Source organism: Streptomyces sp. NPDC052496, assembly GCF_040679095.1.
Taxonomy (GTDB): Bacteria; Actinomycetota; Actinomycetes; order Streptomycetales; family Streptomycetaceae; genus Streptomyces.
Genome location: NZ_JBFAUH010000034.1, coordinates 1 through 84,970 on the forward strand (window position 1 = coordinate 1; position 84,970 = coordinate 84,970).

Genomic DNA, 84,970 nt, shown 5'->3' on the forward strand with positions numbered 1-84,970 from the left:
AAAACAAATCCGGTGCGGGGGCGGGGGGGGCGCGGGGCCCCGCCGCGTCCCCCGCCCGCCGCGTTGTGGTCACCGTGGGTGCCGCGGCCCTGCCGCCCGGTCGGTTCCGGGAGTTCGGCGGGTAGCGGGGCACACCCCCGCGAGAGGATTGTCAGCGGTTCCCGGTAGCGTTTCGGTAGAAACGACGAATGGGCGGGCAACGGTGGCAAAGGGACCAGGACGAGGTCACCTGCGGCGCGGCACGGCCCATGAGGCGCCGTGTGCCCGGCCGTTCCGCGGGCGCACCGCGACGGGTTTGGCGATTGAGACAAGGAAGGCGGCGAACTGCCGTGTACCGCTGGGAGATCACCCGGGCCGCTCTGGCGCAGCGTGTTTTCGCCGTCGTCCGCAGCGAGACCTACGACGAGGCCAGCGCCACCGCTGACACCCTGCTGTCCGCCGGGATCACCAGCCTGGAGATATCGCTGACCACGCCGTTCGCGCTGGAGGCGGTCACCACCCTCAGCCGCGAGCTGGGCAACGACGCCGTCATCGGCGCCGGCACGGTCCTGGACGCCGTCTCGGCCCGGATGGCCGTGGACGCCGGCGCCCGCTTCCTGGTCTCCCCCAGCCTGGACGCCGAGGTCATCCGCACCGGCCACCGCTACGGCGTCCCCGTCTTCCCGGGCGTCGCCACCCCCACCGAGATGGTGCGCGCCCTGGAGCTGGGCGCCGACGCGCTCAAGCTCTTCCCGGCCTCCGCGCACCGCCCGGGCTGGCTCCGGGACGTCCGCGCGGCCCTGCCGCAGGCACCGGTGCTGCCCACCGGCGGTGTGACGGTCGAGACCGCTCCCGAGTGGATAGCCGCCGGCGCGGTCGCGGTGGGCATGGGCTCGGCGCTCTCGGAAGGCGACCGCGAGACGGTCGCCAAGCGCGCAGCCGACCTGCTCGCCCGCCTCGCCGACGCCGCCCCGCAGCCGCCTGCCGGCCCGGAGGTACCGGGCCTGTACGACGTCTGAGACCGGCCCCGCTCCCGGCAGTACCGCGAGTGAAGCACTCCCCACGGAGGAGGTACGGCCGGCCGCCTCCTCCGCGGGGCCGATGCCGCCCGCCCCTCGTGTACGTACGGTGACGAAAAAGCCTACGAGGGGCGGACTCCACCATGCCGGAAATCATCGACCTGGGCGCATACGGCCCGGATTTCGTCGCCGATCCCCACCCGTACTACGCCAAGCTGCGCGGCCAGGGGCCGGTCCACCGGGTCCGACTCCCCGAGGCCGAAGGCCTGGTCGCCTGGCTCGTCGTCGGGTACGAGGAAGCCCGGGCCGCACTGGCCGACCCCCGGCTCGCCAAGGACTGGACCCGCTCCGGCGCCCCCGTCCTGGGTCCTGAAGAGGACACCGAGTGGCAGCTGATGAACATGCTCGACGCGGACCCGCCGCAGCACACCCGGCTGCGCAAGCTGGTGGCCCGGGAGTTCACCTCGCGCCGCGTCGAGGCGCTGCGCCCGCGCGTCCAGCAGATCACCGACGAGCTGCTGGACGCCATGCTGGCCGCCCCCGACGGCCGGGCCGACCTCGTCGAGGCGCTCGCCTTCCCGCTCCCGATGACCGTCATCTGCGAACTGCTCGGCGTGCCCGACATCGAGCGGGAGACCTTCCGTGTCTGGTCCAACGAACTGGTCTCACCGACCAGCCACGACGCGTCGATGGCCGCCGCCCGGGACATGGCCGCCTACCTGGACGACCTGATCGAGGCCAAGCGGAAGGCGCCCGGCGAGGACCTGCTGAGCGCCCTGGTGCGCACCAGCGACGAGGGCGGCGACCAGCTCTCCCGGCAGGAACTCCTCGGCATGGCCTTCCTGCTCCTCGTCGCCGGCCACGAGACCACCGTCAACCTGATCGCCAACGGGACGCGCGCACTGCTCCGCCACCCCGCGCAACTGGCCGCCCTGCGCGCCGACTTCTCCCTGCTGGACAACGCCGTGGAGGAGATGCTGCGCTACGACGGACCCGTGGAGAACGCCACCTGGCGGTTCGCCATCGAGCCCGTCGAGATCGGCGGCACGGTCATCCCGGCCGGCGAGGCCGTCATCGTCGGCCTGGCGGCGGCGGGCCGCGACGCCGAACGCTTCCCGGCCCCCGACACCTTCGACATCACCCGCGAAACACGCGGCCACGTCGCCTTCGGCCACGGCATCCACTTCTGCCTCGGCGCCCCACTGGCCCGCATGGAGGGCCGCATCGCGGTCCGCACCCTCCTGGAACGCTGCCCCGGCCTGGCACTGGACGCCGACCACGACACCCTGACCTGGCGCACCGGCATGACGATCCGCGGCCCCGAGCGACTGCCGGTGCGCTGGCGCTAGCGCGGTACGGCATCGTGCGGGCCCGCCGTGAGCCGGCGGGCCCCTGGGCGTGACCGGTCCACCGGCGCCACCCAAGCCCTACCCTGGGCCCATGGCGACCCGCACGGGGCGGAGGCGCGGATGGACGAGCACGACCCGCACATCCATGTGGAGAAGGACGTGGTGCGAGCCGGCGCCGCTTTCCGTGACGTGACCGCGCGGCTGCTGGGCCGGGCGCCCGACGCGCCGAGTGTCGTCACCACCGGGTGCGGATGCCGGCGGCCCTACGCGATGACCTCGCCCCGCCCGGAGAAGGTCACCTGCGCGCCCTGCCGGGAACACGCGCACCGCGCGTACCTGCGTTTCGCCGAGCGGATCGAGGAGCTGGCCCGGATGCCCGGCCTCCCCTTCACCGGCGCGCAGGCAGCCGAGGCGGCGGAACGGCTGCGGGAACTCGCGCGGAGGTACGGCGGTTAGCGCGTTTCCGGTGGCTGCCGGCCCCCGCCCGTGCACCCCCGCCCCCGGGCCGTGAGCCGTCCCACCAGCCGGTCGCGCCCTTCACTCCGGTATCGCGCTCTGCCACGCTGACGGCCCGATCCGCCACGTCCCGCCGCGTACAGGAGCCGCACCATGCGCCGCGCCGCCGTTCTCCCCGCCCTGACCTGCGCCCTCGCCCTCACCGCCGCCGCACCGACGACCGCTCCGGCGGACCCGGCCGCCCGCCCGGACCGGCCGCCCACCACCGCGTACACCGCGACGCGCCCCGCGTCCCTCCTCGACACCGTTCCCCGGCGCGGTGTCCTCCGCGTCTGCACCACCGGTGACTACCGCCCCTTCACGCACCGCGACCCCACGTCCGGGACGTACCGCGGCGTGGACATCTCGATGGCCCGCGACCTCGCCGAGAGCCTGGACGCCAGACCGAAGTACGTGGCCACGACCTGGGCGAGACTGGTCGACGACCTGGTGGCGGGGCGCTGCGACATCGCCATGGGCGGCGTCTCGATCACCCTTCCGCGCGCCCGCAAGGCGGCCTTCAGCGAGCCGACCCGCACCGACGGGAAGACCCCCATCGTCCGCTGTGCGGACCGGGACACGTACCGGACGCTGGAGGAGATCGACCGTCCGGGCACCACGGTCGTCGTCAACCCCGGCGGCACCAACGAACAGTTCGCCCGTTCCGTCATCAAGCGCGCGACCATCAAGCCGCACGCCGACAACACCACCATCTTCGACGAGATCATCGCGGGCCGCGCGGACGTGATGATGACCGACGCGAGCGAGACCCGCTACCAGGCCAAGATCCACCCCGAACTGTGCGCGGTCCACCCGGACCGGCCCTTCACCTTCTCCGAGAAGGCGTACGCCGTGCCCCGCGCCGACGTCCAGTTCAAGGAGTACGTCGACCAGTGGGTGCACCTGGCCAAGCACGACGGGACGTACCGGAAGTACGAGGACGCCTGGATGGCGAAGTGAGGGCCGGAGTGATGGCCTGCACGTGCGGAGCGTGGGCTGAGGCGATTGGTACGTACCATCCCCGTCTGTGATTGTCCGGACAATGTGACCTCCGGACTTCCCGTCATCAGCGCGGCCGGATACGCTCCAAGCCGTGGGGAAACGCGCAACAGACTCCAAGGTCGCCGAGCGGCCCGTCCAGTTCAGCGTGGACCGGAGCAGTCCGGTCCCGCTGTACTTCCAGCTGTCCCAGCAGCTGGAGGCGGCGATCGAGACCGGCGGGCTGGCCCCGGGCAGCCTGCTCGGCAACGAGATCGAGCTGGCCGGGCGCCTCGGGCTGTCCCGGCCGACCGTCCGCCAGGCGATCCAGTCGCTGGTGGACAAGGGGCTGCTGGTGCGGCGCCGCGGCATCGGTACGCAGGTCGTGCACAGCCAGGTCAAGCGCCCGCTGGAGCTGAGCAGCCTCTACGACGACCTGGAGGCCGCCGGGCAGAAGCCCGCCACCCGCGTGCTCCTCAACACCACCACCGAAGCCACCGCCGAGGTCGCCGCCGCGCTCGGGATCGCCGAGGGCGCCGACGTCGTACGGGTCGAGCGGCTGCGTCTCACGCACGGTGAACCGGTCGCCCACCTGTGCAACCACCTGCCCGCCGGGCTGCTCGACCTCAGGACCGAGCGCCTGGAGGAGACCGGTCTGTACCGCCTGATGCGGGCGGCCGGCATCACCCTGCACAGCGCCCGCCAGGCCGTCGGCGCGCGCGCCGCGACGGCCGAGGAGGGCGAGCGGCTCGGCGAGCCCGAGGGTGCTCCGCTGCTGACGATGCAGCGCACGACCTTCGACGACACCGGCCGCGCGGTCGAATTCGGCTCGCACGTCTACCGGGCGTCGCGGTACGCCTTCGAGTTTCAGCTGCTCGTGCGGCCCTGAGTGCGCACTGCCCTGCGCGCGTACTGCCCTGAGCTCGTACGGCTCTGAGTGTGTACGGCCCTGAGCTCGTACGATCCTGAACTCGTACGGCCCGGAGGGAGCGCCCCCACCCGTACGGCCCCGCGACCGCCGCGCGGCGGATCCGTCCGTACGGGTAAGAATGTTCGGACAAAGCATTGACGGGACTCGGCGGCCGCCGCTAGAACTCCTCCATCCGCCATCGGGCGGTGCCGGAGAGAAGGCGGTTCCATGAGACGTACCGTGCGCACCTTCACCGAGCGGGCCGGCCGGCAGGCCGGTGCGCTTCTTCGTCACCCCCGCCGGGCCCCGGGCCGTCGCCCGTACGGCCATCCTCCTGAGCCGCCGGGACACCCGGGGCACCGGACCCGCTGATCCCACGCGGAACAGGCGTAACGGATACTTGGGCGGCCGGGACCGATCATTTTCGGCCCAAACCCGGCACAGCGCCCCCGGGCGCACAGTGACAGCAGCGACAGCAACGAGAAGGGCTCGACCTCGTGGCAAGGGTTCGGACAGGGGTACGCGCGGTGACCGCGGTGCTGGCAGCGGTGCTCGCCGCGTCCCTGGCGGGGTGCAGCAGCACCGGCGGCAAGCGAGCCGAGGAAGCGCGCGCCGCCCAGACCGCCGGCGGCAAGGCGGCCGTCAACACCCCGAGGTGGACCTTCGCCATGGTCACCCACTCGGGCGACGGCGACACCTTCTGGGACATCGTGCAGAACGGCGCCCGGCAGGCCGCCGCCAAGGACAACATCAAGTTCGTCTACGGGCACGACAAGGAGGCACAGCGGCAGAGCCAGCTCGTGCAGTCCTACATCGACCAGAAGGTGGACGGGCTGATCGTCACGCTGGCCAAGCCCGACGCCATGAAGGACGTGGTCGCCCGGGCCGAGAAGGCCGGCATCCCGGTGATCACCGTGAACTCCGGCGCCGAGGCGTCCAAGGCGTTCGGCGCCCTGACCCACATCGGCCAGGACGAGACCGTGGCCGGCGAGGCCGTCGGCGAGGAGCTGAACCGGCGGGGCCGCAAGAAGGCCCTGTGCGTCCTGCACGAACAGGGCAACGTCGGCCACGAGCAGCGCTGCGACGGCGCGAAGAAGACCTTCAAGGGCGACCTGCAGAAGCTGTACGTCGAGGGCACCAACATGCCCGACGTGCAGTCCACCATCGAGGCCAAGCTCCAGTCGGACCGGGACATCGACTCCGTCGTCACCCTCGGCGCGCCGTTCGCCCCGACCGCCGTCAAGGCCAAGGAGCAGTCCGGCAGCGACGCCGAGGTCGACACCTTCGACCTGAACGCGAAGGTCGCCGACGGCCTCAAGGACGGCTCGCTCGGCTTCGCCGTCGACCAGCAGCCCTACCTCCAGGGCTACCAGGCCGTCGACCTGCTGTGGCTCTACAAGTACAACGCCGACGTCCTCGGCGGCGGCAAGCCGGTCTTCACCGGCCCCCAGGTGATCACCAAACAGGACGCCGAGGCCCTGCAGGAGTACACGAAGCGGGGAACCCGATGAGCACCGCGGAGACACCCGTGAAGGACAGCGGACCGCAGGGCGGCCAGGAGCCGGACGAGCGCCTGGTGCCCAGATCGCCGGCGCGCCGCCTGATGAGCCGCCCCGAGCTGGGCGCGGTGGTCGGCGCCGTGGCGGTCTTCCTCTTCTTCTCCTTCGCCGCCGACACGTTCCTGCAGGCCTCCAGCCTCTCGACCGTGCTGTACACGTCGTCGACGATCGGCATCATGGCCGTGCCGGTGGCGCTGCTGATGATCGGCGGCGAGTTCGACCTGTCGGCCGGTGTCATGGTCGTCAGCTCGGCGCTCGTCTCGTCGATGTTCAGCTACCAGATGACGGCGAACGTCTGGGTGGGCGTCGGGGTGTCCTTGCTGGTCACCCTGGCCATCGGGGTCTTCAACGGCTTCCTGCTGACCCGTACGAAGCTGCCCAGCTTCATCATCACCCTCGGTACGTTCTTCATGCTGACCGGCCTGAACCTCGGCTTCACCAAGCTGATCAGCGGCACCGTCTCGACGAAGTCCATCGCCGACATGGAGGGCTTCGACTCGGCCAGGGCGCTGTTCGCGTCCCACCTGAGCATCGGCGGCGTGGACATCCAGGTCACCATCCTGTGGTGGATCGGCCTGGTCGCGCTCGCCACCTGGATCCTGCTGCGCACCCGCGCCGGCAACTGGATCTTCGCGGTGGGCGGCGGCGCGGACGCCGCGCGGGCGGTCGGCGTCCCGGTCACCAGGACGAAGATCGGCCTGTACATGGGCGTGGCGCTGGCCGCCTGGATCTCCGGGCAGCACCTGCTGTTCTCGTTCGACGCGGTCCAGTCCGGCGAGGGCGTCGGCAACGAGTTCCTCTACATCATCGCCGCCGCGGTCGGTGGCTGCCTGATGACCGGCGGCTACGGTTCGGCGATCGGCGCCGCCGTCGGCGCCTTCATCTTCGGCATGGCCAGCAAGGGCATCGTGTACGCCCAGTGGAACCCGGACTGGTACAAGTTCTTCCTCGGAGCGATGCTGCTGCTGGCCACGCTCCTGAACGCATGGGTCCGCAAGCGCGCGGAGGCGACGAAATGAGCACCCCGGAGAAGCCGGACAGGGCGGAGCGCACGCCGGAGCGTACGGAGGACACGGACGCGGTGCCGGACGTGGTGCCGGGCGCGGACGCCGCGGAGGACGTACGGGCCCCGGAGGCCGCGCCGCCCCTCGTGGAGCTGACGGACGTCAGCAAGTTCTACGGCAACGTCAAGGCCCTGGAAGGCGTCTCGCTGGAGGTGCACGCGGGCGAGATCACCTGTGTGCTCGGTGACAACGGCGCGGGCAAGTCCACCCTCATCAAGATCATCGCCGGGCTGCACCAGCACGACACGGGCCGCTTCGCGATCGAGGGCGAACCGGCCCGGCTGTCCTCCCCGCGCGAGGCACTGGACCGCGGTATCGCCACCGTCTACCAGGACCTGGCCGTCGTCCCCCTGATGCCGGTCTGGCGCAACTTCTTCCTCGGCTCCGAGCCCACCAAGGGCGTCGGCCCCTTCAAGCGGCTCGACGTCCAGCTGATGCGCGAGACCACCCGCGCCGAGCTGCTGCGCATGGGCATCGACCTGCGCGACGTGGACCAGCCCATCGGCACCCTCTCCGGCGGCGAGCGGCAGTGCGTGGCCATCGCCCGCGCCGTGTACTTCGGCGCGAAGGTGCTGGTACTGGACGAGCCGACGGCGGCGCTCGGCGTCAAGCAGTCCGGCGTCGTCCTGAAGTACGTCGCGGCCGCGCGGGACGCCGGCCTCGGCGTGGTGTTGATCACCCACAACCCGCACCACGCCTACCTCGTGGGCAACCGTTTCGTCCTCCTCAAGCGGGGCACGATGGCCGGCAGCCACACCCGGTCCGAGATCGCCCTGGACGAGCTGACGCGCCAGATGGCAGGCGGCAGCGAGCTGGAACAGCTCAGCCACGAGCTGGCCCGCGCGCCCGAGCCCAGCCACCTCGGCGGCCACCCCACGCACTGAGCGGGGCGGCCCACGGGCGGTGGCGCGGGTTCCGCGGGGCCCGCGCCGCCATGCGCCGTGTACCGCTGTTAGGGCACAATCGCACCGGACCGTGCACGTCAACGCCGCCGGGCACGGCCCCGCGCCCCCGGGGCCCGCTCCGGGAACGCGCCCGTACGCGTACGGCACCGTACGCATACGGCCCGTACGCGCATGCCACGTACGCGTACGGCACGTACACGTACGCCCCGTACGCGTACCGCACCGAACGAGCACGACACCGGACCATGCACGCCGAGGCCCCGGCCTCCCGACACCCGCAGGGACGAGACGACTCTTGCGAGCACGCAGCCGCCGCCACCGCAACGGCGAAGAGGTGGGTCGATGAGCACGTACCGGGACCGTGTGCACCGAGGGTCGGCCAGAGCGACCGTGCTGCGCACGGTGGGCACCCGCGAGCGGCGCTCCCACCTGAGCGCGCCCCGCGTGCCGACCGTCGGCATCGACATCGGCGGGACCAAGGTGATGGCCGGCGTCGTCGACGCGGACGGCACGATCCTGGAGAAGGTCCGTACCGAGACGCCCGACAAGTCCAAGAGCCCCAAGGTCGTCGAGGACGTCATCACCGAGCTGGTGCTGGACCTCTCCGACCGGCACGACGTGCACGCGGTGGGCATCGGCGCGGCCGGCTGGGTCGACGCCGAACGCAGCACCGTCCTGTTCGCCCCCCACCTGAACTGGCGCAACGAACCGCTGCGGGACCGCCTCGCGGGCCGCCTGGCGGTGCCCGTCATGGTCGACAACGACGCCAACACGGCCGCCTGGGCCGAATGGCGCTTCGGCGCCGGGCGCGGCGAGGACCACCTCGTCATGATCACGCTCGGTACCGGCATCGGCGGCGCGATCCTGGAGGACGGCGCGGTCAAGCGCGGCAAGTACGGGGTGGCCGGCGAGTTCGGCCATATGCAGGTGGTGCCGGCCGGGCACCGCTGCCCGTGCGGCAACCGCGGCTGCTGGGAGCAGTACAGCTCCGGCAACGCCCTGGTCCGCGAGGCCCGCGAGCTGGCCGCCGCGGACTCCCCGGTCGCGTACAACATCATCGACCGGGTCGGCGGCCGCGTCACCGACATCACCGGCCCGCTCATCACCGAGCTGGCCCGCGAGGGCGACGCCATGTGCGTCGAACTGCTCCAGGACATCGGCCAGTGGCTGGGCGTCGGCATCGCCAACCTGGCCGCCGCGCTGGACCCCTCCTGCTTCGTGATCGGCGGCGGCGTCAGCGCCGCCGACGACCTGCTCATCGGCCCGGCCCGGGACGCCTTCCGGCGCACCCTGACCGGCCGCGGCTACCGCCCCGAGGCCCGTATCGCCAAGGCCCAGCTGGGCCCCGAGGCCGGCATGGTCGGCGCCGCCGACCTGGCGCGCCTGGTGGCCCGCCGCTTCCGCCGCGCCAACCGGCGCCGGGTGGAACGTTACGAGCGGTACGAACGATCGGGCCGGCGATGACGGAGCCGGCCAACCCGCACATGACCGAGGAACGTGACCAGGTCCGGCCCGAACCGGGTCACCCCACGAGCGAAGCCGTCGAACGCCCCGAGCCGCCGGCGGCCGGGCCCCCGTCCGGCGCGTCCGCGGCACCCCGGCCGAGCCGGGGCCGCCGCTGGCTCACCGCGCTGATCATCTTCCTCCTCGTCGCCATCCCGGCGGGCTACATCGTCATCTCCGCGGAACAGAGCCGCGACAGCGGCCAGAGCAAGGAGGAGGAGGCCGCCTCCACCGGCCTCTACAACGATTACCCGTCCAAGGTGCAGCAGCGCATCTACAACGTCCCGATCCCGGCCGGCGCCACACCCGTCTACTACTACGAGTCCAACGCCTGGCATCACAGCGCACTGTACGTCCAGTTCCGAACCAACGACTGGGGCCTCGACCACTACCTCAAATGGGCCGGCACCAGCCGCGAAGCCCTCAAGGACGGCGAGATCACCATCACCAACGCCCAGGCCGCCAAGGTCGGCTGGGACCTGGCCGACGGCGGCCAATGGGCCGGCACCTCCATCAGGGCCGAGGACCCCCACCCGAGCCAGAACATCGCGGTCAATTTCGACGAGCCGGGGCATCCGGTGGTCTATGTGGTGTCGACGGTGGCGTTCGAGCGCTGAGTTCACGGATCTTTCCGCCCCCGCGCCGCACCGGGCTGCCGCATGACGCATGATGGCAGCTCACCTGATCAAGGGGGCTGTATGGCAGGGGCGGGTACGGGCGCGCAGGGTTACGCTGCCGATCCGGAGGCGATCGAAAAGGCCGGCGGCAGAGCGCTCGACATCAGACAGGACCTGTTGGACGCGGCTGTACCCACCTGCGCCGCGACGCGCCGCGCGGCGTCCGGAGTGGACGGTTGGCGGATCGAGGACCAGCTGAAGAAGACGGCCGACCTCTGGGAGCGGCAGAACTTCGCCCTGGCCGAGCGGATGGGGCGTACGGGCGCGAACCTCCAGCACAACGCCACCCATTACCAGTCGGCGGAGGCGGTCAACGCCGCGGGGATGAAGGCGGGGGACAATCCGTGGGGCTGACAGTCGGACAGCTGGAGCAGGCCGATCCGGACCTGGTCCTGAAGGCCGCGGAGGCGTGGGAGGAACAGGTCAGGAAACTGAAGGCCCTCGTCGACCGTTACCGGACCGAGGTGAAGGACCCCGTCGAGAAGAGCGGCTGGCAAGGTCCCGCGTACGAAGCGGCCCGCAGCAACTGGGTCGAGGAGCTGACGCAGCTGGAGAACGCGCAAGCGGAGGCCGACGGCATCAGACTGGCCTTGGAGATGGCCACGGCCGACATCCGGGCCGCCCAGGACATGCTGCGTGGCGGCTTGCGGAAGGCCCGGGAGAACGGGGCGAAGGTCGCCCCGGACGGAAGCTTCGAACTGCCGCCCGCAGTCGCCCACGACCCTGATGTCCAGAACGGGCCGGTGGGGGAGAACCTGCGCCGGGCGCACACGCAGATACAGGACGCCCTCCAGATGGCCGACCAGGCGGACGAACGGATCGCCTGGGACCTGCTGGACGACGGTGGCACACGGAAGGACGCCTTCAACGACCGGGTGCACATGGGGCGCCGGCTGAGCCCAGAGGAAATCCTGCGCAGGTTCCAAGTCACCGACGACCCGCGCGGAGTGACAGACTTCTACGGGGAGAAAGTCACCCAGGGAGAGGCGAACATGCTCTCCGATCTCAGCATCTTCGAGAAGAGCGACTTCAAAGAGATACGGGACCGGGCCTGGGACGAGAGCAGAGCGCGGTTCCCCGAGGACGACAACGACGGCCACATGGACGCCTTCAGGCATGCCTACTGGAATGCCCTGATGGCTCAGCGCTTCGGTGTGGACTGGGCGGAGCGGTACGGAACGGCGCACGAGCGGCTGCCGGGAAACCCGTCGGACCGCGAAGCCATGGATCTCCACAACAACGAGATCGGACGCCGCATCGCCCAGAACAACCCGACGGCCACCCCCGCCGAGCTGGCGGCGAAAATCCAGGAGGCGGTGCAAGGCGGGAAAACCGTGGTACTGGACCGCGACGGAAAGCTCGTGCCCAGCGACAAGGTGGAAATCGGTGCGCACGGGCACACCAACAAGGTGCCCGGCGCCCCCGACCAGGGACAGGACCCGGGTGACCCCGGGCCGGGAAGCTGACCGGGGCCGGGGGAGGCAAAGGATGCGCACGGTGCATAAACGCGTCGCGGCCGTAGGGTGTGGTGCGGCGGTGGTTTCGGTGGTCGGCTGGTATGTGTTCGGTGGGGAAACCCCGTTGGCCAGTACGACGGACCAGTCTCTTCAGCGGAAGCTGGACGCCGCGGTGAAAGGCGCGCCGGTCTCGCTGGCCGCTCTCACCGGTTTCGCATGGGACCAGGTGCGGGTCTTCGGTTACGGCACCGATGACGACGCGATTTCCGACGCCGTGGGCGACCCGGTCCAGTGGAATGTCGCTTCCTCTTCGTATTCGGGTCCTTCCCTGTGGGTGTTCCTCAAGGACGGAGAAGCGGTGCGCGCCGTGCAGTTGGACGCCAACGCGCCGGCCCCCGGAAAGAGCTGGCCGAAGAACGTGAAGGTGTCCGGCGGGCCGCACCGCAACGTGGTGACGCTGGAGGAATAGTCCGCGCGAGGCGTGGAAGCGCGCATCGTCGGGGCGCACGTCGCCGTCAGGCGAAGACCCTTTTCGCCGTCTCCCGGATCGTGGCCGTCAGTGTCTCGGGCGCTGTCAGGTGGGCGGCGTGTCCTTGCCCGGTGAGTGTGACGACGCGCGCGTTCGGCAGGGCGGTGGCCAGGTCGGCCAGGCGCCTTCGCAGGTGGGCCGGGCTCTGGTCGCCCTCCACCAGCGTGGTGGGCACGGCGAGCCGCTCGAACCGGTCGACGCCGACCCCGAGCGCGTCGATCGAGGCGATGTCGGCGAACCCCGCGGCCGCCTTCGCGGTGAAAGCGGCCCGCGCCTTCGGGTCCGCGACCTGCGCCTCCACCACGTCCGCCGGCTCCTGGACGATGTCACGCAGGTGGGTCCGCATCGCCGCACGAGGATCACCCGCCTCGAAGGCCGCGCGAGCGCGCCGGGCCGCCTCCGCTCCGGGCAACGCGTAGGTGGGCACCGGCGGTTCGTACAGGACCAAGCCTGCCATCGCCTCGGGCGCCCGTACGGCGGTCTCCAACGCGGCGACCGCTCCCGAGGAGTGCCCGATCAGGAGCACGGGCCGGTCGAGGTGCCCGACGAGTGCCAGAATGTCCGCTGCCTCGACGGCCATCGAGTGCGTGGGCGGGACGCTCGCCCCGGACGCGTAGAGGCGGCGGGTGATCCGGACGACCCGGAAGTCGGCGGTCAGTGACGCTGTGAGGCCGTCCCAGGACGCGGCGCTCCCGCCACCTCCGTGGACGAAGAACAGCGTCGGCCCCGCGCCGTCGTCGAGAGCTGTGACGGGCACCCCGTCGGCGGACGTTGCGACAAGCTCAGCCATGCCCCCAAGTGTGCCCCGGACGGCGGCTTGTCGACACTGGTGCTGGCATGGACACCCGGTGCTGACGTGGACACCGGTGCTGACACGGGCGCGCACGCGGGCCAGGATGCCGTCGCCGGCGGCCACGTTGCCGGTCCGACTGCCGCCGCTTGCGTATCCGTATCGGCCTAGATATCTGCATAGGTGTCCGCATACGTGTCCGCATACGTGTCCGTGGCCGCACCCTTGATATCGCGCCCAGTCGTCGTCCTGCCGGCCGGTCGGAAAGTGACCCGGTGTCCCATTCGGTGCCGGCCGGCCCGGCCGCGCCGGTTCTTCGAACCGCGTCCCGCAGGCGAGCGGGTGCAGTCGGCCTGCCGCTCGGCCACCGACCCGCGAAAAGGTTGCCGGGTTCCTCGGGCTTGGCGGAATCCGGCGGACGCCTCATGGCGGTGCGCTCGAATGCCTCTCACCGATACCGTCGACCAGAAGAAGGCTTTACCGTGCGACCACATCTGCCGGCTCTCGCCGCGACTGTGAGCATCTTCCTCCTGGCCCCGTCCCAGCCCATGTCCGCCGCGGACACCCAGTCCGACGCGCGCGCCGCGGCCGGCCTGCACGTGAGCAACGGCCGGCTCGTCGAGAAGAACGGTGCCGCATTCGTCTTCCGCGGTGTCAATCACTCCCACGCATGGCACCCCGACCGCACCACCCGCGCCCTGTCCGACATCAAGCGGCTGGGAGCCAACAGCGCCCGTATCGTGCTGAGCAGCGGCGACCGCTGGACGAAGAACGACACGGCCGACGTCCGCGCGGTGATGTCCCGCTGCAAGGCGAACCGGCTGATCTGCGTACTGGAAGTCCACGACACCACCGGTTACGGCGAACAGGCGGGGTCCGTCTCCCTCGCCCGCGCCGCTGATTACTGGATCAGTGTCCGCGCCGCCCTGCGCGGCCAGGAGAACCATGTTGTGGTCAATCTCGGCAATGAGCCGTACGGCAACAACGACACCGGCCGGTGGGCCGCGGACACCAAAGCCGCCATCGCCCGGCTGCGCGCGGCCGGGCTGCGGCACGCTCTGATGGCCGACGGTCCCAACTGGGGCCAGGACTGGTCGGGAACCATGCAGCGCCAGGCGCGGTCCGTGCTCGATGCCGACCCCGACCGCAACACCGTCTTTTCGGTGCACATGTACGGGGTCTACAACACCGCGGACAAGGTCCGGAATTACCTCGACGCTTTCAGCCGCGCCGAACTCCCCGTCGTCGTGGGGGAATTCGGTCATGACCACCCGAGTGGCGACACCGACGAGGACGCCGTCATGGCGCGGACCCGCGCCGCAGGTATCGGATACCTCGGCTGGTCCTGGAGCGGCAACAGCGGCGAGGACACCCACCTCGACCTCAGCAACCACTTCGACGCCACGTCACTGACCCCGTGGGGAAAGCGACTCTTCAACGGTGCCGACGGCATCAGGCAGACCGCCAAGGAAGCAACGGTCTACCGCTGAAGCACGGTCGCGGTCACCGGGTGCGGTGGAACTCGGTGATCCGGGCGGTGGCCGCGCCGCTGGTCACGAACGGATCGTTGGCCACGGCGGCCGCCACCTCCGCCCGGTCGCCCTCCGCGATGATCAGCCCGCCGGTACGGGGTTCGAGCCGGCCGGCCATACGGACCAGCCCCTTGGCGAACAGCCCGTCCGGATGGGTGTAGTGCTCCTCCTTGAGCTGGTCGATCGTTTCGAGCGGGGCCTGGTAGGTCAGCATGATCAGGAACATGCCCCCAGCCAACCGCAGCAAGGCCCCCGCGGGCCAAGACCTCTTCACCCGCGCCCCATAGGGTGGCCCCTATAGACGCAGCTGAAGACGGGGGCGATGGCCATGGACGAGCTGTCGGGGATCGACATACGGCACCTGCGGTACTTCGCGACGGTGGCCGAGGCGGGCACGGTCACCGAGGCGGCCCGGCGGCTGCGCATCGCCCAGCCCAGCCTCAGCCAGCAGATCCGCGCACTGGAGCGCCGGGTCGGAGCCCCGCTGTTCCACCGGCGCCCGCAGGGCATGGAACTGACCGACAGCGGCGCGGCACTGCTGGAGGGCGTCCAGCACGCCTTCGACGCCCTCCAGTCCGCGGTCGGCGCCGCCCGCGGCACACCGCGCCCGATCCGCCTCGGCGTCTGCCGCGGAGCGCCGGGCGAAGCCCTCACCCGGGCCGAGGCGCTGCTGGCCGAGGCCGGGCTGGGGCCGGTGACGATCGAACAGGCCGACTCCCACGAACAGGCACAGCGGCTGGGCGACGGCACGCTGGACCTGGGGCTGCTCCGGCTTCCCGCCGACCGGACCGCGCTCAGCCTCCACGTCCTGTGCGAGCAGCCCCTGGGCGTGGTCCTGGACGCCGGCCACCCCCTGACGCGCCTGCCCGCCCTGACCGCGGCCGACCTGGCGGGCCGGCGCCTCCTGTGGTTCCCGGCCCACCGCGCCCCGGGCTATTCCGCCTCCGTCCTGGACCGGCTCGCCGAGGACGGCTGGCACCCCGAGGTGGTCACCGACACCTCCGCCGGCCACACGCTGTTCCGGCACGCCCTGCGCGCGCATCACGACATGGTGGCCCTGCGGCCCCGGTCCGCGGTCGACGAGGACACCGGCCTGGCCTGGCGCCCGTACGGCCCCCGTCCGCCGTACGAACGCATCGCCCTCGCCGCACGGCGAGGCGGCCGGTTCGCGCACCTCGGACAGCTGCGCGGTGCGGACACGGCGGTGGTTCGACAGGTCGGGCCGGGACCGGTCTAAGGGGCTTCGGGGCCGGGGCCGGGGCCGGGGGCGTGCCGGTGCCGGGTCCGGTGTCTGCGGGGATGCCGCGGCCGTTGTCGTTCACCTGCGCCGACCCATGGCCGTGAAGGACGACTTCGATGCGAAGAACTACGGACGGGCGGGGACGGGCGAGGGCGGCCCCCCAGGCTGCCGGCGCGCTCAGATGTCCAGGAAGCGGACGTCCTTGGCGTTGCGCTGGATGAAGGAGCGCCGGGCCTCGACGTCCTCGCCCATCAGTACGGAGAAGAGGGCGTCGGCGACGGCCGCGTCGTCGAGGGTCACCTGGCCCAGGACATGGTGCTGCTGGTCCATGGTCGTGACGCGCAGTTCCTCGGCGTTCATCTCGCCCAGGCCCTTGAACCGCTGGATGGAGTCGTCCCTGACCCGGTGGCCGTGCTGTCGGCCCCGTTCCAGCAGTACGTCGCGTTCGCGGTCGGAGTAGGCGTACTCCACGTGGTTCCGGCTCCACTTGATCTTGTAGAGCGGCGGGCGGGAGAGGTAGACGTGCCCGTGCTCGATCAGCGGTCGCATGAAGCGGAAGAGGAAGGTGAGCAGCAGGGTGTTGATGTGCTGGCCGTCGACGTCGGCGTCCGCCATCAGGATGATCTTGTGGTAGCGGAGCTTCTCGATGTCGAAGTCCTCGTGCACGCCCGTGCCGAACGCGGAGATCATCGACTGGACCTCCTGGTTGTGCAGGATCTTGTCGATCCGGGCCTTCTCGACATTGAGGATCTTGCCGCGGATGGGCAGGATCGCCTGGTACCGCGGGTCGCGGCCGGACTTGGCCGAGCCGCCGGCCGAGTCGCCCTCGACGATGAAGATCTCGCTCCGCACCGGATCGTCGGACTGGCAGTCGGACAGCTTGCCCGGCAGGGCCGCCGACTCCAGCAGGCCCTTGCGGCGGGTCAGGTCCCGGGCCTTGCGGGCCGCCAGCCGGGCGGTGGCCGCCTGCGTGGCCTTGCGGACGATGTCGGCCGCTTCATGGGGGTTGCTGTCGAACCAGTCCGTCAGCTGCTCGTGCACGACCTTCTGTACGAACGTCCTGGCCTTGCTGTTGCCCAGCTTGGTCTTGGTCTGGCCCTCGAACTGGGGCTCACCGAGCTTGACCGAGATGATCGCCGTCAGGCCCTCGCGGATGTCCTCACCCGCGAGGTTGCCGTCCTTCTCCCGCAGCAGCTTCTTCTCCCGCGCGTACCGGTTGACGACGGTGGTCAGCGCCGTGCGGAAGCCCTCCTCATGGGTGCCGCCCTCGTGGGTGTGGATGGTGTTGGCGTACGAGTGGACGCTGTCGGCGAACTGGCTGTTCCACTGCATCGCCACCTCCACCGACAGCAGCCGCCCGGTGTCCTCGGCGGCGATGGGGACGACAGAGGGGTGGACCGGCTCCCCCTTGCGGGCATTGAGGTAGGCGACGAAGTCGGCGATGCCGCCGTCGTAGCGGTAGGAGACCGTCTTCGCGGCCCGCTCCCCGGCGGTGTCCGGACCCGCTTCGTCGGCCGCGGCCGTCGCGCGGGCCGACGCGCGCTCGTCGGTGAGGGTCAGGGTCAGCCCCCGGTTGAGGAAAGCCATCTCCTGGAACCGTCTGGCCAGCGTCTCGAAGGAGTACTCGGTGGTCTCGAAGATGCCGCCGTCCGCCCAGAACGTCAGGGACGTGCCCGTCTTCGGGGTGGCCTCGTGGCGGACCAGGGGCGCTGTCGGCACTCCGTCCTCGTACTCCTGCGTCCACCGGAAGCCGTCGGTCCAGATCTCCACCGACAGCCTGGTCGAGAGCGCGTTGACCACCGACAGGCCCACACCGTGCAGACCGCCGGAGACCGCGTACCCGCCGCCCCCGAACTTGCCGCCCGCGTGCAGCACCGTCAGGACGAGTTCCACGGCCGGCTTCTTCTCCACCGGGTGCATGCCCACCGGGATGCCGCGTCCGTTGTCGATCACGCGTACGCCGCCGTCGGCCAGGATCGTCACATCGATCCGGTCGGCCACCCCGGCCAGCGCCTCGTCGACGGAGTTGTCGACGATCTCCTGCACCAGATGGTGCAGGCCCCGCTCGCCGGTGGAGCCGATGTACATGCCGGGCCGCTTGCGTACGGCGTCGAGCCCGTCCAGGACTGTGATCGCGGTGGCGTCGTACGCGGCATCCGCGGCATCCGCGGCAGACCCGGCGTGGCCGTTCTGCTCGGCGCCGGGGGTGACGGAGGTGGCGGGAGTGACGGAGATGCCGGAGGTGGCGTGAGTGCCGGAAGTAGTCACCATGCTCTCTTTTCGGGCGCAGCACACCGCGCTCCCGCACATCGCGGCGCGGGAGCGGTCGGATCGCTGGACGGAAGACGTGTCGCGGGCACGCCGAAGAAGACCCTCGGGGCCGCGGATCCCGGCGCCGGGAGGGCGGCGAGACGTTCCTCAGAGTAGCGAAGACTCAGGGGGAACCTGGATCGAGAAGCCGCCCAGGCGCCCGCCTCCTCGCCGATCGACCCGCCGGGCAATCCCCCCTGCCCGCGAAGCAGGAAAACTCCGGAGAATGGAGCAGGGGGCCTTTCTGGGGGCTCTGGCGCGCAGGGCTACTGGAGCTTTTTCGGGCGTGACGCCCGCGCTCGGAAGCAGGCCCTTGTGGCGGCTGTGCACCCGGTCCGGGAGGCGGCCGCGGTCCGGCCTGAAGAGGTCCGTCACATGGGCAGCGAGAGCAGCCGGACCGACCCCGAAGGCCAGCGTGCGCCGTCGTGCAGGGGCGTCACCATCGTCCGCAGCGGCATGAGTACCAGGCGGTCTTCGGGCTGTTCGACGTAGACGTCCTCGTCGAGCGGGTGCCACCCGAGGCGCTGGTAGAGCGGGACGAGGGGCGGCCGGCAGAACAGAAGTGCGTGCCGGGGGCCCATGGTGCGGGCGTGCTCCAGTGTGGCGGTGACGACGAGCCGCGCCAGCCCCTGGCCCTGCATCCCGGGTGCGACGGCCACTCCGCCGACGCCCACCACCTCGGTCTCGGTGTCGCCGATCGCTATGGGCAGTCGCAGCAGGCCGGCATGGGCCACGAGCCGGCCGTCGTGCCGGATGCCGAAGTGCTGGTCCTTCGGCAGCCAGGTCAGGCCGGTCGAGGCGACACCGAAGGGGTCCTCGCCGCTGCCGAGGATCTCCTCCTGGTCGGCCTTCGTGTACTGGGGGAGTGGTGTGACGGTCGGTGCCGCAGTGGCTCGGTTCTCAGGCATCCCCACATGGTGATCTCTCCGCCGAGCGGTGGCCATGGGGGAGTTGCCTTCTGGAGGTGCTGTGCCTAGTGCGCCGCGAGCCTCTCCACCAGCCCGATGCCCCGCGCCAGCAACTCCCGTTCTTCCCCGGTCAGTTCCGCCTCGATCGCCCGCGCGAGCCAGTCCGTCCTGCGCCCTCGCTCCTCCTCCAGCAGTGCCCGGCCCGCGGCGGAGAGTTCGACCAGGCTCTTGCGGCCGTCGGTCGGGTGCGCGCGGCGTGTGATCAGGCCCTGCTCCATGAGCAGTCCGACGGCTCGGGCCATGGACTGGGGGCGCACCCGCTGATCGGCCGCCAGTTCGCTGGTCGTCATCGCGCCGCTGCGGTCCAGTGAGCCGAGGACGGCCACCTGGCCGAGCGGCATCTGGTCCTCGAGCTTCACGCGCCGCGTGAGCTTTCCCATCGCGGTGCGCAGTTCGGCCGCGACGGCGGCGGATTCCGGAAGGGGCATACCGCATTTTAACGTAGCACGACTGTACAGCGTAACTGTACAGGATAGCTGTACAGGGTGGCTGTGCAGCCCATCTGAGCAGCAGAACTGAACAGCTCAGCTGTGCAGCACAACTGCACAGCATGGCTGTAGAGTATTCCGTGCCGGGTCCAGCGCCACCGTCGCCGCAGCCGAACCCGGCACGTATGCGACAACGGGAAGGACTCCCATGACCGCCATCACTTCCGTCACCGGCCGCCGCGTCCTCGACAGCAGGGGCAACCCCACCGTCGAAGTGGACGTGGAGCTGGCGGACGGATCCACCGGCCGGGCCGCGGTCCCCTCCGGCGCGTCGACCGGCGCCCGCGAAGCCGTCGAACTCCGCGACGGCGACCCGGCCCGGTGGCACGGCAAGGGCGTCGACCAGGCGGTACGTCACGTCAATACGGAGCTGGCAGCCGCCGTCACCGGTCGCGAGGCCGAGGACCAGGCCGGTCTGGACGCCGTACTCGTCGCCACGGACGGCACCCCGACCAAGTCCCGGCTCGGTGCCAACGCGATCCTCGGGGTCTCCCTGGCCACCGCCAAGGCGGCAGCCGCCGCCCACCGCCTGCCGCTCTACCGCTACCTCGGCGGCTCCGGTGCCCGGCTGCTGCCCGTACCGATGATGAACATCGTCAACGGGGGCGCGCACGCCGACAATCCCCTGGACTTCCAGGAGTTCATGGTGGCGCCGATCGGCGCGGAGAGCTTCGCCGAGGCCGTGCGGATGGGCTCCGAGATCTTCCACACGCTGCGCCGTGACCTGCTCGCCGCCGGGCACTCCACGGGCGTGGGCGACGAGGGGGGCTTCGCGCCCGCCCTGCGCACCGCGGAGGAGGCCCTCGACTTCGTGGTGGCCGCCGTCGAGCGCACGGGCTACCGGCCGGGCACGGACGTCGGCCTGGTCATGGACCCGGCCTCGTCCGAGTTCTTCCGCGAAGGCGTCTACGACTACGCCGGGGAAGGGGTCCGGCGTACGCCCGCCGAACACGCGGACTACCTGGTCGAGCTGATCGACGCTTACCCGGTCGTGTCCATCGAGGACCCGATGGCCGAGGACGACCTGACGGGGTGGCGGGACCTGACCGCACGGGTCGGCGCGCGCTGCCAGCTCACCGGCGACGACGTGTTCTGCACGAACGAGACCATCCTGCGCGAGGGCATCGAGTCCGGCGTCGCCAACTCGGTCCTGGTGAAGGTCAACCAGATCGGCACCCTGACGGAGGCGCTGGCCACCGTCGACGCCGCCCACCGGGCGGGCTACACCGTCGTCATGTCGCACCGCTCGGGGGAGACGGAGGACACGACGATCGCGGATCTGGCGGTGGCCACGGGCTGCGGCCAGATCAAGACCGGCTCGCTGTCCCGCTCCGACCGTACCGCCAAGTACAACCAGCTCATCCGTATCGAGGAGCAGCTGGGCGGCAGTGCCCGCTACGCCGGCACGGAAGCGCTGCGCCGCCGGTGACCTGAGCCGGAGCCGAGCCGTGGACCGCGGCGGTCGCCGGGTGCAGGATGAGCGCGACGGCCGGCGCACCCTCGGTGGTGCTCGGCGGGCGGCCTCCGTAGGGGCGATGCCATGAGGCGGAAGGAAACCGGTGCGGCCGGTGACGCCGTGCGGGTGGCGCGGCCGATGGGCACCGGTGTGGCCGTGGGTGTCACCGTGGCCGTGCTGGCGGTCGCCGATCCGGTCAACAACTGGTGGGCGCCGGCGTTCGGGCCGCTGACCGCGGTCGTGGTCTGCGTGCTGCTGCTCGGGGTGCTGTTCCGGGCCGGCGGGTCCTGGGCGGACGCGGGACTGGGCGCCGGGTCACTGAAGCGTGGCGCGTGCTGGGCGCTGGTGTCGGCCGGGCTGGTCGGCGTGGGGTACGCGGTGGCGGCGTCGCTGCCGGTGACGCGGGGGCTGTTCGCGGACGCGCGGTACGGCGGGCTGACCGGTGGCCAGGTGGCGTTGCGTGTCCTGGTCACGGTGCCGGTCGGCACGGTGCTGCTGGAGGAGGTCGCCTTCCGGGGCGTGCTGTACGGCTCGGTGCGCCGGGCTCGGGGCACGGTGTGGGCGACGGCCGTGTCGAGTGCGCTGTTCGGGGTGTGGCATGTGCTGCCGTCGCTGGGGCTGGCGGCTGCCAAGCCCGCCCTGACGCCGGTGTTCGGCCGTTCCGTGCCCGGTGCGGTGGCCGCCGTCGTCGCGGCGGTGCTGTTCACCGGGGCGGCGGGGGTGCTCTTCTGCGAGCTGCGCCGCCGCAGCGGAAGTCTCCTGGCGCCCATGGGCCTGCACTGGGCGGTCAACGCGTTCGGGTACCTGGCCGGCTACCTGCTGCGGTGACCGGGCGGGGCCGGAGCGCGTACGGGTCACTTCTCGGCCGCGATGACGTCCTTGAGCCGGCCGAGGTCCTGCGCGGTGATGTCCGGGGGCCGCATGACGGCGTTCCAGCCGTCCACGTACTCGGTGGTGTACGTGTGACCGTGGCCGCGCGGGACGTCGGCGGCGAACGGCAGGTCCGCGGTGACCTGCCAGAAGGTCACCACCGGCAGCCACACCATCTGTTCGAGTACGTCGCCGCCCGGATGCTGGCCGATCCAGTCCGGTTCCCGGTAGACGAGGCGCGGGCTCCACCAGACGATCGGGTCGGACGGGTGCATGAGATAGAGGACACGGCTGCCGTTCCAGGGCCGGTCGGCGGGCGGGATCGCGGCCGCCGGGTCATTGGCGAACCGGACGGTGCGCCCGTCCTTGTAGACGGGCTGGACCTCGGGGCTGCCGGCGTCCCGGCGGTCACTGAACTCCCGGAACAGCGAGTTGAAGGCGGGCGGGCCGGCGAACAGGCTGCCCGCGGTGCGGTTGCGCAGGTCGTACTCCCCGCTGAAGGCGGTCTCACCGCCGAAGGACCCCAGGCTCTCCCCGGAGACGAACAGCCGGGGGCGCCGGTCGGGCGGCAGTTTCGACCAGGTGTCGTACACGGCGTCGAAGAGGGCGCGGCCCGCCTCGCGCGCCTTGGTCTGGTCGACCAGGTAGGAGAGCCACGACGGGAGGTAGGAGTACTGGGTCGCGACGGTGGCGGAGTCACCACCGCTGAGGTACTCGAAGGAGTCCACCGCGGCGGGGTCGACCCAGCCGCTGCCGGTCGTCGTCACCACGAGCAGGTTCGCGCGCTCGAAGCCGCCCTGCCGGGTCAGGTCGGCGACCGCTTGCGCGGCACGGGACTCCGCGCTGTCGGCCGACGCCAGTCCGGCGTAGGACCGGACCGGTTCCGCCGCCGGGCGGCCGGTGAACTTCTCGATGGCGGCCTTCGAGGGGCCGGTGCCGGTGAAGTTGCGCCCCTGCAGGCCCAGCGAGTCCCACGGTACGAGCGAACCGGGACCGCCCGAGCGCAGGGTCGACGTGGGCCGGTGCGCCCCTTCCTCGGTCGTCGTGTCGCGGAGCGAGAACGCCTGGTTGGCGAGGCCGACGAGGCCGTCGAGCAGCAGCCCGGTGACGAACGCCCACACGAGCGCGGCGACCACGGCCCAGCCGACGGCGGTCGCGGCGCGCGGCCCGATCCAGCGCTTGAGCAGACGCACGAGCCGGCGGTAGACGCCGCGGATGCCGCGCGCGGTCAGCAGGAGGAGGCCGAAGACCAGGGCCGCGAAGAGGGGGGACGCCACGCCGAGCGGGACGTTGTAGTCGGGCGTATCCATCAGCCGGCGGATCCGGTACTGCCAGTACTGCCCGAAGCCGAAGGAGAGGCCGAAGAGGAGGACCGCGCCGAGGAAGAAGACGGTCCAGGACCTGCGCCGCGGAGGCCGCGGCTCCCGGTCGGCGAACGCGCGCCACACCCGCGCGGCGAGCACCCCGGCCGCGTACCCGAGGGCCGCGTCGATACCGCAGATCAGGCCCTGCAGGATGCCGCCGCGCGGGAGCAGCGACGGGGTGAAGGAGAGGCAGGCGAACAGCAGCGCTCCCCAGCACCCGGGCAGGGTGACGGACCACAGCCCCCGGCGACGGCGGAGCTTCGGCGACGACGGACCGGAGCCGTCGGCCGCCGCCCCGCCGCCCTCCTGAGGAGAGGGGCCGGCCGGTGACCCTGCGATGTCTCCCGCCATGGCTACCTCCGTCCGGGAACCCGCCAGGACAGCACGACCACCGGTGCCACCACCGAAGTCAGTGCAGGACCACGCCCTTCGCCCGCTGGAACTCCTCCTCCGAGATGTCGCCGCGCTCCCTGAGCTGGGAGAGCTTCGTCAGCTCGTCGGCCGGGGTGGCGCGGGGCGTGCCCGCCGTGGCGGTCCGGCGTACGTACGCGTCGAACGCCTCCTGCTGGGCCTGCGCCCGGTTCACCTCGCGCCGGCCCATGCCGCGGCCCCGGGCGAGGACGTAGACGAGGACGCCGAGGAAGGGCAGCACCAGGACGAAGAGGATCCAGCCGGTCTTGGCCCAGCCGTTCATCCCGTCGTCACGGAAGATGTCGCCGATGACGCGGAAGAGCAGGAAGAACCACAGCACCCACATGAAGAGCCAGAACGTGGTCCAGAAGACGCCGAGCAGCGGATAGTCGTACGCGAGGGTGACGGAACCGCTCATGACCCTCCCCTTTCTCCCGTCGGCCCCTCGTCCAGCCGTGTGGCGGCGGCGAGCAGCTCCGCGGCGATGGGGGCGACCGCTTCTTCGGTGAGGAACCCCTCGGCCACGGGCACGCCTCCCTGCTCACGGACCAGGTGCCGCAGCTTCCGCGCCCAGCGGTGTTCGAGCAGCAGGAAAGCCGCGGTGGTGCCCGGGTCCAGGGAGTCGGCGAGCTGCCGGACGTCGTCCGCGCCGAGGCCGAAGGCGCGGCCCGGTGCCAGGGACGGGAACGCCGCCTCCGCTCCCCGCAGGCCGCCCGGACCCAGTCCGAGCAGGGCGCTGACCGTGTCGCCCATGCCTTCCGCCTGGTAGCCGACGGAGACGAGGTCACCGCCGGGCTGCTTCTGTACGACCAGCAGGTCCAGTACGAGGATCTGGCCCGCGGCCGTGAGGCCGTCGAGTTCCTCGATGATCCGCCCCTCGAACTTCGCGTCCGGGCCGAACGCGATCGTCAGCAGCTGTACGGGGCCGGTCTCGGTCGTCATGCCGGGCCCTCCTGTCTCCCTGGGAGTGGACCGCCATTGAGCGACAGACCGGGCGGTCCCGGCATCCCCCGTAGGAGGTGATGCTCGGGGCCCCGGCGCTTTCTCTCGGTCCGGTCCGTGAAATCTCGGACGGCACCGTGAGGCCCGGCGGGGTGGCTGCCGGGACGCTGGGTGGTGATCGAAGACGGCGGCCGGCTGCGCGGCGCGTCGTTCCCCCGACACCCAGGAGGTGCGTCTTGCCCGAATCGCCGGTCGAGGCCGACCCGTTCAGCGCCGTCGTCGTGCTGTCCGGCGGCATGGACTCCACGACGCTGCTCGCCCATTACGCCATGCTGCGCTACCGGCTCACCGCGGTGACGGTCGACTACGGTCAGCGCCACCGCCGGGAGATCGACGCGGCCCGGACGATCGCCGGGCACTACGGCGCGGAACACCATGTGGTGGACCTGAGCGGTATCGGGGTCCTGCTGGGCGGCTCCGCCCTGACCGACAGTGAGGTCGACGTCCCCTCAGGGCACTACGCCGAGGAGTCGATGCGGGCCACCGTCGTCCCCAACCGCAATGCCATCCTGGCCAATGTGGCGGTGGGCGCCGCGGTCGCGCGGCAGGCCGGCATCGTGGCTCTCGGAATGCACGCCGGTGACCATTTCGTCTATCCCGACTGCCGGCCGGCGTTCGTCGAGGCGCTGGACGGACTCGTCCGGGTCGCGAACGAGGGATTCGCCACGCCGCGGGTGGAAGCGCCATTCATCCACTGGAGCAAGACGGACATCGCGCGGTACGGGAGCCGGCTGGAAGCCCCGCTGGACAAGAGCTGGTCGTGCTACCGCGGCGGAGAACTCCACTGCGGTACCTGCGGTACGTGTTACGAACGCCGTGAGGCATTCCGTGACGCGGACGTGCCGGACCCGACGGAATACCTCGACGCCGCCACCGAATTCGCAGCGCCGTGAAAGGACCGGGAAACTGATGGCACGGCTGAACGACATCGGCGGCACTTTCGGTTACGGCAGCATTCCGATGGACGGTGCGGAACCGCCGCACCCGTGGCGGCACGACTGGGAAGCACGGGTGTTCGCCGTGCTGATCGGCCTGGCGATGGCCGGTGTCTGGACCGCCTCGGAACTCCGCGACGCCGAGGAGCGCGTCCCGCCCAACGATTACCTCGCGGCCAGTTATTACGAGCGGGTGCTCATGGGCATGGAACTCCTCCTGGACGAGAAGGGGATTCCCTCCCGTGGGTGAACGGCGGTTCTCCGTCGGGGATCCGGTCCGGGTGCGCCCGGCGGATCCGCCCCACCACACCCGGGTGCCCCGGTACGTACGGGGTCACCTCGGGCACGTCGTCACCGTACAACCGCCCTGCCCGCTTCCCGACGACGTGGCCCGGCGCCGGGATCCGTTCCGGGTCCTTCCCGTCTACACCGTGCGCTTCGCAGCGCGCGACCTGTGGGGCAGCGGGACACACCTCGTCCTGATCGACCTGTGGGAGTGCTACCTGGAACCGGCCGCCGAGACGGCCCGGGGCCTTGGAGGAGAAACATCATGAGTACCGAACACGTCAGCCTCCCCATCGCCGCCCGGGTCCGCAGGCTGGAAGAACGCGTCATCGCCGCCGGCCTCGTCACCGACGAGCAGCTCGACACCATTCTGGAGCACAACCTCTCGCGGGCCACGCCGTTCAACGGGGCCCGCCTGGTCGCCCGTGCCTGGACCAGCCCGGACTTCCGGGACCTGCTGCTCGGGGAGCCGGCCGCGGCGCTGCGCGAGATGGGCCTCGACGGGCTGCTGGCCGACGACGAGCACCTGCGGGTCGTCGCCAACACACCCACCGTGCACAACGTCGTGGTGTGCACCCTGTGTTCCTGCTACCCGGTGCTGCTGCTCGGCCCCTCACCGAGCTGGTACAAGAGCGACGCGTACCGGGCACGCGTGGTACGTGAGCCGCGTGCCGTGCTGGCCGAGTTCGGCACCGTACTGCCGGCGGAGGTGGACGTCCGGGTCTGGGACGCCAGCGCCGAGGCCCGGTACATGGTGCTGCCGCGGCGTCCCGCGGGGACGGAGGGGCTGGACGAGGAGGGTCTGGCCGCACGCGTGACGCGGGCCGGACTCATCGGCACGGCTCCTGTGTGAGCAGCCGGAAGGGGAGGACAAGGAAAACGACGGGCTGCTCTCCCCGTCCGGCTGCTCAGGGCCGGACGGGGAGAGCAGCCCGTCGCGCGTCGGCAGGCGCCGGGACGCGGCTCACCCCGCGCGCACCTCCCGCAGGATGACGGCCGCGGCCTCGGCGGCGCAGGCCACGAGACGGTCCGGGCCGGCGTCCGGTACCGCGGCCAGCCGGCTGCCGTTTCCGGTGCGCACGCCGATGGCCCGGGCCCCGAGCATCCGGGCCGAAGCGATGTCCGCCGAGGTGTCCCCGACCAGGTACAGGGCGTCGCCCGGCTGGTGTCCCACCTCGGCCAGGGCCCGGCGGGCGAGGACCGTCTTGCACTCCGCGTCGGTGGCCAGGGACGCGTCGGCCGCCAGGTCGTCGCGGGTCAGGACGGCGCCGAACGCGCCGCGCAGTCCGTACCGTTCGAGGAGTTCCCCGGTCGCCGCGGTGCCGACCCAGCTGCTCACCAGCACCACGCGTACGCCGGCCGCGCCCAGGTCACGTACCGCTTCCGCGGTGCCGGGGAAGAGGCGGCCGTGCGGCATGTAGCGGTGGACCACCTCGTCCACGCGGTCGCGGACGACCGTGTCCCCGATGCGCAGCCGGCCGCTGGTGATCGTCTGCCAGTACTCGTACGCGAGGATCACCTCCCGGGAGGGCGGCGCCACCCCGTGGGCGTCGTGCAGGTCGACGATGAAGCGGTGGAACATGTCGTAGAAGTCCAGCAGGGTGCCGTCCCGGTCGAAGACGACCGTGGCGGGGGAGGGCCGCGCCGGGGCACGGGAGACCCGCGCCCCGGACGCGCTGGGGAGCGTCACCGCACGGCCTCCAGCGGCACGGTCGGCTCCGCCGGGCCCGGCGGAGCCTCCCACGGGAAGACCGTCCAGTCGTCGACCTCGACGCCCTGGTGGTCCGGCCGGCCGGCGCAGTTCTGGTTGCGCACCAGGACCGCGGTGCGGATCTCCGCGGCGTCCAGGGCACGCAGGGTGCCGACCGCGGTCTCCATCGTGCCGCCGTCGCCCATGATGTCGTCGACGACCAGGACGCGCTTGCCCGTCAGCGGGGTGTCCGGGACGACGTACTCCAGTGCCGCCGCGCCGCGCTCGCTGTACCGGCTGTTGGAGGAGTTGCGCGGGATGCCCATGATCCGGAACTCCGGTACGTCCAGCCGGTGCGCCAGGGCGACGGCTGGGGTGAGCCCGCCGCGGGTGATACCGACGACGGTGTCCGGGAGGGGGCCCGCGGCGCGGATCTCCTCGGCGAGGCCGGTCAGCAGCGTACCGAGCGTCTGCCAGCTCATGGTGAGCAGTCGCTGCCGCTTCCACAGGGACGGTCCGGCGGTCATGCGGTGCTCCTTGTGCGGAGGAGGGGGGCTGTGGTGCCGGCGCCGGCGGGGGCGGGCCTCAGGTCGATGACCTCGTCCGTACCCGGTCCGGTGCCGAGGAGCTCGACCCGTACGCCCAGCTCGCGTTCGATCTCTTCGACGAGGCCGGCCGCCGCGCCGGGCGGCAGCGGGCCCTCCTGCTGCCCCCGGACCTCCGGCGCCAGGTAGTCGAGGAAGCTGACGGCGATGCGCGAGGGCCGGTTGATCCGTACGGCCTCCCGGGCCTGCTCCAGGTCGAAGCGGCCCATCCGCCGGCGCCGTCCGGTCACCGTGCCGTACTCGACCCCGATGCGCTCCGCCTCCTGCTCGGGCAGCTCCGTCGGGAACGCGCCGGCCCCGACGCGGGTGGGGTAGGCCCGGAAGACCAGGACCACGTCGTCCACGGCCAGCGGACCCAGCCCGGCGTCCGCGGCCGCCGTGCTCGCCGTGCTGTCCTTGCCGACCGTGTGCGGGTAGGTCCCGTACAGGACCGACAGGCCGAACCCGTTCGTCCCCTCCACCTGGACCTGCGCGCCCGCGTCCACCGCGCCGTTGACCTCCACGGCGACGTCCGCCAGGTAGGGGGCCAGTTCGGGTACGTCCATCGCCCGGCGGGCGTTGCGCAGTGCGCGTGCCGCGAGAGCGGGGCCGTGTCCGCTGCCGGTGCTGCGGACCGTGTCGGTGAGATTGCGGTCGCGCTGCTCGGCCTCGACGTGCCCGGGGTCGATGACGGTCGCCCGGAAGTCGACGCCGATACGGTCGGCCACCCCCAGCTCGTCGATCTCCCGCAGCAGTACCTCCGGATTGACGAGCACACCGGCGCCGAGCAGCAGCCGGGTCCGCTCGTTGACCACGGCGCTCGGGACCTGGCGCAGTTTGTGCGTCCGTCCGCCGTGCACGATGGTGTGCCCGGCTCCCGGGCCGAGGCCGGCGCGCACCGCGAGGTCCACGCCGTCCTTGAGCGCCAGGTAACTGGCCATCTTGCCCTTGGCCTCGTCACCCCACTGGCCGCCCACGATGATGGTGCAGGGCATGTCATCCTCCTTGGACGATGTGCTCGGCGCGCTTGACGGCCGCGGCGGTCAGGTCCCGGCAGTGCCCGACGTCGGCCCCCGCGGCAGCCAGCCGGCGGACCTCTTCCGCGTCGAGCCGGCCGGCGAGGCGCGGATGGGCCAGCAGGGCGTCGACCATGTCGCCGTCCTCGCCCGTGGCCCGGCCGGTGGCCTCCTGGAGCAGGCGGTACGCCGCCAGGCGGTCCATGCCGCGCTGGACGAGGAGCAGCAGGACCGCCTCGCTGAGGTGCTCGTTGTGCGAGTGCTCCAGGTTGTGCCGCATCCGGTCGGGAAAGACCCGCAGGCCGTCGATCACGTACGTGGCGGTGGTCAGCATCTCGTCCAGCAGGACGCACGCCTCGGGCAGGGTGAACCGTTCGTTGGCGGAGTTGGCCAGGTCCCGCTCGTGCCAGCTCGTCACGTTCTCCAGCGCGGGCCCGACGAGCGAGCGCACCAGCCGCGCCAGGCTGCAGATGCGCTCACTCTGTACGGGGTTGCGCTTGTGCGGCATGGCGGAGCTGCCGATCTGGCCGCCCTCGGCGAACGGTTCGGCGACCTCGCCGATCTCCGTACGCTGCAGGTTGCGTACCTCGGTCGCCAGGTCCTCCAGGCAGGCGGCCGTCAGCCCCGCCCAGCAGAAGAACTCGGCGATCCGGTCCCGGGCCACTGCCTGGGCGCAGACGGCCGGTTCCGGGAGGCCCAGCTCCCGCAGCGTCTCCCGCTGCACCTCGGGGCCGTGCGCGCCGATCCCGGCGAGCGACCCCACCGCCCCCGCGATCTTGCCCATGACGACCCGCTCTTTGGCCTGGGCCAGCCGTTCCAGGCAGCGCACGAACCGGTCCAGCACGATGGCCAGCTTGAATCCGAGCGTCACCGGCTGGGCCTGCTGGCCGTGGGTACGGCCGATCATCACGTGGTCACCGACCGCGTCGATCCGTGCCAGCAGCGCGGTGAGGAGGTCCCGCAGGTCCTCCTCCAGCAGCGCGATGGCCTCGGTGAGCTGGAGCGCGAGCGCGGTGTCCAGGATGTCGCTGCTGGTCGCCCCGTAGTGCACCCACGCGCCGTGGGCGCCGCAGGACTCGGCGAATTCCTGTACGGCGGCGAACAGCTCGTGGCGGCTCGTCTCTTCGAGCGCGGCGACGCGCTCCAGGGAGCAGCGGTGGGTGCGGGCCTGCTCGGCGATGGCTTCGGCCGCCTCCCGCGGAATGACGCCGTACCGCCCCTGCGCCGTGGCCAGCGCGCCCTCCACCCGTACGAACGCCTCGTAGCGCGCCCGGTCGGTGAACAGCGCGCGCATCCGCGGACTGCCGTACCGGCCGGTGTCGATCGGGGTCGTCACACCGCCTCCGCCGCGTAGTCGAGCGGGACCTGCTGGGCGCGTCCGAGGGCGTGCGGGTGGTTCTCGGCCAGGCCGGCGGGGGTGACGCGGACGAAGCAGGCCCGCTCGCGGAACTCGGCGAGGGTGTGCGCGCCCGAGTAGCTCATCCCGGAGCGCAGCCCGCCGACGAAACGGTTCACCGTGCCGGCGGCCGGCCCGCTGAAGGGCCACGTCGCCTCCACGCCTTCGGGCGTGTACTGCGCCAGTTCCTCCTTGGTCACCGCCTCACCGCGGGCCCGCTTGAGGGTCAGCTGCATGCCGAACGTCACGAACCCGGTGCTCACCTTCGCCGGCCGCCCGTCGTGCTCCACCAGAAGGGCGGCGCTCTCCTCGGCACCGGCGAGCGCGCTGCCCAGCATCGCCGTCCGGGCACCGGCCGCCAGCACCTTCGCGACGTCGCCCGGCTCCTTGATGCCACCGTCCGCGATGACCGGCACGCCGCGCCCCGCGGCCTCCTCCGCGCACTCCAGTACGGCGGTGAACTGCGGCATGCCGCTGCCGGCCACCAGCCGCGTGGTGCAGATGCCGCCGGGCCCGATGCCGACCTTCACGGCATCCGCCCCGGCGTCGATCAGGTCCCTGGTGCCGGCGGGAGTCGCGACGTTGCCGCCCACGAGGGGCACGCCGGGCCAGCGGGACTTCAGCTGCTCCACGGCCTTGAGGACGTAGTCCGCGTGGCCGTGCGCGACATCGACGACCAGGGCGTCGGCCCCGGCCTCGACGAGGAGGGCCGCCCGGTCGAGGTAATCGTCCGTCACCCCGACGGCGGCCGCCGCGCGGAGCCGGCCCCGCTCGTCGACCGTGGCGCCCGGGGCGGCGGACTCCTCCTTGGGATGTTCCTTCTTCACCGCGGTCACCTCGGCCGCCTGGTCCTCCGCCGTCTGCATCCGGTGGATGACCCCGAGCCCGCCCGCCAGCGCCATGGCGGCGGCCATCCGGGCGCCGGTGCACCACGGGGTGTTGGCGGACAGGATCGGTACGGACAGCCGCAGGCCCGGGACGAGTTCGGTACTGACGTCGGTGTGCGAACGGCTGGTGACCGAGGTGCGCTGGGGGACGAGCAGGACGTCGTCGAGCCCGAGGCCGGTGGGGATTTCACGCAACGGTTTCACCTTCTTTCTCTGTGTCTGCCGGTGGGGGCGGACGGAACGGAGCGGGACGGAGCTGAACGGGGCGGGGCGGAACGGGGCCCGCCCGGTCAGCGGGGTCCGCCGGCCGCGCTCACGACCTCGTCGCGCGCCGGCCCGAAGTCCTCGAAGATCCCGGTGAACGCCGACGAGGTCATCACCGCCGGCGTGCGGATGCCCCGCATGCTCATGCACAGGTGCTCGCCCTTGCCGATCACGGCCACGTCGGGCGACCCGGTCACCGCCGTGATCTCGGAAGCGATGTCGTGCACGAGGCGCTCCTGGATCTGCAGCCGGTGCGCGTGGCGGTGGGCGATACGGGCGAACTTCGAGAGCCCGAGCACGTGGGACGCCGGCCGGTAGGCGATCGTGAGCGTGCACGAGAACGGGAGCAGGTGGTGCTCGCACAGCGACCACACATGGATGTCGGAGACCGTGACCAGCTGCCCGACGGTGTGCAGCGGGAAGACGGTCTCGACCTGGCCGGGGTCGTACTGGGTGAACTCCCTCCACCACCGCGCGAAGCGGGCCGGCGTGTCCCGCAGGCCGGAGCGGTCCGGGTCCTCACCGATCTCGGTGAGGAGCTGCCGTGCCAGCGTCTCCAGGGGGTCGGTGCCCGGCTCCGCGTGCTCGCGCGGCAGCTCCAGCGTGCGGGTTTCGGCGCTCGTCGTCATATGGCTCTCCTGTCGCCCCACACGGCCACGTGAAGGCGTGTGGTGAGGTTCCATCCGCGTGCTACGACGTGATCGCCGAGCCGTGCGAGATGTCGGTGGGTGGCTTCGGACGTCTGGCCTTCGGGCATGATCCAGACCGGCCGGGTGCCGCAGCGGTCCACGACGGAGGCGACCTCTTCCAGGTCCTCCTCGTCGCGGCAGACGAATTTGAAGGCGGTGCCGGGGACCGCGGCCAGCGCCCGCAGCGCCTCGGGCACGATCCGCCGGCTCTCGGGGTCGCCGGAGTGGGACAGCTTGGGGGAGACGTTGAACCGCACGCCGCCGGTCACCAGGCCGGCGTCCGGCGCGACCGTGCCGTTGGTCTCGATCTCCACGTCACGTCCGTGGTCGCGGAGCGCGCGCACCAGGGGCAGCAGGCGGCGCTGCTGGTTGAGCGGTTCGCCGCCCGAGATGACGATGAGGTCGACCTCGTAGGCCAGCAGCCGTTCCAGCACCTCCCGCCAGGGCATCGGGTGCAGCTCGTCCTGGGGCGCGTACGCGACGCCGGAGTCGCCGATGCCCGACCAGTCCCAGGTGTACGGGGTGTCGCACCAGCGGCACGAGAGGTTGCAGCCGCCGAGCCGCAGGAACGCGCACCGCCGGCCGGCGGACGGGCCTTCTCCCTGTACGGAGCTAGGTGGGGCCGAAGATCTCGTTCACCACGAGCTTCGGTCCCACCGCGGCGCCACCCCCTTCCCGCTCCCGCCCGGCCTCCGCGGGCCGCGTGGTCATGCCCGGTACTCCGCCCACGTCTTGTCGGTCTCGGAGACCCGGACCGCGGTCAGCTCCGGGAAGCCGGTGCGCCACCGCTCGTGGATCCACCGCGCCAGGTTCTCGGCGGACGGGTTCAGGCCGTCGACCACGTCGTTGAGGTGCCGGTGGTCGAGTTCGGCGTCGAGCCACTGCTTGAAGGCCGCGAGCTCCCCGTAGTCACGGACGAAGCCGGCCTTGGTCAGGGCGTCGTCGCCGGCGGACAGTTCGAGTTCGACGACGTAGTTGTGCCCGTGCATACGGGAACAGGGATGGCCTTCGTCGAGGTGGTCCAGACGGTGGCTCGCGGAGAAGTGGAACTCTTTGCTGATACGGAATCCCAACGGACTCGCCCTTCGGGTAAAGGGAAACAAGCGTGTTCCCCGGTTCCTGGCCGGCGAGTGACCTCCGCTCCGGCCAGGAACCGGGTTCGCGTTCATCTTCGGCGCTGGGAAAAGCGCGGGCCTCTCGGTCCGCACCGAAGGTTTGTCCGCGGGCTCCGGCACGTGGAAACCCGTACCTCCTGTTCAGCTCCAGGACGCCGGAAGGCGGCCGGAGCGCAATGCTCCGACCGCCTGTCCACTCATCTGAGTGCCGCCCGTACGGGAGAGGGGTGTCCCGGACGGCCTGTCGTCACCTGCCGGCCGTTTCCTCCGTCAACAGGGCCCACAATTCCTGCCGGTTGTAGAGCTGCGCGAACTCCTTGCGCCCTTGGATGCCGAGTTTGCGGTAGGCACTGGTCAGATGAATCTCCACGGTGCGCCGGGTGATGAAGAGGGCGTCGGCGATCGCGCCGTTGCTGCGGCCGCGTACGGCATCGGCCAGTACCTGCCGCTCCCGTCTGGTCAGGGACAGCAGCCCGGTCACGGCCCGGCCGCCGTGCTGCCGCCCCAGGGCGTGCAGCTGCTCGCGGGCCTGTTCCTCGACCGGCGCCGCACCGCAGCGGCTCGCGAGCGCGTGCGCCTGCGCCAGGGTTCCCTGGGCGGCGGTCCGGTCGCCGGTGCCCCCGAGCAGGGTGCCCAGCGTCAGCTGGGCGCGGGCCAGCTCCAGCACGTCGGGGGTGCCCGCCAGGATCCGCACCGCCTCCCGCGCCGGCCCCAGGCCCGCGTCGCCGCCGATGACCCGTGCTGCCGTGCGCAGGGCGGCTCCCTGGGTACGGTCGGTGGCCTGGCCCCGTACGGCCGCCAGCTCCTCCTCCGCCAGCCGCCTCGCCTCGTCGGGCCGCCCCAACTGGTGCAGCACCTCGGCGGCCAGCCGGCGCCAGCCCCCGAACTCGACGCTGTTCAGGCCCAGCGCCGCCGAGCGCCGGCCGCACTCGCGCAGGTCCTCCAGCGCGTCGGTGAGTTCTCCGGCCGCCATGCGCACCCGGGCCCGCTGCTCCAGCATCGCCTGCGTCGACCACATCGCCGGCAGGTCGCCGTGGCAGCCGCTCTCGCTGAGCACCGTGCGGGCGGCGGCCGGCTCGCCCAGGTCGACCAGGACGCCGACCAGTACGGAACCGGCCCAGAGGGCGGCCGGGTTGGCCCGCCACACCCCGTACCGCGCGAAGGTCTTCAGGCAGGTGCGCAGCAGGTTCTCCGCCTCGCGCAGGTCCCCGCGTACCTGGGCGATCTTCGCCAGGGTCGGCAGGAGCGCGGCGACCTGGAGCTGCCGCCCTTCCCGCCGCGCGACGGCGATGCCGTGCCGGGCGTACTCCGAGGCCAGGTCGAGGTCGCCCTCGTGCGCCAGCAGCGCGGTGCCGGCGCACAGGGGCGCGGTGTTGGGGAGTTCGTACAGGTCGGGGTCGCGTAGCGCCTCCTTCACCCGGTCCACCGCGGCCTTTCTGCCCCGGCCCGCCGCATAGGCGCTCACGGCGCTCAGGGCCCCGGCCGCGCTGCGCAGCACACCTTCCCGGGGCTCGGACGCGAGGTAGCGGTCCCCGAGTTCGCACGCTTCCTTGGTGGGCAGCTCGGACAGCGCGTGCAGGGCCCGGTACAGCTGTGTGTCGGCGGTGTAGTGCGGCTGCGAGACGGCGACCGCCTCGACCGCCTCGTCCAGCTGGTGCCGTATCCGGGGGCGGGTGGCGAAGAAGAACGACGCGTCCGCGAGCCGGGCCAGGAGCTGCGGGTGCTCTTCGGCGGTCACGCCCTGGCGGGCCAGCTCCGCGAGCCGGCCGATGGCGGCGGAGGGGTCGGTGAGCAGCTGTGCGTCCGCGAGCTGCGCGACCGCCCGCCGCCAGTCCACGCCCCGCGCGTCCTGCACGGCCCGTTGCAGGTACCCCACTGCCGTGCCCGTTTCCTCCCGTACCAGGGCGGACCGCGCCGCCGACCGCAGCGCGTCCACCATCCAGGAGGACGTGAGGGGAAGGGTGGTCGCCATCAGGTGCCCGGCCACCTGCTCGGCCGGGGCGTCACGGCTGAGCAGATGCTCGGCGGCCTGCATGTGCAGGGTGTTCTTGACGACGATGGAGGTCTGTTCGCGGAGCGCCGCCGCCACGACGGGATGGCGGAACGACATCTGTCCCCCGTCGTGGAACAGCCGCGTGCGCACCAGGACGTCCGCCGCCTCCAGGCCCGTCGAGCAGTCCAGGTTCGCCAGCTCCGCGACCATCGCCGGATCGGTGTCGTCACCGAGTACGGCGACCGTACGGGCCATGGCCGACGCCGGCTCCGAGATCCGCGCGAGCCGGGCCAGTACGTGGTCGGCGACGGCTCGCGGCCCCAGCCCGGCGATCTCGTGCGCGGGGACGGGCCGCCGGGCCGGCAGGCACCGCGCGAGGGCCCGCAGGAACAGCGGGTTGCCCGCCGTCGCCGTGCGGCAGGCCGCCGCGAGGCCCTCGTCACACGGCCGGCCGGTCACGGCTGCCACCAGTTCGGCCGTGCCCGGCAGGTCGAGACCGCCGAGGTCGATACGTCCCCGGGCGCCGAGCCGCAGCCCCTCCAGCGCGGCCGGCGCCTGCACCGGTTCCCCGTCGGCCAGCGTCGCGACGATCAGGAGGCGGTGCACTCCCTCGCACTGGTTCAGCAGGTAGGAGAAGCAGTCCAGCGAGGCGGCGTCGGCCGAGCCGATGTCGTCGACCGTGATGAGCAGCGGGGCCGCCGCGGTGAGGGCCTGGGCCGCCTCCTGGAGCCCGGTGAGCACCACGCCCAGCCCCGAGCCCCGGCCCGCGGCCGAGCCGTTACGGCCCGAAAGCGCTCTGCCGGCCCGGCGCAGGGCTTCCGCGGCGGGACCTCTCGCCGGGAGTGACGCGCCGAACAGCGCGACGAGCTTGCGCGCGGTGGCGAACGGTACGCACCCCTCCATCGGCGTGCACTTCAGTTCCACGGCCGCGTGGCCGAGCACGCGGGCCTCTTCGCGAAGGGCGCGCAGAACGGAGGTCTTTCCCGCGCCGGTTTCTCCGTACACGACCCAGTGACCGCCCCGTCCGGCGCCGCTGTCGGCCAGTGCCTGGCGTAACACCCGCATTTCCGGACGAGGGGCGAGCACCGCGGAGTCCTTCGCGCGGTACGTGTCTTCCGCTGTCGGCGTTGCCACACTCATATGTCTTTGCTCCCTCCGTGTGCACCCCGGGCGGTCGGACGCTGTGCGGTCGAGTTCGGTGCGGAGGGAGGACGGAGTTGCGTATGCAATGGACGACGGTTCATGTGTGGGGGCCTTTGCGTCGGGGAGCTGAGCAGGGGCGTGGAGCGCTGGGGCCGCGGGGGAGCCCTCGCCGACCGGAAGAGCGGTGCCGGCCGGCCGACGTGCCGGCTGTCTCTTCTCGTCATGGGTCCGGCGGCATGCAGTGGTGGCGGGACACCGTCCGTCTCGCGGTGAGTTCGGGGTGCGGAAAAGGGACGGCGGACAGCCGGCCCGGGGGCGAGCGCAAGCCGGAAACGGGCGCGGCTCTTTTCCGGGCCGTACCACGTCGATGCCGCACGTATCAGGTGCATCGGGCCGTAGCGTAGTTCACACAGGTGAGGGATACGAGGACGAAACGGACCCTTCCGGTCCGTGCCCGGGGCAGTTGCCGCGGAGGACGGAGCGGTCCGCGACGGCGGGCCCGACCAGCGGACGGGCCCGCGCCGGTGCCGTGAGGGTCGCGTGGGTACCGTCCCCGACGGGCTTCCGGAACGGCCCGTCGTGCCCGTCGCGGCCGAACTCCGCCGCGGTGAAGGCGGTCACCGACACGGCTTCACGGACATCGGCTTCGCGCCTTCCGTACCGTCCGTGATGCTCCCCGTCGTCAAATGCAGTCATGTACCTGCTCAACCGCCCTGGATTTCGCGCCATGCTTTCAGGGAACAGTTGCCACCGGGGGCCGGAAGGTTGAGAACGGGCGAGGAAAACTGTATTTACGTCAGCAACTCCACGGGCCTGCCGCGTCAACTGACGACAACGGTGTCCCGCGCACCCGATTGTGGCTAGGGTGGCAAGCGGAGACCGATGCCGGTGCCCTCGGCCAAACCTTCGGCAAATCCGGTGAGTCGGGGGCCGATCAGGTGGGGGAGGTGCATCGCATCAGCCGGATGGACTGTCACGGCGGGTCTGTGCCCGGACGGCCGGCGCCCGCCGCGGTGCTGCCCCCGCCCCTGCGCGCGTGGCTCGGGCTGCTCGCGGCCCTCGCCACGCTGCCGGTCGTCGTGCTCGGTGTGCTGTACGCCGGCCACAGTGAGCCCGGCACGGCGGACGGGTGGTTCATCGACCCCACGGCGGACAGTGTGCGGCCGCCGTGGCGGCATGTCGCCCTCGCCACGGACTTCCTGGGGGAGCCCCTCGGTTCGGCGGCGCTGCTGGCGGCCGCCGTCACGGGCTGTCTGCTGCTCCGGTGGCCTCGTGCGGCGGTGCTCGCCGTGGCCGGGCCCGGCCTCACCGTGGTGATCGCGACACTGCTCAAGTCGCTGGTGGGACGCACCATCCACGGCGACGGCAACCTGTCCTACCCGAGCGGGCACACCGCCTTCTGCACCGCGCTCGCCCTCGTGGTGGCGCTGCTCGCGGCCGGCCGGCTCGGCCTGGGCAGGGCGGCCGGCACCTCACTCGTGCTCGCCGCGGCCACGGCCGCCGGCGCCGCCATGGGCTGGGCGCAGGTCGCCCTGGGCGCGCACTACCCGACCGACGTCCTCGGCGGCTGGTGCACCGCACTGGCGGTGACACCGGCGACCGCGTGGCTGGTCGACCGGACGGCCGACCGCATGACCGACCGGCCGGCCGGCCGGAGGACCGACGCCGACCGGCCGGACTGACCCTGCCGCCCCGTCACGCCAGCCGGCGGAACACGGGCCGCACCGGCCGCCCGCCCAGCCACGGGGCGGGGTCGCCGGCGTCCAGCGCCTTCCGGTACACGGCACACGCCTGGGCCACCACGTCGACGGTGTGGTCGATGTCGGCGTCGTCGAGCGCGCTGCTCACCACGAACGAGGGGGCGAGCACCCCGCCCGCGAGGAGCCGGCGCAGGAACAGGGTGCGGTACCGCTGCGACGGCTGCCGGTGCTCATCGAGAGTGGCGAAGACCAGGTTGCTGGCCCGGCCCCGGAGGACGAGGTGGTCACCGACGCCCATCGCGGCCGCGGCGTCACGGACACCGGCGGCCAGCCGCTCGCCGAGGGCGTGCAGCCGCGCGCTGATGCCCTCCTCGACGTAGGTGGCCTGTACGGCCATCGCGGCGGCCAGCGAGTGCGTCTCGGCGCCGTGCGTGGTGGACAGCAGGAACACCCGCTCGCGGGAGTGGCGCAGCCCGCCCCGCTCCATCAGCTCGCGACGCCCCGCCAGCGCGGAGACGGCGAACCCGTTGCCCAGCGCCTTGCCGAACGTGGAGAGGTCGGGGACGACGCCGTACAGGCCCTGGGCGCCCGCCTCGGACCACCGGAAGCCAGTGATCATCTCGTCGAAGACGAGCACGCAGCCGTGCCGGTCGGCCAGCTCGCGCAGGCCCTTGAGATAACCGGCCGGAGGCTCGGTGTGGGTGGCGGGTTCCAGGATCAGGCAGGCGACCTCGCCCTGGTAGCGGCTGAGCAGTTCCTCCGTGGCGGCCAGGTCCCCGTACGGGAACGCCACGGTCAGCTCGGTGGTCGCCGCCGGAATGCCGGCGGGCATCGGCGTGGTGCCGATGAACCAGTCGTCGACGGAGAAGAACGGATGGTCGGCGCAGACGGCCACCCGCGGGCGCCCGGTGACGGCGCGGGCCAGGCGCACCGCGGCGGTGGTGGCGTCGGAGCCGTTCTTCGCGAACTTCACCATCTCGGCGGTCGGTACCGTGGCCAGGAAGCGTTCCGCGGCCTCGACCTCCACGATGGACGGCCGGACGAAGTTGCTGCCGCGGTCGAGTTCCCGCCGTACCGCCTCGGTCACCCGCGGGTGGGCGTGGCCGAGGCTGACCGACCGCAGGCCGGAGCCGTACTCGACGTAGCGGTTGCCGTCGATGTCCCACACGTGGGCGCCGCGGCCGTGGCTGATGACCGGGGCCAGGTCCTCGGGGTACTGGTCGTCGCCCTTGGCGTAGGTGTGCGCGCCGCCGGGGACCATGGCGTGCAGCCGCTCGTTGGCCAGCCGCGACCGGGTCAGGTGGAGCTCTTCGGTGTTCATGCCGACCTCACTTCTCGTTCCGGCGGAGGACTTCGGCGAGGCTCGGTGCCTCCCGGTCCCGCTTCGACATGAGGGTCACCGGCAGCGGCCAGGGAATGGCGAGCTCCGGGTCGTCGAAGGCGATCGTCACGTCCTCGGCCGGATCGTGCGGGCGGTCGATCCGGTACGAGGTGTCGGCGGTTGCGGTCAGCGCCTGGAAGCCGTGCGCGCATCCCGCCGGGACGTACAGGGTCGCCTGCGTGTCGCCGGACAGCTCGAAGGAGGCGACGTTGCGGTACGTCGGCGAGTCCGGCCGCAGGTCCACGACGACGTCGAAGATCTTCCCGTACGAGCACCGCACCAGCTTGGCCTCGCCGGCGCCGGAGCGCAGGTGCAGGCCGCGCAGCACGCCGCGGGCCGAGCGGGACAGGCTGTCCTGGACGAAGGCGTCCGGGGCGAGGCCCACCGAGCGGACCACGTCGGCGTCGAAGGTGCGGCAGAAGAAACCGCGCTCGTCGGCGTACGGGGTCGGCTCGAAGAGGAAGGCGCCCCGGACCGCCGGGACTTCGGTCGCTTTCATGGTGTCTCCTGCCGGGCGGTGGCCTTGAACAGGACCCTGGTCAAGGTGGTGAACTGGTGGGCCAGTTGCTGCGCGGCGTCCGCGTTCCGCTCGGTGAGGGTCCGCCGTAGCTCCGCCGATCGCTTCTCCAGCTCCCGGAACTGTCCCAGCAGCCGGTCGGCGTCGACCTCCCGGGCCGGATGGCAGTACGCGCCGAGGCCCATGCTCGCCATGAGCGCGTCGCTCTTCGCCGCGTAACTGAGCGCGAGCGTGGGCGTACCGGCCTTCAGCGCGCAGATCAGGTTGTGGTAGCGGGTGGCCACCACGGCGTCGGCGGCCGCGGCCTCCCTCATCAGGTCGGCGAGGGAGGCCGCGCCGGCGGCGGTGACCAGTGGCGAGTCCACCGCTTCGACGATCGCGGCGGCCACCGGCCCGTCGCACGCGTCGCCGGTCAGCAGCCGGACCCGCCTGCCCTCCGCGACCAGCGCCCGCACGAACCGGGTCGTCCCGTCGAGGTAGCGCCGGTGGATCTCCTCGGCCCGGGCCCGGTCGTCGTTGCCGCCGTGGAAGTCCATGACGCCGACGCAGACCGTGCCCGACGGCGTGCCGGCGGGCGGCGTCGGCAGGGCGAAGGCGAGGTCCGGGTGGACCTCGTCGCGCGCGGTGTCCACCCCCATCGCCCGCATCGCGTCGCGGGACAGGGTGTCCCGGTACGACCGGTACGCGGCCAGCCGCGCCGACCACCGCACCAGGGCCCGGGTCGGCCGGTCACTGATCGCGTCCGCGCCCACGCCGACCAGCGCGACCCGGGTGCCGGTCAGCCGGCCGCTCGCGCAGAGCAGGAACAGTGAGTACGGGAAGCCCCACGGCCGCAGCGGCAGCGTGGCCTCCAGGACGCCCATGCCCGGCACGATCACCACGTCGTGCCGGCGCACCCAGGCGGCGGTGCGGCCGACGTCGACGAGTTTGCCCAGCCCCTTCGCCGCGACCGCGCCCGCGCGCGACGCGGTCCGGTACTCGCCGCGGTTCCAGTGCAGCCGCGTCGCGGGTATCCCGTACCGGGCCGTGACGACCTCGGGCCCGCCGCACAGCGCGTCCACGACCGCCTCCGGGTGTGCGGCGCGGAGGTGGCCGAGCACGGCTTCGAGCGATCCGTCGTTGCCGAGGTTGCCGGAACCGAGCAGGCCGAACACCCCCACCCGCACCGGGGTCACGCCTGCCTCCGCTCGCGGCCGGCCACCAGCGCGTCGACGGAGACGGCGAACCGGTCCGGATCGACCGGGGTACGGTCCTCCACCCGCTCGCCGGCGCCCGGCCGCACCCGGCTGGCCATCCACGCCGCCAGGTGACCGAAGCACGCGCGCCGGTCGGCCGAGGACAGCGGCGCCCGCCGGATCGCCGAGGCGAAGCCCAGGACGTACTCGGCGAGCAGCCGCGGCGTCGGGTGCAGGGGGCCCGCCCGACGCGGATCCAGGTTGACGCACCGCGCGCGCTTGGACGGGTTCGCCCGCTCGGCACGGGTGGGATGGTCGCGGCGGAAGTACAGCAGCTCCGGCACCTGGTGGAAGGGGCCGTGCAGGGCGATCTCGGCGACGAACGTGCGGTCCGCGTGGTGGTAACTGTCGTGCGGCTTCACCCGGCGCAGCACATCGGCCCGCAGCACCCCGTAGAAGTCGTCGCCACCGGGCTCGAACAGCAGGCTGCGGAAGCGCTCCGGCGCGTGCGGGGAGCCGGTGGCCAGCGTGTACGCGTACGGGACCTTGACCCGGCCGTCTTCGTCGACGACCGCCTGGTCGGCGTGCGCGAGGATCACGTCCGGCCGTTCGTCCAGCGCCTGGACGCAGCGCCGCAGCAGGTCCCGGGCGTACAGGTCGTCGTGCGAGGCCCACTTGAACAGCTCGCCGCGGCACTGGGTGAACACGTGGTTGTGGTTCGGCGCGGCCCCGATGTTCCGGGCCAGGCGGAGATAGCGGATGCGGGAGTCCCGCGCGGCGTACGTGCGGCAGATGTCCTCGGTCCCGTCGGTCGACGCGTTGTCCGAGATGACCAGCTCGAAGTCCTCGTAGGTCTGGCCGAGCAGGGCGTCGAGCGATTCGGCCAGGTACTCCTCGCCGTTGTACACGGGCAGGCCGATGCTCAGCCTGGGGTGGGCGGTCATGACGTCCTCACTTCACGGATGGTGTTCCGGTGGTGCTCGCGCAGGGCGGACCGCAGGTGCAGCCACCACACGGCCGAGCCGCTGACGGTCGCGGCGGCGACGCCCCAGGCCGAACCGGCGGTGCCGGCCACGGCCGCCCCGCCGAGCCCGCCGATGACGTAACAGGCGGAGGCGAACAGCTGGCTGCGCAGACTGAGCCGGGCCGCGCCGAGCGCGCGCAGCCCGGCCGCCGCGCCGGTGCCGAGCCCGGCGCCCGCGACGCCGAGCGTGACCGGCACGACGAGTTCCGAGGCGGCGCTCCAGACGCCGCCGAGCACGAGTTCGCCGAGCCGGTCGGGCACGAGGAGCAGCGCCCCGCCCCAGAGCAGCGCGGCGGCGGCCTGCCCGCCGCCCAGCAGGAGGCAGAACGCGCCGAGGCGGTGCGGGGCGCGCCGCAGCACGCGTGCCGCCTCCGCGACGGTGACGAGCGACAGCCCCATCAGCACCGCCATGAACGGGCCGAGCAGCAGCTCGGCACCGCGGATCACGCCCACGGCGCCGACCCCGACGATCGCCCCGAGCCCGTACGCCCGCAGCTGGCTCGCGCCGCTGTTGCTGACGTTCTCGACCAGGTACCGGTAGCCGAGGTCGCGGTGCGCGCGCAGCCACTCGCGCGCGCCGGTCACGTGGGGCCGGATCCCGGACTGGAAACAGCCGTACACCGCGGCCACCGCGGCGGACCCGCCCCAGGCGAGCACGAAAGCGGACACGCTCTCCCCGCCGCCCATGCGACCCGCCACCACCATGGCCGGGACCAACGCGACGCCCCACACCAGGTCGTTGACGAACGCCTTCCGCCCGGCGCCCGCGGCGAAGAACGCGAACCGCCACGCGTCCTGCAGCAGGAGCCCGGGCAGGACGACCCCGAGGCAGGCGAACGCGGGCCCCACGCGGCCGCCGACGCCGAGGCCGACCACCAGACACACCACGCCGAGAGCGGCACCGACGCCGAGCGCGGCGCCCGACGACCGGGTCACCGCCGCGCGCCAGGACGCGTGCGGCACTCCGCTGAAGCGCACCACCAGCGGGTCGGTGGCCAGGCCGCGGGAGACGTTGAGCACCACGCCGTAGGTCACCCAGGCGAGGCTGAACACGCCGAACGCGGTCACCCCCAGCGAGCGGGCCACGTAGACGCCCACCACGAAGTTGGACACGCTGGAGGCCGCCTGGTCGGCCAGCCCCCAGGACAGCCGCCCGACGAGGGCCCGCCTGGCGATCGCGGCCTTCGGCCTCGTCCTCTGCTCCCCGGTGGTCATCGGCGTCATGCCTTGATCAGTCCGGCGCCGTGCAGGGCGGCGGCCGCGGCGGCGACGGTGTCGAACGGCAGCCCGGACCGCTCGGCGACGTCCAGCAGGCCGTGCTCACCGTCGGAGAGGCTGAGCACCCACAGCATGGCCAGCTGGGCCTGTTTCGCGTCGCTGCGGCCGCCGAGCGAGTCGTACAGCCCGCGCCGGCCCAGCTGCGGTTCGCCGTAGGGGCTGAGGTTGACGTACCGCCGGTTGCGGTCCAGCAGGGCGAACGCCTCGCGGCAGACGGCCAGGGTGTCCGCCATCGCCTCCGGGGAGACGAAGTCCAGGTTGTCCGCCGAGGTGTGGTACTCGGGATAGCCCGCGTACGGGGTCCGGGTGAGCGAGCCCACGCCGAGGTCGAACCCGGGCGAGCAGTACTGCCGCTCGTCGTAGCCGTACGGGGTGAACTCGGTGACGCGGTGCGGGCGTCCGGAAGCACGCAGCACGTGCTGCAGCACCCGGTCGATCTCCGCGTCGCCGCGCCTGCTCCGCTTGTACGTCAACGGGCCCCGGTCGCCTGCGCAGGCCAGTACCAGCCCGTGCTTGACCTGGTCGATCCGCTGCGCGTTGCGGGCCAGCCAGGTGATCGCCCCGATGGTGCCGGGCGCGTAGATGAACCGGTAGGTGTAGTACGGCGTCTCCTCGGCGAGCGCCCGGGCCAGGAACGTCGCCACCGCGATGCCCGCCAGGTTGTCGTTGGCCAGCGACGGGTGGCAGACGTGGCAGGAGACGATCACCTCGTCGGGGACCTGCCCGGGGACGACGTGCTCGGCGTAGGTGAGGTGACCAGCCGCGAGTGTGGAGTCGATACGGACCTCGTACGCGCCCTCCGGCAGCGCGTCCAGGGTCTCCTGCGCCAGGCAGAACCCCCATTCCGGCCGGTAGTAGCTGGTGCGGTACGGCACCCAGCCCGGGTGCTCCGGCAGGGTGTGCAGGTGTGCGCGCAGCTCGGACAGCGGCATGGTCGCCGACACCGGCACGCTGTAGCCGAGGACGTGCAGGCTGGACGCGGCGAAGTCGACGACCCGCCGGCCGGCGCCGTCGGCGATGTACGCGTCCCGGATGTTCCACTCCTGCGGCACGGTCCAGTCGAGCACCTGCGTCCCCGTCGGCACCTCGTGCACCTGGAGCGGCACGTACTCGCCGACGATGTCCAAGGTGGCGCGCACACCGTCGCCGGTGATGCTCCGGCACAGCGGGTACAGCCGCTCCACCAGCGCGTACATCTCCTCGCCGGCCGCGGCGGCCGGCGCCGCCCCGGTCACCGGCGCCACCGCAGGGTCTCGTCGACGATGCCGGCGCCGGACGCGGCGCGCAGCACGGCGAGGCGGGTGAAGCGCTGCTCGAAGCCCTCCCGGGTCAGGCCGTACGCGCGGTACGCCTCGGCGAGTTCGACGGCGCCCTGCTTCACCGTCCACGCGCAGTCGAAGCCGGGCACCGCGGCACGGAACCGGGAGAAGTCCACCCGGTAGGAGCGCGGGTCGGCACCGGTCTCGCCGGTGATCACCACCTTGGAGCCGGACACCGCCTCGGCGACCTGCCCGGCGATCTCGGCGACCGTGACGTTGTTGACCTCGCTGCCGATGTTGAACGCCCGGTCGTGCACCGCTTCCCGCGGCGCGGTCAGCGCCGCAGTGAAGGCCTGCGCGATGTCGGCGGCGTGCACCAGCGGACGCCAGGGGGTGCCGTCGGAGAGCACCAGCACCTCGCCGGACAGCAGCGCATGCCCGACCAGGTTGTTCAGCACGATGTCGGCACGCAGCCGGGGGGAGTAGCCGAAGGCGGTGGCGTTGCGCATGGAGACCGGGCTGAAATCGCCGTCGGCCAGCGCGTGCAGGTCGTCCTCCACCCGCACCTTGGACTCCGCGTACGGCGTCACCGGGCGCAGCGGGGCGTCCTCGGTCACCAGGTCGTCGCCGCCGGCGGCGCCGTAGACCGAGCAGGTCGACGCGTACAGGAAACGCCGCACCCCGGCCTCGCGGGCCAGCCGGGCCAGCCGTACGGAGGCGTGGTGGTTGATGTCGTAGGTGAGCTGCGGCGCCAGCGACCCCAGCGGGTCGTTGGACAGCGCGGCCAGGTGGATCACGGCGTCCACCCCGGCCACGTGGTCCGCCGTGACGTCGCGCAGGTCCACCCGGTGCCCCGTGGGGTCCGCGGGCGCCGGGCCCAGCACACAGTCGGCGAACAGGCCGGCGTCCAGGCCGACCACCTCGTGCCCGGCGGCCGTGAGGACCGGGGCCATGACGGTGCCCAGGTAGCCCTGGTGCCCGGTGAGCAGTACGCGCAAGGTTCAATCCCCCAGAGTGAGAGTGCCGAGATCGAGCGTGAGTTTGGTGACGGCGAACGCCTCGGCGTAGCGCGCGTGGCATTCGATGCCGCGGATCCGCGCCAGCCCGAGGAAGGCCTCCCGGTCGTACCAGGGCCGGTGCCGCTGCGAGGGGTAGTGCTCCTGCAGCAGCCGCACCTTGTCCTCGGCGGTCTCCGGCGCCAGCGGCTGGTACGCCGACGGACGGCCGAGATCGCCGTCCCACTTGACGATCTCGTAACCGAGGACCAGGTGGTCGCGGAACGCGGTGGTCACCATCCGCGCCAGGCCGCGGTGGTCCTGGTGCGCGTCGTCGGTGCGCGGGGCCAGGATCAGGTCCGGGTCGGTCTGCGCGCGCAGCTCCTCCACCGCGGCCTTGGCCTCGTCCCACTGCGCCGGCAGCCGGCCGTCCGCCAGCTTCAGTACGGTCAGCCGCAGGTCGGCGCCCGGGCAGAAGGCGGCGAGCGCGGCCTGCTCCTCCTGCTCCCGCTCGCTGCCGCCGCCGGAGAGCACCAGCGCGTCGACACGGACACCCGGCCGCGCGTGGCACACCGTCAGCAGCGTGCCGCCGGCGCCGATGGCGATGTCGTCGCAGTGCGCGCCCACCGCGACGATCCGGTCCAGGCGTCCGGCGCTGAGCGGGATCATACGGTCCTCCCGCCGGCGTTCGCCGCCACGCCGTCCCGTTCCCACACGGCCCACGGGCGGTCACCGCGCGCGTAGGCGGCGTCGAGCGCGGCCCGCTCCTTCACCGTGTCGGTCGGCTTCCAGAAACCGCGGTGCCGGTACGCCATCAGCCGCCCCTGCTTGGCCAGTCGGGCGCACCCGTCGGCGACCAGGTCACCGTTCTCCGGAATGTGGTCGAAGACCTCCTGCCGGAGGACGAAATAGCCGCCGTTCTCCCACAGCGGCAGGTCGCTCACCGCGGTGATGCCGCCCACCATGCCGTTCTCGCCCAGCTCGACGCAGTGGAACGAGGACTGCGGCGGCACCACCGTCATCGACGCACCGGCGTCACTCCGGGCGAACCGGTCGATCATCTCCGGCAGCGGGGCGTCGGTGAGCACGTCGGCGTAGTTGGCCAGGAACATCTCGTCGCCGTCGAGATGGTGCCGCACCCGGCGCAGCCGCTCCCCGATCGGTGACTCGATGCCGGTCTGCACGAACGTGATCGTCCACGAGGCGATGTCGGTGGACAGCAGCTCGGCCTGCCCGTTGCGCAGCACGAAATCGTTGGACGCCGTCTCCTCGTAATGCAGGAAGAAGTCCTTGATGTGGTGCGCCCCGTAACCGAGGCACAGGATGAACTCCGTGTGCCCGAAGTGCGCGTAGTAGCGCATGACGTGCCAGATCAGCGGCCGTGGGCCGACCATCGCCATCGGCTTGGGGATGTCGTCGGAGGCTCCGGCGCGCATCCGCAGTCCGTAACCGCCGCAGAACAGTACGACCTTCATGCTGCGACCTCTTTCACGATGTGCCCTCGACCATGCTCAGTTCCGGAATGGGGAAGACCAGCCGGCCGCCCCAGTCGTGCACGAAGGACAGCTGCTCGGCCAGCTCGGCCCGCAGGTTCCAGGGGAGGACGAGTACGTAGTCCGGCCGGTCGGCGGCGATCCGCTCGGGCGGCAGGATCGGGATACGGGTGCCCGGGGTGAACCTGCCGTGCTTGTAAGGGTTGCGGTCGACGGTGTACGGCAGCAGGTCGGGCCGGATGCCGCAGTGGTTGAGCAGGGTGTTGCCCTTGCCGGGGGCGCCGTAGCCGACGACCGTCTCACCGCGCTCGGCCGCCTCGACGAGGAACCGCAGGAGGTCCCGGCGCACCTTGGCCACCCGGGCGGAGAACTCGGTGTACCCGGACAGCTCCTGAAGACCGGCGGCCTTCTCCCTGGCCAGCACGTCCGACACGCGCTGCGACGGCTCGCCCGCCACCTCGGCCGGCCGGGCCCACAGCCGGATGGAGCCGCCGTGCGTGGGCAGCAGCTCGACGTCGACGAGCGTGAGCCCGCCGCCGGCGAGGGCCCGGATCGCGGACGCGACCGTGTAGTACTGGAAGTGCTCGTGGTAGATCGTGTCGTACTGGTTCTCCTCGATCAGCGTCAGCAGGTGCTGCACCTCGACGGAGACCCAGCCGTCGTCGGCGACCAGGGCACGCAGCCCCTCGGTGAACCCGACCACGTCGGGGATGTGCGCGTACACGTTGTTCGCCACGACCAGGTCCGCCGGGCCGTGCTCGGCGCGGACGGCCGCGCCGGTGTCCGGCGACAGGAACGCGGTGAGCGTGGGCACGCCCGCGTCCCGTGCCGCCGCGCCGACGTTCACCGACGGCTCGATGCCCAGGCAGCGGATCCCGCGGTCCACCACGTGCTTCAGCAGGTACCCGTCGTTGCTCGCGACCTCGGCCACGAAGGCGTCCGGGCCGAGCCCCGCCCGCTCCACGGCGCCGGCCACGAAGGTACGGGCGTGCTCCACCCAGGAGGACGAGAAGGAGGAGAAGTACGCGTACTCCGTGAACGTCTCCTCCGGGGTGATCAGCGGCGGGAGCTGCGCGAGCCAGCAGTCGGTGCAGACCCGCAGGTGCAGCGGGTACGTCAGCTCCGGCTGGTCCAGTTGATCAGCGGCGAGAAAGCTCTCACACGGCGGCGTCGCCCCGAGGTCGACGACGCTCGCCATCGCTTCCGAGCCGCAGAGTCGGCATCGTGTCATGCACTGCCCCCCAATAGTTCCGTCCGACCCGCGATCGCGGTGCGGTACCCCTCCACCAGGCGCTCCAGCCCGACGGCCGGGCTGAAACCCTGCTCGTAACGGCGCCGGGCCGCCTGGCCCATCTCTTGGTTGCGGCCCGGATCGGCCGTGATCCGCCGCAGACAGGACGCGAGCGAGGCGGGCTCGCCCGGCTGGTGCAGCAGCCCGGTCACCCCGTCCTCGACGAGTTCGACGAAGGCGCCGTGCCCCGCGGCGACCGCCGGCACCCCGGCCGCCATCGCCTCCACGACCACCAGGCCGAACGCCTCCAGCCACGTCGAGGGCGCCACCACGGCGACCGACCGCGCGACGGCCTGCCGGCACTGCGCCGTGTCGTACAGGCCGGCGTACCGCACGTCCTCCCGGCCCGCCGCCCAGGCGGTCACCTCCGGCTCCAGCGGCCCCGCGCCGGCGATCACCAGCGGCACGCCCACCCCGCCGCCCGCGGCGATCTCGTCCCACGCGGCCATGAGCAGCCGTACGCCCTTGGTCTCCGCGAGCCGGCCGAGATAGAGCAGGTGCTCGCCGGTGCCCGCGCGGCGGGCGTCCGGCTCGGGCACGAAGTTGTGCTTCACCGCGAGCCGTCCGGCCGGCATACCGGCCCGCACCAGCACCTCGCGCTGTGCCCCGGAGATGCAGAAGAACCGCTCCACACCGGACCACCACCGCCGCCGGTTGACCGACAGGCTGACCGCGAGCGGCACCGTGGCCAGCCGGGAGTTCCGGTAGCAGCCGTGCCGGACGGCGGGCAGGGGCGTGGAGCCGACGCACTCGGTGCACGGCCGGCCGTCCCGCTGGAGCGTGCCGGGCGGGCAGATCTGGCCGTAGTTGTGCAGGGTGGCGACGGCAGGCACGCCGGCGTCGGCGCAGGCGGCCAGCACCGCGGGCGACAGGAGCGGGAAGACGTTGTGGATGTGCACCACGTCGGGGCGCACGGCGTGGAGCCGGGCGGCGAGTTCCGTACGGACCGCCGGGTTCCACGGCACCAGCAGCGGCACCGCGGCCTTGCCCGGCAGGGACCGGGCGGCGATGTCGTCGCTGCGCCGCTCGAACAGCTCGACCCGGTGGCCGGCCGCGCGCAGCAGCCCCACTTCCTGGTCGACGACCTTGTTCTCCCCGCTCGGCTGCGCCGAGGAGTAGCGGTTGTGCACCACGAGGATGTGCATGGTCGAGGTCACCTCCGGTCCTGTGCCCAGCGCGGGACACGTCGTCGAGGGGGCATGGGTGTCGTCGGAGGCGTGGCCGTGGCCGGTGCCGGTACCGCCAGCAGCGAGGCGGCCAGGGCCAGATGCAGCAGGTACGGCGAGGCGTCACCGAGCCCGGCCTCGGTGTACGAGGCGATCGCGCAGTAACTGATCAGGAAGATCGCGCAGGCCCTCGGCAGCGACGGCGGCCGCAGCAGGGCGACACCGCCCAGTACGAGGACGACCGCCGCCACCAGGGTGATGCCGGTCCAGCCCTGCTCGTGGTAGACGGCCAGCCAGCTGTTGTCGATCGGCAGCCCGCCGAACGACTTGTCGCCCAGCCCCGTGCCGAACAGCTGCTCCGCGGCCGTCCGGGGCGCCGCCAGCAGGGCGTCCCACACCGTGGCCCGGCCGGTGAGGCTGCTGAGACCCTCCTCGCTCTGGCCGCGCAGGAACCACGTCCGCAGCGCCGGGGCGAACCCCACCGCGGCCACCGCGGCGCACAGCACCGCCCAGGTGAAGAACCGGCGGGCGGCCGCGCTGGTCAGCAGGAGCGAGCCGATCGCCAGCGCCAGCCCGACGAGCAGGCCGAGCGTCGCCGTACGGGTATGGGTCAGCGCGAGCAGGACGAGTGACGGCACGACGACCACCGCCGCACTGGCCTTGTCGGTCCGGCGGCCCAGTACGAGCAGCACGGTCAGCCCGATGATCACTGCGGCGTACTGTCCGATCTGCGGCGGGGTGAGCGGCCACAGCGCGCCGACCAGCCGGCCGCCGTACAGCTCGGGCAGGGCCGCGCCCGGTGAGACGGCCAGGCCGGCGGCCACCGACCCGAGCACCGCGAAGTACATCCGGATGTGGCTCCGGACGAACGTCAGGCTGCCGTCCCACCAGCGGCTGAGCAGCCACAGCGTGCCGATGAAGAGCGCCAGCCGGGCGCAGCGGAACAGCGCGCCGAGCCCGGACTCCAGCTGCAGGCTGGAGAGCACGCTCGGCACCAGCAGCAGGGTGAGCAGGAACAGGAAGGCGCCGGGCCGGAAGCGCAGCCGGGGATTGAGCGCGAGCGCCAGCGTGAACGCGGCGGCCAGCGCGCCCATGGTGACGACCTGGATGAGGGAGCGGGGCAGCGGGACGATGGTCTTCGCGCCGGCGGAGCCGAGCGTGTTCAGGATCAGCAGTCCCCAGACGATCCCGACGGTCTTCGGCGTGCCGGCCGGGCGGTGCCCGGCGCCGGGCCGGGTGCCCGCCGGGTCCGCTCCGGCGGGCAGCCCACCGTGCCGCAGGTCCTGGCTCATCTCAACCACCGGCCCGTGGGTCGAGGGTGCTGCCCGCGTCCTGCCGGTACGGCGTGCCCTGCCACTCCCCGAAGTCGAGCACCCGGCTCGGGTCGTGGGCGACGAAGGTCCACGGTCCGACGTAGACGTTGTCGTGCCAGCGGTTGCGCTGCTTGAGGGTGACCGCGTCGGCCACCCGCTCGCCCTGGTACGGCGACCAGTCAGGGTAGGTGCCGTAATTGGCCAGCACCGCCATGCGGTCGCACTTGACCGTGCACTCGACGACGGACTTGTCCAGGACGAAGCGGTTGTCGTGGATGTCCACCCGCTGGGTCTTCCACCGGCAGTCGGCGTAGAGCGGGGCTTCGGCGATCGCCGGCCGCGCACAGCGGCGGGCGTCCCGTACCAGCAGCGTGCAGTCGCCGGACGAGGTGTTGGCCGGGCTGTTGCAGAACCGGTCGGCGTTCTCCCACAGGGTGATGCCGGACCAGTTGTTCTCCAGCACGTTCCGAGAAATCTCGATCTTGTCCGTGCGGGCCGCGACCCGCGGTTCGCCGCCCGACTCGGACAGGTAGACGGTCGCGAACGGGAAGGTGTCGCCGCGGTCGGCGTAGCTGCGGCCCTCGACCCAGTTGTTCCGCCGGATCGTGTTCCTCCGGATGACCGCGTTGTAGCTGGTCTCGTAGATCAGCGCGGCACCGTCGTTGGCCTCCAGCACGTTGTCCTCGATGCGGAAGTCGTTGTTGTTGGTGTCCGCCCACAGTCCGGTGCCGCGGTTGTCGTGCACCCAGTTGCCGCGTACGTCGGCGCCGTCCACGGCCCAGAACTTCACCCCGCCGGTGCAGCCGCAGCCCTCCTTGCGCCGCTCCCAGTCACCGGTGTTGTTGCCCACGATCTCGTTGCCCTCGACCACGAGGTCCTTGACGGTGCCGTTGTCCTTGTACGCGTTCAGGCCGTACTGGCCGTTGTCGCGCAGGCAGTTGTCGCGCACCCGCTGGCGGGCCCCGGCCATCAGGCCGGCGCCGGAGTTGTGCTGGATGGCCGTGTGTTCGATCACCCACCCGTCGGCCGAGTCGTGGTTGACCACGCCCTCGTCGTGCGGCGCGACGAACCCCTGCACGGTCAGGTAGCGGATGGTGACGTCACCGGCGGCACCGCTGAACGCGTACTGGTTCCGCTGTCGGCCGTCGAGCACCGCGCCCGGCGCACCGAGGTAGCGGTTCCCCTTCTTGGGGACGACCTGGGCGTACCGGTCCGGGTCGAGCCGGTGCTTGCCCGGGCGCAGCCAGAACGTGGTGCCCGCCGGGCTGCTCCTGGTCTTCGCGGCCAGGTCACCGACCACCGCGGGGTCGACCGGCACCGCGCCCGCCGGTGCTTTCGCCGGCCCGGTCGGGGGCTCGGCGCACACCCGGGCCACGGACCGGGCCCCGGACGTGGACGGCGCGACGGTCGGCCGCGCCCCGGCACCCGGCGCGCTCTCACAGCCGGTCACCGTCGGCAGAGCCAGGGCCAGCACTGCCGCCGGCCACACCCCGTTCCGCCACGTGATCCCCACGCGTCCCCCTAGCCGTGGAATCCGAGTACGGTGGTGAACCCCTGCGTGCCGTCGGCGAAACCGGTGCCGACCAGCGTGGTGCTGGGTTCCTTGCGCCCGAAGCCGGGGGAGTACCAGCCCAGCGGGGGGCCGGTCTCGCCACGGTGCGCCCGCCAGGTCAGCTCACCGGGCAGGTCGAGCACCGCGGAGCGCTCCTCGCCGTTCCGGGTCCAGGTGAGCGCCGCCCGGTTCCCCACCAGGTCCGCGCTGATCGCCGGGCCGAGATGGAACGCCAGCCGCACGGCCCGGCGCGGGCCGCGCACCTCGTCCACCACGCGCAGCTCCTGGCGCGCGGCGGTCAGCTCCACCCGGCGGCGGTGCACGGAGGGCTGGTAACCGTCGTGCTCGGCCCACCAGCGGGCCACCTCCCCGCCGGTCTCCGCGACCAGGACGCGGCTGCGGGCCTGCCGGGTCCACAGGAACGGACCGCCGGAGACGGACTGGTCGGCGCCGTCCAGTTCCAGGGTGTTGTGGCCGAGCGTCGACCGGAAGTACTGCCGCCACTCGGGCTGCCCGTGGTAGCAGAACGTCCCCGGGTCGGCGAGTACGTCGACCCCGTCGTGCCGGACCTCCACGGACAGCGCGTCCGCGTGGGCGTGCGCGGCGATGGACAGGAAGCCGTGTGGTCCACCGTCGCAGCGGCACCAGATCCCGCCCGGACCGCGCAGGACGGTCAGGCCCGCGTCCGCGAAATGCGCGGGGCGGCTCGCCCAGCGCGACACGGCCGGTGCCGACGCGACCTTCGCGTACGGCCGGACGAGCGCGGCCAGCAGTGGGGTGCGCACATCGGTGCCGGTCACCTCCGGCCACCAGGGGAGCCGGCCGAACACGGCGTCCCCGGTGGCCAGCAGCGAGGCCCAGCGGTCGGTGCCCGCACCGTCCAGCACCAGACCGTGACCGTCGTCCGCGTCCCCCTGGCGGGGTGGCCGCAGCCGGTCGTCCACGACGGCCGCGAGGGCGTCGGTCATCCGCAGCAGCACCAGGCGGACGGTCGCGGGGACCGGCACGCCGGCGGCGTCGGCCTCGGCCAGCGCGGCCAGGCCGAGCTCCAGCACGAGTCCGTGGTACTCGGTGGCCAGCTCGCGGTTGAGGCCGGAGTGGAAGGTGTTGCCGCGCAGGTTCCGCTCCAGCGACCGCAGCGCGTCGGCCCGCCAGCGTGCCGACGCGGGGAACCAGTCGAACGCGCAGGCCGCGGCGAACTGCCCGGCGGTCTCGGCGATGACGTGGTTGTTCGCCGACGACCCCCGGCTGGGGAAGGCGGCCAGCCAGCGCTGGTGGTACCAGACCTGGCGGACCGCCACCGGGTTGCCCTCGAACAGCCCGGCCGCGCCCGGCCAGCCGTCGAGCAGCCGGCGGATCCACACCCAGGACAGCAGCCGGATGCCCAGCTCGATGCCGCTGATCCAGTGCACGCCGTGCAGCGGCGGGTTGGCCGCCCACCACGACCGCAGGTGCCCGGCCACGCGCTCGGCGTACCGCTCGTCCCGGGTGACCGCGTAGGCGGCGGCGAGCACGGTGAGGTACTGGTGCCGGGACGGCTCCCAGATCTGCTTGATGTCCCCGGCCGCCTCCTCGTCCCGGTACGGCACGTCGAAGGCGTAACCCCCCGGCGCCCGGCGCCCGGTCTTCGGGTCGTACCACCAGTCCGGGCCGGTCAGGTCGTCGCGGACCACCCCGAAGTACTCGGCGTGCCCGGCCAGCAGCCGGTCCGCCGCGGCGACCAGACGTTCCGCGGCGTCCGGCGGTACCGTGGCGAGCGTCCCGGCGGGCAGCACGGCGGTGAACCGGGCGCCGGTCACGTCCGGGCAGTCCGGCAGCGCCGACCGCCACCGCCGTCGGCGCACCGTGTCGCCCACCCGGCCGCCGATCTCCCGCGGCCCCATCCGGGACAGCCGCCGCAGGTACCAGGCCGCACTCCCCGAGCTCACCGTCATCGGGGCCCTGCCAACGTCACCGGGGCGCCACTGGCCAGTCCGGTCCGCACGGCGAGCGTGGCCGCCGTGGTGGCGACCAGCGACTCCAGCGGCACCGGCATCGGCCCGCCGGTCCGCACGGCCCGGACGAACGCGGCCAATTCGGCTTCCTGGCCCTTGTCCCGGGCCTTGGGCAGCCGTGAACTGGTCCACCGCTTGCTGCCGTACACCGAGGCACGGACGAAGTCGTCGAGCCGCAGCGCCTTGCCGTCCGCGACCAGGTCCAGCGTCTCCTTGGGGAGACTGGCCGGGCCGGTGGTGACATAGCTGATGGTGGCGGTGGATCCGTCCGGGTAGCGCAGTACGGCCTGGAGGTCCTCGTTGCCGGAGGTGGCGACCGCGTACACCGACACGGGGTCCTCACCGAGCAGCCAGCTCGCCGTGTCGATGAAGTGCCCGCCCTCACCGGCGAACCGCGAGCCTTCGGTGCCCTGCCGCAGGTACCAGCTGCCGTGCTGCAGCCGGCCCGCGTTGACCAGGTAGCGCAGGCTCGCCGGGCCGCTGCGGGCGCCGAACCGCTGCCGGGCCTCGCGCAGCAGCGGCGCGAACCGGCGGTTGAAGCCCACCTGGATCCGGTCGTTGCCGGACTCCGTCACCGCCGCGAGCACGCCGGCCAGCTCGTCCTCGGTGAGGGCCAGCGGCTTCTCCACGAACACCGCCTTGCCGGCCAGCAGCGCCTTCCGGGTCAGTTCGGCGTGCGAACTGTGCCGGGTGACCACGAACACCGCGTCGACCGACGGGTCGCCGAGCACGGCGTCGAGGTCGGTGGTCGCCTGGGCGAAGCCGAACTTGCGCTGCGCGTTGGCCCCGGACAGCGCCGTCGTGGTGACCACCGTCGAGAGCGTGACGCCGTCGCGCCGTGCCAGGTGCGGCAGCAGCATCGACGTCGCATAGTTGCCCGCGCCGACGAACGCCAGCCGTACCGGCGTCCTGACGGCCCGGGCCGCACTCCGCCGCACGTGCGCCGCGGGCACGGCCACCACCGGGGCCGCGGCCTGGGCCGTCTGCCCGGGGTACCGGAACAGCACCGCGACGGCCTTCAACTCGCCGTCCTTCAGGCCCTGGTACGTCTTGACGGCGTCGTCGAAGTCGGCGATGTGGGAGATCAGGGGCTCCACGTCGACGCGGCCGCGGGCGACGAGTCCGAGGAAGCACGCCAGGTTACGGCGCTCGGTCCAGCGCACGTAGCCGATCGGGTAGTCCCGCCCCTCCAGCTCGTACTCCGGGTCGTAGCGCCCGGGCCCGTACGAGCGGGAGAACCGGACGTCGAGCTCCTTCTCGTAGTACGCGTTCCACGGCAGGTCCAGACGGCACTTGCCGATGTCGACCACCCGGCCGCGGTCCCGGCAGAGCCGGGCTGCCAGCTCCACGGGCTGGTTGCTGCCGCCACCGGCGGCCAGATACACCTGGTCCACGCCGTGGCCGCCGGTCAGCTCGGCGACGGCGGCCTCCACGGCCGCGGACGCGGGATCGCCGCACGCCGCGGCGCCCAGACGTTCGGCCAGCTCGCAGCGCGCCGGGTCGGGGTCGGCGCCGACGACGCGGACTCCCGAGGCGGCCAGCAGCTGCACCACCAGCTGCCCGATCAGCCCGAGGCCGATGACCAGCGCCACCTCGCCGAGCTGCGGCTCGCCCTGGCGGACGCCCTGCATCGCGATCGACCCGACCGTGCCGAAGGCCGCGTGCCGCGGCGCGAGACCGTCCGGCACCGGCGTGCAGAGGTTCTTCGGCACCCAGTTCAGCTCGGCGTGCAGCGCGTGCTCATTGCCGGCGCAGGCCACGAGGTCACCGACCGCCACATCGTCGATCCCGGCGCCGACCTGCTCGACCACCCCGCACAGCGAATAGCCCAGCGGCGTGTAGGAGTCCAGCTTGCCCATCACCTTGCGGTAGGTGGCCGGCACCCCGTTGGTGGCCACGCTCTGCATGACCTTGGCCACCTGATCGGGACGGGAGCGGGCCTTGCCCACCATCGACATGCCCGCCTCGGACACCTTCATGAGCTCGGTCCCGGTGGAGATCAGCGAGTAGGCGCTCCGCACCAGCACGCCGCCCGGCTTGCACCCCGGTACGGGCACGTCGAGCAGCGCCAGTTCGCCGCTCTTGTAGTTCTGCACAACCTGTTTCACCCGAGCTCCTCTTGTTCCCTTGCTGTCAGGCCGCTTGGCTCCGGCCGGAGCCGGAGGTCGCGCCGCGATACCAGTACTCCAGGGTCAGCACGTGCCACAGATGCTTGGAGAAGTCCCGCTGCCCGGCGGCGTCCTCGGCGACCAGCCGCGCCAGCGCGTCGCGGCGCAGGATCCCGGAGCTGACGAGCACTCCGTCATTGATCACCTCGCGTACCAGCGGCGCCAGGTCCCGGCTCATCCAGGCCCGCAGCGGGGCGCTGAACAGGCCCTTGGGCCGGTACACGATCTCCTTGGGCAGGACCGAGGCGGCCGCCTCCTTCAGGACGGCCTTGCCCTGCCGTCCGACGATCTTGCGGGAGCCGGGTACGGCGAACGCCGCCCGGACCACCTCGACGTCCACGTACGGCACCCGTACCTCGGTTGAGGCGGCCATGCTCGACCGGTCGGTGTAGGCGAGGTTCAGGCCCGGCAGGAACATCCGGGCGTCACCCAGGCACATGCGGTTGACGAAGTCGTCGAGGTCGTTGTCCTGGTAGACGTCCGCGTGCTCGGTCAGTACGTCCGCGACCGCCGGGGCCAGGTCCGGATCGACCAGGGCGAGCAGTTCGTCCTGGTCGTACATGGTGTAGCTGCGCCGGAACGCGGTCTCCTCCGGCAGGTCGGCGAAGGACAGGAACCGCTTCGCGAAGCGCACCGACCGGTAGCCGCGGCGGGACGTGGCGACCGGCAGCCGGTCCACGGCCGCCGACAGGCCGCGCCGCAGGGGCCGCGGGACGCGCTGGTAGCGCAGCGCGAGCAGGTTGGCCAGGTGCTTGCGGTACCCGGCGAACAGCTCGTCGGCGCCCATCCCCGAGAGCATCACCTTGACCCCGGCCTCCCGGGCGGCCGAGCAGATCAGGTACGTGTTGATCGCGGCGGGATCGCCGATCGGCTCGTCCAGGTGGTACGTCATCTCCGGCAGCAGGTCGAGGACGTTCGGGGCGATCTCGATCTCGTGCAGGTCGACGCCGAACCGCCCGGCCACCTGCCGGGCGTAGCGCAGGTCGTCCGGCATCGCCTCGAACTTGGCGTCCTCGGCACGGAAACCGATCGTGTACGCGGAGATCCCGGGCTGGTGGCGGGCCGCGAGCGCGGTCAGATAGCTGGAGTCGAGACCGCCGGAGAGGAAGGTCGCCACGGGCACGTCGGAGAGCAGGTGCTGCCGGGTCGACTCCTCGACGACGGCCGCCAGGTCCGGCCGCTCACCGGCCCGGGCCCGTTCCCGGCCCTCGGCGGCGACGTCCTTCAGGTTCCAGTACCGGCCGCGCTCCACCCGGCCGTCGGGCCGGCACCGCAGCCAGCTCCCCGGCGGCAGCTTCTCCGCCTCGCGGAACGCACACCGGGAGTCCGGCACCCAGTAGTACAGCAGCGAGGCCACCAGCGCCGCGTGGTCCACCTCCAGCGACCCGCCGGTCACCGCGGCGAGCGCCTTGAGTTCGGAGGCGAACACCAGGCCCGCACCGCGCCGGAGCAGGAACAGCGGCTTGATGCCGAGCTGGTCGCGGGCGAGCACCAGCTCCCCGGTCCGCTCGTCGAAGACCGCGAACGCGAACATGCCGCGCAGCCGGGGCAGGCAGCCGGTGCCCCAGCGCCGCCAGGCCTCCAGCAGCACCTCGGTGTCGGAGGTGCCGCGGAAGCGCACCCCGGCGGCCGTCAGCTCGGCCCGCAGCTCCGGCGCGTTGTACAGCTCACCGTTGTACGTCAGGGCGAGGCCGTCCGAGACCATCGGCTGGGCGCCGGTCTCCGACAGGTCGATGATGGCCAGCCGGCGGTGCCCGAGGTGCACTTCGCCGTCGCCGGCGGGGTGGCTGTAGCGGCCCGCCCCGTCCGGCCCGCGGTGGGCCAGGACATCGGTGAGCCGGTCGGTGACGGCCTTCCCGTCCGGCCACCGGAACGTACCTGCGATACCGCACATGTCCTACCGTGCCTCCTGGTCGCTGCCCGGGATCCGGGCGGCCGGCATCGTCGGCCGGTCCGTCCGCAACGGGGCTTCCCCCACTGCCTGAACGGCGTGGGAGGTACCCCCGCCGTGCTGCCGGGCCGGCCGTTCGGTCCGCGGCCGGCCTTCCCCCACTGCCTCGACGGCGGGGGAGGTACCCCCGCCGGGCTGCCGGGCCGGTCGCTCAAAAGGGCCGCGCAGCGCCGTGCCGTCCCACAGCGTGCCGTCCGTACGGTCCCGTGGATCGGGGTCGATCAGCACCACCCCGATCACCGGGATGCGCTGGTCCGCGAGCTGCCGGGCGACGGTGTGCAGCCACGCGGCGCTGCCGTGCCCGGTACGGACGACGAGTACGGTCCGGGTGCCGAGGTGCCGCAGGTCGGTCCACGCCGTGCCGGGCGCGACCGAGCCGACGCCGAGCCGGCGCGCCTGCGGCCGCACGGCCGCGGCACGCTCGCCGCTGACCACGGTCACGCCGCCCGGCTCCTGGCGGCTGTCGGTGAGCTGCGGGCCGGGCAGACCGTCGATGACGACCACCGGCCCCTCCGCCGCCAGGGTTCCGGCGACGTTCAGGGCGATCACGCTCGTACTGCGCGCACAGCCCAGTTCCAGCAGCGACACCGGTTCCGCGGAGCCGCGCACGGCGCGCACCAGGGTCGCGGTGAGCCGCTCGTACGCCGTACGGGTCCGCCGGCGCTGCCACCGCCCGGCCGGCCGGCGGGGCGCGCGGGGCAGCTCCGCGACGACCGAGGCGCCCAGGTTCGCGGCGATCTCCCGGCGCAGCACGGGGCGGTCCGCCACCACCGTGCCGACCGCGGCCAGCGCGAGCCCGAGGACGAGCCCGAGGACGCACCCGATCCCGGCCTTGGTGACCATGGCCTTGGGCAGGGAGCGCGTGACCGCGCGCGGGGCGTCCACGATCTGCGTGCCGGCGACGAGCCGGGGCGTGCCGGTGCGCGCCTCCGCGGCCCGCTGGTCGAAGTCGGTGATCCGCGAGGTGAGTTCGGCCCGGCGGGCGAAGAGGGACTCCAGGCCCGCCGACGCCTTCGGGTCGCTGTCCGGTGACCGGTTGCCGATCGCCTTGTTGACCTGGGCGAGCTCGTCCCGCATGCGGTCCCGCTGGTCGTGCAGCGCCTTGGCCTCGGCCTGCGCGGTCTCCCGCATCCGCCGTACGTGGTCCGCGACGAACGCGTCGGCCAGCGCCTTGGCCCGGGCCACCGCCTGCGCGTCGCTGTCACCGGTCACGTCGATCTGCAGCAGGTTGTTGGTCACGCCGGTGCCCCGGTAGTCCTGCAAGAAGTCCTCGGGTTTCTCCGGGGACTTGAGGGCTCGGAGGGCCTGGGCGGCGATCCGGGTGGTTCCCAGCAGCGCGACATCGGTGCGGATCAGTGTTCCGGTGTCGTTGGGCTGGTCCTCCTTGTGCGTGACCAGCACCTTGGTCACCGCGGTCGGAGGCGGCGGCATCAGGACGGCCACCGCCGCGCCGACCAGCAGCCCCAGCAGCGCCAGGGAGCTCCAGAGGCGCCGGCGTCTGCGCACCGCCGCCACCAGGGCCTGGAGGTCCAGCAGGGGAGCGGCCGCCGACGGTTCCGGCGTCGTGCTCGTCGTCACCCTGAACCTCCCGTCGCATGGCCGCGGACCGCGAACGCCGAGGCGGCGTTCTCCGGACGGCGGCCGGCCGGCCGCGCCGGACGGGCCTGCACGGGGCCGGCGACGACGACGCCGACGACCTCGTGCCGGGCGTCCGCACACGCCTGGGCGATGCCGGCCAGCTCCTCCGCCGTCCAGCTGCCCGCGCTGAGCACGACCAGGGCGCCGGACTCGGTGTCGCGGTCCGGCACCATCGGCCGGGACACCGGGATGTCCACCACCCGCAGCACGGGGCAGCCCCTGCTCGACGAGCCGGCGGACAGCTCGGCCCCGGCCTCGGCGACGAGCTGTTCGGCGGCCCGGCGGGCGATCTCGTCGCCGTCCGGTACGACGACCAGCAGCCGCCGGGGGGCCGGCAGCCGGTCCCGGAGGCGGGCGCACACCCGCCGGTAGCGGATCCGCCGGCCGGCCTCGTCACCGGACCGCTGCGGGGCCGGCAGGTCCCACCGGGTGTCCGCGCCGAGCAGCCGGCGGACCCGGGCCCGCGGTCCCGGGTCTTCCGCCCGGTGCACGCGCTGTTCACCCGGTACGTCGACGGTGCCGAGCAGCGGCGAGCCCAGCGCCGCGGCGATCTCCGGTTCGGTGTGCAGCCGGCGGCTCATCCGCGCGGCGGCGAGATGGCCGATGACCGCGAGCAGGAGGAACAGCAGCGCTCCGGCGACGATGAGCTGCACCCTCGTCGGCGGGACCTGCCCGGCCGGCCGGGCCGCCGGGCCCATGACGACCATGCCGGCCTTGCCGGTCGCCCGCTCGGCCTCGTCCAGCTTCTTCATGGCCTCCTGGAGCGTGGTGCGCAGCTTTTCGAGCGCGGTACGGGCCTGCACGCTCTCCACGGTCCGCCCCGGGTCCGCCGCGTTGGCCAGCTCGGTGATGCGGCGGTTGGTCTCCACGACCTTCTGCCGCAGTGCCTCGGGGCCCTTGGCCGCTTCGGGGTCGGCGCTGCCGCCCGCGATCCGCTCGGCGAAGGTGACGAACTGCTGGGCCACCTGGTCGGAGAGCTGCTGCGCGTGCTCCGGGGTGTCGGCCGTACCCGAGATCTTGATGATGTTGCCCTCGGCGGCCGTGGCGCTCACCCGGTCCCGCAGCTCGTCGCCGCCCGGCCGGCCGAGCGCGGCGGCCGCGCGGTCGACCACCGCCGAACTGGCCGCGATCTGCGCCTGCGTCAGCAGTTCGCGCTCCTCCCACTGCCCCGGCAGCAGCACCGATGCCGACGCCGTGTACCGCGGCGGGAACAGCACCAGCGAGGTGCCGTAGCCCACGAGTGCGCCCACCACGGCGAGGACGGCGAGCAGCCGCCCGCGCCGGCGGAGGATCCGCCCGATCGTGACCAGACGTATCGTTTCATCGCTCAACGGCGCGGCCACCTCCCTGCCCGGCCACGGACCGGGGCGCCCGCCGGCGCCGCGGTGCGGTCCGGCAGGCAGCGGCGTAGGCGGCGAGCAGCGCCTGCTGGGAGTTGCGCCAGGAGAGCTGCCCGCTGACCCGCTCCTGGCCGGTCTTGCCCATGTGGGCCCGCTTCTCCGGATCGTCCAGCAGCAGCGCGACGAGCCGGGCGAACTCGGCCTCGTCGTCCTCGGACGCGTAGACGGCGGCGTCACCGGCGGAGACGCGCGCCTCCCGCAGGTCGAACGAGACGATCGGCCGGCCCATCGCCATGTATTCCAGGACCTTGTTCATGGTCGACACGTCGTTGAGCGGATTGCACGGGTCGGGGGACAGGCACACGTCCGCGGTGGACAGGTAGCGCACCAGGTCGGCGTCCGGAATGCGCCCGGTGAACTCCACCTGCCCGGACAGCCCGAGCTGCCGGGACAGCTCCACCATCGCGTCGAAGGCGTCACCGGCGCCGACGAACACCGCGTGCCAGTCGGTCCGCCCGAGCTCGTCGCGCAGCTTCGCCAGGGCCCGCAAGGCGTAGTCGACGCCGTCCTGCGGTCCCATGACGCCGAGGTAGCACAGCAAATGCGGCTTGCCGCGCTTCAACTCCGGCTCGGCGGGCACAGGTCGGAACCGCTCGGTCTGGGGCGCGCTGCGCACCACGAAGACGTCCTCCGGGCGCTTGCCGCCACGGCGCACCGCGACGTCCCGGTAACTCTCGTTCGTGGCCAGTACGACGTCCGCCGTCCGGTAGGTCAGCCGTTCCAGCGCGCACACGGCGCGGTAGAGCAGGTCCTCACCGCGGCCGAACCGGGAGAGGTACAGCTCCGGCACCAGGTCGTGCTGGTCGAAGACGAACCGCGCGCCGCGCCGCTTCAGCCGCAGCGCCGGAAGGAACAGCAGGTCGGGCGGGTTGCAGGCGTGCACCACATGGACCGGGCCGACCTTGCGGGCCAGCCGCGCCGTGTGCCACAGGGCCGAGCCGTACTCCCGCAGGTAGCCGGCCGGCCCTCCGGTGGCCGCGCGCAACGGGTAGCGGTGGATCCGCACGCCGTCGATCTCCGCCTCCGGCTCCGTGTCCCGCGTGGTGCCCTGCGGGCAGATGACGTGCACCGTCCAGCCCGCGTCGCGCAGCGTCGTGCACTCCTGCCACACCCGCCGGTCGAACGGCACCGACAGGTTCTCCACCAGGATCAGCGCGCTCCGGCCCGGCCGGTCGCCGCTCATTGCATCACCAAGCAAGGCCCACGTACCCCGGTTCGGCCCGGCGCGCGTCGGCGTCGGGAAGGTGGATGAGGTCGATCAGTACCGGTCCGGCGTCGCCGTGGGGCAGCGCCGAGAGCACGGCCGGCTCTCTGGTGCCGACCAGGCACACCTCGGCGTGCTCCAGCACCTCGTCGACGGAGTCGGCGAGCAGCTGCGCGAGGTGCGGCAGCCGGGTCTCGATGTACTCGCGGTTCGCGCCGATCAGCCGGGACAGGCTCACGTTGGCGTCGTAGATCTTCAGGTCGTACCCCTTGCCGAAGAGCCGCTCCGCCAGCTCGACGAGCGGGCTCTCGCGGAGGTCGTCGGTACCGGGTTTGAAGGACAGCCCGAACAGGCCCACCCGGCGCTTTCCGGTCCGCTCCACCAGCTCCACCGCCCGTTGCAGGTGCGCGGAGTTGGAGGGCAGTACGTGGGAGAGGATGGGCACCGAGACGTCGGCCCGCTGGGCCGCGTGGACCAGGCTGCGCAGGTCCTTGGGCAGGCAGGAGCCGCCGAAGGCGAAGCCGGGCCGCAGGTAGGCGGGGCTGATGTTCAGCTTGCGGTCGGCCAGGAAGACGTCCATCACCTGGTGCGAGTCCACCCCGAGCGCCTGGCACACCGCGCCCAGCTCGTTCGCGAACCCGATCTTGAGGCCGTGGAACGCGTTGTCCGCGTACTTGATCGCCTCGGCCGTCGGCACCGGCACCCGGAACACCTCGCCGGGCAGGCCGTCGTACAGCGCCAGCACCGCGTCGCCGCTCGCCGGGCCGAGCTCGCCGACGACGGTCTTGGGCGGGTCGAAGAAGTCCCGCACGCTGGTGCCCTCGCGCAGGAACTCCGGGTTGACCGCGACCCCGAAGTCCACCCCGGCCGTGCCGCCGGCCTGCTTCTCCAGCAGCGGCACCAGCAGGTTCAGACAGGTGCCCGGCAGCATGGTGCTGCGGAACACCACGGTGTGCCGCCCGCTGCCCCCACCCCGCCCGCCACGCTCCGCCAGCACCGCGCCGATCTGCTCGGTGACCCGTTCCAAGTACGTGGTGCACAGACTGCCGTTGGGCTCCGACGGCGTACCCACGCAGACCAGCGACACCTCACTGTGCAGGACCGCCTCACGGACGTCACCGGTGGCGCGTAACGCTCCGCTCCGCACGACCTCGGCGATCAGCTCGCCGATCCGCTCCTCGACCACCGGAGCCTTGCCGTCGTTGACCAGGTCGACCTTCACCTGGTTCACGTCCACCCCGACGACCTCGTGCCCCATGCTCGCCAGGCACGCGGCCGACACGCAGCCCACGTAACCGAGCCCGAAAACGCTGACCTTCATCTCCCGTCCCTCCCCCCAGGCAGGCCCTCCCGGCCTGCGGTCCGCACGCCGGCGGGGCCGCCCCGCCACAGCCCCCCGCGCATCAGTAGGCCCCCTGCCCGTAGAGCACCGCACGCAGCGTCTTCCACAAGATCACCGCGTCCAGGGCGAGCGACCAGTCCTCGACGTACCTGAGGTCCAGCCGGACCGCCTCCTCCCACGGCAGGTCACTGCGTCCGCTGATCTGCCACAGGCCGGTGAGACCGGGCTTGACCAGCAACCGCCGCCGGATGTCCGGGCCGTACGCGGCGGACTCCTCCGGCAACGGGGGCCGCGGACCGACGAGCGACATCGATCCGGTGAGCACGTTGAGCAGCTGCGGCAGCTCGTCGATCGAGTACCGGCGCAGCACCGCTCCGACCCGGGTCACCCGCGGATCCCGGCGGAGCTTGAACAGCAGCCCCGCCCCCTCGTTGCGGTGGGCCAGCTCGGCGCGTGCCGCGTCGGCCCCGACGACCATGGTGCGGAACTTGAAGATGGTGAACTCGCGGCCGTCCTTGCCGACCCGGCGCTGGCGGTAGAGCGCCCCGCCCCGGCTGTCCGCCATCACGAGCAGCCCGACGCACACCATCAGCGGCGCGAACAGCACCAGCAGGACCGCCGCGCCCAGCCGGTCGACGACGCCCTTGACCGCCCGGCGGCCCCCGGTGAACGTCGGCATGCTGACCCGCAGCAGCGGAATCCCGAGCACCGCGTCCACGTGCAGCCGCGGTCCGGCCACCTCCATCAGCACGGGGGCCACGACCATCTCGGCGTCGCTGCCTTCGAGGTTCCACGCCAGCCGCTGCAGCCGGTCCGGTGACCAGTGCGGGTCCGGTGTGACCGCCACGACGCGGTAGCCGTCCCGGCGTACGTGGTTGGCCACGTCCGCCAGCCGGCCGACGACCGGCACGCCGTCCAGCTGGTCACCGTCGAGACCGAGGCCGTCCGTCGTGCACACCGCGTCCACCCGCCAGCCCAGGTGCGGGAACTTGCGGGCCCGGGTGATCAGGTCACGTACGGTCTCCAGGCTCCCCGCGGCGAGCACCGGCCTCAGGCACCGCCCCTCCTTGCGCTGCCGGTGCAGCGAGAGGCGCAGCAGATACCGCGCGGTCATGGTGACGAGCGCGACCGCGGGGAGCGCGACGAAGATCCAGAGTTTGATGTTGCGTGAGGTGAGGGCGATGCCGCCGAGCGCCAGGACGACGGCCGCCGTGAACAGCGAGCGGCCGAGCCGGCGGAACTCCTCGGCGCCCTGGCCGAGTACGGCCGGCGCCCACGCCCGGCTCACCGTCAGCGTTCCCAGCACCAGCAGCTCGGTGCCGAATGCGAGAATGCCCCATTTCTCATGCCAGTTGGCCGCGTCCCGGGCCCCGAAGAAGAGGCCGATCGCCGCCACCACGAAGGCGGTGGCCACGGTATCGCTGGTGATCACGGTACGGCGGTACCGCTGCTCCCAGTCGGTCGCGAGCCGGCTGCTTGCCCCGTTCGCCAGACGCCCGCGCGCCGACGGAAACGGGTTGACTAATTCCCCCTGTTGCACAGGACCCCCCCGGTCGCCAGTGGTTCGACGTGCTCGCCCAACACCGTTCCTCGCCACGGGCGGCCCCGCCCCCCGTGCTGCGCCGTTCCTCCCCCCGGGAGGCCCCCGCCTCCCGCGCATGAAACGCTCATGTCCCAGCGCTGTGTGAGCAGCCCGACCGGCGCCGCCGGACTCCTGTGTCCGGCCGGCCGTCAAGGCGTGTGGAATCCCGTCGGAACCCCGGGTGCTCCCCGCACCCGGCGCCCCCTCCCGGGCTCCGAGAAGTGATCACCCCCACGTCTGGCGCTGGGGACGCGACTGCTGGCTGTGCGTAGCGCCGGACCTAAAGATCATTCTTGGTTGCTTCGTGCCCGATTGGCTGAAGCACGGTCAATCTAGACCATCGGGACCGGTATGGAGAGGGGGATGTGTGCAATTTGTGCTCAAGCTGCGGAACTTGCTCCACCGGCCGGTCACGACCCATGGCACCCCGACTACGCAGACACGCCGTGTGAGCTGGGGCGATGACGGTTCACCGGGTACGGCTACCGGGTGGACTCAGTCGGCTTGCAGGGGGGCTCGGAGTTCGATCCGGAATCCGCCGTGCGGGGTGGGTCCGGTGGTGAGGGTGCCGTCGAGGAGGTCGGCGCGTTCGTGCAGGCCGATGAGGCCTTGCCGGGAGCTGGGGAGGGCGACCAGGGGGCGGGTGGGCGCGGTGTTGGTGACGGTGACGCCGAAGTGGGTGGGGGTGTGCCACAGGTGGACGTCGGCGTGGGCTCCGGGGGCGTGTTTGCGGACGTTGGTGAGGGCCTCCTGGACGGTGCGGTAGACGGTGCGTTGGGCGGTGGTGCTGATGGTGGACGGGAGGTCGCCGGTCAGGGACGTCTCGATGCCGCTGGTGGCGACCAGGTGGTGCAGGTCGGCCAGAGTGGGCTGGGGGGTGAGTTCGGTGGTGCGGCCGCCGGAGGCGCGCAGCAGGGTGACCATGTGGCGCAGCTCGTCGAGGGTGCCCACGCTCAGGGAGCGGATGGTGTGGGCGGCCTCGCGGGTGTCGGGGTCGGGGGCGGCGACCTGAAGGGCTCCGGCCCGTACGGCGATGAGGCTGACCTGGTGGGAGACGACGTCGTGCATCTCGCGGGCGAGCTGGGCGCGTTCCTGGGCCAGGACGGTCTGGGCGTACAGGGCGCGTTCGTGTTCGCGGGCCTCTTCGACCTGGTGCAGCTGGCGGGCGATGTCGTGGCGGGCCTGGACGAGCTGGCCGAACAGGGCCGGGGCCAGGGCGGTGGCCAGGGTGTAGACGGTCTGGACCAGGGTCCAGGCGTGGTCGGAGGTGAAGGTGTCGGGCAGTTGGTCCAGGGCACTGACGGTGGCGTTGAGCAGGGCGCAGCCGGCCAGCAGGGGGCGGCTCCGGGTGTGGGTGGCCAGCGTGTACAGGGCGGTGATCGGCGCGAAGGCGACATCGAGGAAGAACGTCATGGGCAGCGTCAGGACGAAGACGGTCAGCGGGAAGCGCCGGCGCAGCAGCAGTCCGGCGCAGCCGACGGCGGCGCAGGCCAGTACGGCGGGGTGCTCCTCGTCCAGCAGGCTGATCCAGGCGTCGAGGGCGGCCAGCACCACCAGGCAGGCATCGACGGCCCAGGGCGGTACGCGTCGCCACCGTGGCCGGGGCTTGCTCACCACGGCCGGTCCTGGGAGGCGGTGTCGTTGAGCAGGCCGGCGCGTTCGGCGAGCAGGGCGGCCTGGACGCGGCCGGTGACCCGCAGCTTGGTCAGGATCGAGCTGACGTGGTCCTTGACGGTGCCGGCGCTGAGGTGGATGCGGGCGCCGATGTCGGCGTTGGACAGGCCCTGGGCGATGAGGATGAGCACGGCGCGTTCGCGGTCGCTGAGCTGGGCGACCCGGGCCACCTCCGCGTCGTTTGGAGCGCCGGTCCCGGGGTGGCTGCGCAGCAGGGCGCGCGAGGCCTTGGGGGAGAGCACCACGCCGCCGGCGGCCAGGGTGCGGACCAGGTGGGCGAGCTGTTCGGGTTCGGTGTCCTTGAGCAGGAAGCCGGCGGCGCCCGAGCGCAGGGCGGTCAGGATGTATTCGTCGGTGTCGAAGGTGGTCAGCATGGCCACGTGCGGCGGGGTGGGCAGGGTCTGGATCTCGCGCAGGACGCTGAGGCCGTCCACGTCGGGCATGCGGATGTCCAGCAGGACGACGTCGGGGGCGTGCTGGCGGATGATCTCGGTGGCGTGGGTGCCGTCCGCGGTCGCGACGACCTGCAGGTCGTCGCAGGCGTTGAGGATCAGCTCGAATCCGGAGCGCACCAGGGCCTCGTCGTCCACCACCACTACCCGGATCACACCCGGTCCGCCTTACTGTCGCTGCCTGCCGGCATGGTTGTCAGCGGTCCGCACGCCTGTGGTGCGGTGATCGCCTGTCGTCGACGGTAAGTGTGGCAGGGGGCGCGGGCGGCCCGGCCGGGGTGGAGTGCGGACACCCGGCGGACCGGTTCCAGCCGTTCGGGGGGCCGGGACCAGCCGACCGGCGGATGTGATCCGGCCGGCTGCCGGATACGCGGGGCCCCGCCCGGCGATCAGCCTGGACGTATGGACGACAACCGACACGGCCGACCGTGCCGTCACGGCCGCCCCTGCCGAAACGGCCGACCCGGCCACGCGCCGGTCCCGGCCGCTTGCGGCACGGCCTCTCGCCAGAAGCGCGCGACGGGCCGGCGCCCGCCGCGCGGGCACGCCGGAGGCAGCCGGGAAGCCCTGGTCATCGCCTGCGTCGTGGCGGCCGGGTGCGTGCTGGCGGTCCTGCGTCCCGATCTCTTCGCCGGCCTGGCCCAGCGCGCCGTGGCGCTGCGGGCCGGGCTGGCCGGCTGAGGGAACGGCGCGACCGATGAGAATCACCTTCCTGCTGCACGACGCCTGCACGGCCGGCGCCGCGGTCCGGGGCACGGCCGGCCTCGCCACCGCCCTCGCCGCACACCACGAAGTGGAGATCGTCTCCTGCTACCGGACCGCGGACCGGATGGCGTTCCCGCCGGCCGCGGAGGTGACGGTGCGTACGCTGGTCGACCTGCGCCCCTCCTCCCCGCAGTACGCGGGAGCCACCGACGGCCAGTGGCTGCCCGGCACCGTGTGCCCGTACGACACGGCCTACGCCGGTCCGACCCCGCCCAGCAGACTGAGTGAGGAGCGGCTCGCCGCCCACCTGCGCAGCACCGACGCCGACGTGGTCCTGGCGACCCAGCCGCACCTGGTGTGTCTCCTCGCCGAGCACGGCCGCGCCGATTACCTCCGTATCGGTCAGGAGTACCGGGCCCACGCGTCCCACAGTGCCGCGCTGCGCCGCGAACTGGAGGCGGCCATCGCCCGGCTGGACGCCTACGTGCCCTTCTCCCGGGCCGCCGCACGCGCACACCGCACCGCGCTCGCGGCCGCCCCGGTGCGCCTCACCAGCATCCCGGTGTGCTCTCCGGCCCCCGGCGCCGAGCCTTCCACCGGTAACTCGAAAGTCGTCCTGGCAGCCGGCCGGCCGGTACCGGCGGAGCGCCACGACCGCCTCGTGGAGGCCTTCGCCGAGGTCGCCGCGGTGCACCCGGACTGGAGCCTGCGCGTCTACGCAGGCGGCAGGGACCAGCAGCGGCTGCGGAGCCGCGTCGCGGAACTCGGCCTGCACGACCACGTCCTGGTCATGGGCGCGGGTGCCCCCATGGGCCCGGAGTGGGCCAAGGGCGCCATCGCCGTGGTGTCCGGCAGCGGCGCCGAACCGTCCGGCATGTCCATCGTGGAGGCCATGAGCTGCGGACTGCCGGTGGTGAGCACCGACTGCGGCCACGCCCCCCGCGAGATCATCACGCCCGGCGAGGACGGGCTCCTCGTCATGGACCACGGACCCTTCCAGGACACGCTGGCCGACGCGCTCCGCCACCTGATCGAGAACGAGGCCGAGCGCCGGCGGATGGCCGGGACAGCCCGCCGCACCGCCGAGCGCTTCCGGCCCGAGCGCATCGCCGCACAGTACGAGGCGCTGTTCACCGCCTGCGCCCCCGCGCTCGCCCCGGCCGGGGGCCGCCCGTTCCGGAACGCCGTCGGCGGTACCCGGTGGCGGCGCCGGGTGCGGCTGCTCGCCCGCCGCCTCGGCCCCCTACGGCGCGCCCCGTCGCCCCCCGCCGTGGCCTGCCGGGTGACGGCGGACGGCTCCCTCGTCTTCACCCTGCCCGCACAGCACCTCGGGCCCGGGGCCTGGAACCTCGTCCTGCGGCCGCGCGACCCCGACCGTGCCGAGCCCGTCCACCTGCCGGTCGAACGCGGTGCCGCGGACGGTGCCCCGTACCTGCGCCTCACCCTCGACAAGCGCGTGTGCGAACTCGCCGAGGGCGACTGGGACGTACTCCTGGCCCGGTCCGACGGCAGCGCCGCACACCCCGTCCGGGCCGGACTGATCGAGACCGCACACCTTCTGGAACCGGCGCAGCGGCTCGCCTCATGGCGGGAGGGCATCAAGACCTGGCTTCCGTACCCGACGCCGGGTGGAGGGCTCGCCCTGCGCGCCTGGCACCGGCCCGGACACGCGGAGGTCGTGACGTTCGACGTCGAGGACGAGGTGATCCGGCTGACGGGGCAGCTCCTCGGGTGGCGAGCGCGCGCTCACCACTACCGGTTCCAGGCCCGGTTGCGCGGCGCGCCCGACCGGGTCTTCGCAACCCCGTGCCGGGTGGACCAGGACGGCCACTTCGCCATCGGCGTGCCGGTCTCCCTGGTGGCCGGAAAGCACCCCGGGGGAGAGGCGCTCTGGGAGCTGTTCCTGACCGCGTACGGCGGCGGGCCGCGGATCCGACTGGGCATGGTGACGGGCGACCTCGTGGACCACCGGCACATCCGCCAGTTCCCGGCGGTCAGCTATGCCGCGCCCGAGGGCGAACTCCTGTTCCGCCCCCGCCTGACGCGCGAGCACGACCTGCTGCTCAGCGCCACGACCGCAAGGACCGGCCGACCGGACGACCGAAGGACCCGAGCATGACCGCGACCGACCCGTCGGCCGCCGACTCCGCACGCCTGACCGCCCCGGAGACGTTCAGGGCGCTGTACGCCCACTTCCGGCCGCACCGGAAGACCGTCGCGCTCGCCGGCCTGCTCACCCTGGCCGGTGCCGCGAGCGGGCTGCTGCAGCCCGTGGCCACGAAGGTCCTCGTGGACCGGCTGGCCTCCGGCGGGACCGTCACCGGGATCCTCCTGGCCCTGACCGCGCTCGTGGTGGTGGGCACGGCGCTCGCCGCCCTCGGCGTCTACACGCTCGAACGCACCGCGGAATCGGTCGTCCTGGCCGCCCGCCGCACCCTCGTCGGGCGCCTGCTGCGGCTGCGCCTCCCGGAGGCCGAACGCACCCAGCCGGGCGACCTGATGTCCCGGGTCACCTCCGACACCACGCTCCTGCGCGCCGTCACCACCCAGGCGATCGTCAACGGCGCCACCGGCGCCGTGACCCTGGCCGCGGCCGTCGCCATGATGGCGCTCATGGACGCCGTCCTGCTGGGCGTCACCCTCGGGGTCATCGCGCTGACCGGCGGAGCCGTCGCCCTGATCATGCCCAGGATCGCGCGGGCCACCGAACGCTCGCAGGAGGCGGTCGGAGAGATCTCCACCGTCCTTGAGCGGATGTTCGGCGCGCTGCGGACGGTCAAGGCGTCCGGTGCCGAACAGCGCGAGACCGCGACCGCCGACGCGGCGATGCGGCGCGCCTGGCGGCACGGCGTGACGAGCGCGAAGTGGGAGGCGGTCGCGGAGGCAGCGGTCGGGCTGGCCGTGCAGCTGTCGTTCCTGGCGGTGCTCGGGGTCGGCGGAGCCCGCGTGGCCTCCGGCGCGATCCCCGTGTCCACCCTGGTCGCCTTCCTGCTCTACCTCTTCTACGTCATCGAGCCGGTGGACCGGCTGACCGAGGCGGTCTCCAAGTACCAGCAGGGATCAGCGGCCGTCGCCCGCATCGCCCAGGTGGAGCGGCTCGCGACGGAACCCCTGGAACGGGACCACCCCGGGCGGACCGGGCCACCGGCGGTGGCCGAAGGCCCGGCGTCGGTCCGCTTCGAGAACGTGAGTTTCCGCTATCGGGAGGGCCTTGAGCCCGTCCACCACCAGGTCGACTTCGAGGTCCCGGGCCCCGGCATGACGGCTCTCGTCGGTCCCTCCGGCGCGGGCAAGTCGACCGTGTTCGCGCTGATCGAGCGCTTCTACGAGCCGACCGGAGGCCGGGTCCTGATCGACGGCAAGGACGTCCGGGACCGGTCCCTGCCGGACCTGCGGGACGCCATCGGGTACGTGGAGCAGGACGCCCCGGTCCTGGCCGGAACCCTGCGCCAGAACCTGGTCTACGCGGCACCCGGCGCGACCGGCGAGGAGATCCGGGACGTCCTGCGCCGGGCGAAGCTGGACACCCTCGTCGACCGCCTCCCGGAGGGCCTGGACACCCAGGTCGGACACCGCGGCACGATGCTGTCCGGCGGCGAGCGGCAGCGCATCGCCCTCGCCCGCGCCCTGCTGCGCAAGCCCCGGCTGCTGCTCCTGGACGAGGCGACCTCGCAGCTCGACGCCGTCAACGAACTCGCGGTACGCGACGTCATCACGCAGGCCGCCCGGGAGACCACCGTGCTCGTGGTGGCCCACCGCCTCTCCACGGTGATCCACGCCGACCGGATCGTCGTGATGGAGGCGGGACGGGTACGGGCCGTGGGCACCCATACGGAACTGCTCGGCCAGGACGAGCTGTACGCCCGGCTGGCGGCCACCCAGTTCCTGGGTCCGGCAGGGTGAGGCGGCGGAGCAAGCGGACGAGTACGGCACCGGCCGGCCTCGGGCCTTCCTCACCCTTGGTCCATGGGCGCTTCGCTGCCGACAGGGCGGCGGCCGCTGGTGAGGCTGCGCTTCCGCAGGGTCGCCGGCCTGGTGGACTCCCACAGGGCGGACGCCAGGCAGACCAAGGTGGCGCCGGCCACGATGTGCAGGGTGCTGGTGAGCGCGGAGTCGGGCAGGGCGGTCAGGAACGCGAAGAGGGGGAGGGCGGTCGCGTACGTCCATGACGGGAGCCGCGGGAACACCCGGGCGCGGAGCATGGCCGCCCCGAACAGGGCGCAGCCCACGGCGAAGACGGCCGCGGAGCCGATCAGCGCGGGGCCCGCCGGGCCCGACAGCGCCCTGTCGACGGCCGCGTCGTCGAGGGGGAACAGCACGAGGTTCGCGGCGAACGCGGCGCCGCCGAACAGGCCGAGGCCGATGAGGTTGACGACGTAGGCCGTCTCCCCGAAGTGGCCGGTGACCGCGCTCTGGCGCCGGTGCAGCGCGGTCAGCAACGGCAGCGCGAACGCGGGGGACAGGGCGAGGAAGAAGCTGGTCGTCGTCGTTTCCCCGGTGAAGATCTCGGCCAACGCGGGCAGGCCGACGAGCAGACCGGCCAGCGTGCCGGCCAGGGCGCCGATGCGGGCGGCCCGGTCGGACAGGGTGGTGGGCATGGGGCGCTCCTCTGGGGCTGGGCCTAGGGCGTTACTGATGGGTCTCCGTGTCAGCAGCGCCCTAAGGGCGGACCCGGCCCGGAACGTCAGGGCCGGGGCCCAGAACGCTAAGGAGAAGCAAGCCGTCGCGGCAGGTGCGGAGCGGCGAGACCCGCAGCCGGAAGTCACCCGACCCGCCGTCGCCGTACGGCCGTCCGGCACGTGCCGCCCGGCCACATCCGCCTGTGGCGGCCCCGCACCCTCGTCCCCTGGCGGCTGCCCGCCTAGCCTGGGCGGCACGCAGGAGGGGGTGGGCCCATGACGGCGTACGTACCGGTGCCGTGGGTGTCGCCCCTGCTGTACGCCGCGGTGCTGGCCGGCGGCCTCTACTACGCGGTGGCGGACCTCGCCCCCGGCCCCGGGCCGCCCCTCTGGCGCACGGCCGGGTTCGCCGCGGGGCTCGCGGCGCTGGGCGCCTTGGAGGCGGCGGAGCGGCGTGGGGTCCTGGCCCGGGCGTGGCTGCCGCTCCTCGCGCGGGGCGGCCTGATCGCGGTGGTCGTCGCCCTCGACGCGTCCGGGCTGGCCCAGGTCCTGTTCGTCCTCCTGCCGTTCACCGCCTACTTCGCTTTCGGACGCGGCACCGCACTCGCGCTCGCGGCACTGTGCGTGGCCGGGCTCCTCGCCGGATACATGGTGACCACGCCCGCCTGGAACCGTGACGTGGAACGCGTGTCCGACCTGCTGATGCTCTGCGTCGGCCTGATCCTCGCCCTCTCCATGGCGGCCGTCGCCATCGGCGAGCAGCGGGGACGGCGCGCCCTGGAGCAGTACGCCGCGCAGGTCGCCGAACTGTCCGCCGCGGCCGAGCGCAACCGTCTCGCGCGGGACATCCACGACAGCCTCGGGCACCATCTCACCGCCGTGTCCGTACAGTTGGAGATCGCGTCCGAATTCCGGGCGCTGGAGCCCGACTCCGCCCTGCGAGCGGTCGACGAGGCGCGGCTGTCGGTGAAGCGCGCGCTGAGCGACGTACGGCAGTCCGTACGGGCACTGCGGGGCGAGGAGACGCACGAGCCGCTGACCGTCCTGCTCGCGGAACTGGCCCGCGACGACGAGGCCGGACCCCAGGTCGCCGTGCAGGTCGACGGCTCGGAGAACGGCTACGGACCGGCGCAGCTGACCGCCCTTTACCGGGCCGCACAGGAAGGTGTGACCAACGCGCGCCGCCACGCGCGGGCCTCACGGGTGACGGTGGCGGTCCGGCTGACGGCGGACGCGGCACGCCTCGTGGTGTCCGACGACGGCCGCGGCTTCACCCCGGGCGCGTCCACCACCGGGTTCGGACTGCTCGGGATGCGGGAGCGGGTGCATCTGGTGGGCGGGAGCGTACGCATCGACAGCGGCCCGGGTGCCGGGGCCCGGCTGACGGTGACGGTGCCGCGCGGCCGCGGCGGGAAAGGCGTGCCATGAGCGAGGAGACGGCACCGGTCCGCGTACTCGTCGTGGACGACCAGCGGCTCATCCGGGACGGCATCGCGTCGCTGCTGTCCATCCGGCCGGGCATCACGGTCGTCGGCACGGCGGTGGACGGCCGCGAAGCCGTCGCGAAGGTGCTCGAACTGCGCCCGGACGTCGCCCTGATGGACGTCCGGATGCCGGGGATGGACGGCGTCGAGGCGGTCGCCGTACTGCGCCGCGAGGCACCGGAGTGCCGGGCGGTGATGCTGACGACGTTCGACGACGAGGAGTACGTCGTCCAGGCGCTGCGCGCGGGCGCCTGCGGCTACCTGCTCAAGGACCTGCCCGCCGACGAACTCGCCCACGCGGTCCGCCTCGCGCACGCGGGCGTCACCCAGCTCGACGCCTCCGTGACCCGCCACCTCGCCGCCGGCCTCCCCGCCCCGGGCCCCGGCACCGAGCCGGCCGTCGCCCTCAGCCCACGCGAGATCGACATCCTGCGCCTCGTGGCCCGAGGCAGCACCAACCGGGAGATCGCCGCCCAGCTCTACCTCAGCGAAGGCACCGTGAAGAACCACATCTCCCGCATCCTCAGCCGCCTCGCCCTGCGCGACCGCACGCAGGCGGCGCTACGGGCGCGGGACATGGGGCTGCTGTGAGGGCCGACCGCGGCGGCCCGCCGAGCCGGACGCCGGCCCGCAGAACCGAGGCCCGGGAGTCACACCCGTCGGACCCCATGGGTGACGCCTGCTGCTCCGGCGGCAAGCGGCCGGCGCCCCCTCCCGGAGGCGCAGGGTGCCGGCCGTGTGCGGTGTGCGCGCCGGTCAGGTGACGGCTTTGATGAGGGCCCGCCAGTTGCCGTTTCCGACCAGGACCGGGGTGTCGTGCACGGTGCCCTTGGCGGGGTAGTACAGCAGCGTGCCGGTGTCCTCGTCGGTGGTCGCCCACAGGTCCGTGAGCTTGTCGCCGTTCGCGTCCCCGGGGGCTGCCAGCAGCGGCCGCTTGGTCCGCCACCAGTTGCCGGAGCCGTAGACGCTCGTGGTGCCGTTCACCAGGCTCACGGGATCGGTGCCGCCCGAGGCCGCGTCCGCCGCGCCGTGGTGCAGCAGGACCTGGCCGGTCGTGTCGTCGCGGACGAGCAGGTCCGGCCGGCCGTCACCGGTCAGGTCACCGGGGGCCACGAGGTCGCGGCGGCCCCAGCCGGTCTCCGCCAGCGGATAGGCGTCCTCGACGTAGCCCTTGGGGTGGCCGGCCAGGAACCACAGACCGTCGCCGACGCGGGCGAGCAGGTCCGGGTAGTCGTCGCCGGTGATGTCTCCCAGGGAGGTGATCTGAGTGATCTTGGTCGGGTCCAGCTCGGGGACGAACTGGGTGAACTCCTGGGCGTTCTCGGTGTCGATCTCACCGAAGCCCGTGTTGGCGTACACCCACAGTCTGCCGTCGGCGTGCCGGGCGACAAGGTCCTCGTAACCGTCGTTGGTGTAGTCGCCGCGGCGGGTGATCAGGGCGTTCTCGAACCCGGAGTCGGCCGCGGTCAACGGCGTGCCGAAGTGGCCGCCGTCACCGTTGCCGGGGTACATGCGCAGCTTGCTGTCGGTGTCCACGGCCCACAGGTCCGGGGTGCCGTCGCCGTTGAGGTCACCGGGTTTGTCCTTGATGCCGGTGCCGGAGGCGTAGAAGAGGTAGGCCCCCGTGTCGGAGCGGTTGCCCGCGGCGTCCTCGCTGTAGACGTACAGCACGTGCGGACCGGCATGCGCCGGGGTGAGCTCGACCTGCACGCTGCCGCCGGGGGCTGCGGGGCTGGCTTTGGTGGTCGGGTTCTTCCGGTCGAGCCCGTAGACGTACCGGACCACGTCCTTGGCGCCGTTGCCGGCGAGGGTGAAGGTGCCGGTGGTTCTGGCCGGGGCGCCGTGGGTGCCGTCGTCACCGTTGGGGAACTCCGGGGAGCTGACCGCGGGCGGGGTGCTCGGGCGGGTCTTGTCGACGGTGAACCGGCACGGCGGTTCGGGCGTCATGGCGGTGGTCGACCGGCCGTCCTGCGCGGCGACCTGCCAGGAGTAGGAGGTGCCGTCCTTGAAGGTGCTCCTGGGCACGGTCACCTTGGCGATGCTGCCGCTGGTGACGTTCACCGTCCTGTCGAAGATGTTGCCGTCGGTACTGCCGGTGGGCCACATCTGGAAGTGCGCCCTGAGCGTGCCGCCGTCCGGGTCGGTGATCTTCGCATAGAGCTGGACGTCGGTGTTGCCGATCTTCGGGTACGGCGTGGCCTGGCACGGTACGTGCGGATTGCTGCCGTAGCCGGTGGGCTTGCCGGGGGCCCGGTTGTACTCGACGATCAGCTTCGGGTTGCTGTTGAACTTCTTCCAGGCGTACGGATCTCCGCGGTCCTCGTACTGCTTGGGCACCCGCAGGCCGAGCGTCATGGTGGCCCACTTCCGCTTGGCCGCGTCCTTGGCCATCGAGGTCACGTCGAAGTCCACGCCGCGGTCCCCGCAGCCGTATGCGTCGTTGCCGTGGGAGAAGTTCAGGGTCTGGATGAGCCGGATCCAGTCGGGCTGCTGGTTCCACGTCGTGCGGGGGGAGATCGTCCCGGTGTCCCACAGCTCGACGGGGTAGGGCGTGCAGGACCACGAGTGGACGTTGACGATGGTGAACTGGGCCGAGACCACGTCGACTCCGGCCAGGCCCCTGGAATTCATCTCGAAGAACGAGCGGGCCGTGCCGCCGCCGCTGCTCTCGTGGCCGATCCGGGCCTCGGAGGTGCTCTTGCCGCTCCAGCCCGCACCGTTCCAGAAGGAGGTGCTGGGTGCGGGCTTGTAGGCGATGGTCCACGCCTGGCGTTTGCCGCCGAACGTGGGGTCGATGTAGACGGGGTAGGTGGTGTCGTGCCCGTTGAGTACGCCCTGGTCCGGCGTCAGGGTCAGGACCCCGCCCGAGTAGTCCAGACCGACGTCGGCCTGTTTCCCACCGGGTTCGGCGCTACCCGCGTCCGTGGGCCCGGCCGGGGCGGCGGCGCTCGCGCGGCGGGCGCCGGAGGCGGCGGGCGCCGAGGAGTCCCACATGCGGGGAGTCGCGGAGGAGAACACTTCCTGGCCGGCGGAGTTGACGGCGCGGAGCGTACCGGACCCGGGGTCTTCCTGGACGGTCAGCCCGTGTTCCTTCAAGCCCAGGCTCAGCCGCTTGAGTTCGGGGTTCCGGGCGGCTTCCGCGGTCTTGACGACGAGGAGCTGGGACATGGTCTCCGTCTCGGCGCGCACTTTGAGGTCGACGCCCGGGAACACCTCCGCGTAGGTGGCCTCGTTGCCGTCCAGGACCGGGACCGGGAGCTTGTCGGGCCACTCCAGGGCCAGCGAACGGCCCTGCTCGGACAGGGTGGCCAGGGCCTTGTCGCCGCCCGCCGAGAAAGCGACGTCCAGTGTCGTGGCCTTTGGCCTGATCCGGTCGCCGACGTGCTCCAGCGTCGCGTCGACGGGCACCAGCTTCCCGTCCTTGCGCGCCCGTACGGGACTGGCGTGCTGGGTGAGGGTGAAGGTGCCGGACGGGTTGGCGACCACCTCCTGGGTCTCGGTCCGCAGCGCAGTGACTTCTACGGGTTCGCCGCTGCCGCGTGCCAGGGCCAGTGCGCCTGCCTCGGTGGCGGGCGACTCGGCCGGGCCGGCCGGGGTGCGGGCGGCTTCGGAGGCGGAAGGGACACCGGCCGCTCCGGCCGGCGGGGCCAGGGACAGGGTGCCGACGCCGACCACGAACGCCAGGGCGCTCGCTCGGGCGCGTAAAGCTCTACGGGGTCTGAGACGACCGCTCGTCAGTATCACACTTTTCCCTTTCGAGGGATGGTTTTTCAGCTTGCAATCCGGACGAACCCTTTACCAGTTCTTTGCGGCCTAAATGCGGTGTGCGTGACACCAAAGCACCACAAGCAAGGGCTTGTCGAACAATAATGCGGACCGATATAACAGCGTGAGCTTTACCTGACCTTTAGGAGTGTTCGTGCCTGTGTTACGTGAATGGTGGTCTCCGCGGAGAAGGTGGAGACCGACCATCTCCGTGGTGTTCCTCTCGCTGCTGATCACCCTGCTGAGTCCGGTCAGTCCGGCCGAAGCCGGCCGTCCGGGGGCCGATCTGCCGGCGCTCCAGCGGGACCGGCCGGTGGCGGGCCACGAGTGGTCCGGCCGCAAGCGCGCCGGCCGGAACGGTGCCGCCACTCCTTGGAAGGCCCCGGCCGCGCGACTGCCGCGCGGCAGCGCCGAGGTGGACCTCGCTTCCGCCGCCAAGGCCTCCCTCGCCCCCCGCGGCGACGACCGGCGCGCGGCCGGAAAAGCCGGAAAGGCCGGCGACCTGCCGGTGCGGGTGACCCCCGCCGGACAGCGCCGCGCGGCCTCCGCCGCGCCCGGTCTCGACACCGTAAAGGTGGAACTGCCGGACACCACCACCACGTCCGGTCTCGGCGTGGACGGGCCGGTCGTCAAACTCACCGGCACCGACGCGCCCGCGTCCGACGGCCGCGAGGACGACCCGTCCGGCGACACCGGCTCCGGCGGGGCCGCACGGCCAGGGAAGCCGGACGGCAAGACCCCGCCGGCCGCCGCCGGCCCCCGCCCCCAGACCGCCGGCACCGCGGCCGCGCAGCGCGCACCGCCCCGACAGCAGGTGGACGTCGAGCTTGACTACTCCTCCTACGCCCAGCACTACGGTGCCGACTGGGGCTCCCGACTGCGGCTGGTACGGCTCCCTGACTGCGCCGCCACCACCCCCGGACGGGCCGGCTGCGCCACGCCCGAGGAGATCGGCGGTGAGAACGACTCCGCCGCACGGCGGCTGACCGCCCGCGTCACCCTCTCCGCCGGCCGCCCGCTGATGCTCGCGGCAGCGGCCGGGACGTCCGGCTCCGCCGGCAGCTTCGGCGCCACCTCCCTGTCCTCGACCGGTACGTGGGCCGCGGGCGGGCAGTCCGGCGGCTTCTCCTGGACCCACCCCCTCGACGTCCCCGAGGTGCCGGGTGGGCCCGAGCCCGAGATCGAGTTCGGCTACTCCTCCCAGGCCGTCGACGGCCGCACCGCCTCCACCAACAACCAGTCCTCCTGGATCGGTGAGGGCTGGGACTACCACCCCGGATTCGTCGAGCGCCGCTACAAGACCTGCTCCCAGGACATGCGGGAGGGCGCGAACAACAAGGCCAAGACCAGCGACCTGTGCTGGTTCGCGGACAGCCTCACCCTGTCCCTGGACGGCTCCAGCAACGAACTCGTCCGGGACGACAAGACCGGCGAGTGGAAGCTCGCCGACGACGACGGGGCCCGGATCGAGCTGAAGAAGGGCGCCGCCAACGGCGACGACGACGGTGAGCACTGGGTGCTGACCACCACCGACGGCACCCAGTACTGGTTCGGGCTCAACCGCCTCCCCGGCTGGGCCGAGGGCAAGCCGGAGACACACGCGACGCAGACCGTCCCGGTGTTCGGCAACCACGCCGGCGAACCGTGCCACACCGGCGCCTTCGACACCTCCGACTGCACCCAGGCGTACCGCTGGAACCTGGACTACGTGGTGGACCCGCACGGCGACGCCATGAGCCTGTGGTGGGCCAAGGACACCAACCACTACGGGCGGCTCGGCAAGGCGGACAAGCCGGTCCGCTACGACCGCGACGCCTACCTGACCCGCATCGACTACGGCCAGCGGCACGACTCCCTGTTCACGGCGAAGGCCGCCGCGCGGGTCACCTTCCAGGTGACGGAACGGTGCCTGCCGGGCTCCGCATTCGACTGCGCGCCGGGGAAGCTGACCAAGGAGAACGCCAAGTACTGGCCCGACGTCCCGTTCGACCTCAAGTGTGACGCGGGTGCCAAGTGCACCAACAAATTTTCCCCGAGCTTCTGGACGACCAAGCGTCTGACGAAGGTCACCGCCGAGGCCCTGGCCGACGGCGCCTACGCCAAGGCCGACACCTGGAATCTCGTGCAGAGCTTCCCGGCGACCGACGGCACCAGCCCCGCCCTGTGGCTGGCCTCCATCACCCGTACCGGGCACACCGGCGGCCAGGACACCACGCTCCCGCCGGTGACCTTCCGGGGCGAGATGATGCACAACCGCGTCGACGGGTTCGAAGGGCTGGAGCCCTTCGCCCGGTACCGCATCCACGCCGTGGACACCGAGCACGGCTCCACGGTCGGCGTGACCTACTCCGCCCAGGAGTGCTCGGCCATGCCGGGCAAGGTCAAGCTGCCCACCGCGCACGACAACGGCATGCGCTGCTACCCGTTCTTCTGGACGCCCGAGTGGGCCGACAAGCCCCTCCAGGACTGGTTCCACAAGTACGTCGTCACCGAGGTCCGCGAAGAGGACAAGGTCACCGACGCCGCGCCGAAGGTCACCTCGTACCAGTACGTCGGAGCCCCGGCCTGGGCCTGGGACGAGAGCGAGCTGACCGAGGACAAGCACCGCACCTGGAGCCAGTACCGCGGCTACGCCAAGGTCCGCACGCTCACCGGCCGCGGCGACGACGGCAAGCGCGCCATGACCGAGCACCTCTACTTCCGGGGCATGGACGGCGACCGGCTTCCGGACGGCAAGAAGCGCGAGGTCCAGGTCACCGACTCCGACGGCGGCACCATCGCCGACCTGCCCCAGTACGGCGGCCAGCAGCGCGAGTCGCTGACGTATCTGGACGAGGGCGGCCAACTGGAGTCCGCCACCAAGTCGACCCCCACTTCCAAGATCACCGCCACCCGCAGCCGCGCGGACGACAAGGACCCCACGCGCACGGCGCCCCCGCTGCACGCATACCTGGGCCAGCCGGCCGGCAGCGAGGAACGCACCCGGCAGGGCGACGGGAGCTGGCTGCGCACCAAGGAGGCCATCACCTACGACGCGTACGGACAGCCGGTCACCACGCACGACTTCGGTGATGTCACGGACCCGGACGACGACGCCTGCACCACGGTGACGTACGCCCACAACACCGACAAGTGGCTCCTGGAGCTGGAGTCCCAGGAGCGCACCGTCACCGGTGCCTGCGGCGCCTCCGGCGGTCAGGTGGTCTCCGACACGCGCACCTCCTTCGACGGCGGCACGTTCGGGGCCGCTCCGGTCAAGGGCGACGTCACCTCCGTCGAGGAGATCACCGGCGACGGCAAGGGCTACCAGGTCACCGAGCGCACCGAGTACGACGTCCACGGCCGCCCCACCAGGAGCTGGGACGCCGACAACGCCGACAACGCCGACAACGCCGACAACGCGGCCACCCGTACGGCCTACACCCCGGCCACCGGCGCCATCCCCACCAAGACGGTGGTCACCAACCCGCTCGGGCACACCGAGACCACGCACGCCGACCCGGTGCGCGGCACCACCACGGCCGTCGTGGACGCCAACGGCCGGCGCAACGACATGGACTACGACGGCCTGGGCCGGCTCACCAAGGTCTGGAACGTCAACCGCGACAAGGCCAAGGGCCAGTCACCCAGCGCCGAGTACACGTACCGGATCACCAAGACCGCTCCCACCACGGTCACCACCCGTTCCCTGAAGGAGGACGGCTCCTACTCGGCCTCGGTGCAGGTCTACGACGGCATGCTGCGGGAGCGGCAGAACCAGGACCCGGGTGTCGGCGGCGGGCGGCTGATCACCGACACCTTCCACGACACCCACGGCCGGGCCGTCAAGACCAACGACGCCTACTTCGCCGAGGGCGACGTGGCGGAGACGCTGCTGATCGTCGGCGACAACAAGGTCCCGCACCAGACGGTGTCCACCCTCGACGGCCTGGGCCGCCCGGTCAAGGAGGTCACCCGGCGCTTCGGTGACGACCAGCAGGTCACCACGGCCGAGTACCGCGGCAACGAGTCCACGGTCTCCCCGCCGAAGGGCGCCACCGTCACGACGGCCTTCACCGATCCGGAAGGCCGTAGGACCAAGCTCCGCGAGTACCTGGACGCCGAGCGCACCAAGTACAACGACACCTCCTACGAGTACAACCGCAAGGGCCTGTTGTCGAAGGTCACCGACCCCGACAAGAACACCTGGACCTTCGAGTACGACGCCCGCGGCCGGCAGGTCAAGAAGACCGACCCGGACGCCGGCACCAGCACCACGGTCTACGACCGGGACGACCGGCCCGTCACCGTCACCGACGCCCGCGGCAAGCGGGTGTCCACCACCTACGACGCCCTGGACCGGCCGACGTCCCTGCGCGAGGGCGGCCAGGACGGCCCCAAGCTGGCCGAATGGACCTACGACACCCTGGTCAAGGGGCTGCCGTCGGCGTCGGTCCGGTACGCCGGCGGCGCGCAGTACCGCAACGAGATCACCGGTTACAACCACGCCTACCAGCCCACCGGCACCCAGCTCGTCATCCCCTCCACCGAGGGCAAGCTCGCCGGCACCTACGCGTACGAGTACGGCTACAAGCCCAATACGGGCCTGCCGTTCTGGACGCTCATCCCGCAGACCGGCCCCATGGTCAAGGAGCGGCTGGCCACCAGCTACAACAAGGAGGACCTGCCGACCGGCATCGGCGGACTGACGGACTACTCCTCCCATGTGGAGTACTCCGCCTCCGGCGAACTGCTGCGCAGCCAGTCCGGGGTGCAGGGCAAGAAGGTCTACTCGACGTCCTTCTACGACGAGCACACCCGCCGCCTGCAGCGCACCGTCCACGACCGTGACAGCAAGGAGGCCGGCGGCAGCCGGATCGACGACATCGCCTACGGCTACGACCCGGCCGGCAACGTCACCAAGCTCGCCCGCACCCCGGGCGCGGCGATGCCGGACGCGGGCCGGTCCGACACCCAGTGCTTCGCCTACGACGCGCTGCGCCGGATGACCTCCGCCTGGACGGCCACCGACGACTGCGCGGCGGCCCCCTCCAAGACCAACATCGGCGGCCCGCAGGCGTACTGGCACAGCTACGGCTACGACGCGGTCGGCAACCGCACCCAGCTGGTCGAGCACGACACCGGCGGCAACACCGCCGACGACGTCACCCGCACCTACCACTACCCCGGCCCGGGCAAGGACCGGCCGCGCGCCCTGTCCAAGGTCGAGTCCAAGGGCCCCGACGGCACCTCGGTCAGCACCTACGCCTACGACGACGCCGGCAACATGACCACCCGGCAGGTCGGCGGCGCGGCCCAGACCCTCTCCTACGACGCCGAGGGCCACCTCGCCAAGATCACGGAAAACGGCAGGACCACCGAGAACCTCTACGACGCCGACGGGAACCGGCTCATCCACCGCGGTGCCGACGGCGCCACCACGCTCTACCTCGGCGATGCCGAACTGACCGTGGACCCCAAGGGCAAGCTGTCCGCCACCCGGTACTACGCGCACCCCGACGGCGCCACCACGGTGCGCACCACCGAAGAGGGCGACGGCACCGGTGGCAAGGGCAGGCTCACCCTGCTGCTCAACGACCACCACGGCAGCGCCTACACCTCGGTCGGCCTCGACCAGGAGGGGCTCCCGGTCGAACGCCGGCTGCTCACCCCCTTCGGCGAGGCGCGAGGAGCCCGGCCCACCTCCTGGCCCGGCAAACGCGGATTCGTCGGCGGCCGGACCGACGAGGAAACGGGCCTCACCCAGCTCGGGGCACGGGAGTACGACCCGATCACCGGACGCTTCACCACGGTGGACCCGGTCATCGACTTCGGCATCCCGCAGCAGATGAACCCGTACGCCTACGCCAACAACGCGCCGGCCACCGAGTCCGACCCGGACGGCGACTTCTTCCCGATCCTGATCGGCATCGCCGCCCGCATCGCCCTCCAGGTGGCGGCCCGTGCGGCGGCCCGCGCCGCCGCCCGTCGCGCGGCGCAGGCCGCGGCGCGGGCGC

The 84,970-nt window shown here is 72.4% G+C and carries 69 protein-coding genes; 27 read left to right on the forward strand and 42 right to left on the reverse strand.

What is annotated here, in order from left to right:
• The first annotated feature begins 329 nt into the window (after positions 1-329).
• From eda to AB0L45_RS33930, 13 genes are all read left to right on the forward strand, one after another.
• The gene (eda, locus tag AB0L45_RS33870; protein ID WP_365846912.1) at positions 330-998 is read left to right on the forward strand and encodes a bifunctional 4-hydroxy-2-oxoglutarate aldolase/2-dehydro-3-deoxy-phosphogluconate aldolase; all 669 of its coding nucleotides are present in this window, start codon (positions 330-332) and stop codon (positions 996-998) included.
• A gap of 143 nt (positions 999-1,141) precedes the next feature.
• Complete coding sequence (locus tag AB0L45_RS33875; protein WP_365846914.1) at positions 1,142-2,347, forward strand: cytochrome P450; 1,206 nt, start codon at positions 1,142-1,144, stop codon at positions 2,345-2,347.
• Between the two features lie 120 nt (positions 2,348-2,467).
• Complete coding sequence (locus AB0L45_RS33880) at positions 2,468-2,803, forward strand: hypothetical protein (RefSeq protein ID WP_365846916.1); 336 nt, start codon at positions 2,468-2,470, stop codon at positions 2,801-2,803.
• A 153-nt stretch (positions 2,804-2,956) separates the two neighbouring features.
• Positions 2,957-3,802, forward strand: a complete 846-nt coding sequence (locus AB0L45_RS33885; RefSeq protein WP_365846918.1) for a transporter substrate-binding domain-containing protein — start codon at positions 2,957-2,959, stop codon at positions 3,800-3,802.
• 133 nt (positions 3,803-3,935) lie between these two features.
• On the forward strand, positions 3,936-4,709 hold the full coding sequence (locus AB0L45_RS33890) for a GntR family transcriptional regulator (RefSeq protein WP_365846920.1): 774 nt from the start codon (positions 3,936-3,938) through the stop codon (positions 4,707-4,709).
• 557 nt (positions 4,710-5,266) lie between these two features.
• Positions 5,267-6,241, forward strand: a complete 975-nt coding sequence (locus tag AB0L45_RS33895) for a sugar ABC transporter substrate-binding protein (protein WP_365847036.1) — start codon at positions 5,267-5,269, stop codon at positions 6,239-6,241.
• On the forward strand, positions 6,238-7,308 hold the full coding sequence (locus AB0L45_RS33900; protein WP_365846922.1) for an ABC transporter permease: 1,071 nt from the start codon (positions 6,238-6,240) through the stop codon (positions 7,306-7,308). The genes AB0L45_RS33895 and AB0L45_RS33900 overlap by 4 nt, the downstream gene beginning before the upstream one ends.
• Positions 7,305-8,237, forward strand: a complete 933-nt coding sequence (locus tag AB0L45_RS33905) for an ATP-binding cassette domain-containing protein (RefSeq protein WP_365846924.1) — start codon at positions 7,305-7,307, stop codon at positions 8,235-8,237. The genes AB0L45_RS33900 and AB0L45_RS33905 overlap by 4 nt, the downstream gene beginning before the upstream one ends.
• Positions 8,238-8,600: 363 nt before the next feature.
• A complete protein-coding gene (locus AB0L45_RS33910) occupies positions 8,601-9,722 on the forward strand; it encodes an ROK family glucokinase (RefSeq protein ID WP_030023694.1) in 1,122 nt (373 codons plus the stop codon).
• A complete protein-coding gene (locus AB0L45_RS33915) occupies positions 9,719-10,378 on the forward strand; it encodes a hypothetical protein (protein WP_365846927.1) in 660 nt (219 codons plus the stop codon). Before AB0L45_RS33910 ends, AB0L45_RS33915 begins: the two co-directional genes overlap by 4 nt.
• An 81-nt stretch (positions 10,379-10,459) precedes the next feature.
• A complete protein-coding gene (locus AB0L45_RS33920) occupies positions 10,460-10,792 on the forward strand; it encodes a hypothetical protein (RefSeq protein ID WP_365846929.1) in 333 nt (110 codons plus the stop codon).
• On the forward strand, positions 10,783-11,904 hold the full coding sequence (locus AB0L45_RS33925) for a hypothetical protein (RefSeq protein WP_365846931.1): 1,122 nt from the start codon (positions 10,783-10,785) through the stop codon (positions 11,902-11,904). The genes AB0L45_RS33920 and AB0L45_RS33925 overlap by 10 nt, the downstream gene beginning before the upstream one ends.
• 22 nt (positions 11,905-11,926) lie before the next feature.
• Complete coding sequence (locus AB0L45_RS33930; protein ID WP_365846933.1) at positions 11,927-12,364, forward strand: hypothetical protein; 438 nt, start codon at positions 11,927-11,929, stop codon at positions 12,362-12,364.
• Between the two features lie 46 nt (positions 12,365-12,410).
• On the opposite strand, the gene AB0L45_RS33935 is transcribed toward AB0L45_RS33930, so the two are convergent.
• Positions 12,411-13,214: an alpha/beta hydrolase gene (locus AB0L45_RS33935; RefSeq protein ID WP_365846935.1), complete on the reverse strand. Its 804-nt coding sequence runs from the start codon at positions 13,212-13,214 to the stop codon at positions 12,411-12,413.
• A 482-nt stretch (positions 13,215-13,696) separates the two neighbouring features.
• Here AB0L45_RS33935 and AB0L45_RS33940 point away from each other — a divergent pair, with 482 nt between their 5' ends.
• The gene (locus tag AB0L45_RS33940; RefSeq protein WP_365846937.1) at positions 13,697-14,704 is read left to right on the forward strand and encodes a glycoside hydrolase family 5 protein; all 1,008 of its coding nucleotides are present in this window, start codon (positions 13,697-13,699) and stop codon (positions 14,702-14,704) included.
• Positions 14,705-14,717: 13 nt separating this feature from the next.
• Here the strand turns inward: AB0L45_RS33940 and AB0L45_RS33945 are convergent, their stop codons facing one another.
• On the reverse strand, positions 14,718-14,972 hold the full coding sequence (locus tag AB0L45_RS33945) for a YciI family protein (protein ID WP_365846939.1): 255 nt from the start codon (positions 14,970-14,972) through the stop codon (positions 14,718-14,720).
• Between the two features lie 96 nt (positions 14,973-15,068).
• Here AB0L45_RS33945 and AB0L45_RS33950 point away from each other — a divergent pair, with 96 nt between their 5' ends.
• Entirely contained in the window at positions 15,069-15,983 is a 915-nt protein-coding gene (locus AB0L45_RS33950; RefSeq protein WP_365846941.1) for a LysR family transcriptional regulator, read from the forward strand.
• A 180-nt stretch (positions 15,984-16,163) separates the two neighbouring features.
• On the opposite strand, the gene gyrB is transcribed toward AB0L45_RS33950, so the two are convergent.
• The 3 genes from gyrB to AB0L45_RS33965 all read right to left on the reverse strand — a co-directional run bounded on the left by gyrB (position 16,164) and on the right by AB0L45_RS33965 (position 19,692).
• On the reverse strand, positions 16,164-18,257 hold the full coding sequence (gene gyrB, locus AB0L45_RS33955; protein WP_365846943.1) for a DNA topoisomerase (ATP-hydrolyzing) subunit B: 2,094 nt from the start codon (positions 18,255-18,257) through the stop codon (positions 16,164-16,166).
• Between the two features lie 410 nt (positions 18,258-18,667).
• Positions 18,668-19,204, reverse strand: coding sequence for a GNAT family N-acetyltransferase (locus AB0L45_RS33960; protein WP_365846945.1), 537 nt, complete (start codon positions 19,202-19,204; stop codon positions 18,668-18,670).
• Between the two features lie 65 nt (positions 19,205-19,269).
• Positions 19,270-19,692 (reverse strand): MarR family transcriptional regulator, encoded by a 423-nt coding sequence (locus AB0L45_RS33965; protein WP_365846947.1) that lies wholly within the window; start codon positions 19,690-19,692, stop codon positions 19,270-19,272.
• A 208-nt stretch (positions 19,693-19,900) separates the two neighbouring features.
• Here AB0L45_RS33965 and eno point away from each other — a divergent pair, with 208 nt between their 5' ends.
• Both eno and AB0L45_RS33975 read left to right on the forward strand, forming a co-directional pair.
• On the forward strand, positions 19,901-21,181 hold the full coding sequence (gene eno, locus AB0L45_RS33970; protein WP_365846949.1) for a phosphopyruvate hydratase: 1,281 nt from the start codon (positions 19,901-19,903) through the stop codon (positions 21,179-21,181).
• 111 nt (positions 21,182-21,292) lie between these two features.
• Positions 21,293-22,036, forward strand: a complete 744-nt coding sequence (locus AB0L45_RS33975; RefSeq protein WP_365846951.1) for a CPBP family intramembrane glutamic endopeptidase — start codon at positions 21,293-21,295, stop codon at positions 22,034-22,036.
• 26 nt (positions 22,037-22,062) lie between these two features.
• On the opposite strand, the gene AB0L45_RS33980 is transcribed toward AB0L45_RS33975, so the two are convergent.
• The 3 genes from AB0L45_RS33980 to AB0L45_RS33990 are packed head-to-tail and all read right to left on the reverse strand — an operon-like array spanning position 22,063 to position 24,795.
• Positions 22,063-23,793 carry an alpha/beta-hydrolase family protein gene (locus AB0L45_RS33980; protein ID WP_365846953.1) on the reverse strand — a complete coding sequence of 577 codons (1,731 nt, stop codon included), beginning with the start codon at positions 23,791-23,793 and terminating at the stop codon, positions 22,063-22,065.
• 58 nt (positions 23,794-23,851) lie between these two features.
• Positions 23,852-24,271, reverse strand: coding sequence for an SHOCT domain-containing protein (locus AB0L45_RS33985; RefSeq protein WP_365846955.1), 420 nt, complete (start codon positions 24,269-24,271; stop codon positions 23,852-23,854).
• A complete protein-coding gene (locus AB0L45_RS33990; protein ID WP_365846957.1) occupies positions 24,268-24,795 on the reverse strand; it encodes a DUF1269 domain-containing protein in 528 nt (175 codons plus the stop codon). The genes AB0L45_RS33985 and AB0L45_RS33990 overlap by 4 nt, the downstream gene beginning before the upstream one ends.
• 236 nt (positions 24,796-25,031) lie before the next feature.
• On the opposite strand from AB0L45_RS33990, the gene queC reads away from it, so the two are divergent.
• The 4 genes from queC to AB0L45_RS34010 are packed head-to-tail and all read left to right on the forward strand — an operon-like array spanning position 25,032 to position 26,928.
• Entirely contained in the window at positions 25,032-25,748 is a 717-nt protein-coding gene (queC, locus tag AB0L45_RS33995; protein WP_365846959.1) for a 7-cyano-7-deazaguanine synthase QueC, read from the forward strand.
• 16 nt (positions 25,749-25,764) lie between these two features.
• On the forward strand, positions 25,765-26,040 hold the full coding sequence (locus AB0L45_RS34000) for a hypothetical protein (RefSeq protein WP_365846961.1): 276 nt from the start codon (positions 25,765-25,767) through the stop codon (positions 26,038-26,040).
• Positions 26,033-26,344 (forward strand): SH3-like domain-containing protein, encoded by a 312-nt coding sequence (locus tag AB0L45_RS34005; protein ID WP_365846963.1) that lies wholly within the window; start codon positions 26,033-26,035, stop codon positions 26,342-26,344. The genes AB0L45_RS34000 and AB0L45_RS34005 overlap by 8 nt, the downstream gene beginning before the upstream one ends.
• A complete protein-coding gene (locus tag AB0L45_RS34010; protein ID WP_365846965.1) occupies positions 26,341-26,928 on the forward strand; it encodes a nitrile hydratase subunit alpha in 588 nt (195 codons plus the stop codon). Before AB0L45_RS34005 ends, AB0L45_RS34010 begins: the two co-directional genes overlap by 4 nt.
• A gap of 111 nt (positions 26,929-27,039) precedes the next feature.
• On the opposite strand, the gene AB0L45_RS34015 is transcribed toward AB0L45_RS34010, so the two are convergent.
• The 9 genes from AB0L45_RS34015 to AB0L45_RS34055 form a co-directional block, all read right to left on the reverse strand.
• A complete protein-coding gene (locus AB0L45_RS34015; RefSeq protein ID WP_365846967.1) occupies positions 27,040-27,765 on the reverse strand; it encodes an HAD family hydrolase in 726 nt (241 codons plus the stop codon).
• Positions 27,762-28,292: a phosphoribosyltransferase family protein gene (locus tag AB0L45_RS34020; RefSeq protein ID WP_365846969.1), complete on the reverse strand. Its 531-nt coding sequence runs from the start codon at positions 28,290-28,292 to the stop codon at positions 27,762-27,764. Before AB0L45_RS34020 ends, AB0L45_RS34015 begins: the two co-directional genes overlap by 4 nt.
• Positions 28,289-29,344: an adenylosuccinate synthetase gene (locus AB0L45_RS34025; protein WP_365846971.1), complete on the reverse strand. Its 1,056-nt coding sequence runs from the start codon at positions 29,342-29,344 to the stop codon at positions 28,289-28,291. Before AB0L45_RS34025 ends, AB0L45_RS34020 begins: the two co-directional genes overlap by 4 nt.
• Position 29,345: 1 nt before the next feature.
• Positions 29,346-30,701, reverse strand: coding sequence for an adenylosuccinate lyase (gene purB, locus AB0L45_RS34030; RefSeq protein ID WP_365846973.1), 1,356 nt, complete (start codon positions 30,699-30,701; stop codon positions 29,346-29,348).
• Positions 30,698-31,852: an IMP dehydrogenase gene (locus tag AB0L45_RS34035; protein WP_365846975.1), complete on the reverse strand. Its 1,155-nt coding sequence runs from the start codon at positions 31,850-31,852 to the stop codon at positions 30,698-30,700. Before AB0L45_RS34035 ends, purB begins: the two co-directional genes overlap by 4 nt.
• A gap of 86 nt (positions 31,853-31,938) precedes the next feature.
• Positions 31,939-32,541, reverse strand: coding sequence for a GTP cyclohydrolase I FolE (gene folE / locus AB0L45_RS34040; RefSeq protein ID WP_365846977.1), 603 nt, complete (start codon positions 32,539-32,541; stop codon positions 31,939-31,941).
• Entirely contained in the window at positions 32,538-33,167 is a 630-nt protein-coding gene (locus tag AB0L45_RS34045; protein WP_365847038.1) for a 7-carboxy-7-deazaguanine synthase QueE, read from the reverse strand. The genes folE and AB0L45_RS34045 overlap by 4 nt, the downstream gene beginning before the upstream one ends.
• Positions 33,168-33,308: 141 nt before the next feature.
• A complete protein-coding gene (locus AB0L45_RS34050) occupies positions 33,309-33,674 on the reverse strand; it encodes a 6-carboxytetrahydropterin synthase (RefSeq protein WP_365846979.1) in 366 nt (121 codons plus the stop codon).
• 289 nt (positions 33,675-33,963) lie between these two features.
• Positions 33,964-36,849: an AAA family ATPase gene (locus AB0L45_RS34055; protein WP_365846981.1), complete on the reverse strand. Its 2,886-nt coding sequence runs from the start codon at positions 36,847-36,849 to the stop codon at positions 33,964-33,966.
• 989 nt (positions 36,850-37,838) lie between these two features.
• Between AB0L45_RS34055 and AB0L45_RS34060 the strand changes: the two genes are divergently transcribed.
• Positions 37,839-38,534 carry a phosphatase PAP2 family protein gene (locus tag AB0L45_RS34060; RefSeq protein WP_365847040.1) on the forward strand — a complete coding sequence of 232 codons (696 nt, stop codon included), beginning with the start codon at positions 37,839-37,841 and terminating at the stop codon, positions 38,532-38,534.
• A 13-nt stretch (positions 38,535-38,547) separates the two neighbouring features.
• On the opposite strand, the gene AB0L45_RS34065 is transcribed toward AB0L45_RS34060, so the two are convergent.
• From AB0L45_RS34065 to AB0L45_RS34175, 23 genes are all read right to left on the reverse strand, one after another.
• Positions 38,548-39,873, reverse strand: a complete 1,326-nt coding sequence (locus AB0L45_RS34065) for a glutamate-1-semialdehyde 2,1-aminomutase (RefSeq protein ID WP_365846983.1) — start codon at positions 39,871-39,873, stop codon at positions 38,548-38,550.
• Between the two features lie 7 nt (positions 39,874-39,880).
• A complete protein-coding gene (gene rfbC, locus AB0L45_RS34070; protein ID WP_365846985.1) occupies positions 39,881-40,432 on the reverse strand; it encodes a dTDP-4-dehydrorhamnose 3,5-epimerase in 552 nt (183 codons plus the stop codon).
• Complete coding sequence (locus tag AB0L45_RS34075; protein ID WP_365846987.1) at positions 40,429-41,625, reverse strand: polysaccharide pyruvyl transferase family protein; 1,197 nt, start codon at positions 41,623-41,625, stop codon at positions 40,429-40,431. The genes rfbC and AB0L45_RS34075 overlap by 4 nt, the downstream gene beginning before the upstream one ends.
• Positions 41,622-42,569, reverse strand: coding sequence for a glycosyltransferase family 2 protein (locus tag AB0L45_RS34080; RefSeq protein ID WP_365846989.1), 948 nt, complete (start codon positions 42,567-42,569; stop codon positions 41,622-41,624). Before AB0L45_RS34080 ends, AB0L45_RS34075 begins: the two co-directional genes overlap by 4 nt.
• Positions 42,566-43,873 carry a hypothetical protein gene (locus tag AB0L45_RS34085; RefSeq protein WP_365846991.1) on the reverse strand — a complete coding sequence of 436 codons (1,308 nt, stop codon included), beginning with the start codon at positions 43,871-43,873 and terminating at the stop codon, positions 42,566-42,568. The genes AB0L45_RS34080 and AB0L45_RS34085 overlap by 4 nt, the downstream gene beginning before the upstream one ends.
• Positions 43,870-45,123, reverse strand: a complete 1,254-nt coding sequence (locus AB0L45_RS34090) for a DUF4910 domain-containing protein (RefSeq protein WP_365847042.1) — start codon at positions 45,121-45,123, stop codon at positions 43,870-43,872. The genes AB0L45_RS34085 and AB0L45_RS34090 overlap by 4 nt, the downstream gene beginning before the upstream one ends.
• Before the next feature lie 35 nt (positions 45,124-45,158).
• The gene (locus AB0L45_RS34095; protein WP_365846993.1) at positions 45,159-46,184 is read right to left on the reverse strand and encodes an SDR family oxidoreductase; all 1,026 of its coding nucleotides are present in this window, start codon (positions 46,182-46,184) and stop codon (positions 45,159-45,161) included.
• Between the two features lie 3 nt (positions 46,185-46,187).
• A complete protein-coding gene (locus AB0L45_RS34100) occupies positions 46,188-46,850 on the reverse strand; it encodes a PIG-L deacetylase family protein (RefSeq protein WP_365846995.1) in 663 nt (220 codons plus the stop codon).
• On the reverse strand, positions 46,847-47,656 hold the full coding sequence (locus AB0L45_RS34105) for a glucose-1-phosphate cytidylyltransferase (protein WP_365846997.1): 810 nt from the start codon (positions 47,654-47,656) through the stop codon (positions 46,847-46,849). Before AB0L45_RS34105 ends, AB0L45_RS34100 begins: the two co-directional genes overlap by 4 nt.
• A gap of 13 nt (positions 47,657-47,669) precedes the next feature.
• Positions 47,670-48,905, reverse strand: coding sequence for a class I SAM-dependent methyltransferase (locus tag AB0L45_RS34110; RefSeq protein WP_365846999.1), 1,236 nt, complete (start codon positions 48,903-48,905; stop codon positions 47,670-47,672).
• Positions 48,902-50,110: a glycosyltransferase gene (locus tag AB0L45_RS34115; RefSeq protein WP_365847044.1), complete on the reverse strand. Its 1,209-nt coding sequence runs from the start codon at positions 50,108-50,110 to the stop codon at positions 48,902-48,904. The genes AB0L45_RS34110 and AB0L45_RS34115 overlap by 4 nt, the downstream gene beginning before the upstream one ends.
• 8 nt (positions 50,111-50,118) lie before the next feature.
• Positions 50,119-51,423 carry an O-antigen ligase domain-containing protein gene (locus AB0L45_RS34120; RefSeq protein ID WP_365847001.1) on the reverse strand — a complete coding sequence of 435 codons (1,305 nt, stop codon included), beginning with the start codon at positions 51,421-51,423 and terminating at the stop codon, positions 50,119-50,121.
• 1 nt (position 51,424) lies between these two features.
• Positions 51,425-52,957 carry a right-handed parallel beta-helix repeat-containing protein gene (locus tag AB0L45_RS34125; RefSeq protein ID WP_365847003.1) on the reverse strand — a complete coding sequence of 511 codons (1,533 nt, stop codon included), beginning with the start codon at positions 52,955-52,957 and terminating at the stop codon, positions 51,425-51,427.
• An 8-nt stretch (positions 52,958-52,965) separates the two neighbouring features.
• Positions 52,966-54,930, reverse strand: a complete 1,965-nt coding sequence (locus AB0L45_RS34130) for an alginate lyase family protein (RefSeq protein WP_365847005.1) — start codon at positions 54,928-54,930, stop codon at positions 52,966-52,968.
• Entirely contained in the window at positions 54,927-57,098 is a 2,172-nt protein-coding gene (locus tag AB0L45_RS34135) for a bi-domain-containing oxidoreductase (protein ID WP_365847007.1), read from the reverse strand. Before AB0L45_RS34135 ends, AB0L45_RS34130 begins: the two co-directional genes overlap by 4 nt.
• A 25-nt stretch (positions 57,099-57,123) precedes the next feature.
• On the reverse strand, positions 57,124-59,052 hold the full coding sequence (gene asnB, locus AB0L45_RS34140) for an asparagine synthase (glutamine-hydrolyzing) (RefSeq protein ID WP_365847009.1): 1,929 nt from the start codon (positions 59,050-59,052) through the stop codon (positions 57,124-57,126).
• A 3-nt stretch (positions 59,053-59,055) separates the two neighbouring features.
• A complete protein-coding gene (locus tag AB0L45_RS34145) occupies positions 59,056-60,687 on the reverse strand; it encodes a Wzz/FepE/Etk N-terminal domain-containing protein (RefSeq protein ID WP_365847011.1) in 1,632 nt (543 codons plus the stop codon).
• Entirely contained in the window at positions 60,684-62,078 is a 1,395-nt protein-coding gene (locus AB0L45_RS34150) for a Wzz/FepE/Etk N-terminal domain-containing protein (protein ID WP_365847013.1), read from the reverse strand. Before AB0L45_RS34150 ends, AB0L45_RS34145 begins: the two co-directional genes overlap by 4 nt.
• A complete protein-coding gene (locus AB0L45_RS34155; RefSeq protein ID WP_365847015.1) occupies positions 62,068-63,330 on the reverse strand; it encodes a glycosyltransferase family 4 protein in 1,263 nt (420 codons plus the stop codon). Before AB0L45_RS34155 ends, AB0L45_RS34150 begins: the two co-directional genes overlap by 11 nt.
• 4 nt (positions 63,331-63,334) lie before the next feature.
• Positions 63,335-64,672, reverse strand: a complete 1,338-nt coding sequence (locus AB0L45_RS34160) for a nucleotide sugar dehydrogenase (protein WP_365847017.1) — start codon at positions 64,670-64,672, stop codon at positions 63,335-63,337.
• Between the two features lie 82 nt (positions 64,673-64,754).
• On the reverse strand, positions 64,755-66,233 hold the full coding sequence (locus AB0L45_RS34165) for a sugar transferase (protein WP_365847019.1): 1,479 nt from the start codon (positions 66,231-66,233) through the stop codon (positions 64,755-64,757).
• Between the two features lie 537 nt (positions 66,234-66,770).
• Positions 66,771-67,892, reverse strand: a complete 1,122-nt coding sequence (locus AB0L45_RS34170) for a histidine kinase (RefSeq protein WP_365847020.1) — start codon at positions 67,890-67,892, stop codon at positions 66,771-66,773.
• A complete protein-coding gene (locus AB0L45_RS34175) occupies positions 67,886-68,545 on the reverse strand; it encodes a response regulator transcription factor (RefSeq protein WP_365847046.1) in 660 nt (219 codons plus the stop codon). Before AB0L45_RS34175 ends, AB0L45_RS34170 begins: the two co-directional genes overlap by 7 nt.
• A gap of 553 nt (positions 68,546-69,098) precedes the next feature.
• Between AB0L45_RS34175 and AB0L45_RS34180 the strand changes: the two genes are divergently transcribed.
• On the forward strand, positions 69,099-71,225 hold the full coding sequence (locus tag AB0L45_RS34180; protein WP_365847022.1) for a glycosyltransferase: 2,127 nt from the start codon (positions 69,099-69,101) through the stop codon (positions 71,223-71,225).
• On the forward strand, positions 71,222-73,009 hold the full coding sequence (locus tag AB0L45_RS34185; RefSeq protein ID WP_365847024.1) for an ABC transporter ATP-binding protein: 1,788 nt from the start codon (positions 71,222-71,224) through the stop codon (positions 73,007-73,009). Before AB0L45_RS34180 ends, AB0L45_RS34185 begins: the two co-directional genes overlap by 4 nt.
• A 50-nt stretch (positions 73,010-73,059) precedes the next feature.
• Here AB0L45_RS34185 and AB0L45_RS34190 read toward each other — a convergent pair whose 3' ends face one another.
• Positions 73,060-73,704 (reverse strand): hypothetical protein, encoded by a 645-nt coding sequence (locus AB0L45_RS34190; RefSeq protein ID WP_365847026.1) that lies wholly within the window; start codon positions 73,702-73,704, stop codon positions 73,060-73,062.
• A 297-nt stretch (positions 73,705-74,001) separates the two neighbouring features.
• Between AB0L45_RS34190 and AB0L45_RS34195 the strand changes: the two genes are divergently transcribed.
• Both AB0L45_RS34195 and AB0L45_RS34200 read left to right on the forward strand, forming a co-directional pair.
• Complete coding sequence (locus AB0L45_RS34195; protein ID WP_365847028.1) at positions 74,002-75,153, forward strand: sensor histidine kinase; 1,152 nt, start codon at positions 74,002-74,004, stop codon at positions 75,151-75,153.
• The gene (locus AB0L45_RS34200) at positions 75,150-75,800 is read left to right on the forward strand and encodes a response regulator transcription factor (protein WP_365847030.1); all 651 of its coding nucleotides are present in this window, start codon (positions 75,150-75,152) and stop codon (positions 75,798-75,800) included. The genes AB0L45_RS34195 and AB0L45_RS34200 overlap by 4 nt, the downstream gene beginning before the upstream one ends.
• Positions 75,801-75,965: 165 nt before the next feature.
• On the opposite strand, the gene AB0L45_RS34205 is transcribed toward AB0L45_RS34200, so the two are convergent.
• A complete protein-coding gene (locus AB0L45_RS34205; protein WP_365847032.1) occupies positions 75,966-78,884 on the reverse strand; it encodes an FG-GAP-like repeat-containing protein in 2,919 nt (972 codons plus the stop codon).
• 304 nt (positions 78,885-79,188) lie between these two features.
• Here AB0L45_RS34205 and AB0L45_RS34210 point away from each other — a divergent pair.
• Positions 79,189-84,970: RHS repeat-associated core domain-containing protein (locus tag AB0L45_RS34210; RefSeq protein WP_365847034.1), on the forward strand; the 5,782-nt coding region annotated here is incomplete at its 3' end.

What these genes read in the sequence shown, in the direction of transcription:
- AB0L45_RS33900 (WP_365846922.1), top strand. Translation starts at nt 6,238, where the DNA reads ATGAGCACCGCGGAGACACCCGTGAAGGACAGCGGACCGCAGGGCGGC.
- AB0L45_RS34120 (WP_365847001.1), bottom strand. Translation starts at nt 51,423, where the DNA reads ATGAGCCAGGACCTGCGGCACGGTGGGCTGCCCGCCGGAGCGGACCCG.
- AB0L45_RS34110 (WP_365846999.1), bottom strand. Translation starts at nt 48,905, where the DNA reads ATGACACGATGCCGACTCTGCGGCTCGGAAGCGATGGCGAGCGTCGTC.
- AB0L45_RS34085 (WP_365846991.1), bottom strand. Translation starts at nt 43,873, where the DNA reads ATGACGCCGATGACCACCGGGGAGCAGAGGACGAGGCCGAAGGCCGCG.
- AB0L45_RS34090 (WP_365847042.1), bottom strand. Translation starts at nt 45,123, where the DNA reads ATGTACGCGCTGGTGGAGCGGCTGTACCCGCTGTGCCGGAGCATCACC.
- AB0L45_RS33915 (WP_365846927.1), top strand. Translation starts at nt 9,719, where the DNA reads ATGACGGAGCCGGCCAACCCGCACATGACCGAGGAACGTGACCAGGTC.
- folE (WP_365846977.1), bottom strand. Translation starts at nt 32,541, where the DNA reads ATGACGACGAGCGCCGAAACCCGCACGCTGGAGCTGCCGCGCGAGCAC.
- AB0L45_RS34010 (WP_365846965.1), top strand. Translation starts at nt 26,341, where the DNA reads ATGAGTACCGAACACGTCAGCCTCCCCATCGCCGCCCGGGTCCGCAGG.
- AB0L45_RS33930 (WP_365846933.1), top strand. Translation starts at nt 11,927, where the DNA reads ATGCGCACGGTGCATAAACGCGTCGCGGCCGTAGGGTGTGGTGCGGCG.
- AB0L45_RS33910 (WP_030023694.1), top strand. Translation starts at nt 8,601, where the DNA reads ATGAGCACGTACCGGGACCGTGTGCACCGAGGGTCGGCCAGAGCGACC.
- AB0L45_RS34065 (WP_365846983.1), bottom strand. Translation starts at nt 39,873, where the DNA reads ATGAACACCGAAGAGCTCCACCTGACCCGGTCGCGGCTGGCCAACGAG.
- AB0L45_RS33945 (WP_365846939.1), bottom strand. Translation starts at nt 14,972, where the DNA reads ATGTTCCTGATCATGCTGACCTACCAGGCCCCGCTCGAAACGATCGAC.
- AB0L45_RS33935 (WP_365846935.1), bottom strand. Translation starts at nt 13,214, where the DNA reads ATGGCTGAGCTTGTCGCAACGTCCGCCGACGGGGTGCCCGTCACAGCT.
- AB0L45_RS34200 (WP_365847030.1), top strand. Translation starts at nt 75,150, where the DNA reads ATGAGCGAGGAGACGGCACCGGTCCGCGTACTCGTCGTGGACGACCAG.
- AB0L45_RS33990 (WP_365846957.1), bottom strand. Translation starts at nt 24,795, where the DNA reads ATGACGACCGAGACCGGCCCCGTACAGCTGCTGACGATCGCGTTCGGC.
- AB0L45_RS34000 (WP_365846961.1), top strand. Translation starts at nt 25,765, where the DNA reads ATGGCACGGCTGAACGACATCGGCGGCACTTTCGGTTACGGCAGCATT.
- AB0L45_RS34025 (WP_365846971.1), bottom strand. Translation starts at nt 29,344, where the DNA reads ATGCCCTGCACCATCATCGTGGGCGGCCAGTGGGGTGACGAGGCCAAG.
- AB0L45_RS34130 (WP_365847005.1), bottom strand. Translation starts at nt 54,930, where the DNA reads ATGACGGTGAGCTCGGGGAGTGCGGCCTGGTACCTGCGGCGGCTGTCC.
- AB0L45_RS34155 (WP_365847015.1), bottom strand. Translation starts at nt 63,330, where the DNA reads ATGAGCGGCGACCGGCCGGGCCGGAGCGCGCTGATCCTGGTGGAGAAC.
- AB0L45_RS34115 (WP_365847044.1), bottom strand. Translation starts at nt 50,110, where the DNA reads ATGCACATCCTCGTGGTGCACAACCGCTACTCCTCGGCGCAGCCGAGC.
- AB0L45_RS33975 (WP_365846951.1), top strand. Translation starts at nt 21,293, where the DNA reads ATGAGGCGGAAGGAAACCGGTGCGGCCGGTGACGCCGTGCGGGTGGCG.
- gyrB (WP_365846943.1), bottom strand. Translation starts at nt 18,257, where the DNA reads ATGGTGACTACTTCCGGCACTCACGCCACCTCCGGCATCTCCGTCACT.
- AB0L45_RS34080 (WP_365846989.1), bottom strand. Translation starts at nt 42,569, where the DNA reads ATGACCGCCCACCCCAGGCTGAGCATCGGCCTGCCCGTGTACAACGGC.
- eno (WP_365846949.1), top strand. Translation starts at nt 19,901, where the DNA reads ATGACCGCCATCACTTCCGTCACCGGCCGCCGCGTCCTCGACAGCAGG.
- AB0L45_RS33960 (WP_365846945.1), bottom strand. Translation starts at nt 19,204, where the DNA reads ATGCCTGAGAACCGAGCCACTGCGGCACCGACCGTCACACCACTCCCC.
- AB0L45_RS34190 (WP_365847026.1), bottom strand. Translation starts at nt 73,704, where the DNA reads ATGCCCACCACCCTGTCCGACCGGGCCGCCCGCATCGGCGCCCTGGCC.
- rfbC (WP_365846985.1), bottom strand. Translation starts at nt 40,432, where the DNA reads ATGAAAGCGACCGAAGTCCCGGCGGTCCGGGGCGCCTTCCTCTTCGAG.
- AB0L45_RS34105 (WP_365846997.1), bottom strand. Translation starts at nt 47,656, where the DNA reads ATGAAGGTCGTACTGTTCTGCGGCGGTTACGGACTGCGGATGCGCGCC.
- AB0L45_RS33985 (WP_365846955.1), bottom strand. Translation starts at nt 24,271, where the DNA reads ATGAGCGGTTCCGTCACCCTCGCGTACGACTATCCGCTGCTCGGCGTC.
- AB0L45_RS33950 (WP_365846941.1), top strand. Translation starts at nt 15,069, where the DNA reads ATGGCCATGGACGAGCTGTCGGGGATCGACATACGGCACCTGCGGTAC.
- AB0L45_RS33875 (WP_365846914.1), top strand. Translation starts at nt 1,142, where the DNA reads ATGCCGGAAATCATCGACCTGGGCGCATACGGCCCGGATTTCGTCGCC.
- AB0L45_RS34185 (WP_365847024.1), top strand. Translation starts at nt 71,222, where the DNA reads ATGACCGCGACCGACCCGTCGGCCGCCGACTCCGCACGCCTGACCGCC.
- AB0L45_RS34160 (WP_365847017.1), bottom strand. Translation starts at nt 64,672, where the DNA reads ATGAAGGTCAGCGTTTTCGGGCTCGGTTACGTGGGCTGCGTGTCGGCC.
- AB0L45_RS34100 (WP_365846995.1), bottom strand. Translation starts at nt 46,850, where the DNA reads ATGATCCCGCTCAGCGCCGGACGCCTGGACCGGATCGTCGCGGTGGGC.
- AB0L45_RS34180 (WP_365847022.1), top strand. Translation starts at nt 69,099, where the DNA reads ATGAGAATCACCTTCCTGCTGCACGACGCCTGCACGGCCGGCGCCGCG.
- AB0L45_RS33965 (WP_365846947.1), bottom strand. Translation starts at nt 19,692, where the DNA reads ATGCCCCTTCCGGAATCCGCCGCCGTCGCGGCCGAACTGCGCACCGCG.
- asnB (WP_365847009.1), bottom strand. Translation starts at nt 59,052, where the DNA reads ATGTGCGGTATCGCAGGTACGTTCCGGTGGCCGGACGGGAAGGCCGTC.
- AB0L45_RS33905 (WP_365846924.1), top strand. Translation starts at nt 7,305, where the DNA reads ATGAGCACCCCGGAGAAGCCGGACAGGGCGGAGCGCACGCCGGAGCGT.
- AB0L45_RS34020 (WP_365846969.1), bottom strand. Translation starts at nt 28,292, where the DNA reads ATGACCGCCGGACCGTCCCTGTGGAAGCGGCAGCGACTGCTCACCATG.
- AB0L45_RS33885 (WP_365846918.1), top strand. Translation starts at nt 2,957, where the DNA reads ATGCGCCGCGCCGCCGTTCTCCCCGCCCTGACCTGCGCCCTCGCCCTC.
- AB0L45_RS34055 (WP_365846981.1), bottom strand. Translation starts at nt 36,849, where the DNA reads ATGAGTGTGGCAACGCCGACAGCGGAAGACACGTACCGCGCGAAGGAC.
- AB0L45_RS34195 (WP_365847028.1), top strand. Translation starts at nt 74,002, where the DNA reads ATGACGGCGTACGTACCGGTGCCGTGGGTGTCGCCCCTGCTGTACGCC.
- AB0L45_RS33980 (WP_365846953.1), bottom strand. Translation starts at nt 23,793, where the DNA reads ATGGCGGGAGACATCGCAGGGTCACCGGCCGGCCCCTCTCCTCAGGAG.
- AB0L45_RS33920 (WP_365846929.1), top strand. Translation starts at nt 10,460, where the DNA reads ATGGCAGGGGCGGGTACGGGCGCGCAGGGTTACGCTGCCGATCCGGAG.
- AB0L45_RS33880 (WP_365846916.1), top strand. Translation starts at nt 2,468, where the DNA reads ATGGACGAGCACGACCCGCACATCCATGTGGAGAAGGACGTGGTGCGA.